The 104,053-nt window shown below is 71.1% G+C and carries 100 protein-coding genes, 2 tRNA genes and 2 pseudogenes; 75 read left to right on the top strand and 29 right to left on the bottom strand.

From position 1 onward, the window contains the following. From ACYQ0U_RS13785 to ACYQ0U_RS13740, 10 genes are all read left to right on the top strand, one after another. The coding region (locus tag ACYQ0U_RS13785; RefSeq protein ID WP_459973800.1) for an NAD(P)(+) transhydrogenase (Re/Si-specific) subunit beta at positions 1-210 on the top strand (210 nt) is incomplete at its 5' end. Positions 211-233: 23 nt separating this feature from the next. After that, positions 234-2,735 carry a bifunctional FO biosynthesis protein CofGH gene (locus ACYQ0U_RS13780; RefSeq protein WP_459973798.1) on the top strand — a complete coding sequence of 834 codons (2,502 nt, stop codon included), beginning with the start codon at positions 234-236 and terminating at the stop codon, positions 2,733-2,735. A gap of 12 nt (positions 2,736-2,747) precedes the next feature. Next, positions 2,748-3,419, top strand: coding sequence for a 2-phospho-L-lactate guanylyltransferase (gene cofC, locus ACYQ0U_RS13775; protein WP_459973806.1), 672 nt, complete (start codon positions 2,748-2,750; stop codon positions 3,417-3,419). A gap of 195 nt (positions 3,420-3,614) precedes the next feature. Continuing rightward, a complete protein-coding gene (locus tag ACYQ0U_RS13770; RefSeq protein WP_459973796.1) occupies positions 3,615-4,646 on the top strand; it encodes an ABC transporter permease in 1,032 nt (343 codons plus the stop codon). A 45-nt stretch (positions 4,647-4,691) separates the two neighbouring features. Then, a complete protein-coding gene (locus tag ACYQ0U_RS13765; protein WP_459973794.1) occupies positions 4,692-5,621 on the top strand; it encodes an ABC transporter permease in 930 nt (309 codons plus the stop codon). Beyond that, positions 5,614-6,432, top strand: coding sequence for an ABC transporter ATP-binding protein (locus ACYQ0U_RS13760; RefSeq protein WP_459973792.1), 819 nt, complete (start codon positions 5,614-5,616; stop codon positions 6,430-6,432). Before ACYQ0U_RS13765 ends, ACYQ0U_RS13760 begins: the two co-directional genes overlap by 8 nt. Beyond that, a complete protein-coding gene (locus ACYQ0U_RS13755) occupies positions 6,429-7,421 on the top strand; it encodes an oligopeptide/dipeptide ABC transporter ATP-binding protein (protein WP_459973790.1) in 993 nt (330 codons plus the stop codon). Before ACYQ0U_RS13760 ends, ACYQ0U_RS13755 begins: the two co-directional genes overlap by 4 nt. Positions 7,422-7,486: 65 nt before the next feature. Further along, entirely contained in the window at positions 7,487-9,148 is a 1,662-nt protein-coding gene (locus ACYQ0U_RS13750; protein WP_459973788.1) for an ABC transporter substrate-binding protein, read from the top strand. Between the two features lie 42 nt (positions 9,149-9,190). Next, positions 9,191-9,703 (top strand): nuclear transport factor 2 family protein, encoded by a 513-nt coding sequence (locus tag ACYQ0U_RS13745; RefSeq protein ID WP_459973786.1) that lies wholly within the window; start codon positions 9,191-9,193, stop codon positions 9,701-9,703. Between the two features lie 187 nt (positions 9,704-9,890). Beyond that, positions 9,891-10,697: a class I SAM-dependent methyltransferase gene (locus ACYQ0U_RS13740; RefSeq protein WP_459973784.1), complete on the top strand. Its 807-nt coding sequence runs from the start codon at positions 9,891-9,893 to the stop codon at positions 10,695-10,697. An 18-nt stretch (positions 10,698-10,715) separates the two neighbouring features. On the opposite strand, the gene ACYQ0U_RS13735 is transcribed toward ACYQ0U_RS13740, so the two are convergent. Both ACYQ0U_RS13735 and ACYQ0U_RS13730 read right to left on the bottom strand, forming a co-directional pair. Further along, complete coding sequence (locus tag ACYQ0U_RS13735) at positions 10,716-10,892, bottom strand: DUF6104 family protein (protein WP_243058219.1); 177 nt, start codon at positions 10,890-10,892, stop codon at positions 10,716-10,718. A gap of 16 nt (positions 10,893-10,908) precedes the next feature. Next, the gene (locus ACYQ0U_RS13730; RefSeq protein WP_459973782.1) at positions 10,909-14,697 is read right to left on the bottom strand and encodes a multifunctional oxoglutarate decarboxylase/oxoglutarate dehydrogenase thiamine pyrophosphate-binding subunit/dihydrolipoyllysine-residue succinyltransferase subunit; all 3,789 of its coding nucleotides are present in this window, start codon (positions 14,695-14,697) and stop codon (positions 10,909-10,911) included. Between the two features lie 165 nt (positions 14,698-14,862). Between ACYQ0U_RS13730 and ACYQ0U_RS13725 the strand changes: the two genes are divergently transcribed. Both ACYQ0U_RS13725 and ACYQ0U_RS13720 read left to right on the top strand, forming a co-directional pair. Beyond that, positions 14,863-15,480 carry a hypothetical protein gene (locus tag ACYQ0U_RS13725; RefSeq protein WP_459973780.1) on the top strand — a complete coding sequence of 206 codons (618 nt, stop codon included), beginning with the start codon at positions 14,863-14,865 and terminating at the stop codon, positions 15,478-15,480. Continuing rightward, on the top strand, positions 15,480-16,385 hold the full coding sequence (locus tag ACYQ0U_RS13720) for an LCP family protein (RefSeq protein WP_459973778.1): 906 nt from the start codon (positions 15,480-15,482) through the stop codon (positions 16,383-16,385). The genes ACYQ0U_RS13725 and ACYQ0U_RS13720 overlap by 1 nt, the downstream gene beginning before the upstream one ends. A 53-nt stretch (positions 16,386-16,438) precedes the next feature. Here the strand turns inward: ACYQ0U_RS13720 and ACYQ0U_RS13715 are convergent. Next, positions 16,439-16,511, bottom strand: a tRNA-Arg gene (locus ACYQ0U_RS13715). A gap of 139 nt (positions 16,512-16,650) precedes the next feature. Here ACYQ0U_RS13715 and argS point away from each other — a divergent pair. From argS to ACYQ0U_RS13580, 27 genes are all read left to right on the top strand, one after another. Continuing rightward, on the top strand, positions 16,651-18,321 hold the full coding sequence (gene argS, locus ACYQ0U_RS13710; protein ID WP_459973776.1) for an arginine--tRNA ligase: 1,671 nt from the start codon (positions 16,651-16,653) through the stop codon (positions 18,319-18,321). Beyond that, positions 18,318-19,718, top strand: coding sequence for a diaminopimelate decarboxylase (gene lysA, locus ACYQ0U_RS13705; protein ID WP_459973774.1), 1,401 nt, complete (start codon positions 18,318-18,320; stop codon positions 19,716-19,718). The genes argS and lysA overlap by 4 nt, the downstream gene beginning before the upstream one ends. Next, positions 19,718-21,043: a homoserine dehydrogenase gene (locus ACYQ0U_RS13700; protein ID WP_459973772.1), complete on the top strand. Its 1,326-nt coding sequence runs from the start codon at positions 19,718-19,720 to the stop codon at positions 21,041-21,043. The genes lysA and ACYQ0U_RS13700 overlap by 1 nt, the downstream gene beginning before the upstream one ends. Further along, positions 21,040-22,122: a threonine synthase gene (thrC, locus tag ACYQ0U_RS13695; RefSeq protein WP_459973770.1), complete on the top strand. Its 1,083-nt coding sequence runs from the start codon at positions 21,040-21,042 to the stop codon at positions 22,120-22,122. Before ACYQ0U_RS13700 ends, thrC begins: the two co-directional genes overlap by 4 nt. 7 nt (positions 22,123-22,129) lie before the next feature. After that, positions 22,130-23,026 carry a homoserine kinase gene (gene thrB / locus ACYQ0U_RS13690; protein WP_459973767.1) on the top strand — a complete coding sequence of 299 codons (897 nt, stop codon included), beginning with the start codon at positions 22,130-22,132 and terminating at the stop codon, positions 23,024-23,026. A gap of 280 nt (positions 23,027-23,306) precedes the next feature. Beyond that, on the top strand, positions 23,307-25,091 hold the full coding sequence (rho, locus tag ACYQ0U_RS13685) for a transcription termination factor Rho (RefSeq protein WP_459973804.1): 1,785 nt from the start codon (positions 23,307-23,309) through the stop codon (positions 25,089-25,091). Between the two features lie 100 nt (positions 25,092-25,191). Next, positions 25,192-25,563 (top strand): response regulator transcription factor, encoded by a 372-nt coding sequence (locus ACYQ0U_RS13680; RefSeq protein WP_028637545.1) that lies wholly within the window; start codon positions 25,192-25,194, stop codon positions 25,561-25,563. A gap of 134 nt (positions 25,564-25,697) precedes the next feature. Continuing rightward, positions 25,698-27,281 carry a sensor histidine kinase gene (locus tag ACYQ0U_RS13675; protein ID WP_459973764.1) on the top strand — a complete coding sequence of 528 codons (1,584 nt, stop codon included), beginning with the start codon at positions 25,698-25,700 and terminating at the stop codon, positions 27,279-27,281. Positions 27,282-27,627: 346 nt separating this feature from the next. Continuing rightward, the gene (gene rpmE, locus ACYQ0U_RS13670; protein WP_459973762.1) at positions 27,628-27,852 is read left to right on the top strand and encodes a 50S ribosomal protein L31; all 225 of its coding nucleotides are present in this window, start codon (positions 27,628-27,630) and stop codon (positions 27,850-27,852) included. Between the two features lie 93 nt (positions 27,853-27,945). Then, positions 27,946-29,019, top strand: coding sequence for a peptide chain release factor 1 (prfA, locus tag ACYQ0U_RS13665; RefSeq protein ID WP_459973760.1), 1,074 nt, complete (start codon positions 27,946-27,948; stop codon positions 29,017-29,019). Continuing rightward, positions 29,016-29,852, top strand: coding sequence for a peptide chain release factor N(5)-glutamine methyltransferase (gene prmC / locus ACYQ0U_RS13660; protein WP_459973759.1), 837 nt, complete (start codon positions 29,016-29,018; stop codon positions 29,850-29,852). Before prfA ends, prmC begins: the two co-directional genes overlap by 4 nt. Beyond that, positions 29,849-30,517, top strand: a complete 669-nt coding sequence (locus tag ACYQ0U_RS13655) for an L-threonylcarbamoyladenylate synthase (protein ID WP_459973756.1) — start codon at positions 29,849-29,851, stop codon at positions 30,515-30,517. Before prmC ends, ACYQ0U_RS13655 begins: the two co-directional genes overlap by 4 nt. Positions 30,518-30,524: 7 nt before the next feature. Continuing rightward, positions 30,525-31,679, top strand: coding sequence for a glycosyltransferase family 4 protein (locus ACYQ0U_RS13650; protein WP_459973754.1), 1,155 nt, complete (start codon positions 30,525-30,527; stop codon positions 31,677-31,679). Between the two features lie 92 nt (positions 31,680-31,771). After that, complete coding sequence (locus tag ACYQ0U_RS13645; RefSeq protein WP_459973752.1) at positions 31,772-32,263, top strand: hypothetical protein; 492 nt, start codon at positions 31,772-31,774, stop codon at positions 32,261-32,263. Positions 32,264-32,368: 105 nt separating this feature from the next. Next, entirely contained in the window at positions 32,369-32,548 is a 180-nt protein-coding gene (locus tag ACYQ0U_RS13640; protein ID WP_459973750.1) for a hypothetical protein, read from the top strand. 10 nt (positions 32,549-32,558) lie between these two features. Further along, positions 32,559-33,392: a F0F1 ATP synthase subunit A gene (gene atpB / locus ACYQ0U_RS13635; RefSeq protein ID WP_459973748.1), complete on the top strand. Its 834-nt coding sequence runs from the start codon at positions 32,559-32,561 to the stop codon at positions 33,390-33,392. Between the two features lie 51 nt (positions 33,393-33,443). Beyond that, the gene (gene atpE, locus ACYQ0U_RS13630) at positions 33,444-33,647 is read left to right on the top strand and encodes an ATP synthase F0 subunit C (protein ID WP_056908071.1); all 204 of its coding nucleotides are present in this window, start codon (positions 33,444-33,446) and stop codon (positions 33,645-33,647) included. Between the two features lie 44 nt (positions 33,648-33,691). Further along, positions 33,692-34,261 carry a F0F1 ATP synthase subunit B gene (locus ACYQ0U_RS13625; RefSeq protein ID WP_459973745.1) on the top strand — a complete coding sequence of 190 codons (570 nt, stop codon included), beginning with the start codon at positions 33,692-33,694 and terminating at the stop codon, positions 34,259-34,261. Then, positions 34,261-35,088, top strand: coding sequence for a F0F1 ATP synthase subunit delta (locus ACYQ0U_RS13620; RefSeq protein WP_459973742.1), 828 nt, complete (start codon positions 34,261-34,263; stop codon positions 35,086-35,088). Before ACYQ0U_RS13625 ends, ACYQ0U_RS13620 begins: the two co-directional genes overlap by 1 nt. A 63-nt stretch (positions 35,089-35,151) precedes the next feature. Continuing rightward, the gene (gene atpA / locus ACYQ0U_RS13615) at positions 35,152-36,795 is read left to right on the top strand and encodes a F0F1 ATP synthase subunit alpha (RefSeq protein WP_459973740.1); all 1,644 of its coding nucleotides are present in this window, start codon (positions 35,152-35,154) and stop codon (positions 36,793-36,795) included. Positions 36,796-36,797: 2 nt separating this feature from the next. Next, positions 36,798-37,709: a F0F1 ATP synthase subunit gamma gene (locus ACYQ0U_RS13610; RefSeq protein WP_459973738.1), complete on the top strand. Its 912-nt coding sequence runs from the start codon at positions 36,798-36,800 to the stop codon at positions 37,707-37,709. Between the two features lie 5 nt (positions 37,710-37,714). Next, entirely contained in the window at positions 37,715-39,169 is a 1,455-nt protein-coding gene (gene atpD / locus ACYQ0U_RS13605) for a F0F1 ATP synthase subunit beta (protein WP_459973736.1), read from the top strand. Continuing rightward, positions 39,169-39,576, top strand: coding sequence for a F0F1 ATP synthase subunit epsilon (locus tag ACYQ0U_RS13600; RefSeq protein WP_459973734.1), 408 nt, complete (start codon positions 39,169-39,171; stop codon positions 39,574-39,576). The genes atpD and ACYQ0U_RS13600 overlap by 1 nt, the downstream gene beginning before the upstream one ends. Positions 39,577-39,686: 110 nt before the next feature. Further along, positions 39,687-40,157: a DUF2550 domain-containing protein gene (locus ACYQ0U_RS13595; protein WP_459973732.1), complete on the top strand. Its 471-nt coding sequence runs from the start codon at positions 39,687-39,689 to the stop codon at positions 40,155-40,157. Between the two features lie 41 nt (positions 40,158-40,198). Further along, positions 40,199-41,365, top strand: a complete 1,167-nt coding sequence (locus ACYQ0U_RS13590) for an MFS transporter (protein ID WP_459973730.1) — start codon at positions 40,199-40,201, stop codon at positions 41,363-41,365. Next, positions 41,362-41,649: an Rdx family protein gene (locus ACYQ0U_RS13585; protein WP_459973728.1), complete on the top strand. Its 288-nt coding sequence runs from the start codon at positions 41,362-41,364 to the stop codon at positions 41,647-41,649. The genes ACYQ0U_RS13590 and ACYQ0U_RS13585 overlap by 4 nt, the downstream gene beginning before the upstream one ends. After that, entirely contained in the window at positions 41,646-42,491 is an 846-nt protein-coding gene (locus ACYQ0U_RS13580; RefSeq protein ID WP_459973726.1) for an alpha/beta hydrolase, read from the top strand. The genes ACYQ0U_RS13585 and ACYQ0U_RS13580 overlap by 4 nt, the downstream gene beginning before the upstream one ends. Positions 42,492-42,516: 25 nt before the next feature. On the opposite strand, the gene ACYQ0U_RS13575 is transcribed toward ACYQ0U_RS13580, so the two are convergent. Further along, a complete protein-coding gene (locus ACYQ0U_RS13575; protein ID WP_459973724.1) occupies positions 42,517-43,089 on the bottom strand; it encodes a cob(I)yrinic acid a,c-diamide adenosyltransferase in 573 nt (190 codons plus the stop codon). 203 nt (positions 43,090-43,292) lie between these two features. Between ACYQ0U_RS13575 and ACYQ0U_RS13570 the strand changes: the two genes are divergently transcribed. The 4 genes from ACYQ0U_RS13570 (at position 43,293) to ACYQ0U_RS13555 (ending at position 46,484) form a co-directional block, all read left to right on the top strand. Beyond that, positions 43,293-43,601 carry an STAS domain-containing protein gene (locus tag ACYQ0U_RS13570; RefSeq protein WP_459973721.1) on the top strand — a complete coding sequence of 103 codons (309 nt, stop codon included), beginning with the start codon at positions 43,293-43,295 and terminating at the stop codon, positions 43,599-43,601. Positions 43,602-43,669: 68 nt separating this feature from the next. Beyond that, positions 43,670-45,688, top strand: coding sequence for a protein meaA (locus ACYQ0U_RS13565; RefSeq protein WP_459973719.1), 2,019 nt, complete (start codon positions 43,670-43,672; stop codon positions 45,686-45,688). A 32-nt stretch (positions 45,689-45,720) separates the two neighbouring features. Continuing rightward, complete coding sequence (locus tag ACYQ0U_RS13560; protein ID WP_459973717.1) at positions 45,721-45,924, top strand: hypothetical protein; 204 nt, start codon at positions 45,721-45,723, stop codon at positions 45,922-45,924. A 35-nt stretch (positions 45,925-45,959) separates the two neighbouring features. Continuing rightward, a complete protein-coding gene (locus ACYQ0U_RS13555; RefSeq protein ID WP_459973715.1) occupies positions 45,960-46,484 on the top strand; it encodes a ferritin in 525 nt (174 codons plus the stop codon). Between the two features lie 15 nt (positions 46,485-46,499). On the opposite strand, the gene ACYQ0U_RS13550 is transcribed toward ACYQ0U_RS13555, so the two are convergent. The 3 genes from ACYQ0U_RS13550 to ACYQ0U_RS13540 all read right to left on the bottom strand — a co-directional run bounded on the left by ACYQ0U_RS13550 (position 46,500) and on the right by ACYQ0U_RS13540 (position 49,958). Next, entirely contained in the window at positions 46,500-47,021 is a 522-nt protein-coding gene (locus ACYQ0U_RS13550; protein WP_459973712.1) for a hypothetical protein, read from the bottom strand. Next, positions 47,011-48,828 (bottom strand): right-handed parallel beta-helix repeat-containing protein, encoded by a 1,818-nt coding sequence (locus tag ACYQ0U_RS13545; RefSeq protein WP_459973710.1) that lies wholly within the window; start codon positions 48,826-48,828, stop codon positions 47,011-47,013. The genes ACYQ0U_RS13550 and ACYQ0U_RS13545 overlap by 11 nt, the downstream gene beginning before the upstream one ends. 98 nt (positions 48,829-48,926) lie before the next feature. Further along, positions 48,927-49,958, bottom strand: a complete 1,032-nt coding sequence (locus tag ACYQ0U_RS13540; RefSeq protein ID WP_459973708.1) for an alpha/beta hydrolase — start codon at positions 49,956-49,958, stop codon at positions 48,927-48,929. 66 nt (positions 49,959-50,024) lie between these two features. Between ACYQ0U_RS13540 and ACYQ0U_RS13535 the strand changes: the two genes are divergently transcribed. Both ACYQ0U_RS13535 and ACYQ0U_RS13530 read left to right on the top strand, forming a co-directional pair. Continuing rightward, on the top strand, positions 50,025-50,933 hold the full coding sequence (locus tag ACYQ0U_RS13535; RefSeq protein WP_459973706.1) for an FAD-dependent oxidoreductase: 909 nt from the start codon (positions 50,025-50,027) through the stop codon (positions 50,931-50,933). Positions 50,934-50,942: 9 nt separating this feature from the next. Continuing rightward, entirely contained in the window at positions 50,943-52,379 is a 1,437-nt protein-coding gene (locus tag ACYQ0U_RS13530; protein ID WP_459973704.1) for a PAS domain S-box protein, read from the top strand. Between the two features lie 142 nt (positions 52,380-52,521). Here the strand turns inward: ACYQ0U_RS13530 and ACYQ0U_RS13525 are convergent, their stop codons facing one another. The 3 genes from ACYQ0U_RS13525 to ACYQ0U_RS13515 form a co-directional block, all read right to left on the bottom strand. Continuing rightward, positions 52,522-52,845: a DUF952 domain-containing protein gene (locus ACYQ0U_RS13525; RefSeq protein ID WP_459973702.1), complete on the bottom strand. Its 324-nt coding sequence runs from the start codon at positions 52,843-52,845 to the stop codon at positions 52,522-52,524. Beyond that, positions 52,842-53,195 (bottom strand): hypothetical protein, encoded by a 354-nt coding sequence (locus ACYQ0U_RS13520; RefSeq protein WP_459973700.1) that lies wholly within the window; start codon positions 53,193-53,195, stop codon positions 52,842-52,844. The genes ACYQ0U_RS13525 and ACYQ0U_RS13520 overlap by 4 nt, the downstream gene beginning before the upstream one ends. A 282-nt stretch (positions 53,196-53,477) precedes the next feature. Next, positions 53,478-53,924 carry a hypothetical protein gene (locus ACYQ0U_RS13515; protein WP_459973698.1) on the bottom strand — a complete coding sequence of 149 codons (447 nt, stop codon included), beginning with the start codon at positions 53,922-53,924 and terminating at the stop codon, positions 53,478-53,480. 65 nt (positions 53,925-53,989) lie between these two features. Between ACYQ0U_RS13515 and ACYQ0U_RS13510 the strand changes: the two genes are divergently transcribed. Next, a complete protein-coding gene (locus ACYQ0U_RS13510) occupies positions 53,990-54,616 on the top strand; it encodes an ArsR/SmtB family transcription factor (RefSeq protein ID WP_459973696.1) in 627 nt (208 codons plus the stop codon). Positions 54,617-54,663: 47 nt separating this feature from the next. Here the strand turns inward: ACYQ0U_RS13510 and nucS are convergent, their stop codons facing one another. Continuing rightward, positions 54,664-55,347: an endonuclease NucS gene (nucS, locus tag ACYQ0U_RS13505; RefSeq protein WP_459973694.1), complete on the bottom strand. Its 684-nt coding sequence runs from the start codon at positions 55,345-55,347 to the stop codon at positions 54,664-54,666. 151 nt (positions 55,348-55,498) lie between these two features. Between nucS and ACYQ0U_RS13500 the strand changes: the two genes are divergently transcribed. The 4 genes and pseudogenes from ACYQ0U_RS13500 to ACYQ0U_RS13485 all read left to right on the top strand — a co-directional run bounded on the left by ACYQ0U_RS13500 (position 55,499) and on the right by ACYQ0U_RS13485 (position 59,226). Beyond that, positions 55,499-57,304 carry a 3-hydroxyacyl-CoA dehydrogenase family protein gene (locus ACYQ0U_RS13500; RefSeq protein WP_459973692.1) on the top strand — a complete coding sequence of 602 codons (1,806 nt, stop codon included), beginning with the start codon at positions 55,499-55,501 and terminating at the stop codon, positions 57,302-57,304. Between the two features lie 102 nt (positions 57,305-57,406). Next, positions 57,407-57,877, top strand: a pseudogene (locus ACYQ0U_RS13495) (MFS transporter); the annotation flags it as partial. 79 nt (positions 57,878-57,956) lie between these two features. Beyond that, positions 57,957-58,436: pseudogene (locus ACYQ0U_RS13490) on the top strand (MFS transporter); the annotation flags it as partial. A gap of 22 nt (positions 58,437-58,458) precedes the next feature. Further along, complete coding sequence (locus tag ACYQ0U_RS13485) at positions 58,459-59,226, top strand: hypothetical protein (protein WP_459973690.1); 768 nt, start codon at positions 58,459-58,461, stop codon at positions 59,224-59,226. Between the two features lie 14 nt (positions 59,227-59,240). Here ACYQ0U_RS13485 and ACYQ0U_RS13480 read toward each other — a convergent pair whose 3' ends face one another. Continuing rightward, the gene (locus ACYQ0U_RS13480; protein WP_459973688.1) at positions 59,241-61,085 is read right to left on the bottom strand and encodes a S8 family serine peptidase; all 1,845 of its coding nucleotides are present in this window, start codon (positions 61,083-61,085) and stop codon (positions 59,241-59,243) included. Between the two features lie 41 nt (positions 61,086-61,126). On the opposite strand from ACYQ0U_RS13480, the gene ACYQ0U_RS13475 reads away from it, so the two are divergent. Together ACYQ0U_RS13475 and ACYQ0U_RS13470 are read left to right on the top strand one after the other, a co-directional pair. Further along, on the top strand, positions 61,127-61,882 hold the full coding sequence (locus tag ACYQ0U_RS13475) for an endo alpha-1,4 polygalactosaminidase (RefSeq protein ID WP_459973686.1): 756 nt from the start codon (positions 61,127-61,129) through the stop codon (positions 61,880-61,882). Beyond that, positions 61,873-62,658 (top strand): alpha/beta fold hydrolase, encoded by a 786-nt coding sequence (locus ACYQ0U_RS13470; protein WP_459973684.1) that lies wholly within the window; start codon positions 61,873-61,875, stop codon positions 62,656-62,658. Before ACYQ0U_RS13475 ends, ACYQ0U_RS13470 begins: the two co-directional genes overlap by 10 nt. A 91-nt stretch (positions 62,659-62,749) precedes the next feature. Here the strand turns inward: ACYQ0U_RS13470 and ACYQ0U_RS13465 are convergent, their stop codons facing one another. Beyond that, positions 62,750-63,280 (bottom strand): CGNR zinc finger domain-containing protein, encoded by a 531-nt coding sequence (locus ACYQ0U_RS13465; RefSeq protein ID WP_459973682.1) that lies wholly within the window; start codon positions 63,278-63,280, stop codon positions 62,750-62,752. Between the two features lie 39 nt (positions 63,281-63,319). Between ACYQ0U_RS13465 and ACYQ0U_RS13460 the strand changes: the two genes are divergently transcribed. Further along, positions 63,320-64,279 carry an EamA family transporter gene (locus ACYQ0U_RS13460; protein WP_459973679.1) on the top strand — a complete coding sequence of 320 codons (960 nt, stop codon included), beginning with the start codon at positions 63,320-63,322 and terminating at the stop codon, positions 64,277-64,279. Here ACYQ0U_RS13460 and ACYQ0U_RS13455 read toward each other — a convergent pair. From ACYQ0U_RS13455 to mce, 4 genes are all read right to left on the bottom strand, one after another. After that, entirely contained in the window at positions 64,257-65,375 is a 1,119-nt protein-coding gene (locus tag ACYQ0U_RS13455) for an AI-2E family transporter (protein ID WP_459973677.1), read from the bottom strand. The two genes, ACYQ0U_RS13460 and ACYQ0U_RS13455, sit on opposite strands and share 23 nt — an antisense overlap. Then, positions 65,372-66,583, bottom strand: coding sequence for a coiled-coil domain-containing protein (locus ACYQ0U_RS13450; protein ID WP_459973675.1), 1,212 nt, complete (start codon positions 66,581-66,583; stop codon positions 65,372-65,374). Before ACYQ0U_RS13450 ends, ACYQ0U_RS13455 begins: the two co-directional genes overlap by 4 nt. Before the next feature lie 100 nt (positions 66,584-66,683). After that, the gene (gene ccrA, locus ACYQ0U_RS13445) at positions 66,684-68,036 is read right to left on the bottom strand and encodes a crotonyl-CoA carboxylase/reductase (RefSeq protein WP_459973673.1); all 1,353 of its coding nucleotides are present in this window, start codon (positions 68,034-68,036) and stop codon (positions 66,684-66,686) included. Positions 68,037-68,123: 87 nt separating this feature from the next. Next, entirely contained in the window at positions 68,124-68,570 is a 447-nt protein-coding gene (gene mce, locus ACYQ0U_RS13440) for a methylmalonyl-CoA epimerase (RefSeq protein WP_459973670.1), read from the bottom strand. Positions 68,571-68,695: 125 nt separating this feature from the next. Between mce and ACYQ0U_RS13435 the strand changes: the two genes are divergently transcribed. The 6 genes from ACYQ0U_RS13435 to ACYQ0U_RS13410 all read left to right on the top strand — a co-directional run bounded on the left by ACYQ0U_RS13435 (position 68,696) and on the right by ACYQ0U_RS13410 (position 74,824). Beyond that, a complete protein-coding gene (locus ACYQ0U_RS13435; RefSeq protein ID WP_459973668.1) occupies positions 68,696-69,889 on the top strand; it encodes an acetyl-CoA C-acetyltransferase in 1,194 nt (397 codons plus the stop codon). After that, positions 69,873-70,829: a methylmalonyl Co-A mutase-associated GTPase MeaB gene (gene meaB, locus ACYQ0U_RS13430; RefSeq protein ID WP_459973666.1), complete on the top strand. Its 957-nt coding sequence runs from the start codon at positions 69,873-69,875 to the stop codon at positions 70,827-70,829. Before ACYQ0U_RS13435 ends, meaB begins: the two co-directional genes overlap by 17 nt. A 64-nt stretch (positions 70,830-70,893) precedes the next feature. Next, on the top strand, positions 70,894-71,382 hold the full coding sequence (locus ACYQ0U_RS13425) for a MarR family winged helix-turn-helix transcriptional regulator (RefSeq protein ID WP_459973664.1): 489 nt from the start codon (positions 70,894-70,896) through the stop codon (positions 71,380-71,382). Positions 71,383-71,430: 48 nt separating this feature from the next. Continuing rightward, positions 71,431-73,119, top strand: coding sequence for a coenzyme B12-dependent isobutyryl-CoA mutase large subunit (gene icmA, locus ACYQ0U_RS13420; RefSeq protein ID WP_459973660.1), 1,689 nt, complete (start codon positions 71,431-71,433; stop codon positions 73,117-73,119). A gap of 16 nt (positions 73,120-73,135) precedes the next feature. Then, on the top strand, positions 73,136-73,843 hold the full coding sequence (locus tag ACYQ0U_RS13415) for a hypothetical protein (RefSeq protein ID WP_459973658.1): 708 nt from the start codon (positions 73,136-73,138) through the stop codon (positions 73,841-73,843). 63 nt (positions 73,844-73,906) lie between these two features. Beyond that, entirely contained in the window at positions 73,907-74,824 is a 918-nt protein-coding gene (locus ACYQ0U_RS13410) for a co-chaperone YbbN (RefSeq protein ID WP_459973656.1), read from the top strand. Between the two features lie 6 nt (positions 74,825-74,830). Here ACYQ0U_RS13410 and ACYQ0U_RS13405 read toward each other — a convergent pair whose 3' ends face one another. Next, positions 74,831-75,718: a LysR family transcriptional regulator gene (locus tag ACYQ0U_RS13405; RefSeq protein WP_459973654.1), complete on the bottom strand. Its 888-nt coding sequence runs from the start codon at positions 75,716-75,718 to the stop codon at positions 74,831-74,833. Between the two features lie 72 nt (positions 75,719-75,790). On the opposite strand from ACYQ0U_RS13405, the gene ACYQ0U_RS13400 reads away from it, so the two are divergent. Next, positions 75,791-76,744: an EamA family transporter gene (locus tag ACYQ0U_RS13400; protein WP_459973652.1), complete on the top strand. Its 954-nt coding sequence runs from the start codon at positions 75,791-75,793 to the stop codon at positions 76,742-76,744. A 23-nt stretch (positions 76,745-76,767) separates the two neighbouring features. Here the strand turns inward: ACYQ0U_RS13400 and ACYQ0U_RS22935 are convergent, their stop codons facing one another. The 7 genes from ACYQ0U_RS22935 to ACYQ0U_RS13370 all read right to left on the bottom strand — a co-directional run bounded on the left by ACYQ0U_RS22935 (position 76,768) and on the right by ACYQ0U_RS13370 (position 86,445). Continuing rightward, positions 76,768-76,899, bottom strand: a complete 132-nt coding sequence (locus ACYQ0U_RS22935; protein ID WP_488199416.1) for a hypothetical protein — start codon at positions 76,897-76,899, stop codon at positions 76,768-76,770. Between the two features lie 73 nt (positions 76,900-76,972). After that, positions 76,973-77,734, bottom strand: a complete 762-nt coding sequence (locus ACYQ0U_RS13395; RefSeq protein ID WP_459973650.1) for an NUDIX hydrolase — start codon at positions 77,732-77,734, stop codon at positions 76,973-76,975. A 10-nt stretch (positions 77,735-77,744) separates the two neighbouring features. After that, the gene (gene glgB, locus ACYQ0U_RS13390; RefSeq protein WP_459973648.1) at positions 77,745-79,955 is read right to left on the bottom strand and encodes a 1,4-alpha-glucan branching protein GlgB; all 2,211 of its coding nucleotides are present in this window, start codon (positions 79,953-79,955) and stop codon (positions 77,745-77,747) included. Next, complete coding sequence (locus ACYQ0U_RS13385) at positions 79,952-81,382, bottom strand: maltokinase N-terminal cap-like domain-containing protein (RefSeq protein WP_459973646.1); 1,431 nt, start codon at positions 81,380-81,382, stop codon at positions 79,952-79,954. Before ACYQ0U_RS13385 ends, glgB begins: the two co-directional genes overlap by 4 nt. Further along, the gene (gene treS / locus ACYQ0U_RS13380) at positions 81,379-83,103 is read right to left on the bottom strand and encodes a maltose alpha-D-glucosyltransferase (RefSeq protein WP_459973644.1); all 1,725 of its coding nucleotides are present in this window, start codon (positions 83,101-83,103) and stop codon (positions 81,379-81,381) included. Before treS ends, ACYQ0U_RS13385 begins: the two co-directional genes overlap by 4 nt. Beyond that, positions 83,100-85,094 (bottom strand): alpha-1,4-glucan--maltose-1-phosphate maltosyltransferase, encoded by a 1,995-nt coding sequence (locus tag ACYQ0U_RS13375; protein WP_459973642.1) that lies wholly within the window; start codon positions 85,092-85,094, stop codon positions 83,100-83,102. Before ACYQ0U_RS13375 ends, treS begins: the two co-directional genes overlap by 4 nt. Positions 85,095-85,200: 106 nt before the next feature. Then, positions 85,201-86,445, bottom strand: a complete 1,245-nt coding sequence (locus ACYQ0U_RS13370) for a M36 family metallopeptidase (protein ID WP_459973640.1) — start codon at positions 86,443-86,445, stop codon at positions 85,201-85,203. Positions 86,446-86,448: 3 nt separating this feature from the next. On the opposite strand from ACYQ0U_RS13370, the gene ACYQ0U_RS13365 reads away from it, so the two are divergent. Both ACYQ0U_RS13365 and glgP read left to right on the top strand, forming a co-directional pair. Beyond that, positions 86,449-86,724, top strand: coding sequence for a hypothetical protein (locus ACYQ0U_RS13365; protein WP_459973638.1), 276 nt, complete (start codon positions 86,449-86,451; stop codon positions 86,722-86,724). A gap of 258 nt (positions 86,725-86,982) precedes the next feature. Further along, a complete protein-coding gene (gene glgP / locus ACYQ0U_RS13360; RefSeq protein ID WP_459973636.1) occupies positions 86,983-89,571 on the top strand; it encodes an alpha-glucan family phosphorylase in 2,589 nt (862 codons plus the stop codon). A 44-nt stretch (positions 89,572-89,615) separates the two neighbouring features. Here glgP and glgX read toward each other — a convergent pair whose 3' ends face one another. Beyond that, positions 89,616-91,778, bottom strand: coding sequence for a glycogen debranching protein GlgX (glgX, locus tag ACYQ0U_RS13355; protein ID WP_459973634.1), 2,163 nt, complete (start codon positions 91,776-91,778; stop codon positions 89,616-89,618). 75 nt (positions 91,779-91,853) lie between these two features. On the opposite strand from glgX, the gene ACYQ0U_RS13350 reads away from it, so the two are divergent. From ACYQ0U_RS13350 to ACYQ0U_RS13330, 5 genes are all read left to right on the top strand, one after another. Then, positions 91,854-92,633, top strand: coding sequence for an enoyl-CoA hydratase/isomerase family protein (locus tag ACYQ0U_RS13350; protein ID WP_459973631.1), 780 nt, complete (start codon positions 91,854-91,856; stop codon positions 92,631-92,633). A 72-nt stretch (positions 92,634-92,705) separates the two neighbouring features. Then, the gene (locus tag ACYQ0U_RS13345) at positions 92,706-93,014 is read left to right on the top strand and encodes a hypothetical protein (RefSeq protein WP_459973629.1); all 309 of its coding nucleotides are present in this window, start codon (positions 92,706-92,708) and stop codon (positions 93,012-93,014) included. A 128-nt stretch (positions 93,015-93,142) separates the two neighbouring features. Continuing rightward, entirely contained in the window at positions 93,143-93,925 is a 783-nt protein-coding gene (locus tag ACYQ0U_RS13340; protein ID WP_459973627.1) for an electron transfer flavoprotein subunit beta/FixA family protein, read from the top strand. A 15-nt stretch (positions 93,926-93,940) separates the two neighbouring features. Further along, complete coding sequence (locus ACYQ0U_RS13335; RefSeq protein WP_459973625.1) at positions 93,941-94,906, top strand: electron transfer flavoprotein subunit alpha/FixB family protein; 966 nt, start codon at positions 93,941-93,943, stop codon at positions 94,904-94,906. A gap of 4 nt (positions 94,907-94,910) precedes the next feature. Continuing rightward, positions 94,911-95,705 carry a phosphotransferase family protein gene (locus ACYQ0U_RS13330; RefSeq protein WP_459973802.1) on the top strand — a complete coding sequence of 265 codons (795 nt, stop codon included), beginning with the start codon at positions 94,911-94,913 and terminating at the stop codon, positions 95,703-95,705. 114 nt (positions 95,706-95,819) lie between these two features. Here the strand turns inward: ACYQ0U_RS13330 and ACYQ0U_RS13325 are convergent, their stop codons facing one another. Further along, positions 95,820-97,271, bottom strand: a complete 1,452-nt coding sequence (locus tag ACYQ0U_RS13325; protein WP_459973624.1) for a lysyl oxidase family protein — start codon at positions 97,269-97,271, stop codon at positions 95,820-95,822. Positions 97,272-97,352: 81 nt separating this feature from the next. Between ACYQ0U_RS13325 and ACYQ0U_RS13320 the strand changes: the two genes are divergently transcribed. From ACYQ0U_RS13320 to ACYQ0U_RS13295, 6 genes are all read left to right on the top strand, one after another. Next, on the top strand, positions 97,353-98,597 hold the full coding sequence (locus tag ACYQ0U_RS13320) for a glutamate-5-semialdehyde dehydrogenase (RefSeq protein WP_459973622.1): 1,245 nt from the start codon (positions 97,353-97,355) through the stop codon (positions 98,595-98,597). A gap of 28 nt (positions 98,598-98,625) precedes the next feature. Beyond that, entirely contained in the window at positions 98,626-98,784 is a 159-nt protein-coding gene (locus ACYQ0U_RS13315) for a hypothetical protein (protein ID WP_459973620.1), read from the top strand. Positions 98,785-98,791: 7 nt separating this feature from the next. Next, positions 98,792-99,394, top strand: coding sequence for a nicotinate-nucleotide adenylyltransferase (nadD, locus tag ACYQ0U_RS13310; protein ID WP_459973616.1), 603 nt, complete (start codon positions 98,792-98,794; stop codon positions 99,392-99,394). Then, complete coding sequence (rsfS, locus tag ACYQ0U_RS13305; RefSeq protein ID WP_459973614.1) at positions 99,391-99,768, top strand: ribosome silencing factor; 378 nt, start codon at positions 99,391-99,393, stop codon at positions 99,766-99,768. Before nadD ends, rsfS begins: the two co-directional genes overlap by 4 nt. Further along, positions 99,758-100,372 carry a histidine phosphatase family protein gene (locus ACYQ0U_RS13300; RefSeq protein ID WP_459973612.1) on the top strand — a complete coding sequence of 205 codons (615 nt, stop codon included), beginning with the start codon at positions 99,758-99,760 and terminating at the stop codon, positions 100,370-100,372. The genes rsfS and ACYQ0U_RS13300 overlap by 11 nt, the downstream gene beginning before the upstream one ends. Positions 100,373-100,453: 81 nt before the next feature. Then, positions 100,454-100,529: transfer RNA gene (locus ACYQ0U_RS13295), tRNA-Ala, on the top strand. Positions 100,530-100,968: 439 nt separating this feature from the next. Here the strand turns inward: ACYQ0U_RS13295 and ACYQ0U_RS13290 are convergent. Beyond that, positions 100,969-101,424, bottom strand: coding sequence for a recombinase zinc ribbon domain-containing protein (locus ACYQ0U_RS13290; RefSeq protein WP_459973610.1), 456 nt, complete (start codon positions 101,422-101,424; stop codon positions 100,969-100,971). 29 nt (positions 101,425-101,453) lie between these two features. Beyond that, the gene (locus tag ACYQ0U_RS13285; protein WP_459973608.1) at positions 101,454-102,743 is read right to left on the bottom strand and encodes an ISL3 family transposase; all 1,290 of its coding nucleotides are present in this window, start codon (positions 102,741-102,743) and stop codon (positions 101,454-101,456) included. Positions 102,744-103,217: 474 nt separating this feature from the next. Between ACYQ0U_RS13285 and ACYQ0U_RS13280 the strand changes: the two genes are divergently transcribed. Together ACYQ0U_RS13280 and ACYQ0U_RS13275 are read left to right on the top strand one after the other, a co-directional pair. Beyond that, on the top strand, positions 103,218-103,385 hold the full coding sequence (locus ACYQ0U_RS13280; RefSeq protein WP_459973606.1) for a hypothetical protein: 168 nt from the start codon (positions 103,218-103,220) through the stop codon (positions 103,383-103,385). Further along, positions 103,382-103,942 (top strand): hypothetical protein, encoded by a 561-nt coding sequence (locus tag ACYQ0U_RS13275; RefSeq protein ID WP_459973604.1) that lies wholly within the window; start codon positions 103,382-103,384, stop codon positions 103,940-103,942. Before ACYQ0U_RS13280 ends, ACYQ0U_RS13275 begins: the two co-directional genes overlap by 4 nt. The last annotated feature ends 111 nt before the right edge of the window (positions 103,943-104,053 follow it).

Raw genomic sequence — 104,053 nt, 5'->3', positions numbered from 1 at the left:
GCCGCCAAGACCACCCCGGGCGCCCCGATCTACGGCATGCCGATCCTCAACGCCGACGAGGCCCGCCAGATCGTGTTCATGAAGCGGTCCATGCGCCCCGGCTTCGCCGGCATCGAGAACGAGCTGCTCTTCGACCCCAAGACCACGCTGCTCTTCGGCGACGCCAAGGACTCCCTGGGCAAGCTGCTCAACGCCGTCAAGGCGCTCTGAGCGACCACGGGGGATATCTTCCGATGACCGACGTGCACGTGCCGGCCGCAACCCCTCAGGCGATGCGCCGCGCCCTCGCCCGCGCGACTCGCGGCGCGACCCTCAACCCGGCCGAGGCTGAGGCGCTCCTGGCCGCTCGGGGCGACGACCTCACTGAGCTGTGCGCCGTCGCGGCGCGCGTCCGCGACGCCGGCCTGGAGGCTGCGGGCCGTCCAGGCCTCGTGACCTACTCGCCGAAGGTGTTCATCCCCCTCACCCGCCTGTGCCGGGATCGCTGCCACTACTGCACGTTCGTGCGCACCCCGCACCAGGCGGCGGCGGCGGGCGACTCCCTGTACCTCTCGCCGGACGAGGTCCTCGCCGTTGCCTCGCGGGGCGCGGAGCTCGGCTGCAAGGAGGCGCTGTTCACGCTGGGGGACCGGCCCGAGGAGCGCTGGCCCGAGGCCCGCGCGTGGCTCGAGGAGTGCGGCTACGGCTCGACCCTGGAGTATCTGCGGGCGATGGCCGTCCTGGTCCTCGAGGAGACCGGGCTGCTCCCGCACCTCAACCCCGGCGTCATGTCGTGGGAGGAGATCAACCGGCTCAAGCCCGTCGCGCCGTCGATGGGTCTCATGCTCGAGACGACGTCGACGCGGCTGTTCACCGAGAAGGGGCAGCCCCATCACGGGTCCCCCGACAAGGATCCCGTCGTCCGCCTGCGGGTTCTCGAGGATGCCGGGCGGCTCAACGTGCCGCTCACGACCGGCCTCCTCGTCGGCATCGGCGAGACACTCGCGGAGCGCGCCGAATCGATCTTCGACCTGCGGTCCGTGAGTCGGAGGTACGGCGGCGTCCAGGAGGTGATCATCCAGAACTTCCGCGCCAAGCCGGACACTGCGATGCGCCGTCACCTCGATGCCTCGGCGGAGGAGCATCTCGCGGCCGTAGCCGTGACCCGCCTGGTGCTGGGGCCGCGGATGCGGATCCAGGCTCCCCCCAACCTGGTCGACCTGGACGAGTGCGCGGCCCTGCTCGGGGCAGGGGTCGACGACTGGGGAGGCGTCTCGCCCCTCACGCCGGACCACGTCAATCCCGAGCGTCCGTGGCCGGAGGTGGAGCGGCTCCGCGCGGCCACCGCCGCGGCGGGGTTCGAGCTCGTCGAGCGACTGGCGGTCCAGCCGGAGTACGTCCGCGCCGGCGAGCCGTGGATCGACCCCCGCGTCGCCGGGCACGTCGCAGCCCTGGCGACCGACGAGGGCCTCGCCCGCGCAGGCGCCAGGCCCTCGGGGCGGCCGTGGCAGGAGCCGGACGGTGGCTCCAGCTCCGTCGGTCGGACCGACCTGCACACGGCTGTCGACACCTCCGGACGGGCCACGGAGCGCAGGGGCGACTTCGACGAGGTCTACGGCGACTGGAGGCTCCTCCGGGAGGCCGCTGGACGCAGCGCGCCGCAGGCGGTGCCGTCCGACGTCGCGTCGGCCCTCCGCCAGGCGGAGCGAGATCCCGCAGGCCTCAGCGACCGCGAGGCGCTCGCCCTGATGACCGCGGAGGGGCCGGCGTTGGGGGAGGTGTGCCGGCTCGCCGACGACCTGCGTCGTGACGTGGTCGGCGACGACGTCACCTACGTCGTCAATCGCAACGTGAACTTCACCAACGTCTGCTACACCGGCTGCCGGTTCTGCGCCTTCGCCCAGCGCCGCGGCGACGCGGACGCCTACTCCCTGTCCTACGACGAGGTGGCGGACCGGGCGGAGGAGGCCTGGCGGGCGGGTGCCACCGAGGTCTGCATGCAGGGCGGCATCGACCCGCAGCTGCCGGGTACGGCGTACTTCGACCTCGCACGGGCCGTCAAGCAGCGGGTGCCGCAGCTCCATCTGCACGCGTTCTCTCCGATGGAGATCGTGAACGGCGCTTCGCGCACGGGTCTGCCCGTGCGCGAATGGCTCCTCCGGGCCAAGGAGTCCGGACTCGACTCGATTCCCGGAACCGCGGCCGAGATCCTGGACGACGACGTCCGCTGGCTCCTGACCAAGGGCAAGCTGCCCACGCGCACCTGGATCGAGGTCGTCACCGCGGCGCACGAGGTCGGCCTGAGGTCGAGCTCGACGATGATGTACGGACACGTCGACCATCCCGGGCACTGGGTGAAGCACCTCCGGGTGCTGTGCGAGATCCAGGACACCACCGGTGGGTTCACCGAGTTCGTCCCGCTGCCGTTCGTGCACACCAGTGCGCCCATCTATCTCGCCGGGGTCGCCCGGCCGGGTCCGACGATGCGCGACAACCTCGCGGTCCACGCCGTGGCCCGGATCATGCTGCACGGCCGCATCGACAACATCCAGACGTCCTGGGTGAAGCTCGGCGTCGAGGGCACCCGGGCGATGCTGCAGTCCGGTGCGAACGACCTCGGCGGCACCTTGATGGAGGAGACCATCTCCCGGATGGCGGGGTCCACCCACGGCTCGGCCAAGACCGTCGAGGAGCTCACGGCGATCGCCGCCGGCGTCGACCGGCCGGTCCGACAGCGCACCACGACGTACCGCTAGCCGGGCGGCGTGATGACCTCCTCCTGGCAGGTCCTGGTGCCGGTGAAGCACCTGAGCGTCGCCAAGACCCGGATGGCGCTGCCTCCGGCCGATCGTGCGACTCTCGTGGTCTCGATGCTGCGCGACACGGTCCGCAGCGCGCTGGGCGCGGCCGGCGTGGAGGCCGTCCACGTGGTCTCCGGGGATCCGCTCGTCGCCGACGTGGCGCACCGCGAGGGGGCCGAGTCCCTCCTCGTGGACGGCACGATGGGCCTCAACGCGGAGCTGGTGGTCGCCGCGCGCCAGCTGCCGAGCGGCGCCACCGACGGCGTGGCGGTCGTGCTGGCCGATCTGCCCTGCCTCACGTCCGCCGTGCTGTCCCGGGTGCTCGCCGCTGCTGCGCCGGGCGTGCAGGGATACGTCGAAGACCTCCACGGGACCGGCACCACGATCCTGCTGGCGCCGGGCGGGGTGCCGTTGCGTCCGGCCTTCGAGGGTGGCTCGGCGGCCCGGCATGCCCGTCTGGGCCGGGTGATCGGGCCGGTGGAGGGACTGGCGCGCGCGCGGCGTGACGTCGACACGCTGGGAGATCTCGGGCAGGCCGCCGCTCTCGGGCTGGGGGCCTGCACGCGTGCGTGTTGGGGGTCGCTGGCCGCGGCCGGCGCTCCGGCCGCCGGTGTCTCCAGGGCTGTAACGCGCTCTTAACCGAAGAGGTCGGACTTTTCAAATCGAACCCTTTGACAGGAGTGGCGCCCGCTCTCTACGTTGTACCGATCGGTCGAACTGTACCGATCGATCACTTGGTACTTCAGGCGCCAGGAAGGAAGCACGCATGGTGGGACCGTCCGAGGCGCCGAGCCTCCCTGAGGTCATGTCGTCGTCTCGGCCCGCGGGCAGGCCATGATGCGCCTGCTCGGCTACGTGGCCCGCCGGTTCCTCATCGCCGTGCCGCAGATGTTCCTCATCTCGGTCGTGACCTTCGTGCTCATCCGCCAGCTGCCCGGCGATCCCGCGCGGCTGGAGCTCGGTCCGCTGGCCCCCGCGGAGGGGGTCGAGGCGCTGCGAGAGCGGCTGCGTCTCAACGACTCGCTCCTCGAGCAGTACGGGGCCTACCTCGGGCGCATGGTGCGCGGCGACTTCGGCCGCTCCTGGGTCAACCAGACCGACGTCGCCGACGACCTGCTGGTCCGCGTGCCCGCCACCTTGGAGCTGATGGTGCTCGGGCTGCTCCTCGTCTTCGTGGTGATGGTCCCGCTCGCGCTGGCGACCGCCACCCGCGGCACCGGACCGCTCAGGCGGGTCCTGCGCAAGGTCAGCTTCGGCTACAGCATGCTCGCCGGGGCGTTGCCGGACTTCTGGCTGGGCCTGGTCCTGGTCTTCTTGTTCTTCACCCAGGCGGGTTGGTTCCCGGGCCCGGAAGGTCGGCTCGGGATCACCGAGACCCCACCCGAGTTCGTCACGGGTGCGTACACGGTCGACGCGCTGCTGGCCGGCGACCTCAGCACCTTCTGGTCTGCGCTCACCCACCTGGCGTTGCCGGTCGTCACACTCGCCTTCGTCTACGGGGGCCCGGTCTTCAAGATGACCCAGTCGACCGTCGGGGCGGCGCTGCGCAGCGAGTACACCGTCTACGCCGAGAGCTTCGGGGTGCCACGCTGGAAGATCTTCGCCTACGCCGTCCGCAACGCGGCCCCGCCCGTGGTGGTCGTCACCGGGGTCATCGTGGGCTACCTGCTGGGAGGCGCGGTCCTCATCGAGAGCGTCTTCAACCTCAACGGCGTCGGACAGTACGCCGTGCAGGCCATCACCACGAACGACTACGCGCCCATCCAGGCCTTCGTCCTGCTCGCGGCGTTCTTCACGATGCTCGTTTACCTCGCGGTCGACCTGGTGCACTTCGCCGTCGACCCGCGGGTTCGGACCAAGGGTTAGGCGGCCGGCGACATGTCGAGAGCAACACCTGGGACGCGACTGAGCTTGCGACAGTGGTGGAGAGGAGCGAACTTCTCCCGGCTGGAGATCGTCGGCCTGACGATGCTCGCCGTCGTCTTGTTCCTGACGGTGTTCGGGCCGATGATCGCGCCCTACCCGACGGAGTCGGCCGATTCAGCGGACCGGCTGCTGGCCCCGAGCCTGGCCCATCCGTTCGGGACCGACCAGCACGGCCTGGACGTCTTCTCCCGCGTCCTCGCCGCCCCTCGCACGGACGTGCTGATCGCGGTCGTCGCGACGGCCCTCTCGGCGGTGGTCGGCTCCGGGCTGGGTGCGATCGCCGGACTCTTCGAGGGCAACAGCCGGCGGTCCAAGGCATGGCTCAGCGAGGGGATCCTGCGTGTCCTCGACGTGGTCCAGGCGTTTCCCGTGTTCATCTTCGCGATGGTGCTCGTCGCCGTCCGCGGGCCGGGGCTGGTCAACATCGTCATCGCCGCGGCGTTCGTCAACATGCCGGTCTTCCTCCGACTGGTTCGGGGTGAGCTGCTGTCCCTGCGGGAGCGGCCCTTCGCCGAGGCCGCGAGGGTCATCGGCTGCACGGACCTGCGGATCGCCTTCCGGCACATGTTGCCCAACGCGCTCCCGCCGGTGATGGTGCAGATCTCCGTCACGGTCGGCTTCACGATCCTGCTGACCGCCGGGCTCAGCTTCGTGGGGGCCGGCATCGCCCCGCCCACGCCCGAGCTCGGCAACATGATCGCCACCGGAGCGTCGTTCATGATCACCGGCCAGTGGTGGGCCTCGATGTTCCCCGGGCTGGCACTGGGGCTGACGGTCTTCGCGTTCGGCATCGGCGGCGAGACGGTGGGACGACTGCTGCAGCCGGGTGGCATGGCGAGGCCGGCCACCTTCGAGGACGCGGCGGTGGGCACGATCGCCCCGGCCCTGACCGAGCCGGAGCGTCGCAGTGAGTAGCCCGGTGTTCGCGGCCGAGGGCCTGTCAGTCGGGTTCAGGACGCCGCACGGGGACCGCGACGTGCTCCACGACGTGTCGTTCGCCCTCGAGCCGGGGGAGGTTCTCGGTGTGGTCGGCACCGCCGGCGCCGGCAAGAGCGTCCTGGTCCGCGCGATCCTGCGCCTGCTGCCCGAGAACGGCGTCGTGCACGGCGGAACGGTGACCTTCCGCGGCCGCGACCTGCTCGCGATGTCGGAGAAGGAGCTCGGTGAGCTCCGCGGCGCCCAGATCAGCCAGGTGCTGCCGGACGCCAAGCTGCGGCTGAACCCGCTGGTACGGGTCGGCGACTTCATGGCCGCGGTGCTCAACGCCCGCCAACGGCTCGGCAAGGAGGAGACCCGTCAGGCGGTGGTCGACGCGCTCACCTCGGTCGGCATCCCGGACCCGCAACGACGCCTGCGCGCCTACCCCCACGAGCTCAGCGGCGGGATGGCCCAGCGGATCTGCATCGCGCTGGCGCTCATGCACCGGCCTCCGGTGATCATCGCCGACGAGCCGACCCAGGGGCTCGACGTCACGGTGCAGCGGCAGGTCCTCGATCTGATGGCGGAGCTGGTCGAGGGCACGGCGTCGACCCAGCTGATCGTCACGCGGGACCTCGGGATCGTGGCGCAGTACTGCCAGCGGGTGGCCGTCATGGAGCGCGGCCGGATCGTGGAGATCGCCCCGACGCGCCAGCTCTTCGACGATCCGCAGCACGAGTACACGAGACGATTCCTTCGATCCGCGGACGCGGGAGAGTGGGCGCCGGCCCGGGTGGTGCAGCCGTGAACGACATCCTCAGCGTCGAGTCCCTGGTCAAGCACTTCCGGCTCGACAAGCACTCCTACATCGGCGCGGTGAACGACGTCTCCTTCACGATCGCCCGGGGCGAGACCCTGGGACTCGTCGGGGAGAGCGGGTCGGGGAAGTCGACCGTGGGACGTGCGATCTTGCGACTGCTGGAGCCGACCTCCGGGCGCGTGGTCTTCGACGGCCTCGACCTGACCGCGATGTCGGACCGCAGCCTGCGCCGTCTGCGGTCCCGCTTCCAACTGGTCTTCCAGGAGCCGGGCGCCTCCCTGAACCCGCGATGGCGGGTCGGGAGCATCATCGAGGAGCCGTTGCTGATCCACGACGTCGCCGAGCGGGAACGCCGCAGCCGTGTGCGGGAGATCCTGCGACTGGTGGGCCTGGACGATGACTACCGCGAGCGCCATCCGGCACAGCTGACCGCGAGCGAGCAGCAGCGCGTGGGGATCGCACGCGCACTGGTCACGCGCCCCGATCTGGTCGTGCTCGACGAGCCGACGTCCACCCTGGACCAGTCGGTGCGCGGCGAGATCCTCGGGGTGCTGTCGGACCTGCAGCGACAGTTCGGAACGTCCTACCTGCTGATCTCCCACGACCTCACGGCGATCGCGAGAGCCAGCCACCGCCTGGCCGTGATGTACCTGGGCCGGTTGGTCGAGCTCGGGCCTGCTGATGCCGTCTTCGCGCAGCAGCACCATCCCTACAGCAAGGCGCTGCTCTCCGCGGTGCTCCATCCCGACCCGCGCCGCAAGCTCGACCAGTTCCTGCTCAAGGGGGAGATCCCCAGCGCGGTGAACCCCCAGGACCGGTGCCCCCTCGTCGGCCGGTGCCCGATCGAGCAGAGCGTCTGCTCGTCGGCCTTCCCACCGTTCGCCGAGACCGGTCCGCAGCATCGCTCGGCCTGCTACCGGACGAGCGACCTGCTGCAGATCTCTGCCGCTCGCATGCCGCAAGGAGGTCATGCCTGAGTCACGTCCGTCGGGCACTCCCGCCCGGGGGCGCTTCGGTACCACTACATCACCTGGAGATACCCATGCCCTTCCCACGAACGGGCCGGAACCGCGTCGTACGCGCCGCGGCCGCCACCTCGCTCGCACTGATCGTCATGACTGCCGCGGCCTGCAGCTCGGGCGGCGGCTCGGACGGCGAGCGTGATGTCAGCACGCTGATCGTCGGCATTCCGGGCACCCCTCAGGGTGTCGACCTCGATCGCCAAGTCGGGCCCCAGACCTGGACGATGGCCGCCCAGGTGTACGACCTCGGTGCCGAGTGGAAGCGCATCCCGTACCCGTTCGAGAGCACGGGAGGCGTGGACAACAGCAAGGTGGCCGGCTTCACCTACCCCGACGTCCAGGGTGGCGGACAGGACCCCATGCTCATCGAGAGCTGCGAGACGGAGGACGGCGGCCGGACCGCGACCTACCACCTCCGCCAGGGCGTGATCTCCGGATACGGGAACGAGTTCAACTCCGAGGACGTCCTGTACCGCGTCGAGCGCGCGATCGCCAACCAGGGCATCGGTGCCTTCATGGCCAACGCCGCCAACGCCGGCGAGCTGAGCCAGTGGAGTGCCGTGGACAAGTACACGGTCCGGATCACCTCCGAGACCCCGATGCCGCTGATCTGCGACATCAACACCAACATGTACTGGGTGTTCCTCGACTCCACCGAGGTGAAGAAGCACGCCACGGACGAGGACCCCTGGGCCAACGAGTGGGTCTCGACGCATGGCGGGGGCTACGGTGCGTACACCATCGAGGAGTGGACCGCGGGTCAGCAGGTCGTCATGAAGGCGAACCCCGACTACTGGGGTGGCGAGCCCGAGATCTCCCGGATCATCTTCCGGGTGGTCCCCGAGGCCGCGAACCGGGTGGCGCTCCTCGAGCGGGGTGAGCTGCATCTGGCAGAGGGACTGGCGCCGGAGAACATCGTGAACCTCAACGGCAAGCCGAACGTGTCGGTGGCCGCGGTCCGTTCGAACCAGGGCATCTACGGGGTCATGAACAACACGACCCCTCCGTTCGACGACGCGCGAGTTCGTCAGGCCGTCAACCTGGCGCTGCCGCGGGAGGCCATCGTGGACAACGTCTACCGAGGAATGGCGGTGCCGTGGCAGGGCGTGGTGCCGAGCCTGTACCCCGGCTACGAGGAGGTCCACGACTACGACACAGATCTGGATGCGGCGAGGAAGCTGCTGGCCGACGCCGGCTACGCCGATGGCTTCGAGACCACCCTGGGCTACAACTCGGGGGACCCGGTCCAGGCCGACATCGCGGTCGCCATGCAGTCGTCCCTGAAGGAGATCGGCATCGAGGCAGAGCTCCAGCAGCAGCCCCCCGGCCCGTACTCGGACCTGATCCAGTCGAAGGAGGCGACGTTCGGCCTCTGGGTCGACTTCCCCATCCAGGCTGACATCAACTACGCGATGGGGCTTCTCTTCAAGTCCGAGCAGGGCGGCAACTACCAGAACTACTCGGATCCCGAGGTCGACCGGATCCTGAACGAGTGCGTCTCGAAGACGGGCGAGGAGCGCATCGCCTGCAACGCAGAGGCGATGCCGATCATCTCCGAAGCAGCGCCGATCGCGTGGCTTGCCGAGCCCTTCTTCCTCATGGGTCTTTCGTCGGCCGTCGAGGGCTTCGGGTGGCACACGACGCAGTACTACCGGGTCGCGGACATGAGCATCGGCTCGTGAGGCGTCTTCCTGCAACGATCTGAACCGACACCAAGGAGAACGATGAGCACTGAACAGCAGTCCGGGTCCACGCCGGACGTGACAGATCTGGCCCACCGCCTCGGCCGGCTCGAAGCCGCCCAGGAGATCCGCAAGCTCAAGATGGACTACGCGAAGCTCTGCGACGCCGGCTACCCGCCGGCCGAGCTGGCGGCGATGTTCACCGAGGACGCCGTCTGGGACGGTGGGGAGAAGTTCGGGGTCCAGCGCGGCCGTCAGGCGATCCACGACTTCTTCGACGGCGTCAGCGCGGACCTGGTGTTCGCGATCCACTTCATGATCGGGGACACGATCGAGGTCGGCGACGACCTCCTGTCAGCCACTGGGAGCTGGCAGCTGCTCGAGCCCTTGACCCTGGACGTGGACGGCACGCGGCAGGCGATGTGGTTCGCCGGCATGTACGAGGACCAGTACACGAAGGTCGACGGCATTTGGAAGTTCTCGCACGTGAAGCTGGACTGGATGCTCCAGTCGCGTAACGACATCGGCTGGGCTGATCAGCCCATCCAGGTCTGACGCGCATTCCGACAGCGGGTGGCGCCCTGGCCCCAGGCCGGGGCGCCACCGGCGTTTGGTGCCGGCGGTAGCCGCCCGCCCGTCCTTGTGCTGAGCGTCGGGGAGGCGTAGGAAGTCGGGTATGTCTCTCACGAGCACAACGGCACGGGTCCTTCGCGGCGCGGCGAGGAGGCTCGACGCACTCCCGGTGGGTTCCGGGTCCGGCGCATCGAAGTCCCCTCTGCCCGACGCCTACCGGACCGAGCCGGGGACCCGTGTGGCGTCGTACTTCTTCGAGAACTACCGCCGGTTCTACGACACCGGGGAGGCGGGGCTCAGCTCGAAGCCCCGCCTGAACCTGCGCTACGAGGCGATCTTCGCGGAGAACAGGGACCTGTTCGAGGGCGCCCGGGTGCTCGACATCGCCTGCCACGACGGCCGGATGTCGATGGCGGCGCTCGCGTGCGGCGCGAAGTCCGTGGTGGGGATCGAGGCGCGGCCCGAGCTCGTCGAGCGCGCCGTCGGCAACCTCGAGCACTACGGTCAGGACCCCGAGCGGTTCCGGTTCATCGCCGGTGACGTCCACGAGGTGCTCGGCACGGAGGACCTCGAGGTGGACGTCGTCCTCTGCCTCGGCTTCCTGTACCACACGCTCCGGTTCAACGAGCTGCTGCACGGGATCCGCCGGACCGGCGCCCCGCACCTCGTGCTCGACACTCAGGCGCACGGCATGTTCCACCCCGACCCGCTCGTGCGGCTGCACAGCGAGCTGAGCCACCGCAAGGGGACGGCGAAGGCCGACGACTACACGGTCGGGGCCGCCGTGCTCACCGGGCGCCCCAACCTCGCCGCCGTGAAGATGATGCTGGCCTGCTACGGCTACGAGATCGAGCGCTTCTCCGACTGGCCCCGCCTGCTCGCCGACAACCCCGAGGTCAAGGGGTGTCGCGACTACGCCATCGGCCGGCGGGTCACCCTGCGCTGCCGCCGATCCGACGACGCCGCAGACGCATAGCCGTCGAGCCGATCCGCGTCAGTCCTCGGGGTCGTCGAGCCGGGCCAGCCAGGTGGCGAACCGCTCGACGGCCGTCTCGAACTCCGGGTGGGAGTCGACGAAGCCCTGGAGCTGCTCGGCGACCCACGCCAGGGTGACCTCCTCGTCCCCCCGGCGCTTCTCGAGCTCCTCGATGCCGCGGTCGGTGAAGTACATCGGCCAGTCGACCAGGTCAGGCGAAGGCCCGCGCGATGAGGTCCTTCTGCTCCTCGGTGTGGCGCTTGACGGTGCCGACCGAGGGGGAGGAGGACGCGGCGCGCGAGACCAGCTCGACCTGGGCGTCGACGTGCGGCCACACGTTGAGCTGGTAGTGCGGCCACGGGCCGTTGTTCTCCGGCTCGTCCTGGATCCAGCGCACGGCGCGGAGCTTGGGGTACCGGGCGATCTCCTCGCGGATCTCGGCCTCGGGCCGCGGGTAGAGCTGCTCGACGCGGGCGATCGCGAACCGGCCGCCGTCCTCGCGCTTGGCGCGCTCGACCATCAGGTCCCAGGTGACGCGGCCCGAGCACAGCAGCAGCGTGTCGACCTGCTCCGCGTCCGCCGCGGCGTCGCGGATGAAGGGCTCGAACGTGCCGCTGGTGAACTCGTCGGGCTGCGACGCGGCTTCCTTGCGCTTGAGCATCGACTTCGGCGTGAAGACGATGAGCGGCCGGTGCTCCTCGCCGAGCGAGTGCTGGCGCAGCAGGTGGAAGTACGACGCCGGCGTGGACGGCTGGGCGATGACGAACGCGTCGTCGGCGGCCATCGTCATGAACCGCTCGATCCGGGCGGAGGAGTGGTCCGGGCCCTGGCCCTCGTAGCCGTGCGGCAGCAGCAGCACGACACCGGACTGCTGACGCCACTTGGTCTCGCCGGAGGTGATGAACTCGTCGATCACCGTCTGGGCGCCGTTGACGAAGTCGCCGAACTGCGCCTCCCAGAGCACGAGCGCCTCGGGGCGGGCCACCGAGTAGCCGTACTCGAACCCGAGGGCGGCGTACTCGGAGAGCAGCGAGTCGTAGACGTAGAACTTGGCCTGGTCCTCGGTGAGGTTGGCCAGCGGCGTCCACTCGTCGGCGTTGACGCGGTCGATGATCGTCGCGAAGCGGGACACGAACGTGCCGCGGCGCGAGTCCTGGCCGGCCAGGCGGACCGGGCGGCCCTCCATCAGCAGCGAGCCGAAGGCGAGGATCTCGCCGGTGCCCCAGTCGATCGGGCCGTCGGCGATCGCCGCGGAGCGGCGCTGGAGCTGCGGCATCACCTTCGGGTGGACGGTGAAGCCCTCCGGCGGGGTGACGTAGGCGTCGGCGATCCGCTTCATCATCTCGGCCGGGATCGCCGTGCTGGTCTCGCCGCTCGGCTTCTCCGGGTAGTCCGGCACCGTGGTCCACTCCGAGGGCTGGCTGCTCGCCTCGCGCACCTCGGTGAAGACCCGCTCCAGCTGCTGCTGGTAGTCGCGCAGGACCTGCTCGGCCTCCTCGATCGTGATGTCGCCACGGCCGATGAGGGACTCGGTGTACAGCTTGCGGACCGAGCGCTTCTGCTCGATCAGGTCGTACATGAGCGGCTGGGTGTACGACGGGTCGTCGCCCTCGTTGTGGCCGCGGCGGCGGTAGCAGACGAGGTCGATGACGACGTCCTTGTTGAACGCCTGGCGGTACTCGAACGCGAGCCGGGCGACGCGGATGCACGCCTCCGGGTCGTCGCCGTTCACGTGGAAGATCGGCGCCTGGACCATCCGGGCCACGTCGGTGCAGTACAGCGACGAGCGGGAGGAGCCGGGCGAGGTCGTGAAGCCGACCTGGTTGTTGACGACCACGTGGATGGTGCCGCCGGTGCGGTAGCCGCGCAGCTGGGAGAGGTTCAGCGTCTCCGCGACCACGCCCTGGCCGGCGAACGCCGCGTCACCGTGCACGAGCAGCGGCAGCACGGGGTACTCCGCGCCGCGGTCGAGCACGTCCTGCTTGGCGCGCGCGATGCCCTCGAGCACCGGGTCGACCGCCTCGAGGTGCGACGGGTTCGCGGCGACCGAGACCTTGATCCGGTCACCCGAGCCGGCCTCGAACTCGCCCTCGGCGCCGAGGTGGTACTTCACGTCGCCGGAGCCCTGGACCGTGCGCGGGTCGATGTTGCCCTCGAACTCGCGGAAGATCTGGCTGTACTTCTTGCCGACGATGTTCGCGAGCACGTTGAGCCGGCCGCGGTGCGCCATGCCCATCGCGACCTCGTCGAGCCCGGCCTCGGCCGCGGCCTCGCAGATCTCGTCGAGCACCGGGACCGTCGTCTCGCCGCCCTCGAGGGAGAAGCGCTTCTGGCCGACGAACTTGGTCTGGAGGAAGGTCTCGAACGCCTCGGCCTGGTTGAGCTTCAACAGGATCCGCAGCTGCTCCTCGCGGGGCGGCTTCGTGTGCGGCTGCTCGATGCGCTCCTGGAGCCACCGGCGCTGCTCGGGGTCCATGATGTGCATGTACTCGATGCCGGTCGTGCGGCAGTACGAGTCGCGCAGGATGCCGAGGATGTGGCGCAGCTTCATGAACCGCCGGCCCTCGCCGCCGAACGAGCCGGTGGCGAACTCCCGGTCGAGGTCCCACAGCGTGAGGCCGTGCGACTCCACCTCGAGGTCGGGGTGGCTGCGCTGGCGGTACTCCAGCGGGTCGGTGTCGGCCATCATGTGCCCGCGCACCCGGTAGGCGTGGATCAGCTCGAGGATCCGGGCCTGCTTGCTGATCTCGTCGTCGTGGTTGGCCGAGATGTCCTTGGCCCAGCGGATCGGCTCGTAGGGGATCCGCAGCGACCGGAAGATCTCGTCGTAGAAGTCGTCCTGACCGAGCAGCAGCTGGTGCATCCGCTTGAGGAACTCACCGGACTGCGCGCCCTGGATGACGCGGTGGTCGTACGTCGAGGTCAGGGTCATGACCTTGCTGATCGCGTTGCGCGCGATCGCCTCCTCCGAGGCGCCCTGCCACTCCGGCGGGTACTCCATCGCGCCGACGCCGATGATCGCGCCCTGGCCCTTCATCAGGCGCGGCACCGAGTGCACGGTGCCGATGCCGCCCGGGTTGGTCAGCGAGATCGTGGTGCCCTGGAAGTCCTCGAGGGTCAGCTTGTTGTCGCGGCTCTTGCGGACGATCTCCTCGTAGGCCGTCCAGAAGCCGGCGAAGTCCATCGTCTCGGCGGCCTTGATGCTGGGGACCAGCAGCTGCCGGGTGCCGTCGGCCTTCTTCACGTCGATCGCGAGGCCGAGGTTGATGTGGGCCGGCGTGATCAGGTTCGGCTTGCCGTCGACCGTGTCGAAGCCGACGTTCATCTCCGGCATCGCCCTCAGCGCCTTGACCATCGCGTAGCCGATGAGGTGCGTGAAGGAGACCTTGCCGCCGCGGGCGCGGGCGAGGTGGTTGTTGATGACCGTGCGGTTGTCCCACAGCAGCTTCACCGGCACCGAGCGGACCGAGGTCGCGGTCGGGACCGAGAGCGAGGCGTCCATGTTCTGCGCCGTGCGGGCGGGGGCGCCGCGGAGCACGGTGTAGGTCGGCTCGTCGCTGGCGGCCGCCGGGGCGGCGGGACGGGACTCCTTCGGGACCGGGTTCGAGGTGCCCTTCGCCGGCTCGGCGGCCTTGGCCTCGGGCCGCGGCTTCGCGACCGGTGCGGGCGTGGGGGTCGGGTCCTTGTGCCCGGTCTTCGGCTCGGTCTTCGGCTCCGCCTTCTTCTCGCGAGCCTGCTCCGGCGCCTTCGCCGGGGCGGGGGCCGACTTGCCCTCGGGGGCGGGCTGCGACGTACCGTTGGCCGCGCCGGAGGTGGTGCCAGACGTGGTGCCGGAGGTGGTGCCGTTCGTCTGGAAGTACTTCTTCCAGGTCGGATCCACGCTCTCGGGATCCCGCTTGAACTGGTCGTACATCTCCTCCACGAGCCACTCGTTGGGGCCGAAGTCGGCCCCCTCGAAGCTGGAAGGGACGTCGGACTTGCTGCCAGGGGACTGCGGCACGGGTTGATTCGCCTCTTCCGGTACGTGCGCGGGGGAGTAGTTCAGTCGTCAAGGCTAGACCCCCGTGCCAGCAAATGCCGACTGACGGGGTGGAATTCGGCGTGGTGTGCCGCGAGCCACATCGCGGTCGCTCACACTGCCGGGCAGAAGTCGATGAGTAGGTCGATGAGTAGGGAGTTCCGGACCATGTCGAGATCGGTACGACGCACGGCCGCGACAGCGGCCCTGACCCTCGCCCTCGGGCTGGGTGCCGGGGCGTGCAGCGGCGACGACGATCCGGTCGAGCCGGCCGCGGAGTCCCCGAGCGGGACGTCCGCCGCGACCGCCCAGCGCACGGTCCCGACGAAGGTGTCGTTCGGCGAGGTGACCGGGCGGATGGACCGCCGGACCCGGCAGCAGCTCGCGACGAAGGTCCAGGCCGTCGTCGACGGATGGACCGAGGCGGCGTACCTCGGCGGGGATTACCCGCGCCGCGCGTTCGCCGACGCCTGGCCCGGCTTCACCCGGGGCGCGCAGGAGCAGGCCCGCCACGACCGAGCGCTCATGAGCAACCAGGACATCGGCGACCGGATCGACGGCGTGCAGGCCCGACGCAACGTGCTGGTGCTCGACGTGCTCGCCGTGCAGGGCCGCCCGGTGGGCGTGACCGCGCGCGTCCGGCTCGGGTTCCGCACGACCGGTGACCTCGAGCGGACGGTGCGCGTGACCGGCCGGCTGTTCCTCACCCGCACGGACGGGCAGTGGAAGGTCTTCGGCTACGACATGACGAAGGGAGCGGTCTGATGACCCGCCTCCGAAGGACGCTCCGCCTCGGCACCGTGGGCCTGGTGCTGGCACTGGCCGCCTTCCTCGTCCCCGACTCGGCGGTGAAGAGCACCGAGACGACGCTGGTCCGGGTCAACTCGGCCTCCGGCGTCGACGTGACGCCCGACGTGATCTGGATCCTCGCGGTCGGCTCCGACGCCCGCCCGGGGCAGGACATGACCCGCGCCCGCGGCGACGCCCTCCAACTGGTGGGGATGAACACCCAGACGGGCGCGGCCACGGCCATCGGCATCCCGCGCGACTCGTGGGTGCCGATCCCGGGCCACGGCTCGAACAAGATCAACGCGGCCCTCTACCTCGGCGGCCCGCAGACGCTCGGCCGGGCGGTCGGGGATCTGGTCGGCATCCAGCCCGACTACGTCTTCGTCAGCCGGTTCAAGTTCTTCCAGGCGCTGATCGGCGACATCGGCGGCATCGAGGTCCGCAACCCGCGCCGGTTCGACGACCCCGACCTGAAGCCGGCCGGCTTCAAGGCCGGCAAGGTCCACCTGGGCGGGTACGACGCCATGGTGTTCTCCCGGATCCGGCACAACCTGATCCGGGGCGACTTCGACCGGTCGGCCAACCAGCAGCGCGTCCTCCGCGGCATCCAGGCCAAGGTCCGCGACCGGGCGCACGTGCCCGGGTTCCTCGAGCGCGGCGTCCTCTCGGTGATGCAGCACCTGCGCACGGACCTTCCTCCGTCCGAGCTGTTCCGCCTGGCCCAGGCGATGGCCCAGGTCGACCCGCGCAAGATCACGAACTGCGTCGTCCAGGGCGGCATCGGCAACGTCGGCGGCGCCAGCGTCGTCCTGCCGTACGTCGAGCAGGCCCGTCGCTACGGCGACGCGGCGCGCCAGGACGCGACGATCTCTCGCTGCTGAGAGACCGAGGGGAGCGGCACGAGATCGTGACGCACGCCAGCCGGGAGAAAGGGCGCCTCCGGCAGGATTCGAACCTGCGGCACCTGGTACCGGAAACCAGTGCTCTATCCCCTGAGCTACGGAGGCATCGCCCCACCGGAGCGGGACTGCGCAGAACCCTACAGCGAGCGGCTGGGCGCCGTGCAATCGGCTGTGCCGTCGGGCGCGGCGTCCCATCCCCGATATCGGTGCGACCGGCCCGGAACCACGCCGATACCCTGGGGCGGTGACTCCCGAGCAGCTCTCCACCGCGATCGTCGACGTCCTGACGACCCTGTCCACCGAGGGTGCGATCACCCTGCCGGACGGGGTCCCGGCGAGTGTGACGGTGGAGCGGCCGCGATCGAAGGGGCACGGCGACTACGCGACGAACGTCGCGCTCCAGCTGGGCAAGAGGGCCGGCATGAACCCGCGGGCCTTCGCCGAGCTCGTCGAGAGGAGCCTGCTCGAGGTCGACGGCGTCGACGCGGTCGAGATCGCCGGCCCCGGCTTCCTCAACATCTCGGTCTCCGCCGGCGCCCAGGGCGTCGTGGCGCGGCAGGTCGTCGAGGCAGGCGCGGCGTACGGCGCCAACGACGCGTTCGCGGGGGAACGGATCAACCTCGAGTTCGTCTCGGCGAACCCGACGGGTCCGCTCCACCTGGGCGGCACCCGCTGGGCCGCCGTGGGCGACGCGCTCGGCCGGATCCTCGAGATGTCCGGCGCGGCCGTCACCCGGGAGTACTACTTCAACGACCACGGCAGCCAGATCGACCGCTTCAGCAAGTCGCTGCTGGCGGCGGCCAAGGGGGAGCCGGCTCCGGAGGACGGCTACGGCGGCCAGTACATCCACGACATCGCCGCCGCCGTGCTGGCCGCGCGGCCGGACGCGCTCGAGTCCGACGACCCGCAGGAGGTCTTCCGGGCCGTGGGGGTCGAGATGATGTTCGCCCAGATCAAGCAGGACCTCCACGACTTCGGCGTGGACTTCGACGTGTACTTCCACGAGGACGACCTCCACAAGAGCGGCGCGGTCGACCGGGCCATCGCGCGGCTGACCGAGCTCGGCAACACCTACGAGAAGGACGGCGCCCTCTGGCTCGCCACCGAGAAGTTCGGTGACGACAAGGACCGCGTGATCATCAAGTCCGACGGGCGGGGCGCCTACCTGTCCGGCGACCTGGCCTACTACCTCGACAAGCGCGAGCGCGGGTTCGACCGCTGCGTCATCATGCTCGGCGCCGACCACCACGGCTACGTCGGCCGGATGATGGCGATGTGCGCCGCGTTCGGCGACGAGCCGGGCAGGAACCTCGAGATCCTCATCGGCCAGATGGTCAACCTGCTTCGTGACGGCGCCCCGCTGCGGATGTCCAAGCGGGCCGGGACCGTCGTCACCATGGAGGACCTGGTGGACGCGATCGGCGTCGACGCGAGCCGCTACGCCCTGGCCCGCTACTCCACCGACGTCAACATCGACATCGACCTCGAGCTCTGGGCCAAGGCGACCAACGACAACCCGGTCTTCTACGTGCAGTACGCCCACGCGCGCACCTGCCGGATGGTCGAGAACGCCGGCGATCTCGGCATGTCGCTCGAGGACGCGCTCGCGGCCTTCGACCCGGCGCTGCTCTCGCACGAGCGGGAGGGCGACCTGTTGCGGGCGCTCGCGGAGTTCCCGCGCGTGGTCACCGCGGCCGCCGAGCTGCGTGCTCCGCACCGGGTCGCGCGCTACCTCGAGGACCTCGCCTCGGTCTTCAACAAGTGGTACGACACCCGCGAGTGCCGGATGCTGCCGCAGGGCGACGAGCCGGTGGCGCCGATCAACCAGGCCCGGCTGGTGCTGACGGTCGCCGCCCGCACCGTGCTCACCAACGGTCTCGGCCTCCTCGGCGTCTCCGCCCCGGAGCGGATGTGAGTACCACACACGAGGCGGGCTGGGCCCACGCCTCCGGAGCGCTGCGCGGTCCCGCCTGGCTGCGCCAGCCCAGCGACCCCAACGCGCTCGTCGGGCACCTTTGGTCGCAGACCGCGCACAAGGTCGACGGCGAGCTGCACGTGGGCGGGCTGTCGGTCCCCGAGCTGGTCGCGAACGTCAACACGCCGGCGTACGTCCTCGACGAGGCCGACTTCCGGGCCCGGGCCCGAGCGTTCCGCGACGCGTTCTCGGCGTACGACGTCTTCTACGCCGGCAAGGCGTTCCTCTGCACCGCGGTCGCGACGTGGGTGCGGGAGGAGGGGCTCCTCCTCGACGTGTGCTCCGAGGGTGAGCTGACCGTGGCGCTGCGGGCCGGCTTCGACCCGGCGCGGATCGGCTACCACGGCAACAACAAGTCGCTGATGGCCTTGCGCCGGGCGGTCTCCGTGGGCGTGGGGCGGATCGTCGTCGACTCCTTCGACGAGATCGAGCGCCTCGAGTCGCTCGCCGCCGAGGGCATGACGTCGCGGGTGATGGTGCGGGTGACGGCCGGCGTCGAGGCGCACACGCACGAGTACATCGCCACCGCGCACGAGGACCAGAAGTTCGGCTTCTCGATCACCGCGGGCGACGCGTTCGAGGCCGTGCGTCGGCTCGAGGAGGCGCCCGGCATCGAGCTGCTCGGCCTGCACTCCCACATCGGCAGCCAGATCTTCGACTCGTCGGGCTTCGAGGTCGCGGCCCGCCGGGTGCTCGCGCTCCAGGCGCGGGTGTCCGACGAGCTCGGTGTGACCCTGCCGGAGATGGACCTCGGCGGCGGCTTCGGCATCGCCTACACGACCCAGGACGACCCGTCCGACCCCGCGCAGCTGGCCACCGAGATGAGCAAGATCGTCGAGCACGAGTGCCGTGCGCTCGGCATCCCGGAGCCGCGGCTCTCGATCGAGCCAGGCCGCGCGATCGTCGGCCCGTCGATGTGCACCGTCTACACCGTCGGCACCGTGAAGAAGGTGCAGCTCGACGGCGGCGCCGTCCGCACCTACGTGAGCGTCGACGGCGGCATGAGCGACAACATCCGGACCGCGCTGTACGACGCCGACTACTCCTGCACGCTCGCCAACCGCGCGTCCGGCGCGGCGCCGGTCCTCTCCCGCGTGGTGGGCTCGCACTGCGAGGCCGGCGACGTCGTGGTGAGGGACGAGTTCCTCCCGGGCGACGTGGTGGCGGGCGACCTGGTGGCGGTCCCGGGCACCGGCGCCTACTGCCGCTCGATGGCCTCCAACTACAACCACTTCCTCCGCCCGCCGGTGGTCGCGGTGCGGGACGGAGTCGCGCGCGTCGTCGTTCGCCGCGAGACTGAGGACGATCTGTTGGCTACGGACATGGGTGATCAGTAATGGAGAGCGACAAGCCAGCTGTGCCCCGCCGACTCGGGGTGGCCGTCCTCGGGTGCGGCTCGGTCGGCTCCCAGGTGGTGCGGCTGCTCGGTGAGCAGGCCGGGGACCTGGCGGCACGCGTCGGTGCACCGGTCGAGCTGGTCGGCGTCGCCGTCCGGCGCCTCGACGCCCCGCGCGAGGTCGAGGTGCCCGAGGGGCTGCTGACGACCGACGCCCTCGGGCTGGTCGCGCGCGAGGACGTCGACCTCGTGGTCGAGGTGATCGGCGGGATCGAGCCGGCCCGCACCCTCATCCTCGCGGCGCTCGAGAACGGCGCCTCGGTGGTCAGCGCCAACAAGGCGCTGCTCGCCGAGGACGGCCCGACGCTCTACGAGGCCGCCGAGAAGGCCGGCCGTGACCTCTACTTCGAGGCCGCCGTCGCCGGGGCGATCCCGATCGTCCGCCCCCTGCGCGAGTCGCTCGCGGGCGACCGCGTCACCCGCGTGCTCGGCATCGTCAACGGCACCACGAACTTCATCCTCGACAAGATGGACAGCTCCGGCGCCGGCTTCGCCGAGGCGCTGGAGGAGGCCCAGGACCTCGGGTACGCCGAGGCCGACCCGACCGCCGACGTCGAGGGCTTCGACGCCGCCGCCAAGGCCGCGATCCTGGCCTCGTTGGCCTTCCACTCCCGGGTCACCGCGGCCGACGTCTACCGCGAGGGCATCACCGAGGTCACCGCCGCCGACGTGCAGTCGGCCGTGGAGATGGACAGCGTCGTGAAGCTGCTCGCGATCGCCGAGCTCAGAACCGGATCTGGGGGAGACGACGCCGTCGCCGTCCGCGTGCACCCGGCGATGATCCCGCGGTCCCACCCGCTCGCGTCGGTCCGCGAGGCATTCAACGCGGTGTTCGTCGAGTCCGAGGCCGCCGGCCAGCTGATGTTCTACGGCCCTGGCGCCGGCGGTGCACCGACGGCGTCCGCGGTCCTCGGCGACCTGGTCACGGTCGCCCGCAACCGGCTCGCGGGCACCCGGGGCGCCGGCGAGTCGGCGTACGCCGACCGCGCGGTCCTGCCGATGGGGGAGACCGTCACCCGCTACCACGTCGCGATCGACGTCGACGACCGTGCGGGCGTGCTCGCCGCGGTCGCGACCGCCTTCGCCGAGCACGGCGTCTCGATCCAGACCGTCCGCCAGGAGGGCCGCGACGACGACGCCCAGCTCGTCGTCGTCTCGCACGAGGCGACCGACGCGCAGCTGAGCGCGACCGTCGAGCACCTCCGCGGCATGGACATCGTCCGCGAGGTCACCTCGGTCATGCGCGTCGAAGGAGCAGCGGAGTGAGCAGGACCCACCAGTGGCGGGGCGTCATCGAGGAGTACCGCGACCTCCTGGAGATCCCCGAGGGCACCGCCGCCGTCACGCTGCGTGAGGGCGGCACGCCGCTGGTCTTCTCCGAGTGGCTCTCGGGCCTCACCGGCGCCGAGGTCTGGCTCAAGGTCGAGGGCGACAACCCCACCGGCTCGTTCAAGGACCGCGGCATGACCGCGGCGATCTCGGTCGCCCGGCACGACGGCGCCCGGGCGGTCGTCTGCGCCTCGACGGGCAACACCTCCGCGTCGATGGCGGCCTACGCCGCCAAGGCCGGGCTCAAGCCGCTCGTGCTCGTGCCCGAGGGCAAGATCGCCGCCGGCAAGATGGCCCAGGCGATCCTGCACGGCGCCCAGGTGATCATGGTCCGCGGCAACTTCGACGACTGCCTGGCGATGGCCAAGGGCCTCGCCTGGGACTACCCGGTCGCACTGGTGAACTCGGTCAACCCGGTCCGCCTCGAGGGCCAGAAGACCGCCGCCTTCGAGATCGTCGACTTCCTCGGCGACGCCCCCGACTACCACCTGCTGCCGGTCGGCAACGCCGGCAACATCTCCGCCTACTGGCTCGGCTACACCCAGTACGCCGACGCCGGGATGGCCACCAAGAAGCCGGTCGTGCGCGGCTTCCAGGCCGAGGGCGCGGCGCCGCTGGTGACCGGCGAGCCGTTCCCCGACCCCGAGACCCGCGCCACCGCGATCCGGATCGGCAACCCCGCCTCGTGGAAGCTCGCCGAGGCCGCCCGCGACGAGTCCGGCGGCCGGTTCGCCGCGGTCAGCGACGGGCAGATCCTCGCCGCGCAGCGCGAGCTGGCGGCCCGTGACGGCGTCTTCGTCGAGCCGGCGTCGGCCGCGGGGATCGCGGGCCTGCTCCAGGAGCTCGCCGGCGGTGAGTCCTACCGGGGCAGCACGGTCGCGATCACCGTCACCGGCCACGGCCTGAAGGACACCGTCACCGCGCTCGAGGGCTTCACCGAGAGCGGCGGCAGCATCGTCGACACCGTGGTGGACGCCGACGTCGAGGCTGCGGCGGCGGCCGCCGGCCTGGCATGAGCGCCACATGACCAGGTTCGTCGAGGGCACGGTCCGCGTCTCGGTCCCGGCCACCTCGGCCAACCTCGGCCCCGGGTTCGACTCGCTGGGCCTGGCGCTGTCGCTGCGCGACGAGCTCGTCGGCGAGGTCACCGGCTCCGGGCTGGAGGTGGTCGTGCGGGGCGCCGGCGAGGGCGCCGTACCGCTCGACGAGTCGCACCTCGTGGTCCGCTCGATGCGGGCGGCCTTCGAGCTGGCCGGCGTGCAGCCGCCGGGCCTGCGGCTCGTCTGCCGCAACGTGATCCCGCACGCCCGCGGCCTCGGGTCCTCCTCGGCGGCGATCGTCGGCGGTGTCGTGCTGGCCCGCGGGCTGGTCGCGGGCGGGAGCCTGCTGGTCGACGACGACGCGCTCTTCCGCCTCGCCGCCGACCTCGAGGGACACCCGGACAATGTGGCGCCCGCCTTCTACGGCGGCTTCGTGATCTCCGGCCGGGAGGACGGCTTCTACGCCGTGCCGTCGCCGGTCGACCCGCGGATCGAGACGGTCGTCTTCGTGCCCCCGGACCCGGTCTCGACCGAGGTCGCCCGCGGCCTCCTTCCCGCCGAGGTGCCGCACGCCGACGCGGCAGCCGACGCGGGTCGTACGGCGCTGCTCGTGGCCGCCCTGGCCGGGCAGCCCGAGCAGCTGCTGCACGGCACCCGCGACTACCTCCACCAGGAGTACCGCCGTCCCGCCATGCCCGCGTCGCTCGCGCTGGTCGACGCGCTGCGGGCCGACGGCGTGCCCGCGATCGTGTCGGGGGCCGGGCCGACCGTGCTCGCCTTCACCGACGCCTCGTCGGCGTCCGCGCTGATCGACCGCTGCCCGGACGGTTGGGAGACGCAGCACCTCACCGTGGACCGCGACGGCGCGCGGATCGTCTAGGGCGTGTATGTTGGTGGTGCGCCCGAAGTCTTCGGTGCGCTTCCTTCCTCGCTCGTGTGCGGCTCGTGCCGCGCGACCGTGGCTGCCCTTCTGAACGGGTAGGTGCGGTGGGCGGGGAGCCGACCATGGAGCCGCCGGCCAGAAGCCGGTTCGGCTGAGTACGTGGGAAGGACCTCACGTGACGGACAGCATCGAATCCACCACCAGCGGCGCGGACGCTCCCCAGGGGCAGCCTCTCCAGGAGAAGGCGCCGAAGAAGCGCGGTGGCGGACTCAACTCCATGCTCCTCGCGGACCTCAAGTCGATGGCCGCAGGCATGGGGATCCCCGGAGCGGGATCCATGAAGAAGGCCCAGCTGGTCGAGGCGATCAAGGCCCACCAGGCGGGCGGCGGCAAGCCCGCGGACCCGAAGCCCGAGTCGCAGTCCGAGCCGCAGTCCGAGCCGCAGTCCGGGCCGCAGTCCGGGCAGCAGTCCGGGCAGCGCCGGCAGCGCGAGGAGAAGCCCGAGCGCCGCGAGGAGCAGCAGGACAGCCAGCAGGACAGCCAGCAGGACAGCCAGCAACAGGACCGGCCGAAGCAGGACCAGCAGAAGCAGCAGGGGCGCCAGAAGCGGGACCAGCAGCCCAAGCAGGACCAGCCCAGGCAGGACCAGCCCAGGCAGGACCAGCCCAGGCAGGACCAGCCCAGGCAGGACCAGCCCAGGCAGGACCAGCCCAGGCAGGACCAGCCCAGGCAGGACCAGCAGCGGCAGGCGGACCAGAGCCAGCAGCACGACGACGGCCAGGACGGCGAGGGCGGCAGCCGCCGCAACCGGCGCCGCCGCGGCCGCGACCGGACCGGCACCGGCACCGGCACCGGCGGTGGTGAGCGCACCGGCGGCCGCAACCGCAACGAGCCCGACACGACGATCCTCGAGGACGACGTCCTGGTGCCGGCCGCCGGCATCCTCGACGTGCTCGACAACTACGCGTTCGTGCGCACCAGCGGCTACCTGCCCGGCACCGAGGACGTCTACGTCTCGCTGTCGATGGTCCGCCGGTACGGCCTGCGCCGTGGTGACGCGATCGTCGGCCAGGTGCGCCAGCCCCGGGAGGGCGAGCGCAAGGAGAAGTTCAACCCGATGGTCCGCATCGACAGCGTCAACGGCGCCGACCCCGAAGCGGCCAAGTCGCGGGTGGAGTTCTCCAAGCTGGTCCCGCTCTACCCCTCGGAGCGGCTCCGCCTCGAGACCGGCCCGGACAACCTGATCGGCCGCGTCATCGACATCGCCGCCCCGATCGGCAAGGGCCAGCGTGGCCTGATCGTCTCGCCCGCGAAGGCCGGCAAGACCATGATCATGCAGTCGATCGCGAACTCAATCACGACCAACAACCCCGAGGTCCACCTCATGGTGGTGCTGGTCGACGAGCGGCCCGAGGAGGTCACGGACTTCCAGCGCTCGGTCAAGGGCGAGGTCATCTCCTCGACGTTCGACCGGCCGGCCAGCGACCACACGATGGTCGCCGAGCTGTCCATCGAGCGGGCGAAGCGGCTGGTCGAGCTCGGGCACGACGTCGTCGTCCTGCTCGACGGCATCACCCGCCTCGGTCGCGCGTACAACCTCGCGGCGCCGGCGAGCGGCCGGATCCTGTCCGGCGGCGTCGACTCCGCAGCGCTGTACCCGCCGAAGAAGTTCTTCGGCGCGGCCCGCAACATCGAGAACGGCGGCTCGCTCACCATCCTCGCGACCGCGCTGATCGAGAGCGGCTCGAAGATGGACGAGGTGATCTTCGAGGAGTTCAAGGGCACCGGGAACATGGAGATCCGGCTGCGCCGGGACTTCGCGGACAAGCGTCTGTTCCCGGCGATCGACGCGGTGCAGTCCGGCACCCGCCGCGAGGAGCTCCTCATGAGCGAGGAGGAGCTGAAGATCGTCTGGAAGCTCCGCCGCGTGCTGTCCTCGCTGGACGGCCAGCAGGCGCTCGAGCTGCTGCTCGAGCGCCTGAGGAAGTCCTCGACGAACATCGAGTTCCTCATGCAGGTGCAGAAGACCACGCCGACTCCGAGCGGGTCCCGCGAGGACTGACGGCTGGGGGAGGGCCGCACCTCGGTGCGGCCCTTCCCCCTCACGCCGAGCGGATCGCGGCTAGGCTGCGAACCGCACCCAACAAGATGAAGGGGGAAGTGTGGCCCGGATCCTGGTCGCGGACGACGACGTCGACATCCGCGAGCTCGTGGAGTTCAAGCTGTCGACTCTCGGGCACGACGTCGTGGCGGTGTCCGACGGGGCGGCGGCCATCGACGCCTGCCAGGCCGAGCGGCCCGACCTCGCCGTCCTCGACGTGATGATGCCGGGGGTGTCCGGGCTGGACGCCATCCGCGCGATCCGCGCCGACCCCGCGCTCGCCGACCTGCCGGTCATCCTGCTGACCGCTCGGGCGCAGGAGTCCGACGTCGAGACCGGCTTCGACTCCGGCGCCGACGACTACATCACCAAGCCGTTCAGCCCGCGCGAGCTCGCCTCCCGGGTGCAGGCGCTGCTCACCCGCTCCGGCTGACCGATTTCCCGGAATCCGACGCCGCTTCGCCGGTACCCTTCCGCTGAGGGGGGTATGGCGTCATGAGCGGAGGGCGTCCGGTCGCGCGACTGGTCTCGCCAGTCATCGTTCGACTCGGGGCGATGGTGGCTGCCATGGCCGCGATCGCGGTCCTCGGCGTGGTCCTGTCGACCGCGGCCGTCAACTTCCTGACCCATGAGCTCCAGCCGGCGGCGGCAGCGAACCAGAACGTCTACCAGGACCTCACCGACATGGCGGCCGCGGTGGAGGCGTGGGGCGGCACCGGCCAGAAGTCCGCCCAGGACGACTACCAGCAGGCGCTGACCCGCCTGCCGGCCGACCAGACCACGGTGCGGCAGTTCGCGGCCGGCGACGACGAGCTCGAACTGCTCGTCGTCCGCCAGGAGCGCGCGGTCCGCGCCTGGATCGAGCAGTACGCCCAGCCCCGGATCGACGGCGAGGGCGGCGCCGCGGCGACCGCGCAGCAGGCGCGCACGGGCAGCCAGCTCTTCGACGGCGTCCGCAGCGCACACCGGGCGACCTCCGAGGCGTTCGACAGCCGGGTCCGCCAGGCGAGCACCGACGCGTCGTTCCGCCTCAAGGGCACGATCCTCGCGGTCGTCCTGCTGGCCGGCGCTGCCTGGTACGTCGTCTCCCGGTCGCGCCGCAAGCTGACCGCCGAGCTGACCGAGCCGCTGCTCGGGCTCGAGCAGGTCGTCTCGCGGATGGCCAAGCACGATCACGAGGTGCGGGCCCAGCTGTCCGGGCCCAAGGAGGTGCGCGCGGTCGCGACCGCGCTCAACGAGTTCGCCGACGCCCAGGCCCGCGCCCGCGCGGTCGAGGGCCGGATCCAGAGCGAGCTGCGCAGCCTCGACACGGCTCGCGACGACTTCGTCTCGAACGTCTCCCACGAGCTGCGGACCCCGCTCACGACGATCGCGGGCTACCTCGAGATGGTCGCCGAGGAGTTCGAGGACGACCTGCAGCCGCGCCACGAGCGGATGCTCGAGGCGACCCGGCGCAACGTCACGCGGCTCAAGCAGCTCATCGACGACCTGCTCGCGCTGTCCAGGGCCGAGGGCCGCGGCAGCGAGATGGAGCCGATCGACCTGGCCCTGCTGCTGCGCGAGGTCACCACCGACGTCCGGATCACGGCCGCGCGCCGCGGCATCCAGGTCCGTCTGGACGTCCCGGACGACGTCGTACCCGTGATCGCGGACCGCGCCATGCTCCACCGCGCGTTCCTCAACGTGGTGGCCAACGCGGTGAAGTTCAGCCACGACGACGGCACGGTCGAGATCGGGCTGACCCGCTCCGCCGGCACCGTCGAGGTCGAGATCACCGACCACGGCATCGGCATCCCGGCCGGCGAGATCGACCGGCTCGGCACCCGGTTCTTCCGCGCCTCGAACGCCGTCTTCAACGAGATCGCCGGCACCGGCCTCGGGTTGCGGATCATGCAGACGATCATCGACAGGCACCAGGGCGACGTCGTCATCGAGTCGGTCGAGGGAGAGGTCACCACCGTCCGGGTCCGCCTCACCCTCCACCCCGACGCCCTCCCGGCCCCGCTCCCGCACGAGCTGGTCGCCGCGGCGGAGGCCGCCGCCGCGGAGCTCGCTGTCGAGGGGACCGCCGTCGAGGGAGCCGCGGAGGAGGGGGCCGGCTCCGAGCCGTCCATGCCGCGGATCGTGCCGGCGTTCCCGCGTCGCCGCTGACCGCTGGGCTCCAGTCAGTGGGTCGGCGGCCTCCCGTCGGGATGTCGCCGAGCTGAGGTCGCAGCCCCGTCGTTTGGTCACCAACCGCAGGTGGGAGCGCTCCCAATCTGCGGTTGGTGACCAAACCGCGTGCCGATCCGCGCACACCACGTGCAGGCCCGGTCGCGACCTCGTCCCTCGGTCGCGCGGCTCGCGCAGGTCACCATCGGCTGGCGCCGCTGGTGACCTGCGCTCGGGAACATCCACGATTACCGCGGCGTTCCAACCCGTGACACAATCGTGTGCTGGCTCCGGTTCACGCCGACTCATCAGGGATGAGGCGACCCGGCGCCGATGAGAGGACACCATGAAGAAGGACATCCACCCGGAGTACGTCGAGACCCAGGTGACCTGCACCTGTGGCGCGTCGTTCACCACCCGCAGCACCGCGACCTCCGGCAGCATCCACGCCGACGTCTGCTCGCAGTGCCACCCGTTCTACACCGGCAAGCAGAAGATCCTCGACACCGGCGGCCGCGTCGCCCGCTTCGAGGCCCGCTACGCCAAGAAGGCTGCTGACGCCAAGAAGTAGCTTCCTTCGAGCGCCGGCTCTTGCCCCCAGGGCAGGGCCGGCGCTCGTCGTCTGTCCAGCCGCCGTCACGCAGCGTCACCCAGGGAGGGTCCGATGTTCGAAGCCGTCGAGGGCATGTTCGCCGAGCACGCCGCGCTCGAGACGCAGCTGGCCGCGCCCGAGACCCACGCCGACGCGCGCCTGGCCAAGCGGCTCAACCAGCGGTACGCCGCGCTGTCGTCGATCATCGGCGCCTACCGCGAGTGGCAGCAGCTCGGTGACGACGCCGAGGCCGCGCGGGAGCTCGCCGCCGAGGACCCGGCGTTCGCCGAGGAGGCCGAGGCCCTGGTGCCCCGGCGCCAGGAGGCGGAGGAGCGGCTGCGCCGGCTGCTGGTCCCGCGCGACCCGGCCGACGACAAGGACGCGATCCTCGAGGTGAAGTCCGGCGAGGGCGGCGAGGAGTCCGCGCTGTTCGCCGGCGACCTGCTGCGCATGTACACCCGGTACGCCGAGGCGCGCGGCTGGAAGGTCGAGGTCCTCGACGCGGCCGAGTCCGACCTCGGCGGCTACAAGTCCGTCACCGTCGCGGTCAAGGCCAAGGGCACGCCGGAGCCGGGCGAGGCGCCGTACGCCCTGCTGAAGTTCGAGGGCGGCGTGCACCGCGTGCAGCGGGTGCCGGTCACCGAGTCGCAGGGCCGCGTGCACACCAGCGCCGCCGGCGTCCTGGTGCTGCCGGAGGCCGAGCAGGTCGACGTCCAGGTCGACGAGAACGACCTGCGCATCGACGTCTTCCGCTCCAGCGGCCCAGGGGGCCAGAGCGTGAACACCACGGACTCCGCGGTCCGCATCACGCACCTGCCGACCGGCATCGTCGTCAGCTGCCAGAACGAGAAGTCGCAGCTCCAGAACAAGGAGCAGGCACTCCGCATCCTGCGCTCCCGGCTGCTCCAGGCGGCGCAGGAGGCCGCGGACGCCGAGGCGGGCGAGGCCCGCCGCAGCCAGGTGCGCACCGTGGACCGCTCCGAGCGGATCCGCACCTACAACTTCCCGGAGAACCGCATCTCCGACCACCGCACCGGCTACAAGGCCTACAACCTCGACCACGTGCTCGACGGCGACCTGCAGCCGGTCCTCGACTCCTGTGTCGAGGCCGACCTCGCCGCGCGCCTCGAGGCGCTCGAGCAATGACCACCCGCCGCGACCTGCTCCGCGAGGGCGCGGCGCAGCTGCGCGAGGCCGAGGTCGCGAGCCCCGAGCACGATGCTGCCGAGCTGCTCGCCCACGTCCTGGGCACCACGCGCGGCAACCTCGCGCTCGTCGACGAGGTGGCGCCCTCCGCCGCCGAGGAGTACGCCGCCCTGCTGGCTCGCCGCGCCGGCCGGGAGCCGCTCCAGCACCTGACGGGTGTGGCGTGGTTCCGCCACGTCGAGCTCGCCGTCGGCCCCGGGGTCTTCACCCCCCGGCCCGAGACGGAGCTGCTCGCGGGCTGGGCGATCGAGAACGCGGGCGAGGGGAGCGTGGTCGTCGACCTCTGCACGGGCTCGGGTGCGATCGCCAAGGCGGTGAAGGACGAGGTCCCGGGCGCCGACGTGCACGCGGTCGAGCTGAGCGAGGACGCCCTCGCCTGGGCCGAGCGGAACCTCGCCGGGACCGGCGTCGATCTGCGCCAGGGCGACTTCGCCACGGCGTTCGACGACCTGGTGGGCACGGTGGACGTGATCACCTGCAACCCGCCGTACGTCCCGCTCGAGGCGTGGGAGTCGGTCGCTCCGGAGGCGCGCGACCACGACCCGCACCTGGCGCTGTTCTCCGGCGACGACGGACTCGATGCGATCCGGGTGCTCGCCGACCGGGCGGCGGTGCTGCTGCGACCCGGGGGAGTGGTCGGCTTCGAGCACGCCGACGTGCAGGGCGAGTCCGCGCCCGCCGTCTTCGCGGCGGCCGGCCACTGGACCGACGTACGGGACCACCACGACCTGGCAGGTCGACCGCGCTTCACGACCGCGAGGCTGGCACGATGAGCAGCGTGAGTGACCGCTACCCGACCAGCACCGACGAGGAGCGCGAGGAGGCCGTCGAGGCCGCGACGCTCGCCGTGCAGCGCGGCGAGCTGATCGTGCTGCCGACCGACACCGTCTACGGCATCGGCGCCGACGCCTTCGACCCGGCCGCCGTCCGCGCCCTGCTGCTCGCCAAGGGCCGGGGCCGCGAGATGCCGCCGCCGGTGCTGGTGAGCGCGGCGACCACGCTCGACGCCCTGGCCACCCGCGTCCCGGGCTACGCCCGCGCACTGGTCGAGGAGTTCTGGCCGGGCCCGCTGACCCTGGTCTGCCACCAGCAGTCCTCGCTGCAGTGGGACCTCGGCGACACCCGGGGCACGGTCGCCGTCCGGATGCCCGACCACGACGTCGCCCGCGAGATCCTGGAGCGCACCGGCCCGCTCGCGGTCAGCTCCGCCAACAAGACCGGCCTGCCGGCCGCGACCGACGCCGACCAGGCCGAGAAGATGCTCGGCGAGGACGTCGCCGTGATCGTCGACGCGGGCGAGGCGCCCGGGGGAGAGGCCTCGACGATCGTCGACTGCACCGGCTCCCAGGGCCACGTGCTCCGGCTCGGCGCCGTCTCGCTCGAGCAGCTCAACGCCGTTCTCGAACCGTTGGGGGCGACCCTCACCGACGAGGGCTAGGGAGCGCATGCGCGAGTACCTCCTCGTCTTCCTCGTCGCCGCCGCGGCGACCTACCTGCTCACGGTCATCGCGCGCGAGATCGCGCTGCGCACCGGGGCCGTGGCGAAGGTCCGCGACCGCGACGTGCACGCGGTGCCGATCCCGTACCTCGGCGGGCTGGCGATGCTGGGCGGGCTGGTGACGGCCTACCTCGTGGCCCAGCAGCTGCCGTTCCTCTCGCGCAGCGCCCCGTTCGTCTTCCGGGACGCCGGCATCGTGCTGATCGCCGGCGCCCTGATCTGCGCGGTCGGCGTCCTCGACGACCTGTTCGAGCTCGACGCCCTCACCAAGCTGGGTGGGCAGGTGCTCGCCGCGGGCTTCCTCATCGCGTTCGACATCCAGTACTACTTCTTCCCCGGCCCCGACGACGTGCAGTACACGATCGACTCCGCCCAGGGCGTGCTGCTCACGGGGTTCGTGGTGGTCGCGACCGTGAACGCCGTGAACTTCGTCGACGGCCTCGACGGCCTGGCCGCCGGCGTCGTCGGCCTGGGGGCGGCGGCGTTCTTCGTCTACTGCTACCAGCTCTCGAGCTTCAACAACGTCACGCTGGCGACGACGGGCGCCCTGCTGAGCGCCTCGCTCGCGGGCGTGTGCGCAGGCTTCCTCCCGCACAACTTCCACCAGGCGCGCCTGTTCATGGGGGACAGCGGGTCGATGCTCATCGGCCTGGTCCTCTCGGCCAGCGCGGTGACGCTCACCGGCCAGTTCTCGGCCAGCCAGATCAGCGAGGGCGCCGCGGGCTCGCAGGCCAGCCTGCTGCCGACGCTGCTGCCGCTGCTGCTGCCGATCTCCATCCTCATCGTGCCCATCGCCGACCTGGCGCTCGCCGTGGTCCGCCGCACGCGTGCCGGTCGCTCGCCCTTCGCCCCCGACAAGCAGCACCTCCACCACCGGCTCCTCGAGATCGGCCACTCGCACCGACGGGCGGTGCTGATCATGTGGATGTGGGCTGCCCTGGTCGCCTTCGGCTCGGTGGGGATGAGCCTCTACAGCGACGATCCATGGATGTGGATGGCACTCGCCGCGGGGGCGCTCACCGCCGTCGTGATGACCTTCCTGCTGCCCAAGCTCCACCACCCGCCGGTGGTCCTCGCGGACGAGGGCCAGGCCCCGGTTTAGAGCCGCCCGAACGCTTGTGCTAGTTTTCACAAGCGCCCGATGGACACCGTTCCGGGAGCGTTACGTCGACCACCAGTAGAACGGCCGCCGCCATGACGACCGACACCGCCACCACTTCGCGGGACCACGGGTTCCGCGTCCTGGTCCGCACGGCTCTGGTCACCGTCTCCGTCGGCCTGGTGCTCACGCTCGTGGCCGCGCTCGTCGCCGGCCCGGCCGCCGCCTGGGGCGCTCTCGTGGGCACCCTCCTCGTCGTCGGGGTCTTCGGGTTCGGCTCGTTCACGGTCAACCTCGTCGCGGCCGTCATGCCTGCCGCGGCGCTCGTGGTCGCGCTGCTCACCTACGTGCTCCAGGTCCTCGTCATGGGCCTGGTCTTCTACGGGCTGTCCGGCTCCGGGCTGCTCGATGACACCATCGACCGGACCTGGCTCGGCGGCTCCGTGATCGCCGGGACCGTCGCCTGGCTGGTGGTCCAGGTGGTCGTCGCGACCACCCGCCGCATCCCCGTCTACGTCCTGCCCGAGCCGGCCGCCGTAGCGGGCGCCGCGAGCGGTGCTCGTCGGCGGGAGGGGGGTGAAGCGTGACCGCCCGAGACTGCTATTGTCCGGGGCGCGATGAGTCAGCAGGATCCGTCAGCTCCTCAGGGCGAGCGCCCGAAGGGCGATCCGTGGCACGCATTCGGATACATCGTGTCCGGGGTCGCGTTCTACGGCTTCCTGGGGTGGCTGCTGGACCGATGGTTCGACACGAGCTTCCTGGTCGCCGTCGGGATCATGGTCGGTGCCGGTCTCGGGATCTACCTGACCTTCGCCCGGTTCAATCGCGCGCTACCCGACCAGTCATCCACACCGCCGCACGACCAGAAGTAGAGGAGAACCGGTGACCAACGCAGCCTACGTGGTGCGCACCGCCGAGGACGGGCACGGCTTCACCCCGCCGGGCCCCCACGACTTCGACCTGCCTGCCGTCTTCGGCGACGGACACTTCGACATGTTCGGCCAGGCGTTCACGGCCGGTGTCACCAAGCCGATGCTGCAGATCGTGCTGTCGGCCGTCCTGATCTTCGGGCTCTTCTACCTCGCTTCGCGCAAGCGGGCCATGGTGCCCGGGAAGCTCCAGTTCGCCGGTGAGGGGGCCTACGGCTTCGTCCGCAACTCGATCGGACGCGAGGTCCTCGGCGGCCACGACTACGCGCGGTTCGTCCCGTACCTCTTCACGCTGTTCTTCTTCATCCTGCTGAACAACCTGTTCGCGACGATCCCGTTCCTGCAGTTCCCGACGTTCTCCCGCTCCGGCATGGTCTACGGGCTCGCGATCATGAGCTGGCTCATCTACAACGCCGTCGGCGTCAAGAAGCACGGCTTCATCGGCTACCTCAAGCACCAGACGATCCCGCCGGGCATCGGTGGCCCGATGCTCCTGCTGCTGATCCCGCTGGAGTTCATGTCGAACATCCTCGTCCGCCCGGTCACCCTGGCGCTCCGACTGTTCTGCAACATGTTCGCCGGCCACCTGCTGCTGATCCTGTTCGCACTCGGTGGCGAGTACCTCATCGTCGAGATGGGCGGCGCCTACATCGGCGTCGGCCTGCTGGCCTGGGTGCTCTTCATCGCGGTCGCCTTCCTGGAGATCCTGATCCAGTTCCTCCAGGCGTACGTGTTCGTCCTCCTCAACGCCATGTACATCCAGGGCGCGATCTCGGACGAGCACTGACCCCCATCGTTTTCTCACACCTGAAGTAGAAACAACCGAAAGGAAATCGCCGTGGACGGCAACCTCAACATGATCGGGTACGGCCTGGCTGCGATCGGCCCCGGTGTCGGCATCGGTCTGATCTTCGCCGCCTACATCAGCGGTGTCGCTCGCCAGCCGGAGGCCCAGAGCCGCCTGCAGTCGATCGCGATCCTGGGCTTCGCGCTCGCCGAGGCGCTCGCGATCATCGGTATCGCGCTCGCGTTCGTTCTCTGACCGGTCCGACCTTTTCTTGACGTAGGACTCCGGAAGGACCTGCCATGCACGCATTGTTCGCCGCTCCGGTGGTGAAGGCGGGCGAGCTGAACCCGCTCCTCCCGCACTTCGCGGAGATCATCCTCTCGCTGGTCGTCTTCGGCATCCTGTTCTTCGCGGTCAAGAAGTTCGTCGTCCCGAACTTCGAGACCACCTTCGAGGAGCGGACCCGGGCGATCGAGGGCGGTCTGGCCGCGGCCGAGACCAAGCAGGCCGAGGCCGACGCGAAGCTGGCCGAGCTCGAGCAGCAGCTCGCCGACGCCCGCCACGAGGCTGCGCGCATCCGTGAGGAGGCGCGTGAGCAGGGGGCGCAGATCATCGCCGAGATGCGCGACCAGGCCCAGGCCGACGCCGCGCGGATCGTCGAGACCGGCAAGGCGCAGATCGAGGCCGAGCGGCAGCAGGCGGTCACCGCCCTGCGTGCCGAGGTCGGCTCCCTCGCGACCAGCCTCGCGGGGCGCATCGTGGGCGAGAGCCTCGAGGACGACGACCGGTCCGCCCGCGTCGTCGAGCGGTTCCTCGCCGACCTCGAGACGATCGAGTCCGCCGGAGCCACGGGCAACGGGGCGAGCTGATGGTCCAGCAGCTGAGCTCCCTGCGTGGCTCCTCCGCGGAGGCGCTGCAGGTCCTCGGCGACCGCGTCGACACCGACAGCCGCTCGCTGGAGGACTTCGCGGGTCTCGGTCAGGACCTCTTCGCCCTGGCCGAGCTGCTCCGCAGCCAGCCCGCCCTGCGTCGTGCCGTCACCGACGTCTCGACGCCGGCCGAGGCCAAGGCCGCGCTGGTGCGTGACCTCCTCGGGGACAAGGTCGGCGCCGCGGCGCTCGACATCCTCGCCGAGGGTGTCGGCCTGCGGTGGGTCGCGGCTCGGGACCTCGCCGACGCCCTGGAGCACCTCGGGGTCGTCGCCGTCGTCCGGTCCGCCGGTCGCCGTGAGTCGGCCCGGCTCTCCGACGAGCTCTTCGTCGTGGGCCAGGTCGTGGAGGAGAACGCCGACCTCCGGATCGCGCTCTCGGACCCGGTCCGCTCGACCGAGGACAAGCGCGCGTTGCTCCGCGGTCTCCTCGACGGTCGTGCGCTCCCGGCCACGGTGACGCTGGTGGAGCAGGCCCTCTCCGGGTCGTTCCGCTCCTTCCACGCGGCCGTGACGCAGTACCAGAAGGTCGCGGCCGCCACCCAGGGCGAGAACGTCGCCCTGGTGCGGACGGCCCGGCAGCTCAGCGACACCGAGCGCAGCCGGCTCGAGCGGGCGCTCAGCGCCCAGTACGACCGGCCGGTGCACCTCAACATCGAGGTCGACCCGGCGCTGCTCGGTGGCATGCGCATCGAGATCGACGACGACGTGATCGACGGGACGGTCGCCGCCCGCCTCGACGACGCCCGACGCAAGCTGGCCGGCTGACGCCGCCCCAGCCCACCAGCCAGCACTGAACACCACGAGATCCCAAGAGAGTAGGGACAGACCATGACGGAGCTTTCGATCCGGCCGGACGAGATCCGTGACGCGCTGCAGAAGTTCGTGTCGGACTACCAGCCCGACGCCGCCAGCAAGGAGGAGGTCGGCACCGTCGCCCAGGCAGGCGACGGCATCGCTCGCGTGAGCGGCCTCCCCTCGGCCATGGCCAACGAGCTGCTGGAGTTCGAGGACGGCACCATGGGCCTCGCGCTCAACCTCGACACCCGCGAGATCGGCGTCGTGATCCTCGGTGACTTCGAGGGCATCGAGGAGGGCCAGACGGTCCGCCGTACCGGCGAGGTCCTCTCGGTCCCCGTCGGCGACAACTTCCTCGGCCGCGTGGTCGACCCGCTCGGCAAGCCGATCGACGGCCTGGGCGACATCGAGGCGGAGACCCGCCGCGCGCTCGAGCTCCAGGCCCCCACGGTCATGCAGCGCAAGTCGGTGCACGAGCCGATGGCGACCGGCATCAAGGCGATCGACGCGATGACCCCGATCGGCCGTGGCCAGCGCCAGCTGATCATCGGCGACCGCGCGACCGGCAAGACCACGATCGCCATCGACACGATCATCAACCAGAAGCAGAACTGGGAGTCGGGCGACCCGGCCAAGCAGGTCCGCTGCATCTACGTCGCGATCGGCCAGAAGGGCTCGACCATCGCCTCCGTGCGTGGCGCTCTCGAGGAGGCCGGCGCGCTGGAGTACACCACCATCGTCGCCTCGCCGGCGTCGGACAGCGCGGGCTTCAAGTACCTCGCGCCGTACACCGGCTCGGCCATCGGCCAGCAGTGGATGTACGACGGCAAGCACGTCCTGATCGTCTTCGACGACCTGACCAAGCAGGCCGAGGCCTACCGCGCCGTGTCGCTGCTGCTGCGCCGCCCGCCGGGTCGCGAGGCCTACCCGGGTGACGTGTTCTACCTGCACAGCCGGCTGCTCGAGCGCTGTGCCAAGCTCTCCGACGAGATGGGCGCCGGCTCGATGACCGGCCTCCCGATCATCGAGACCAAGGCCAACGACGTGTCGGCGTACATCCCGACCAACGTCATCTCGATCACCGACGGCCAGATCTTCCTCCAGTCGGACCTGTTCGCGGCCAACCAGCGTCCGGCGATCGACGTCGGTGTGTCGGTCTCCCGCGTGGGTGGCTCGGCGATGACCAAGGCGATGAAGGCCGTCACCGGCTCGCTCAAGGTCGACCTGGCGCAGTTCCGCGCGATGGAGGCGTTCGCGATGTTCGCCTCCGACCTCGACGCGGCCTCGCGCCAGCAGCTGGACCGCGGCCAGCGCCTGATGGCGCTGCTCAAGCAGCCGGCCTACTCGCCGTACCCCGTCGAGGAGATGACCGTCTCCCTGTGGCTGGGCACCACCGGCCGCCTGGACAAGGTCCCGACCGGCGACGTGCTCCGCTTCGAGCGCGAGTTCCTCGACTTCCTGCGCCGCTCGCACGACGGCATCCTCGCGACCATCCGTGAGACGCTGAAGTTCGAGGACGACACCGAGACCTCGCTCGAGGACGCCTACACCTCGTTCCTCGACCAGTTCGAGACCTCCGACGGTGGCTCGATCAAGGTCGGCCACGAGCCCGAGGCCGAGGCGCTGGCGGACGAGGACGTCGAGCAGGAGCAGATCGTCAAGCAGAAGCGGGGCTGACGATGGCCGTATCGCTGCGTGAGTACCGCGCGCGGATCAAGTCGACGGAGTCGATGAAGAAGATCACGCGCGCCATGGAGCTCATTGCTGCGTCCCGCATCATCAAGGCGCAGCAGCGGGCGCAGTCGGCCGCGCCGTACGCCCGTGAGCTGACCCGCGCCGTGTCCGCGGTGGCGACGTACTCCAACGTCGACCACCCGCTGACGACGGAGCCCGAGGACCCGAAGCGGGCCGCGATCCTCATCGTGACCAGCGACCGGGGCCTGGCCGGCGCCTACTCCTCGAGCGTCCTCAAGGAGGCCGAGCGCCTCGCCGAGAAGATCCGCGGCGAGGGCAAGGAGATCTCGATCTACATCTGCGGCCGCAAGGGCGAGGCGTACTACAAGTTCCGCAACCGCCCGGTGGCGCAGTCGTGGACCGGCTTCTCCGACCAGCCCTCCTACGAGGCGGCCCGGGAGATCGGGGAGACGCTGATCGCGGCGTTCCTCGACGAGGACGGCGAGCACGCGGTGGACGAGGTGCACCTGGTCTACACGCGGTTCCGGTCGATGCTCACCCAGGAGCCGACCGCCGTCCGGCTGCTGCCGCTCGAGGTCGTCGAGGGGGAGTCCAAGCCCGAGGCGTCCGAGGTGCTGCCGCTCTACGAGTTCGAGCCCTCGCCGGAGGCCGTGCTGGACAACCTGCTCCCGCAGTACGTCCAGAGCCGGATCTTCTTCGCGCTGCTGCAGGCCGCCGCCTCCGAGCTGGCCGCCCGTCAGAAGGCGATGAAGTCGGCCACGGACAACGCGGACGAGCTCATCAAGAAGTACACGCGAATCGCCAACCAGGCCCGCCAGGCCGGCATTACCCAGGAAATCAGCGAGATCGTCGGTGGCGTCAACGCGCTCGCCGACGCCCAAGCGGGGAGTGAGTGAAGGACATGACTGCAACGATCGAAGAGACCCAGGAGACCGGTGCCGCCGGCGTCGGCCGCATCGCTCGGGTCATCGGGCCCGTCGTCGACGTCGAGTTCCCCGTGGACGCGATGCCCGACATCTACAACAAGCTCGAGGTGGAGATCACCCTCGGCGGCGAGACCTCGCGTCTCCCGCTGGAGGTCGCCCAGCACATCGGCGACGGCATGGTCCGTGCCATCTCGCTGAAGCCCACCGACGGCCTGGTCCGCGGTGCCCAGGTGACCGACACCGGCGGCCCGATCACCGTGCCGGTCGGCAATGCGACCCTCGGCAAGGTGTTCAACGCCACCGGCGACGTGCTCAACCTGGCCGAGGGCGAGGCCCTCGACGTCCAGGAGCGGTGGGGCATCCACCGCAAGGCGCCGGCGTTCGACCAGCTGGAGTCCAAGACCCAGATGTTCGAGACCGGCATCAAGGTCATCGACCTGCTGACGCCGTACGTCCAGGGCGGCAAGATCGGCCTGTTCGGCGGCGCCGGCGTGGGCAAGACCGTGCTCATCCAGGAGATGATCGCGCGTGTGGCGAAGGACCACGGCGGTGTGTCGGTGTTCGCCGGTGTCGGTGAGCGCACCCGTGAGGGCAACGACCTGATCGTCGAGATGGAGGAGGCCGGCGTCATCGGCCAGACCGCTCTCGTCTTCGGCCAGATGGACGAGCCGCCGGGCACGCGTCTGCGCGTCGCGCTCTCCGCGCTGACCATGGCGGAGTACTTCCGCGACGTGCAGAACCAGGACGTGCTGCTCTTCATCGACAACATCTTCCGGTTCACCCAGGCCGGTTCCGAGGTGTCCACGCTGCTCGGCCGCATGCCGTCCGCGGTGGGCTACCAGCCGAACCTCGCCGACGAGATGGGCACGCTCCAGGAGCGGATCACCTCGACGCGGGGCCACTCGATCACCTCCATGCAGGCCATCTACGTGCCCGCCGACGACTACACCGACCCGGCGCCGGCCACCACGTTCGCGCACCTCGACGCGACCACGGAGCTGTCGCGCGAGATCGCGTCGCTCGGCATCTACCCGGCCGTGGACCCGCTGACCTCGACCTCCCGGATCCTCGACCCGCAGTACATCGGTCAGGCCCACTACGACTGCGCGATCCGCATCAAGCAGATCCTGCAGCGCAACAAGGAGCTCCAGGACATCATCGCGATCCTCGGTGTCGACGAGCTCTCCGAAGAGGACAAGATCATCGTGTCCCGGGCTCGCCGCATCCAGCGGTTCCTGTCCCAGAACACCTACGTGGCCAAGCAGTTCACCGGCATCGAGGGCTCGACGGTCCCGGTGTCGGAGACCATCGAGGCGTTCAACAAGATCGCGGACGGCGAGTACGACCACGTGGCCGAGCAGGCCTTCTTCATGTGCGGCGGTCTGGACGACGTCGAGCAGAAGTGGGCCGAGATCCAGAAGAGCATCTGATGGCTGAGAGCGAAGCCGGCTCGGCCCTCCACGTCGAGCTCGTCGCGGCCGACCGGACCGTGTGGTCCGGGAAGGCCGAGATGGTCATCGCCCGGACGACGGAGGGTGACGTGGGCGTCCTGCGCGGCCACGCCCCGCTCCTGTCGGTGCTCACCGACGCCGTGGTCGAGATCTCCGCGATCGACGGCGGCGTCGTGGTCGCGGCGGTCGAGGGTGGCTTCCTCTCGGTCGCCAACGACCGGGTGTCGGTCCTCTCGCAGCAGGCCCTCCTCCCCGATGAGATCGACGTCGACGAGGCGCGGGTCGAACTCGAGGAGGCCCGGGGCTTGATCGGCGCCAACGACGAGGCCGAGAGGCTGCTGCGCCGCGCCGAGGCCCGGATCCGCGCGGTCGAGAAGGCCTCCTGAACCACCGCTGACCCACCGGGTCCGGTCATCCGGACCCGCGTCAACCCCCGCTGAGGCGCTCCCGCTAGGGTGAGCACCCCAGCGGGGGTTGACGTATGTGGAGGGCATGGATGCCGGTGTGGCAGTGGCTGCTCGATGCGGTCGGTGTGCTGCTCGGCCTCGTCCTGCTCTTCGGCTTCGGCCTCGTCGTCCGGCGGCGCCTGCTCGCCAGGCACGGCGGCACGTTCGAGCTGAGCTACCGCGTCCGGTCCGGCAGGGCCGGGCGCGGCTGGCTTCTCGGGCTCGGCCGCTACTCCGGGGAGTCCCTGGAGTGGTTCCGCTACTTCTCCCTGTGGCCGCGCCCGAAGCGGGTGCTGCTGCGGTCGCAGCTGACCTACGCGGGCCGGCGCGACCCCGAGGGCGCCGAGGGCATGTCGCTCTACCCCGACCACGTCGTGATCGGCTGCCACACGCCCTCGGGTCCGGTCGAGCTCGCGATGTCTCCGTCCTCGCTCATGGGGTTCCAGGCCTGGCTCGAGGCCGGGCCCCCGGGGACCGACTGGACCCGGGAGACCCGCCCTCGAGGCTCTGACGGCTTCTGACCGAGGTTCTTGACCGGTCAAGAGTCTGGGACACTGGAGCGGTGACATCGCTCCTCCGGACCCGCAACGCCGTGGCCCTCAGCTTCGCCCTCAACGGCTTCTGCTTCGCCACGATGGTCTCCCGGCTGCCCGACATCCGCAGCGGGCTGGAGCTGGACAACGCCGCGCTCGGCCTGCTGCTGCTCGCGATCTCGATCGGCTCGGTCATCGCGCTGCCGCTCAGCGGCCGCCTCGTCGACCGCTACAGCGCCGCCGCGGTGACCCGGTTCGGCGCGGGCCTGGTCGCGACCGGCCTGACGCTCGCCATGGCGGGCGTGGTGAGCGACGCGATCGCGCTGACGGCGCTCGGCTTCCTGATCAAGGGCGTCGGCGTCGCCACGTGGGACGTCTCGATGAACGTCGAGGCCGCCGAGGTCGAGCACCGCCTCGAGCGCACGATCATGCCGCGCTTCCACGCGGGCTGGAGCATCGGCTCGTTCGCCGGCGCCGGCGTCGGCATCCCGATGGCGGCCCTGCACGCGCCGCTGCTGCTGCACGTGCCGGGGTGCGCCCTGCTGGCCGCGGTCGCGACCTGGCGGGCGGCCTCGGCGTACCTCCCGGCGAAGGAGGAGCACGAGGTCAGCCCGGCCCCGGCCGGATGGTCGCCGTGGAAGGAGCCACGCACGCTGGCGATCGGCGTGATGGTGATGGCGTTCGCGGTCGCCGAGGGCGCCGCCAACGACTGGCTCTCGCTCGCGCTGATCGACGGCTACGACGTGGACCACTGGGTCGGCGTCGCCGGCTTCGCGGTCTTCGTGTGCTCGATGATGGCCGGGCGGCTGTACGGCCCGGTCGTGCTCGACAGGTACGGTCGCGCGCCCGTCCTGTGGGGCAGCGCCGGCGCCTCGTTCACGGGCATCCTGCTCATCGTGTTCGGCGGACACGTCGTGCTCGTCGGCGCCGGCATCGTGTTGTGGGGCATGGGCTCCGCGCTCGGCTTCCCGGTCGGCATGAGCTCCGCCGCCGACGACCGGCTGCGGGCCGCCCGCCGGGTCAGCACGGTCGCGACGATCGGCTACGCGGCGTTCCTCGCCGGGCCGCCGCTGCTGGGCCTCCTCGCCGACCACCTCGGGACCCTGGAGACCCTGCTGGTGGTCGCCGCGCTGTTGGTCCCCGCGGCCATGACGGTCGTCGCCGCGAAGGAGCGACGGGAGCGGGTGCCGGCATGACGCCGCGCGTCACCATCACCTACTGCACGCGCTGCCGCTGGCTGCTCCGCGCCCAGTGGTACGCCGCCGAGCTGCTCTCGACCTTCGAGGCCGAGCTGGGCGAGGTGGCGCTGGTGCCGGCCTCGACCGAGGCGGAGGCGGGGGTCTTCCGGATCGAGGTCGACGGCACGCCGGTCTGGAACCGCAAGCGCGACGGCGGCTTCCCGGAGATCACCGACCTCAAGCGTCGGGTCCGCGACCTGGTGGCGCCGGACAAGGCGCTGGGCCACACTGACCGTTCGTGAGGACCGACGTCCGTCTCGGCGACATCGCGGGCCGGTGGTACGACGCCGGAGCCCCGGCGACCTGCGTCGTGATGGCGCACGGCTTCAGCCTCACGATGCGCGACGGCCTGGCGGCGTACGCGTCGGCCTTCGTGGACGCCGGCTGCCACGTGCTGGCCTTCGACCACCGCCACCTGGGGGAGTCGGGCGGCTCGCCGCGCGGGCGCTTCCGGATCGGTGAGCAGCAGGACGACTGGCGCGCGGCCGTGGCGTTCGCGCGCTCACGGCCCGGCGTCGAGCGGGTCGTGCTGTGGGGCTACTCGTTCAGCGGCGGGCACGTCACGTCGCTGGTCGGCGGCGGGCTCGACGTGGCCGCCGCGATCGTGCTGTGCCCGTTCCTCGACGGGCTGTCCCGCGTGCTGCACACGCCGCCGTCGACCTCCGCGCGGATCATCCCGCGCGCCGTCCTCGACGCCCTCGGCCGCACCACCCACATCCCGGTCACCGGACCGGTCGGCTCGGTCGCGGCGATGCCGTTCACGGGGGAGGCGGAGGGGTTCGCCGCCGCCCTCGGCCCCGACTCGCGCTGGGCGAACTCGATCACGCCCGCGGTCTTCCTCACCGTCGGTCTCTTCCGCCCGGTGCGGCGGGCCCGCCGGGTCACCGTGCCCCTCTGGGTCGGGCAGCTCGCGGACGACGTCACCGTGTCGTCAGCGGCGGTGGAGCGGCTGGCCGCGCGAGCGCCCCGCGGTGAGCTGCATGCCTACGCCGGCGACCACTTCGCGCCGTTCCACGGGCCGCTGCCGGAGCGGATCGCCGGCGACCAGGTGGCCTTCCTGCGTCGGCAGGGGCTGGCCGGCTGAGGTTCCAGGCCAGTCGTCACCACCGTCAGCGCTCGCCCCCCGGCACCCACAGCACGTCCCCGTTCTCGCGGTTGGCGTGGCGGGCGAGGATGAACAGCAGGTCGGAGAGGCGGTTGAGGTAGGTGATCGCGAGCGGGTTCATGGAGGACCCGTGCTCCTCGTACGCCGCCCACGCGGACCGCTCGGCGCGCCGGACGACGGTGCGGGCGACGTGGAGCAGCGCGGCACCGGGGGTGCCGCCGTTGAGGATGAAGGACCGGAGCGTCGGCAGCTCCTCGTTGTAGCGGTCGCACCAGCCCTCGAGCCGGTCGACGTAGGCCTGCTCGATGCGCAGCGGCGGGTACTCCGGGTCGGGCACCACCGGCGTGCAGAAGTCGGCGCCCACGTCGAAGAGGTCGTTCTGCACCGTGGTCAGCACCGCGACGACGTCCTCGTCGAGCCCGCCGGTCGCCAGCGCCAGGCCGATCTGGGCGTTGGCCTCGTCCACGTCGGCGTACGCCGCGAGCCGCAGGTCGGTCTTGCGGGTGGTGCTCATGTCGCCGAGTCGGGTCTCCCCGCCGTCGCCGGTCCGGGTGTAGATGCGGGTGAGGTTGACCATGGTCGCGAGCGTAGCCAGTCGGCGCGGCGCATGCCGCCGCCGGCCCCGGGGTACTCAGCGCGCACGCACCGGACACGACACGGCGGAATTCTCCGGCCACGGAGGCAACCATCGGGGTGTGTGCGGCGTCATAGTGGTGTAGGCAACCACCGGAACGGTGGCGCTACCGGGGCATCTCGGGTCCCGGAGAACGGGGCACAGCCATGGAGATCAGCACCGACGGTCCGACCATCCATCTCAGCGGTGACTTCGACGTGCGCAGCACGTGGGAGGTCCGCGCCGCGATCTACGAGCTCCTCGAAGGCCACGACGCCGATGTCGTCGTCGACCTGACCCACGTGTCCACCATCGACATGACCGCGCTGAAGGTGCTCGCGGTCGCCACCCGCCAAGCGGTGCGCGAGGGACACCACCTCACGCTGCGCGGGTGCTGTCCGGCGGTACGCCGGATGCTGCACCTGTCCCGGCTGAGCCGGTTCGTCGAGGTGGAGCGCGCCGCCGCCACCGCGTGACCAAACCTCGATGTCGGATACCCCACAGGCAGTTACCAACGGGTAGATCCCGCTCTACCCTCGGTCCCATGACGGAGAACAGGCCGGAGAAGGATCGCCCCTGGGTGATGCGGACCTACGCCGGGCACTCGACCGCGGCCGCGTCCAACGCGCTCTACCGGACCAACCTCGCCAAGGGCCAGACCGGCCTGTCGGTCGCCTTCGATCTGCCGACGCAGACCGGCTACGACCCGGACTCGCCGCTCGCGCGCGGCGAGGTGGGCAAGGTCGGCGTCCCGGTGCCGCACCTCGGCGAGATGCGTCGCCTGTTCGAGGACATCCCGCTCACCGAGATGAACACCTCGATGACGATCAACGCCGTCGCGATGTGGATGCTCGCGATGTACCAGGTCGTCGCCGAGGAGCAGAACCCGGACCTGTCGCCGGAGGAGGTCGCCGCCCAGCTGGCCGGCACCACCCAGAACGACATCATCAAGGAGTACCTCTCCCGCGGGACCTACGCGTTCCCGCCCGAGGCCTCGATGCGGCTGACCGCCGACATGATCGCCTACACGGTCCACCAGATCCCGAAGTGGAACCCGATCAACATCTGCAGCTACCACCTGCAGGAGGCCGGCGCGACGCCGACGCAGGAGCTGGCCTACGCGCTCTGCACCGCGGTCGCCGTGCTCGACCAGGTCAAGAACGCGGGCCAGGTCGACGAGGCCGACTTCGAGAAGGTGGTCGGACGGATCTCGTTCTTCGTCAACGCCGGCGTCCGGTTCGTCGAGGAGACCTGCAAGATGCGGGCCTTCGGCCGGCTCTGGGACGAGATCACCCGCGAGCGCTACGGCGTGCAGGACCCGAAGATGCGCCGGTTCCGGTACGGCGTGCAGGTCAACTCCCTCGGCCTGACCGAGGCCCAGCCGGAGAACAACGTGCAGCGCATCGTGCTGGAGATGCTCGGCGTGACGCTGTCCAAGAACGCCCGCGCCCGCGCGCTCCAGCTCCCGGCCTGGAACGAGGCGCTCGGCCTGCCGCGTCCCTGGGACCAGCAGTGGTCGCTGCGGCTCCAGCAGGTGCTGGCCTTCGAGTCCGACCTGCTCGAGTACGACGACATCTTCGACGGCTCGCACGTCATCGAGGCCAAGGTCGCCGAGCTGGTCGAGGGCGCCAAGGCCGAGATCGACCGCGTCCAGGCGATGGGCGGCGCGATCGCCGCCGTCGAGTACATGAAGTCCGAGCTGGTCTCCTCCCACGCCGCTCGCCGCGCGCGGATCGAGTCGGGCGAGGAGATCATCGTCGGCGTCAACAAGTTCGAGACCACCGAGCCCTCGCCGCTGACCGCCGACCTCGACGGCGCGATCATGGCCGCCGACCCCGAGGCCGAGCAGAGCGCCCGCACCAGCCTCGAGGAGTGGAAGGCACAGCGCGACGAGGCCGAGGTCGCCGAGGCGCTCGCCGGGCTGGCCGCTGCCGCGAAGACCGAGGCGAACCTGATGGGACCGACGCTCGTCGCCGCCCGCGCCGGCGCGACGACGGGGGAGTGGGCCGGCACGCTGCGCGAGGTGTTCGGCGAGTACCGCGGCCCGACGGGCGTCTCCGGCGCGGCGGTCGCCGAGGCCGGTGCCGAGCTGACCGCCGTCCGCGAGCGGGTGAAGCAGACCGGTGCGGAGCTCAGCGGACAGGGGGGCGGTCGCCTGCGCCTGCTGGTCGGCAAGCCCGGGCTCGACGGGCACTCGAACGGCGCCGAGCAGGTCGCCGTACGCGCGCGCGACGCGGGGTTCGAGGTCGTCTACCAGGGCATCCGCCTCACACCCGAGCAGATCGTCTCCGCGGCGGTCGCGGAGGACGTGCACTGCATCGGCCTCTCCATCCTGTCCGGCTCCCACATGGAGCTCGTGCCCGACGTCCTCGACGGCCTGAAGGAGGCCGGGCTCGAGGACGTGCCGGTGATCGTCGGCGGGATCATCCCCGACTCCGACGGCCGCCGGCTGCGCGAGCTCGGGGTGGCCGCGGTGTACACGCCCAAGGACTTCGGCCTGACCGAGATCATGGGCGGCATCGTCGACGTGATCCGGGCGGCCCACGGATTGGGCAAAGGTTAGCCTCGCCTAACTCACTCTGCTACTCTCGCGCCGTGGCCAAGAAGTCCAAGGGCGCCAAGAGCAAGGCGAAGCTGCCCAAGACCAAGTGCTGCGTCAGCAAGTCGAAGTGCGGGCGCTGCCCGCTGCGCATGCTCAAGGACGGGACGCTTCCCGAGGGGTATACGGTCAAGAGGCGCGAGCTCGTGCGGGTGGACGGCAAGAAGGTCACCAAGAAGAAGCTCGCGAAGGCCGCCTGACCCGACAACTCGACGCAGACCCGAGGAGCCCCCCGTTGGTCGCAGCACGCTTCGCCGAGCAGCTCAACGTCCAGATCGGCAACGAGCTGGCGGCGCACAACCAGTACCTCGCGTGCGCGGTGTACTTCGACGCCGAGACGATGCCCCGGATGGCAGCGTTCTTCTACGCCCAGGCCCTCGAGGAGCGCGCGCACGCGGCGATGATGATCCAGTACCTCCTCGACACCGACAGCCCGGTCGTGATCCCGGCCGTCCCCGCGCCCGAGAGCACCTTCGCGGACGTCGTGGCCCCGGTCGCGCTCGCGCTGGACCAGGAGAGGCGCGTCACCGACCAGGTCAACGGGCTGCTGCGGATCGCGCGGGAGGAGAGCGACTTCGCCTCCGAGCAGTTCATGCAGTGGTTCATCAAGGAGCAGGTCGAGGAGGTCGCCACGATGAGCGACCTGCTGGCCGTCACCACCCGCAACCGCGACGACATCGAGGACATCGAGGAGTACGTCGCGCGCGAGCAGGGCGGCGCGGGCGACGACCCGACCGCCCCGCGCCAGGCCGGGGCCTAGGGCGCCGGCCCGAGGTCAGCCCGGCGGCCGCGAGGTCGCCGTCGAGTTCGGGCAGAACGCCTCGCGCGGCGACCCGGTGTGCAGCTCCTCGGGGAGCGCGACCGCGGTGTCGCCGCGGTCGGTCGCCACGACGACCTCGGTGACGAACGCCCCGGCCCGCGCGGACAGCGTCTCGCAGCCGCCCATGGCCAGGCTCAGCGTGACCCGGCCCGACTCGCCGGGTCCGAGGTCGACCGCCGTGAGCCCGGTCGGCCGGAAGAGCCGTGACGGCGGCTGCTCGTCCGCGAGGCCGACGACCTCGACCGGCAGGAGGCCGTCGTTGGTGAGCGAGAACGTGTAGCGCAGCGTGCCGCCGTCGGCGTACCGGACCTGCCGGACGGTGCGGTCGGCGATCCGGAACGTCGCCGACGCCTCGGTGCCGCTGACCTCGGCCGGCCCGGAGGCGGCCAGGTCGGGGCCGGTGCGGGCCAGGGCGACGCCGCCGGCGGCGAGCGCCGGCACGAGGAGCGCCGCGACGACCGTCGCCCTACGCCGCACGCGACCACCGCCGGCGGCGCAGGCCGAGGCCGAGGGCCACGGCGGCCGCGGTGAGGGCGATCGGCGCGACCAGGGCGGCACCGGACTCGGCGTCACCGGCGACCGCGGCGGACGGCCTCGCAGGGTCGTCGAACCACGTGCAGCCCGGCGGGTGCCGCCAGTCGGGGTCGTTGCGGTCGTACTGGCTGCACGAGAGGAAGCCGGCGTCCTTCACCGGGGCGCCGGGCACGAACACCGAGCCGCCGTCGGCGCACGCGGGCGGGTCGACGGTGAAGTTGTCGGTGCGCTCGGCCGAGCCGTAGTGGTTGTCCTCCCAGCAGTTGCCGACGCCCTGGTCGTCCCACCAGTGGTCCATGCCGTTGGGCAGCTGCTCGCCGTCGGGGGAGACACCCAGGCGGTTCTCGAAGGTGTGGTTGCCGTTCGAGGTGTCGTAGAGGTGCGCCGGGTCGTAGTCGTCGCGCAGCACCGCCGGCACCCAGAACTGCATGGTGCCGTAGCGCCAGTTGTCGTAGATCCAGTTGTGGTCGGTGGAGTTGAAGTTGCCGCCGGCGATCAGCACACCGGTGCCGACGGGCGTCGGGATCACCGGACAGACCGTGCCGTCGATGTAGCCGCGCTCCTCCATGGGCTCCGCGCAGACGCCGGTGTCGACGTACGCCGTGTAGTAGTTGCTGTTGTTGGAGTGGATGTCGTTGTGGCTCCACCGGGCGTGGTCCTGCGGCAGGCCGGGATGGCCGGGGAACAGCGAGTCCGTCGCGATGCCGGTGGAGTTGTCGTAGAACTCGTTGTGGTGCGCCCAGATGGAGTTCCCGGCGGTGCCGGAGTAGCCCAGCGTGTTGTCGTGGCTGGAGTTGCGCCGGATCTCGATCGCGTAGCGCGTGGCCTCGAGCTCGGTGTTGTCGGCGTTGAGGTCGGCCCCGGAGCCGGGGTAGAACCCGGAGTCGCCGTTGTAGTACGCCTCGGAGTCCTGGATCAGGCCGTGGTCGCTGGCGAAGGCGAGGACGCCGTACTCGTCGTTGCCCCGCGCGACCACCCGGTCGATCACGAAGCCGTCGGTCTCCAGCACGTAGATCGCGTTGAACTCGGCCTGCTGGAAGGTCATGTTGCTCAGGTAGAAGCCGCCCATCCGGTCGGCGCGGATCGCGTTGAGCTTCGCGAACCGGTTGTCGACGACGACGTCCGTGGGCCGGCGACCGGTGCCGACGAGCTGGGTGCCGCAGAACCGGCTGTCGCAGCGGATGCTGTCGTTGCCCGGGGTGGCGTCACCGAACAGCGCGATCAGGTTGAGGTTGTGGGGGCAGCGTCGCTGGTCGGCGTACGAGAGGGCGATCGGGTTGGACTCGCCGGCCTCCGCCGCCTCCTCCTCCGCGCCGGGGTCGGGGGAGGAGATGCTGCCGATGTACTCGGAGGAGGCCAGCGGCTCCCGGGACTGGGTCTGCAGGTGGGCGCAGTAGTCCGAGCGCTTGGCCTCGGCGTACTTCCGCTCGTGGTAGGTGCCGGGCAGCACGTAGACCGACGTGTTCGGCCGGCGGATCGTGTTGATCGCGTCCTGGATCGAGCGGAACCGGCAGTCCTCGAGCAGGTGCCGGTTGCGGTGCTTGACCGGACCGGGCGGCATGGACCGGATGGTCGCGGCGCTGTCCGGTCGGCACACCACGCGCTGGAGCGGGTTGTCGTAGCCCAGGAACTGCGGCCGGTGCCCGGTGCCGTCCGGGAACTGCGCGGGTCGCTCCTCGTGGGCCGTGGCGGGGGGTGCCCACGCCACCGACAGCAGCAGGGCGAGCAGGACGAGGACGCGGCGGGCCATGCCGTCCCAACGATCCCCGTGTGACGCTGGTTACGTCGGCGGTTACGTCGGCGGTTACGTCGGCGGTTGCGCCGGCGGTTGCCCCGGCGTTGGGTGCGTCAGTCCAGCCAGCGCAGCACCGTGGTGCGCACCTGGGCGGCCGACCGCTCCAGCGGCAGTGCGCTGCCGGCGCCCTTGAAGACCTTCATCGTGGTCTTCGTGGGGTAGGCCTCGGCCTGCCTCGCGCGGGCGCTGGGCCGGATCAGCTTGTCGTCCGCCCCGTAGAGCAGCAGCACCGGGGCGTCGACCCGGTCCGCACCGAAGCCCGACCCGAGCGCGAGACCGGCCAGGGTGGCCACGTCGCCGCACGGGTCGTCGCTCTTGCGTCTGGCGGCTGCGCGCTGCACGGCCGCCGGGGCCGAGCTGAACATGATGTGACGGAAGTCGGCCCTGGTCGCCGCGAACGGCGCGAAGTCGGTGTCGAGGCACTCGCGGCCCTGCCGGAGGGCGTAGCGGGCGGCGAGCGAGGTGGGACCGGTGTCGGCCCACGACATCAGCACGAGACCGGCGACGTCGTCGAACTCGGACGCCTCGAGCTGGACGATCGCCGCCCCCACGCCGTGGCCGTGCGTGACCACGTGGGCGGCCGCGAACGCGGTGCCGTCCGCGGGGTCGGTGTAGTCCCACCTGCCGGAGGTCAGGTGCTGGACGACCTGGTGCAGCATGTCGGCCTGCGCGCCGAGGCAGGTCGCGGTGCCGTCCTCGAGAGGGCTGGCGCCGTACCCGAGCCGGTCCAGCACGAGCACCGTCTCGCCTGCCCGGGCGAGCTTCGTCGCGTAGTCGTAGGAGGGCCGGCCCCTCAGGTTCCAGAACCACGCTCCGGTGCCGATGTCGTGCACGAGGACGTTCACGCGGGTGGAGCCGCCCAGCCCGTCGAGGACCCTGGGCGTGCCGATGATCCGGCCACGCAGCTCGTAGCTCTGGTTGTCGGGGAGGCAGCGGACCGAGGTGGCGTTGGTGTTCTCGACGTCGAAGACGACCCCGCGTGACTCGATCCGCTCGTGCGCGCGAGGGGCCGCGGCCCCGGTCGCGGGTGCCGTGAAGAGCACGGCGACGAGAGCGGACAGGACTCCCAGGACAGTCGGTCTCACGCTGTTGAACATACGTCAATAGCGTCGGGGAGCGAAATGCCTTGTCGCGCGCGCCACACTTCTCCCATGGCAGGGCAGCCCGAGAGGGTGATCGTCGTGGGCGCGGGCGTCATCGGGCTGACCTGCGCCCTGCGGCTGCTGGAGGCCGGGCACCGGGTCGACGTCGTCGCGCGCGACCTGCCACGGGAGACGACCTCGGCCGTCGCGGCCGCGTTCTGGTACCCCTACCGGGCCCTGCCGCAGGACCGGGTGACCGGCTGGGCGAAGACCACGTACGCCGTCTTCGACGCGCTCGCCGACACCGACCCGGAGTCCGGGGTGCGGATGGTGCCCGGCACCGTCGTCCGCACCGTCACGCACGGCGACGGCCGCCCGTGGTGGGGCGCGGCCGTGCCGACGCTGGAACGACTGGCCGACGGCTGGTCGTTCACCACGCCGGTCGTCGACACCAGCGTCTACCTGGACTGGCTGGCCGACCGGGTCGAGGCTGCCGGCGGCACGATCACCCGGCTCAACCTGGGCGGCCTGCCGGAGGCGCCCCGCAGCCTGGTCGTGAACTGCTCCGGGCTCGGCGCCCGCCTGCTCGGCGCCGACCGCACCGTCGTACCCGTGCGCGGGCAGGTGGTCCACGTCGAGCCGTTCGGCCTGGACCGCTGGTGGCTCGACGAGTCCGGTCCGACGTACCTGGTGCCGCGGGAGCGCGACGTCGTCGTCGGCGGCAGCGACGTCGAGGGGGAGTGGAGCCGGACGGCGTCGGCGGCGGTGACCGAGGAGATCCTGGAGCGGGCGGCCCGGCTGGTGCCGGAGGTGCGCGGCGCGCGCGTGCTGCGCACGCGGGTCGGTCTGCGGCCCGTGCGGCCGGCGGTGCGGCTCGAACGGGTCCGCGACGTCGTGCACTGCTACGGGCACGGTGGCGCTGGGATAACGCTGAGCTGGGGTGTGGCGGACGAGGTCGTGACGCTGGTGAACGGCTAGGGTCGGCGCGTGGGTGACGAGCACGACGCGCTCTTCCGGGGCGTCTTCGAGGCGGTGCCCGATGCGGTGGTCGTCGTCGACAACGCCGGGTCGATCGTGCTCGCGAACCCGCAGTGCCGCGCCGTCTTCGGCTACGACCCCGACGAGCTCGCCGGCAAGCCGATCGAGATGCTGGTCCCGCAGCGGTTCCACCGCGGCCACCCGAGGCGGCGCGACGGCTACAGCGACGACCCCAACCCGCGGCCGATGGGGCTGCTCCGCCTCTCGGCCGTGCGCGCCGACGGCACCGAGTTCCCGGCCGAGATCTCGCTGGCGCCCATCCGGGCCGACGGCCAGACCTACGTCTCCGCGACCGCTCGTGACATCAGCGCCCGCATCCGCGAGGAGGAGCGCTTCCGCAGCCTGCTCGAAGCCGCCCCGGACCCGACCGTGATCGTGGACGAGTCCGCGACGATCGTGTTGGTCAACAACCAGATGCTGCGGGTGTTCGGCTACGACCGCTCCGAGCTGGTCGGGTCGTCGGTCGCCGTGCTGGCCGGCCCGCGCGAGGGCGAGGTGCTGCGGCGGCTCCGGGAGTACCTCCGTCGGCCCGAGCTCGTGCCGATGGGCTTCACGACGGACTTCTGGGTGCGGCACCGCGAGGGCCACGACGTCGCGGTCGAGGTCGGACTCTCCCCGCTCCACACCGACGAGGGGCTGCTGGTCTCGGTCGCGGTGCGTGACGTCACCCAGCAGCGGCGGATCGAGGCCGAGTCCCAGCGACTCCGCGACGAGCTGATCGCCACGGTCTCCCACGAGCTGCGCACGCCGCTGACCTCGATCATCGGCTACAGCGAGCTGCTCGCGGACCTCGATGAGAGGCAGCTCGGCCCCGAGGCGCGGCGCCTGGTCGGCGTGATCCAGCGCAATGCGGCCCGGGAGCTCCAGCTGGTCGACGACCTGCTCACGGTCGCCTACCTCGAGGACAACCGGCTGCGCATCCATCGCGGGACGATCGACCTCAACGCCGTCGCGCGTCGGGTCATCGACGACTCCAGCCTGCGGGCCCGCGAACGCGGGCTGCGCCTGCGGTACACGCCTTCGGACCTGCGCCCGGTGCACGGCGACTTCTACCGCCTGGTGCAGGTGGTCGAGAACCTCGTCACCAACGCGATCAAGTTCACCGACCCCGGCGGCACCGTCGAGGTCCGGGTGGTCGCCGGCACCGCTGCCGGAGTGGTGGAGGTGCGCGACTCGGGGGTCGGCGTGCCCGAGGAGGAGATCGGCCAGCTGTTCGACCGGCTCTACCGCGGGCCGGCCGCCATCGCGAGCCAGACCCAGGGCGCCGGCCTCGGCCTCTCGATCGTCCAGGCGATCGTCGAGGCCCACGACGGCACGGTCGCCGTCGAGAGCGAGGTCGGCGTCGGCACGACCTTCCGCGTCGCGATCCCGTACGCCGACGACTAGTGTCCTGAGTCCGCCCGCCCGGACGGCGCAATTGCGCCGCAAGTGCAGTCCGGACCGCGTCTGAGTCGCCCTTCCGGCGCAATTGCGTGGAAAGGGCGCCCGCCGGGCCTGTGCGCGCGACACGCGAGCTCCAGGCCCGGGGTCACTCCACCTGGAGCTCGGTGACGCCGACGACGGCGCTCGGCGCGATGGCGCCGTACACGTGCGGGAACGTGACGGTCATGCCGGGAGCCGGCACCTCGTCCACGACCGGTACGCCGAGCAGGTCGGTGTCGATCTCGAGCAGCACCAGCGGCTCGGTGACGTCGGCGTAGAACGCCGCCCGCACGCCCTCCCACTGGTCCGCGCGGCTGGCGTGGATGTAGCCCTCCTCCGCGAGGGTCACGCCGCGCGTCGACGTCGTGTACGCGCCGGTCTCCTGGGCCCGCCGCCAGTCCGCGAGCGTGGCGATGTGGAAGATCCTCACGCGCCGATCTTCCTCCACACGCTGACGTGTCGGGGACTCGAGCTCGTGAACGGGCTGCGGTCCCAGTCGGCCCAGCGCGACTCGGGCAGCATCCCGGCGATCCGGGCCATCAGGTCGAGCTCGGCCGGCCAGACCTTGCGGAACGGGATCGACCGGCGGGTGTAGGTGACGCCGTCGGTGGAGGAGTAGTGGTGCGACCAGGAGAGCTGGGTCGCCGGGTCGTGCTCGTCGATGCCGACGTGCTCGTCGCCGTGGCTGAACACCGCGAACCGGTCGCCGACGTGGGGCACCCCGACCTCGACCACGAACCGGCCGCCCGGCGCGAGGTGGGCGGCGGCGTTCTCGAACACCGCGACCTGGTCGTCCTGCGTGGTGACGTTGCCGATGGTGTTGAAGACCAGGAAGACCAGCGCTCGGCGAGCGGGATCGCGACCCGGCCCGTGCCCACCGCCAGCTCCAGCGCCGGCCGGCCGCCGGCGAGCTCGGCGAGCAGGTCGACGGTCGGCCCGAGGACCTCCGGCGAGAACATCACGTCGTCGGGGTCGTCGTAGTGCTCGGCCACGCCGGTGCCGAAGTAGTTCTCGCGCATGGCCGCCATCGTGCGCGGCGCGGGGCGGCGGCGCGAGCGAGTTTCAGAGCCGACCGACCTGGTCGGCGTACCACCGGATGCCGGTGAGGTGCTCCGCGATCTGGCGCAGGGTCCAGTTCTGGCCGCGCGGGACGTCCCACGCGCCGGGACCGGCGGCCGTGAGCCGCAGGGCGAACGTGCGGCCGAGCCGGTGCAGCCGCTGCCCGGCCTCCTCGAGGTCGAGCTCGGTGAACCGCGCCCAGTCGGCATCCACGGTCACGAGGCTGGCGTGCCAGTGGTCGGGCTCGGTCGGTACGCCGGCCAGCAGCGCCTCGACCTCGGGGAGGTGGTCGACGAGGTGGTCGCCGACCCGTCGGACCACCTTGTGCGGCGTGTAGATCCGGTCGCCGCCCTCGCTCACCACGGGCCGGCCGTCCCAGGCCAGCCAGCTGCTCGCCACGGCCAGGCAGTGCTCGACGGCGGACTCGACCTGGGCTCCGGGATTCTCCATGCCCGGGACGCTAGGGGCGGGACGCTTCGACGCCGGCCGAACCGTCCCGGGCGTAGCCTCGCCGGGTGCACGACACCGACGTCGCCGCCGTCGGCGCACTCATCGGCGACCCGAGCCGGGCGCGGATGCTCGACGCGCTCATGGCCGGCCGGGCGCTGACCGCCGGCGAGCTCGCGCGGGCCGCGGGCGTGACCGCCTCGACGGCCAGCGAGCACCTCGCGCGGCTGCGCGACGGTGGACTCGTCGAGGTCGTCGTCCAGGGCCGGCACCACTACCACCGCATCACCGGTCCCCGGGTCGGCGCCGCGCTCGAGGCGCTGGCCCACGTGGCACCGCCGCAGCCCGTCCGGTCCCTGCGCCAGGCAGGGCACGCGCAGGCGCTCGGCTTCGCGCGCACCTGCTACGACCACCTGGCCGGCGTCTGCGGGGTCGCGCTGCACGGCGCGCTGCTGTCGCGCGCGTGGCTGACCCGGGCCTACGACGTGACGCCGCTCGGCCGCGACCGGTTCGCCGGGTGGGGGGTGGACGTCGACGACGTGCGGTCTCGGCGCCGCTCGTTCGCGAGGCCGTGCCTGGACTGGACCGAGCGGCGCACCCACCTCGCCGGGGCCTCGCCGCCGCGATCACCGACGGACTGGTCGAGCGGGAGTGGTTCGTCCGGCGTACCACCGGGTCGAGGGCGCTGCGCCTGACCGACGCGGGCCGCGCCGGGCTCGTGGAGCTCGGTGCCGACCTCGGGTCAGAACAGCCGGTGTGACGGGTCGTCGAGGCCGCGCAGGGCGTCGTAGTCGACGGTGACGCAGGTGATGCCGCGGTCCTCGGCCAGCACGCGGGCCTGGGGCTTGATCAGCTGGGCGGCGAAGACGCCGCGGACCGGGCCCTTCGTGGTGAGCAGCGGCTCGCGGTTGAGCAGCTCGAGGTAGCGGGTGAGCTGCTCGACGCCGTCGATCTCGCCGCGGCGCTTGATCTCGACCGCGACCGAGGCGCCGTCGGCGTCCCGGCACATCAGGTCGACCGGGCCGATCGCGGTGGGGTACTCGCGGCGGACCAGCGTCAGTCCCTCGGCCAGCGTGGCCGGGTGCTCGGCGAGCAGTTCCTGGAGGTGCTTCTCGACGCCGTCCTTCTGGAGCCCGGGGTCGACGCCGAGGTCGTGGGACGAGTCGTGCTGGACGTCCTCGATGAGGATCCGCAGCGTGTCGTCGTCCTTGCCGACGACCGTCCACTCGACCTGGCCCTCGTCGTTCACGCCCTCGGTCACCTTGCACGGCGGCGACATCCAGTTGAGCGGCTTGTAGGAGCCGCCGTCGGAGTGGACGAGCACCGACCCGTCGGCCTTGATCATCAGCACCCGGGTCGCCATCGGGAGGTGGGCGGTCAGCCGCCCGGCGTAGTCGACCTGGCACCTGGCAACGACGAGTCTCACGGGCGAGGAATCTACCGTGAGCCCGGGACCGCGCCGGGCACACCTGCTCGAGCGCGTTCGGGAGCTGTGATCGTTCCAAACGCACAGGAAGTTACTTGCGAGTGAAGTAGACCACTGTCACACCGGGTTACCCCGTGCAACCATGCGCGACATGACGACTCCGCCCTCCACCGGTGAGACCCGCAGCTTCTCGACGATCGGCGTGATCGGCCTCGGCACCATGGGGGCCGGCATCGCGGAGGTGTTCGCCCGCAACGGGTACGCCGTCGTGGGCGTCGAGAAGGACGACGAGGGCCTCGCGCGCGGCCGCGAGCACCTCGAGCACTCCACCGCCCGCGCGGTGAAGCGGGACAAGATGACCGAGGCCGAGCAGGCCGAGCTGCTGGGACGGATCACCTTCACCACCGACCTCAAGGGCCTCACCGAGGCCGACCTGGTCGTCGAGGCGGTCGTGGAGTCGCTGGAGACCAAGAAGGCGCTGTTCCGCGAGCTCGACGGGATCGTCGCGCCGGAGGCCGTACTCGCCACCAACACCTCGAGCCTCTCGGTCACCGAGATCTCCACGGCCAACTCGCGCCCGGGCCGGGTCGTCGGCATCCACTTCTTCAACCCCGCACCGGTCCAGAATCTGGTCGAGATCGTGCGCACCGTCGTCACCGAGGACCAGGTGCTCGCCGACGTGCAGGCGCTGGTCGAGGCGGTCGGCAAGAACCCGGTCGTCTGCGGCGACAAGGCCGGCTTCATCGCGAACACCCTGCTCTTCGGCTACCTCAACCACGCGGTCTCCATGTACGAGGGCCGCTACGCCAGCCGCGAGGACATCGACGCCGCGATGCGCTTCGGGTGCGGCTACCCGATGGGCCCGCTGGCGCTGCTCGACCTGATCGGCCTCGACACGGCGTACACGATCCTCGAGACGATGTACCGCCAGGGCCGCGACCGTCTCCACGCGCCGTCGCCGATCCTCAAGCAGATGGTCACCGCCGGCTGGCTCGGCCGGAAGACCGGCCGCGGCTTCTACACCTACGAGGCGCCCGACAGCCCGGTCGTCGTCGCGGACGACCAGACGCCGTCGGCCGACGACAAGCCCCAGCTCAAGCACGACATCTCCCAGGTCGGCGTCGTCGGCACCGGCACGATGGCCAGCGGCATCGTCGAGGTCTTCGCCAAGGCCGGGTACGACGTGCTGGTGGTCGGCCGGGCCCAGGAGAAGGTCGACGGCGTCGTCGCCGCGATCACCAAGAACTTCGACAAGCAGATCCAGCGCGGCCGCGCGACCGAGGAGGCCAAGGCCGAGGTGCTCGCCCGCGTCACCGGATCGACGTCGCTGGACGACCTCGGAGGCGTGGACATCGTGGTCGAGGCGATCGCCGAGGACCTCGCGGTCAAGACGACGCTCTTCGAGAACCTGGACGAGATCTGCAAGCCCGGCGCGATCCTCGCGACCACGACGTCCAGCCTGCCGATCATCGCCTGCGCCCAGGCCACCTCGCGGCCGCAGGACGTCATCGGCATGCACTTCTTCAACCCGGCCCCGGTCATGAAGCTGGTCGAGGTCGTGTCGACCGTCGTCACCTCCGAGGACGTCACCGAGACCACCCGCGCGCTGTGCGACCGGGTCGGGAAGGTCGCGGTCTCCTGCGGCGACCGGGCGGGCTTCATCGTCAACGCGCTGCTGTTCCCGTACCTCAACGACGCCGTGCGGATGCTCGAGGCGCACTACGCCACCGCCGACGACATCGACACCGCGATGAAGCAGGGCTGTGCCCTGCCGATGGGCCCGTTCGAGCTCCTCGACGTCGTCGGCAACGACGTGTCGCTGGCCATCCAGCGCGAGCTCTACCTGGAGTTCCGCGAGCCCGGCTTCGCCCCGGCGCCGCTGCTCGAGCACCTGGTCACCGCCGGCTACCTCGGCCGCAAGACCAAGCGCGGCTTCCGGGACTACTCGACCCGCTGATGCCCGCCTGACTGGCCGCGCCCGTGCCCGGGTACCTCCGGGCATGGGCGTGGAGACCGGACGCATCACCACCGACGTCCCGGCGCGGCTCGACCGCCTCCCGTGGTCCCAATCGGCCTCGTCGGCGCGGTCTACGTGGCCGGCGCCTGCCTCGGCGCGCTGGTGTTCGGGCAGCTCACCGACCGGTTCGGTCGGAAGAAGCTCTTCCTGCTGACGCTCGGTGTCTACACGGTCGCCACCGTCGCCACGGCGTTCGCGACGACCCCGCTCTGGTACCTCGCCGCCCGCTTCGTCACCGGCATGGGCATCGGTGGCGAGTACGCCGCCATCAACTCGGCGATCGACGAGCTGATCCCCGCCAAGTACCGCGGCCGCGTCGACGTCTCGATCAACGGCTCGTTCTGGGTCGGGGCGGCGCTCGGATCGCTGCTGACGATCCCGCTCCTCGACCCCACCTTCGTCGACCCCGAGTGGGGCTGGCGGCTGGCCTTCGGGCTCGGCGCCATCCTGGCCGTCGGCATCCTGCTGGTGTGCCGCAACGTGCCCGAGAGCCCGCGCTGGCTGTTCATCCACGGCCGCGAGGAGCAGGCCGAGCGGATCGTCTCCGACATCGAGCGCACCGTGTCCGACGAGTCCGGGCAACTTTGCCGGCGCACTCCTGCTCGGACCGCTCTTCGACCGGATCGGCCGCGTCCAGATGATCACGTTCACCTACGTGCTCTCGGGCGCGCTGCTCGGCGTCACCGGCTTCTTCCTCGGCAGCGTCACGGCGGTCTCGCTGACGGTCCTCGGCGCCGTCATCTTCTTCTTCGTCTCGGCGGGGGCGAGCGCGGCGTACCTGACCGCCAGCGAGGTGTTCCCGATGGAGACCCGGGCGCTGTGCATCGCGTTCTTCTACGCGATCGGCACGGCGGCCGGCGGCATCAGCGGCCCGCTGCTGTTCGGCCACCTCATCGACAGCGCGTCGGCCAGCGGCGACATCACCGGGATCGCCGTCGGCTACTTCATCGGCGCCGTGCTGATGATCGGCGCGGGCGTCGTCGAGGCGTTCCTCGGCGTCCGGGCGGAGGGCCAGTCGCTGGAGGACATCGCCCGCCCGCTGACCGCGGAGGACGAGCCCGCGCGCGCTTGAGGAACGGCCGTACGCTGGAGGCATGGAAGGCCTCCTGATCCTCGTCGTGATCGCCGCCCTCGTGGCCGTGGTAGTGGTCGCGCGGCGTACCGGGCGGCAGCGCGAGCTCGAGCGCCGGCGCGCCGAGCTGGAGCCCGTGCGCAAGCTGACCGCCGAGGACATCACCGCCCTCGGTGAGGAGCTGCAGGCCCTCGACCTGGATCTCGCGGGGCGCGAGCTCACCCCGGGCGAGAACGCGGACTACCAGCGCGCCCTCGACGCCTACGAGGCGGCCAAGACGGCTGCGGAGGCCATGAGCCGGCCCGACGACGTCCGGCACGTGACCGAGATCCTCGAGGACGGGCGCTACGCGATCGCGTGCGTCCGCGCGCGGGTGGCGGGCGATCCGCTGCCGCTCCGCCGCCCGCCGTGCTTCTTCGACCCGCGCCACGGGCTGTCCGTCGCGGACGTGCCCTGGACGCCGCCCGGCGGCGCCACGCGCGACGTGCCCGCGTGCGCCCTGGACGCGGAGCGGGTCCGCGTCGGCGCCGAGCCGGACGCCCGGATGGTCATGCAGGGCTCCCAGCGGGTGCCCTACTACCAGGGCGGCCCGGCCTACCAGCCCTACGCGCGCGGCTACTTCGGCGCGTTCGGTCCCATGGACTGGATGTTCGCCGGGCTGATGTTCGGCGCGTTCGGCGGCTTCGAGGGCATCGGCGACGGGATCGGCGCCATCGGCGAGGGGATCGGTGACGGGATCGGCGCCATCGGCGACGGCATCGGCGACATGTTCGACGGCTTCGACTTCTAGCCCGAGTCGGCGCGTCAGCCCTTCGCCAGCTGCGCGACGTGCAGGGTGACGAACCGGCCGAACAGCGAGTCGCTGTCGACCGTGTCCGGGTCCGAGGCGGCGTAGTCGCCGGTGACCTCGAAGGTGTAGGTCCCCGCCTTGGCCGACTTCGGCAGGCCGACGGTCGCCAGCGCGGTGCCGGAGCCGGCGACCGGGTCGGTGGTCGTCGTACCGACCGTCTTCCCGGAGGGGTCGAGGACGGTGACGGTGTAGCTGTACATGCTGGCGCCGACGCTGCCGCCGGACGGGAAGGCCAGGCTCACGGCGAGCGAGCGCGTGCGCGCCGCGACGGGCACCTCGTAGGTGGCGCTGTCGCTGCCGCCCGCGGTGGCCGGGGGTGCGGCGTGGACGAAGAAGTCCGAGCGCAGCACCTGCACTCCGTCGGCCCTGCGCATCCGCTGGTCCGCCCGGTGCGCGGCGGTGGTGAGTCGCGCGCGCCACTTGTTGCCGGTGACGAGCGCGACCGCGCGGTCGAGGTTCGTGTAGCCGTAGCCGACCTGCCAGAACGGGAGGTCGCCCGACCTGTCGGGCGCGTTCACCGGGGTCGCGGTGGCCTGGAGAGCGAGCCGGACCTGGCCGGGCGTGAGCGCCGGCTGCGCCTGGAGGAGTACGGCGGCCGCGCCGGCCACGTGCGGCGCCGCCATCGAGGTGCCGGATGCCTCGGCGTTGTCACCGGGAGGGCACGGCCCGATCAGCGTGCCGGCGCTGTCGCACGTGCTGCTGATGTCCACGCCGGGCGCGGTGATGTCCGGGTGAACGAGGCCGAGCCGGTCGCCGGTGAAGGTGGTGTGGTTGTCGGCGCCGATGCGGGTCGGCCGCGAGTTGTCGTGGACGAGGCCGTTGGAGGAGAAGTCGCCGCGGAAGCGGTCGGTGGTGCCGGCCGCCACCGAGATCACCCACGGCGACTGGGAGAACGGGTTGAGGCTCATCGGGACGTCGCCGCTGCCGGAGTTGCCGGCCGCGAACACGACCGTCGCCCCGCGGTCGGCGACCGTCCTGGTCGCGATCGCGACCGGGTCGTTCGGGTCGAACTGGCGGTAGCTGTTGCCCCACGAGTTGTTGATGACGTCGATGCCCATGAGGTCGGGCTGGTCGAGCATGTAGTCGTAGGCGGTCACGACGGCGCTGGTGAAGAGCACCGCGCCGATCGCGAAGCAGGCGAGGTCGGCACCGGGCGCGACGCCGTACCGGCTGCCGTCCTCGACCGACTGCGAGTCCGCGGCGATGATGCCGGCCACGTGGGTGCCGTGGCCGCTGCCGATGTCGGTGTTGCTCGCCGGGCCCTGGTCGACCGGGACGACGATCATCGGACGGGTGCCGTTGTTGGCGTACTCCGGGCTCAGCAGCGTGACGTTGTGGGTCACGCGGTCGGCGAGGTCGGGGTGGGTGGCGTCGCAGCCGGAGTCGACGACGGCGACGGTCACGCCCTTGCCGGTGAGGCCCTGCTTGCGCAGCGCCCGCGCGCCCGCGGGGGAGGACGAGGTGGCGTCGCTCGACGCGGTGTCGAGCAGCTCGATCGGCTCGTCGGGGTAGACCGCGGCGCCCGCGATCTCGGAGCCCTCGATCTGGGAGATCGCCGGTGCCGGGCCCTCGACGATCGCGAGCGGGAGGTGCTCCATCGGCTGCACGGTCAGGCCGAGCGCCTGGAGCGCGTGCACCTGGTCGGCACGGGGGACGGCGTCGAAGCGCACGATCGCGCGCTCCTGCTCGATCGTCCCGCTCGGCGGCGGGGCACCGTCGGCGCTGGAGACGGCCGTGAGCGGGAGCGCCACGGCGAGGGCGCTGACGAGCGTGAGCACACGGGTGCGCGAGGATGGCATCGATGATCCGATCACGTGTACGTACAAGAGGCACTGCTGCGGTGCCCGGTCAACGGCGCCTCGCCTCGTGGAGTTACGCCCTCGTGGTGCCGGCGCTGCTGGCGCTCGTGCCGCTCCCGACCGGAACCGACGTGGACTATCAGCTCGGCGGCGAGCGCTCCGTGCCCGACCACGTCGGCATCGTGGTGCGCGACCGCGAGGCCGCGCCGGTCGAGGGCACGTACAACGTCTGCTACGTCAACGGCTTCCAGACCCAGCCCGGTGAGCGGCGCTTCTGGCGCCAGCACTGGCGCCTCGTGCTCAAGCAGGGCGGCGAGCCGGTCGTCGACGAGGCGTGGGGCGAGTGGCTGCTCGACGTGCGCACCGACGCGAAGCGGCGCGACCTCGCCCGGATCGTGAACCGGTGGACGCGCGGCTGCGCGGACGACGGGTTCGACGCGGTCGAGTTCGACAACCTCGACTCGTTCACGCGCAGCCACGGGCTGGTCGAGCGTCGCGAGGCACTGGCCTTCGCGCGGCTGCTGGTGAAGGGCGCGCACCGCGCCGGGCTCGAGGCGGGGCAGAAGAACCTCGCCGGCTACGACGGCACCCGGATCGGCTTCGACTTCGCGGTCGCCGAGGAGTGCGGCCGCTACCGCGAGTGCGGCGCCTACACGCGTGTGTACGGCGACCGGGTGCTCTCGATCGAGTACCGCCGCGCCGACTTCCGCTGGACCTGCCGGCGGTACGGCGAGGAGCTTCCCGTCGTCCTGCGCGACCGGGACCTGACGCCGACCGGGGTGCGCGAGTGGTGCTGAACGCGGACCTCCACACGACGTCCCTGGGGGAGAGCGGCCCGCTGGTCGCCTTCTGCCACGGCCTGTTCGGCCAGGGCAAGAACTGGACCACGATCGCCAAGGAGGTCGCCGTCGACCACCGGGTGCTGCTGGTCGACATGCCCCACCACGGCCGCTCGGAGTGGCCCGACCACTTCGACTACGTCGACGTCGCCGACCGCGTCGCGACGCTGTTCTCCGCCGACGACCCGGTCGCGCTGGTCGGGCACTCCATGGGCGGCAAGGCCGCGATGGTGCTCGCGCTGCGCCACCCCGAGCTGGTCGAGCGGCTCTGCGTCGTCGACGTGTCGCCGGTCGACTACGAGGGCCGCAGCGAGTTCGCGGGCTACATCGAGGCCATGCTCGCGCTCGACCTCGACACGCTCGAGCACCGCCGCGACGCCGACGAGGCGCTCGCCGAGGCCGTGCCCCACCCGACCGTGCGCAGCTTCCTGCTCCAGAACCTCCACCGCGGCGAGGACGGCTGGTCCTGGCGGCCCAACCTCGAGGTGCTCGGGCGCGACCTCGCGGCGCTCGGCGGCTGGCCGGCCGACGCGCTCGAGGGCGTCGCGCCGTACCAGGGCAGCACGCTGTGGGTGGCGGGGGCGACCTCGGCGTACGTCCAGGACGGGTACGCCGACGCGATGGACCGCTGGTTCCCGAGGAACCGGCGCGTGACGATCAAGGGCGCGGGCCACTGGGTGCACTCCGAGCAGCCGCAGGTGTTCACCGAGGTGCTGAGGCGCTTCCTGGCGTGACGTTGAGTTGGGCAGTAATCGCCGTTGAGTAGGGCCCTTCTCCCAGCTGGCCCGGGAGCGAGGCCCAGTTCGAGGGCGAGTTGGGCCCAACTCAACGGTGGCGGGCGCGGTACGCCGCCACGGCGTTGCGGTTGCCGCAGGTCGTGGAGCAGAACCGCTTCGAGCGGTTGCGGGAGAGGTCGAGCACGACGCCCCGGCAGTCGTCGTCGGCGCAGACGCCGAGGCGGGACATCTCGTCGGCGCGGATGACGTCGATCATGGCCATCGCGGCCTCGACCTTGATCCGGGTCGCCAGGTCGCGGTCGGGCGTGACCGCGTGGACGTGCCAGTCCCAGACGTCGTGGCGCACGAGCTGGGGGACCGCACCGGCGGACGCGAGCATCTCGTTGACGAGGGCGACGGCGTCGTCGCGGGAGGCGGTGAGCAGGGCGTAGAGCTCGGCCCGGATCGCGCGGACGTCGTCCAGCTCGGCCCGGTCGCGGTCGCGGCGGCCGGTGAACTCGAACTCCGCGTAGAACGCGTCGAGGTCCTCCTGCGTCTCGAGCGTGTCCGGCTCGAGGCCGGAGTTGGCCAGCGTCGCGGCCGCCTGGAGGGAGACCTCCGTGTCATGAGCGAAAACCACGTTGACAGGTTACACCCGCACGACCTAGTGTCATGTGCCATGGCGACGTTGACTCATGACGCAACCCCGGTGGCCGCGGGCACCCGGCTGGCCAGCGGCCTGGGGTTCGCCGTCGCGTCGGCGTTCTCCTTCGGCCTCTCCGGGGCGCTGGCGTCGCCGATGTTGCAGGCGGGCTGGAGTGCGGGCGCGATCGTGCTGATCCGGGTCGCGATCGGTGCCCTGGTCGTGCTGCCGTTCGGCGTCGTCGCGCTGCGTGGTCGCTGGGATGCGGTACGTCGCAACGCCGGGCTCATCCTCGCCTTCGGCACGATCGCGGTCGCGGGCGCGCAGTTCTGCTACTTCTCGGCCATCCAGCACATGCAGGTCGGCCCGGCGATCCTCATCGAGTACACCGCGCCCGCCGCGGTCGTGGTCTGGATGTGGCTGCGGCACGGGCAGCGCCCCGGTCCGGTCACGCTCGTCGGCGCCGGCCTCGCCGCGCTCGGCCTGGTGCTCGTCCTCGACCTGCTCTCCGGGGCCGACCTCAGCGTGGCCGGGGTCCTCTGGGCGCTGGCCGCGATGGTCGGGGCCTCGACGTACTTCATCGTCTCCGCCAACGAGGACAACGGGCTCCCGCCGATGGCGCTCGCCGCCGGGGGACTCGTGAGCGGCACGCTCGTCCTCGGCCTCCTGGGGCTGGTCGGCCTGATGCCGATGCGCGCCGCCGACAGCAGCGTCGAGTACGCCGGCCAGTCGGTCGTGTGGTGGGTCCCCCTGCTGCTGCTCGGCGTGGTGACCTGCGCCGTGCCCTACACCACCGGCATCGCCGGCATCCGGCGGCTCGGCTCGCGCCTGGCGTCGTTCGTCGCGCTGCTCGAGGTCGTCGCCAGCGTGCTGTTCGCCTGGCTGCTGCTGGACCAGCTGCCGCTCGCGGTGCAGCTGCTCGGCGGCGTGCTGATCCTGGTCGGCGTGGTGTTCGTGAAGCTGGGCGAGCGCGCTACCGCTGATCCTGTCGTCTGACCCAGACCTCGCGCACCAGCATCAGGACCGAGGCCGCGGTCGGGATCGCCAGCAGCGCGCCGACGACGCCGAAGAGCGCGGCGCCCACCAGCGCCGCGATCACGGTGACCGCGCCGGGCACGTCCACCGACTTCGACATCACTCGCGGGTAGATCACGTAGTTCTCGACCTGCTGGTAGACGAGGTAGAAGATCGCGCACGCGACGCCGATCTTCCAGTCCTCGGCGAAGCCGATCGCGGTGACGATGACCGCACCGAGGGTGGCGCCGATCATCGGGATCACGTCGAGCAGCGCGACGACGAAGGCCAGCGCGACGGCGTACTCCCCGAGGCCCGCGACGAACAGGAAGATCAGCGACGAGATGCCGGCGCACATCGCCACGATGAAGGCGCCGGAGACGTAGCCGCCGATGCTGCGCACGACGCGGTTGCCGAGCCGGGAGACCCGGTCGCGGCGCGAGGCGGGGGCGAGCCGGTAGAGCGCGTTCTTCGTGGTCTCGAGCGACGCGAGGAAGTACAGCGTGAGCACGAGGATGATGAAGCCGTTGAACAGCGCGCCGAGCACCGCCAGGCCGATGCCGAGCGCGCCACCGAAGACCGCGCCGGCGAAGTCACCGTTGGTGACGTAGTCCTGGATCTTGCCGATGATGTCGTACTCGTCGTCGAGCCGCTGGACCTGTCGGTTGCGCTGGAGCTGGTCCAGCCAGTGCGGCACGTTGTCGGTGAGCGAGCGGACCTGGTCGGCGATGACCGGAACGATCGCGACGATGAACAGCGTCAGCGCGGCGAGGAACGCCAGGATCACCGTCAGCACGGCGTAGGAGCGGCGCATGCCGTTCCGCTCCAAGAACCGCACCGCCGGGTCGAGGCCGGCCGCGAGGAACAGCGCGACCACGACCAGCATGAGCGTCGAGCCGATGGCGGAGACCTGCAGGGCGAGCCAGATCGCCACGAGCACGCCCAGGCCGCCGACGAAGCCGACGTAGAACGGCGCGTGGTGGTCGAGCGGGGGACCCGGCTCGCCGAGGTAGTCGTCGCCGACCGGGATGCCGGCCGTCTTCTCGTCGGGCTGCTCCACCTCCGCGGAGCCGGTCACTCCTCGTCCTTCGCGAAGCCGGAGATGACCTCGCTGAGCGAGGCGAGCTGCGCGGTGATCGCGTCACGGCGCTTGGCGAGCCGGTCGACGTCGGCCCGGACCGCGGCGAGCTCACGCTCGGCGTCGGCGTTGCCGCTGGAGGTGATCGACTCGGCCTGGGCCCGCGCGGTGGCGACGATCTGCTCGGCCTCGCGGCGGGCCCGGTTCAGCAGCGCCTCGGCTTCGGACGAGGCGGCGGCGCGCTGCTCGGTGGCCTGCGAGGCGGCCTCGCGGGCGCGCTGCTCGGCGGCCGTGGCGCGCAGCTCGGCCTCCTCGACCAGGCGGCGGGTCTCGGCGGTGGCGCTCGCGTGGTGGTCGGTCGCCTCGCGCGCGAGCCGCTCCTTCTCGACGGCCAGTGCGCGGCGGGCCTCCTGGACCTCGCGGTCCGCGGCGGCGCGCGCCTGCTCGGCCTCGCGCTTGGCGGCGGTGCGGAGCTCGTTGGTCTCCTGCTCGGCGGCCAGCCGGAGCTGGTCGGCCTCGCGCTTGGCGGACGCGACCAGGTCCTGGGCCTCGGCCTTGGCCAGGGTCCGCTCCTGCTCGGCGTCGGCCATCAGCCGGGCGCGGTTCTCGTCGAGCTCCTTGAGCTGGACCAGGCGCATGTCCTCGGCCTCACGGGCCGCGTCGCCACGGATCGCCTTCGCGTCCCGGCTGGCCTGCTCGAGGATCTCGGCCGCGTCGGCCTTGGCCGTCGCCCGGACGTCGGCCGCCTCCTCCTCGGCCAGGCGCAGCATCGCGGAGGCCCGGCCGCCGAGTCCGGCGTACGACGGCTGCTCGTTCTCCTTCAGGCGCTCGGCCAGATCCTTGACCTGCTCCTCGAGCTCGAGCACGCGGCGCTCGGACTCGGTCAGGCTGGCGCTCAGGCCCGACTTCTCGGTCATGAGCTGGTGCAGCCGCGCGTCGACGGCATCCTTGTCGTAGCCACCGCGGCGGACGACCGGGAGCCCGGCCGGTGCGGCCGGCGGTGCGCTGGCGGACACCGGTCGCTGCGGCGCGGGCGGCGGGACGACCGGCGCCTTCCTCGGTGCCGCGACGGCGGGCTTCGGCGCGGCCTGGGCCGACTTCGGCGGGACCGCCGGCATCACCTGGGTGGCGTCGTCGGCGGCGGCCTCGGTCACGTCCTCGCCCGGCTCGTTGTCGTCGAAGATGGACAGTCCCTGGTCGCTCGTCACAGCGCAAACCCTTCCCGGAGATCGGTCATAGGCGACCAGTGTTGCCGATCTGGCCGGGCGATCCCACCCCGGCCCGGACCAATCTCCGGAAAGGGACAGATCACACGCCGCGGAAGCGGTTGATCGCGTCGATGTGCTGGGCGCGCATCTCCTCGTCGCGGACGCCGAGGCCCTCCTCGGGGGCGAGGCAGAGGACGCCGACCTTGCCCTGGTGGGCGTTCTGGTGGACGTCGAGCGCGGCCTGGCCGACCTCGTCGAGGGGGTAGGACCTCGACAGCGTCGGGTGGATCTTGCCCTTGGCGATGAGGCGGTTGGCCTCCCACGACTCGCGGTAGTTCGCGAAGTGGCTGGAGATGATCTTCTTGAGGTTCATCCACAGGTAGCGGTTGTCGTACTCGTGCATGTAGCCGCTGGTGGAGGCACAGGTGGTGATCGTGCCGCCCTTGCGGGTCACGTAGACGCTCGCGCCGAAGGTCTCGCGGCCCGGGTGCTCGAAGACGATGTCGATGTCCTCGCCGCCGGTGAGCTCACGGATCTTGGCACCGAAGCGCTTCCACTCCTTCGGGTCCTGGGTGTGCTCGTCCTTCCAGAACTGGTAGCCCTCCTCGGAGCGGTTGATGATCAGCTCCGCGCCCATCGAGCGGGCGATGGCGGCCTTCTCCTCGTTCGAGACCACGCACACCGGGGTGGCGCCGCCGTTGAGGGCGTACTGCGTCGCGAAGCCGCCCAGGCCGCCCGACGCGCCCCAGATCAGGACGTTGTCGCCCTGCTTCATGTCGCCGCCGTTCTTGCTCACGAGCTGGCGGTACGCCGTGCAGTTCACCAGGCCGGGGGAGGCGGCCTCCTCCCAGGTGAGGTGGGCGGGCTTGGGCATCAGCTGGTTGGCCTTGACCAGCGCGACGTCGGCCAGGCCGCCGAAGTTGGTCTCGAAGCCCCAGATCCGCTGCTGCGGGTCGAGCATCGTGTCGTCGTGGCCGTCGGGCTCCTCGAGCTCGACCGAGAGGCAGTGCGCGACGACCTCGGTGCCGGGCTGCCACTTGGTGACGCCCGGGCCGGTCTTGAGCACGACGCCGGCCAGGTCGGAGCCGACCACGTGGTAGGGCAGGTCGTGCCGCTTGGTCAGCGGCGAGAGGCGGCCGTAGCGCTCGAGGAACCCGAAGGTGGAGACCGGCTCGAAGATCGAGGTCCACACGGTGTTGTAGTTGATCGCGCTCGCCATCACCGCGACCAGCGCCTCGCCCGGGCCGAGCTCGGGCAGCGCCACGTCCTCGACGTGCAGCGACTTGCGCGGGTCCTTCTCCTTGGTGGAGATGCCCTCGAACATGTCGACCTCGTCCTTGTGGACGGTCGCCGCGCGGTAGTGGTCCGGGATCTCGAGGTTCGCGAAGTCTCCGGCGGCTGCCCCCTTGCTCAGGTGGGCGCCCGCCATGATCGCGTCGAGGATGTGCTGCACGTCGGCTCCTAGGTTCGGCGACCGGGTCGGGTCGCTGGTTGGGCGGGAGATTACCTACCGGTAACAGTTGGCAACACCCGGTGTGACCTACAACGCTTGCTCGACCAGCTCGACGAGCACCCCGCCGGCGTCCTTCGGGTGGATGAAGTTGATCCGCGAGTTCGACGTGCCCCGCCGCGGCTCGTCGTAGAGGAGGCGGAGGCCGCGCTCGCGCAGGATCGCGCTGACGGCGTCCACGTCGACCACGCGGTAGGCCATCTGCTGGATGCCGGGACCCTTGGTGTCGAGGAACTTGGCGATCGTGGACTGCTCGTCGAGCGGGGCGAGCAGCTGGATGTGGCTGCCGGAGTCGCCGACGGCCATCATCGCCTCGCGGACGCCCTGCTCCTCGTTGACCTCCTGGTGCGCCAGGCGCATGCCGTAGGTCCCCTCGTAGAAGGCGATCGCGGCGTCCAGGTCGGGCACGGCGATGCCCACGTGGTCGATGGCGGTGAACAGGTGCGCGGCGTCGCTGAACTCACTCTGGGGACTCATGCGGCACATCGTCGTACGACGGGCCGGGCGCGGCGAGCGGGTGTGACATGTTCCACCCTCGCCGGGGGGAGGGCGCGTGGGTAGGGTCGGCAGCGATCCACCCACGAACATTTCTGGAGGCACCCATGTCCGGTCCGTCCGTCATCGTCGCGGGGGCGCGCACCCCGATCGGCCGCCTCTCCGGGAGCCTCAAGGACTTCTCGGCCGCGGACCTCGGCGGCGTCGCCATCAAGGGCGCGCTGGAGAAGGCCGGCGTCTCGGGCGACCAGGTCGACTACGTGATCATGGGTCAGGTCATCCTGGCCGGCGCCGGCCAGAACCCGGCCCGGATCGCCGGCGTCAACGCGGGCATCCCGATGAGCGTCCCGTCGATCACGATCAACAAGGTGTGCCTCTCGGGCCTCAACGCGATCGCGCTCGCCGACCAGCTGATCCGCGCCGGCGAGGTCGACATCGTCGTGGCCGGCGGCATGGAGTCGATGACCAACGCCCCCCACTTCCTGCCGAAGTCGCGCGAGGGCATCAAGTTCGGCGACGTGAAGCTCGTCGACTCGATGGCCTACGACGCGCTGTTCGACCAGTTCACCTCGCAGGCGATGGGGCTGCTCACCGAGGAGTGCAACGCCGCCGCCGCGAACCTGACCCGCGACGAGCAGGACGAGTTCGCCGCGCAGTCGCACCAGAAGGCCGCCGTCGCCTGGAAGAACGGCGTCTTCGACGACGAGGTGGTGCCGGTCGAGATCCCGCAGCGCAAGGGTGACCCGATTCAGTTCACGACCGACGAGGGCGTCCGTGGCGACACGACCGCCGAGTCGCTCGGCAAGCTGCGCCCGGCGTTCTCCAAGGAGGGCACCATCACGGCCGGCTCCTCCTCGCAGATCTCCGACGGTGCCGCCGCCGTCGTGGTGATGAGCAAGGCCAAGGCCGAGGAGCTCGGGCTGGAGTGGCTGGCCGAGATCGGCGCGCACGGCCAGGTCGCCGGCCCCGACTCGACCCTCCAGCTGCAGCCCGCCGCCGCGACGGCCAAGGCCTGCGAGAAGGAGGGCATCTCGCCGACCGACCTCGACCTCGTCGAGTTCAACGAGGCGTTCGCCGCCGTCGGCATCTCGTCGGCGCGTGAGCTCGGCCTGGACAACGCCAAGGTCAACGTCAACGGGGGCGCGATCGCGCTCGGCCACCCGGTCGGCATGTCCGGCACCCGGGTGGTGCTGCACCTGGCGCTGGAGCTGAAGCGTCGCGGTGGCGGCGTGGGTGCCGCCGCGCTGTGCGGTGGCGGTGGGCAGGGCGACGCCCTGATCGTGCGTGTCCCGAAGAGCTGACTCCGTCGAGACGCTGGTCGAGCGCGCCCGCGAGGGCGACGCTCGATCGGTGGCTCGCCTGATCTCACTGGTCGAGGACGAGTCCCCGCTGCTGCGGGAGGTGATGGCGGCGCTCGCGCCGCACGCCGGCCACGCCCAGGTCATCGGCATCACCGGGTCGCCCGGAGTCGGCAAGTCCACCTCGACCAGCGCGCTGGTCGGCGAGCTGCGCCGCGCCGGCAAGCGCGTGGGCGTGCTCGCGGTGGACCCGTCGTCGCCGTTCTCCGGCGGCGCGCTGCTCGGCGACCGGGTGCGGATGCAGGACCACGCGCTGGACCGCGAGGTCTACATCCGCTCGATGGCCTCGCGCGGCCACCTCGGAGGCCTCGCCTGGACGACGCCGCAGGCGCTCCGCGTGCTCGACGCGGCCGGCTGCGACGTGATCCTCATCGAGACCGTCGGCGTCGGGCAGAGCGAGGTCGAGATCGCCGGCCTCGCCGACACCACGATGGTGCTGCTCGCGCCCGGCATGGGCGACGGCATCCAGGCCGCGAAGGCCGGCATCCTCGAGATCGGCGACCTCTACGTCGTCAACAAGGCCGACCGCGACGGCGTCGAGCAGGTCCGCCGCGACCTGCGGTCGATGCTCGCGCTGGCCGAGCGCACCGAGGGCGCGTGGAAGCAGCCGATCCTGCTCACCGTCGCGCAGAAGGGCGAGGGCGTCGCCGAGGTCGTCGAGGCGCTCGACCAACACGGGGAGTGGCTCGCGTCGAGCGGCGAGCTCGAGCGCCGGCGTACCCGCCGGGCCCGCGACGAGATCGAGGCGATCGCCGTCACCGCGCTGCGCGCACGGTGGGGCGACGTCCACGGCCGCTCCGAGCTCGACGAGCTCGCGGCCGCTGTGGTGGCGGGCCGGACCGACCCGTACGCCGCCGCGGACGTGCTCCTCGAGGACCTGTGACCGACCTGTGACCGACCAGGGTGTCCTCGGCCCGGCCGTGGGGCACCACCACTAGCCTGCTGGCGTGACCCTCCCGTTCGACCCGATCGACGAAGCCGCCCGCCAGTGGGGCGAGCACTGGGACCGGGTGCCCGCGATGCACGCGGTCACGTCGCTCATGCGCGTGCAGCAGCTGGTGATCGGACGGCTCGACGCGATCCTCAGGCCGCACGGCCTGACCTTCGCCCGCTACGAGGCGCTGGTGCTGCTGGTCTTCTCCTCGCGTGGCTCGCTGCCGCTGGGGAAGATGGGGGAGCGGCTCCAGGTGCACCCGACGTCGGTCACCTCGATCGTGCGGCGGCTGGAGTCCGCGGGCCTGGTCGAGCGCCGGGCCCACCCCGAGGACGGCAGGGCCGTGCTCGCCGAGATCACCCCGGCCGGGCGGGAGCTGGTCGAGCGCGCCACCCGGGACCTGGTGGAGGCGGACTTCGCGCTCGGCGCACTCTCCGACGGCGACCTCGCGTCCCTGTCCGCGCTGTTGGCGCCCGTCCGCAAGGACGCCGGGGACTTCTGACCGACAGCCGCGCTTGGCTGATTTAGTAGGACGTCCTACTATTTCGGCATGAGCGAGAACGCACGCGCCCGCTGGCAGGCCCGCTACGAGAGGTCCCGGGTCCGCGAGTCCGACTTCACGACGCTCAGCGGCCTCGAGGTCGAGCCGGCCTACGGCACCGACGACTCGGAGTGGCCCGGGGAGTTCCCGTTCACGCGCGGCCTCTACCCGACCGGCTACCGCGGCCGGACCTGGACGATCCGGCAGTTCGCCGGCTTCGGCAACGCTCAGCAGACCAACGAGCGCTACCGGATGATCCTCGGACGCGGCGGCGGCGGACTCTCGGTCGCCTTCGACATGCCCACGCTCATGGGCCGCGACTCCGACGACCCCAAGGCGCTCGGCGAGGTCGGCCACTGCGGCGTCGCGATCGACTCGGTCGCCGACATGGAGATCCTCTTCGACGGCATCGACCTCGGCGACGTCACCACCTCGATGACGATCAGCGGTCCCGCCGTCCCCGTCTTCTGCATGATGCTGGTCGCCGCCGAGCGCGCCGGCGTGGACACCGCCACGCTCAACGGCACGCTCCAGACCGACATCTTCAAGGAGTACATCGCCCAGAAGGAGTGGCTCTTCGCGCCCGAGCCGCACCTCAAGCTCATCGGCGACCTGATGGAGTACTGCGCCGCGAACATCCCGGCGTACAAGCCGCTCTCGGTCTCCGGCTACCACATCCGCGAGGCCGGCTCCACGGCCGCGCAGGAGCTGGCGTTCACGCTCGCCGACGGCTTCGGGTACGTCGAGCTGGGGCTGTCCCGCGGCCTCGACGTCGACGTCTTCGGCCCGGGCCTGTCCTTCTTCTTCGACGCCCACGTGGACTTCTTCGAGGAGATCGCGAAGTTCCGCGCCGCCCGCCGGATCTGGGCGCGCTGGATGCGCGACGTCTACGGCGCGCGGACCGAGAAGGCCCAGTGGCTGCGGTTCCACACGCAGACCGCGGGTGTCTCGCTCACGGCGCAGCAGCCGTACAACAACGTCGTCCGCACCGGCATCGAGGCGCTGTCCGCGGTGCTCGGCGGCACCAACTCGCTGCACACCAACGCCCTCGACGAGACGCTCGCGCTCCCCTCGGAGCAGGCCGCCGAGATAGCGCTGCGCACCCAGCAGGTGATCATGGAGGAGACCGGCGTCGTCAACGTCGCCGACCCGCTGGGCGGCTCCTGGTACGTCGAGGCGCTGACCGACCGGATCGAGGCCGAGGCGACCGCGATCTTCGACAAGATCCTCGCGATGGGCGGCTCCACGCTCACCTCCGACCAGCCCGAGAAGCTCGCCGAGGCCATGCGCAACGGCGAGTGGCTCGTGACCCGTGGCCTGCTGCGCGGCATCGAGGAGGGCTGGTTCATGTCCGAGATCGCCGAGGCCGCCTTCCAGTACCAGGTCGCGCTCGAGAAGGGCGAGAAGCGGATCGTCGGCGTGAACTGCCACGAGGAGTCGGTGACCCACGACCTGGAGATCCTGCGGGTCTCCCACGAGGTCGAGGTCGAGCAGGTGTCGATGCTGAAGGGGCGCCGCGAGGGCCGCGACGACGCCGCGGTGACCGCTGCGATCGAGCGGATGGTCGCCGCCGCACGGGCCGACGAGAACATGATCGAGCCGATGCTGGACGCCTGCCGGGCCGAGGCCACGCTGGGCGAGATCTGCGACGCGCTCCGGGCCGAGTGGGGCGAGTACCGGGAGCCGGCGCGCTTCTGAGCACGTCCCAGTGGGCGTGAGGCTCTGGCTCGTCGCGCTCCTGCTGCCGCTGACCGCCTGCACGCGCGACGACGGCCCGTGGTGGCAGGAGCCGCCGGAGGGGACCCGCTGGGTGGGGTACGACGGTGTGGTCGTCGCCGTCCCCGACTGGTGGACGACCGGCGAGACCCAGTGCGGTGCGCCGGTCGAGGACACCGTCTACTTCGACTCCGGCGCCATCTACGACTGCGCCGTCCGCGCGGATCCCGCCACCGTGCGGGAGGTGTCGTCGCTGGCCGTGCTCGACAACGACAACGACGCCTACGACGACTCGGACCTCGACGGCGGGTGCGAGGAATGGTTCCCCGGCGTCTGCCGACGCCTGTTCGGTCCGGCCGGGTCCGACACGGTCTTCGCGGTGACGATCGACGAGGCGGGTGACGGAGACGTCGCGGAGATCCGCGACTCGCTGCGCGCGCTGCCCGACGGCGTGACCACGGTCCCGCTCGAGGTCGCCGGTTCCACGCCGTCGTGGGGCGCGGAGCCGCGCACGGCGCGCGCGCTCGTGGAGGGCATGGAGGCCGCCGGTCTCGAGGTCGACGTGGAGGAGGTCGCGCCTGACCCCAGCGGCGACGTGGCGGACCTGCCGGCAGGGTCGCTGCTCGACGTCGAGCCGGCGCCGGGCACGCCGATCGCCGACGGCGGCACGGTGGTGGTCACCGTAATGGGGACGTCGGGCCCCTGACCGGCGCCACGTCGCGCCGGGCCTGCTGTAGGAGGCTGGTCCGATCTCCCTAGGATTGGGGCCATGACCCAGCAGCCGTTCTCCCGCCCCGGTGCCATCGACCTGTCCGGTCTGAGCGGAGCCGCCCCCGGGACCGCGCCGGCCGGAGGCGCGCCGACCGGCTCGTCGTACTCCGTGAACCTCGACGAGCAGACGTTCCAGGCCACGCTCGAGGCGTCGATGACCGCACCGGTCCTGCTGGTGTTCTACTCGCCGAGCCGGATGCCCGAGAGCGTCCAGCTGGCCCGCGACATCGAGACGCTGGCGACCGAGTTCGAGGGCCGCTTCCTCGCGGGCCTGGTCGACATCGACGCGGTGCCGCAGATCGCGCAGGCCATGCAGATCCCGTCGATCCCGCTCGTGATCGCGGTGATCGACGGTCGCCCGGCGCCGCTGTTCCAGGACGTGCTGCCCCTCGACCAGCTGCGCGCGAACCTCACCCAGGTCCTCCAGCAGCTCACCGCCAACGGCATCACCGGCCGGCACCAGCCGCGGCAGGCCGGACCGGGCGAGGACGGCGAGGAGCAGGTCGACCCGCGGTACGCCGCCGCGCAGGACGCCCTCGGCGACGGCGACATCGACCGTGCCGTCGCGGAGTACCAGAAGCTCGTCGACGCCAACCCCGCCGACACCGAGGCGGCCGCCGGGCTGGCGATGGCCAAGGTGCTCCAGCGCACCCAGGGCGTCGACCTCAACGAGGCCCGCGCCGCGGCCGCGGCCGCGCCCGACGACGTGGACGCGCAGACGATGGTCGCCGACCTCGACATGCTCGGCGGGCACGTCGAGGACGCGTTCAACCGGCTCGTCGACCTCGTCCGCCGTACCGCCGGCGACGACCGGGACAAGGCCCGCGAGCACCTGCTCGGCCTCTTCGGCGCGGTCGGGAACGACGACCCGCGGGTGCTCAAGGGCCGGCAGAACCTGGCGTCCGCCCTGTTCTGAGGCGCCTCAGGCGCCCAGGCCCGCGAGCACGGCCCGCACCGCGGGTGAGTCGGCCATGCTGCGCCGGTGCACCGCGATCACGTCGCGGGTGGGCACCGGATCACGGGTGGGGACGGCCACCAGGTCGGCGCCGAGCGGCTGCCGGCCGAGCCGGGGCACCAGTGCGATGCCGAGCTCCGCGCGGACCAGGGCGAGGTGGGAGTCGAACTCCATCGCGGTGTGCGCGATCCGGGGGAGCCGCCCGGTCCCGGCGTACATCCGGGTGAGCCACTGACGGCAGATCGTGCCCTCGGGCGTGGCGATCCAGCCCTCGTCGACGAGCTCCCGCGGCGTGACCTCGTCTCGAGCCGCCAGCGGGTGGTCCCGGTGGACGATCACGTCCGCGACGTCGCGCGCCACGACGGTGGCGGCGAGGTGGTCGGGGATCGAGATCGGGACGTCGCCCCACCGGTGCACCACGCCGAGGTCGCTCTGGCCGGACGCGACCAGGTCGACGGCGTCCCACGGCTCGCGCTCGGTGAGCGCGAGCGCGAGGTCGGGATGGGCGGCGCGGAGATCCCGGACGACCGGCGCGACCAGCCCCCGCATCGCGGTCGAGAACGCGGTCAGCCGGAGGTGCCCCGAGACCGTCTCGGCCCGCTGGTGCAGCGTCGCCTCGACCTCCTCGAGGTCGGCGAGCAGGCGTCCGCCGGCGTCGACGAGGTGGCGGCCGTGGTCGGTGAGGATGACGCCGCGACCCACCCGCTCGAGCAGGGGGACGCCGGTCTGCCTCTCCAGGCGCTTGACCTGCTGCGAGACCGCACTGGGGGTGAAGCCGAGCGCGTCCGCGGCGGCGACCACCGAGCCGTGGGTGTCGACGGCCCGGAGGCTGGTCAGGGCCGCCAGGTCGATCATGCAGCAAGGCTACATCGAACCATGCACATCCATTCGCTGGTGCTTCACGGTCATCGCAGGGATGCTGGTCTCGTGGACCGCCGCGACTCGCTCCTCGCCGCCCTCGTCGCCACGATCTGGGGCCTCAACTTCGTGGTGATCGACTGGGGCATGGTCGACGTGCCGCCCCTGCTGTTCGTGGCGATCCGCTTCGCGATCGTGGTGTTCCCCGCGGTGCTGTTCGTCCGCCGGCCGGAGGCGCCGTGGCGGGTGGTCGCGGCCGTCGGGATCTTCATGTCGCTCGGGCAGTTCGGGTTCCTCTACGTCTCGATGGACGCCGGCATGCCGCCCGGTCTCGCCGCGCTCGTGCTCCAGGCCCAGGTGATCTTCACGGTGCTGATCGCCGCCGGGGCGCTGCGTGAGCTGCCGACCCGGGCCCAGGCGATGGGGGTGGTCGTCGGCTCGGTCGGCCTGGCCGTGGTCGCGGTCGGCCGCGGCGGGCACGTCACGACCCTCGCGCTCGCCCTGTGCCTGCTCGGCGCGTTCTCGTGGGCGATCGGCAACGTGGTCAGTCGGTCCTCCGGCGTACGCGGCGGGCTGTCGCTGACCGTCTGGTCCGCCGTGGTCGTCCCGGTGCCGCTCCTCGCGCTCTCGCTCGTGCTCGACGGCCCGGCCGTGGTGGGCGACGCGCTGGCGTCGTTCTCCTGGCAGGCCGGGCTCTCGACGCTCTACACCGCCGGGCTCGCGTCGCTCGTGGGGTACGGCCTCTTCAACACGCTCCTCGCCCGCAACCCCTCGTCGTCCGTCGTGCCGTGGGTGCTGCTCGCCCCGGTGGTCGCGATGGCGTCGGCCTGGCTGCTGCTCGACCAGCGGCCGAACACCGCCGAGCTCACCGGGGGAGCGGTGCTGATCCTCGGGGTGCTGGTGGCGATGCGCCCGGTCCGGTCCGCCGAGTCGGCGCTGGTTGCTCGCCCTGAGGCGCCGAGTCGGCGCAACCTGCCCGCGGGGCCGGTCACTGACGCAGACTCGGCGGGGGTCGGGCGGTGATCCACGCCGACTCGGAGGAGGCTTCAGGCCGCCGGACCCTTGGCCCGGACGTCGGCGACGGCGTCCATCGCCTGCCGGAGCTCGGCGAGCCAGTCGCCCTCGTGCTGGCCGACGAGCCGGACGCGGCCGTCAAGCGCGCTGTAACGCCGGGTTATCGGCTCTCCCCGCCCCGGTGCAACAGGGTGCGAACAGTCGATAACCCGGCGTTACAAGCCGGGCGACCGCGCGTCAGCCGCGGCCGGACTCGGTGTACGCGCCGCCCTCGGTGGAGAGCGCGGCCACGGCGGCGGTGATCCGCCGGGCGGTGAAGTCCGCGCAGCGCTCCTGGATCTGCTCGGGGGTGCAGAACTCGACCGAGCGGATCTCGCGGGTCTGGCGGACGACGTGCTCGAGGATCGTCTCCTCCTGCACCCCGCCGTCGAAGACCAGGCACAGTGCGTCGTCCCAGCCGCTCCACGGCGGCAGCCAGTCGGTGAGCAGCAGCCGGCCGGCGGTGATCGTCAGCCCCAGCTCCTCCTCGACCTCGCGGGACACCGCGAGCTGCGGGGACTCGCTGACCTCGACGACGCCGCCGGGCAGGTCCCAGTCCTGCTTGTAGGTGAGCTCGCACAGCAGCACCCGGTCGTCGGGGGAGCGCACCAGCATCTGGCTGATCGCGCGCTTGCGCGGCAGGAACGAGTTGAGCAGCGCCCGGAAGCCCTCGGGCTCGTGCAGCGGGGTGTCGGTGGCCAGCCGGGCGTAGACGATCCGGTCGACCGGCTCGCCGTCGACGGTGACCCCGCGCATCACGCCCTCGCGGCGCAGCCCCGACCAGGTCGCGGTGCGCTGCGCGCCCTCGTCGTCGGGGTCGATCAGGGCCTCGACGCGGGCGTGGTCCGCGAGCGCCGCGACGACGGTGTGTCGGACGACGTCGATGGGCTCGTCGGTGGACCACGAGATCCGGGCGATCCCCTCCGCGACGGTGGTCACGGTGGTGGTCGGCTCGGTCACGGACTGAACTCTAGCGACGCTTGCGGAACCACACCGTCGCCAGTGGCGGTACGACGATCGTGGCGTGCGCGGGCTGGCCGGACCACTCGCCGTCGACTGCGGTGACCGACCCGTAGTTGCCGACACCGGAGCCGGTGTAGGTCTCGGCGTCGGTGTTGAGGACCTCGTCCCACTCGCCGGTCGAGGGCAGGCCGAGCTTGTAGTCGGTGTGCGGGACCGCAGCGAAGTTCGCCACGCAGACGACGTCCTCACCGGAGGGGGAGCGGCGGACGAACGAGAAGAGGTTGCGGCCCGCGTCGTTGGCGTCGACCCACTGGAAGCCCGCCGGGTCGTGGTCCCGCGACCACAGCGCCGGAGAGGCGACGTACGCCGCGTTGAGGTCGCGCACCAGCGACTGCACGCCCCGGTGCTCGGGGTGGTCGAGCAGCCACCAGTCGAGCTCGCGGGACTCCGCCCACTCCGACTCCTGGCCCAGCTCGATGCCCATGAACGTCAGCTGCTTGCCGGGGTGCGCCCACATGTAGGCGAGGTAGGCCCGCAGGTTGGCCAGCTGCTGCCACCGGTCGCCGGGCATCTTGCGCAGCAGTGATCCCTTGCCGTGCACGACCTCGTCGTGGCTGAGCGGCAGGACGTAGTTCTCCGAGAACGCGTAGACGAGCGAGAACGTCATCTCGCCGTGGTGGTAGGCGCGGTGCACGGGCTCGCGGGCGAGGTAGTCGAGCGAGTCGTGCATCCACCCCATGTTCCACTTGAAGCCGAACCCGAGGCCGTCCGCGGACGTCGGACGGGTGACGCCGGGCCACGACGTGGACTCCTCGGCGATCGTGGTGACGCCGGGGACCCGCTTGTAGACGGTCGCGTTCATCTCCTGGAGGAACTGCACCGCCTCGAGGTTCTCGTGGCCGCCGTGGATGTTGGGGGACCACTCGCCGGCCTCGCGGGCGTAGTCGAGGTAGAGCATCGACGCGACGCCGTCCACGCGCAGCCCGTCGGCGTGGAACTCCTCGAGCCAGTAGAGCGCGTTGGCGTAGAGGAAGTTGCGCACCTCGCGCCGGCCGAAGTTGAAGATGTGCGAGCCCCACTCCTTGTGCCAGCCGCGCTGGGGGTTGGGGTCCTCGTAGAGGGGCGTGCCGTCGAAGCGCGCGAGCGCCCACTCGTCGGTCGCGAAGTGCCCGGGCACCCAGTCCAGGATCACGCCGACGCCGGCCTGGTGCAGCCGGTCGACGAGCAGCCGGAAGCCGTCGGGGTCGCCGAAGCGCGAGTCCGGTGCGAAGTACGACGTCACGTGGTAGCCCCACGAGCCGCCGAACGGGTGCTGCATCACCGGCATGAGCTCGACGTGCGTGTAGCCGAGGTCCGCGAGGTACGCCGGCAGCTCGTCGGCCAGCTCCTCCCACGACCAGTAGCGACCGTCGTGGTGCTTCTTCCACGACCCGAGGTGCATCTCGTAGATGCTCATCGGCTCCGCGACCGGCTGCTTGGCGGCCCGCGCGGTCATCCAGTCGGAGTCACCCCAGCTGTAGGAGCTCTCGAAGACCTTCGAGGCGGTGTCCGCGGGCTTCTCCGCCCAGAACGCCATCGGGTCGGCCTTCTCCCTCCACTGGCCGTCGGGACCGAGGATGACGTACTTGTACGCCGCGCCGACGCCGACGTCGGGGACGAACAGCTCCCAGACCCCGGAGGTGCCGAGCTGGCGCATCGGGTGCTCGCGGCCGTCCCAGCTGTTGAAGTCACCCTTGATCCGGATCGCGCGGGCGTTGGGCGCCCAGACCGCGAACGAGGTGCCGGTGACCGGCTCGAGCGCGCCGGGGTAGTGGTGCACCCGCGCGCCGAGGACCTCCCACAGCTGCTCGTGACGGCCCTCGTTGACCAGGTGCAGGTCCATCTCGCCGAGCGTGGGGAGGAAGCGGTAGGGGTCGTCGACGACGTGCTCGTCCGGGCCGTAGCTCACCGCGATGCGGTAGTCGGGGACGTCGGGGAGCGGGACGACGCCGACCCAGATGCCCTCGTGCTCGTGGGTCAGCTCGACCTCACCGGCCGAGTCACCCGAGCCCCAGCGGACGGCGACCCGGGCGGCGAGGGGCTTGAACACGCGGATGGTCACGCCGCCGTCGTGCGGGTGCGGCCCCAGCACGCCGTGGGGGTTGCCGTGCTCGCCGCGGACGATCTGGGTCAGCTCGGCGGCGGGGACGGGCAGGGGCTTGGCGGACGTGGCGCTCATGCGGCTCCGATCCGGGCCACGGCCTCGAGCGGGATCGCCACCCAGGCCGGGCGGTTGCGGGTCTCGTAGACGGTCTCGTAGACGGCCTTGTCGGCCTCGTAGGCGTCGAGCAGCACGCGCTGGTCGGCGCCGACCTCGTTGCCGGCGTACGCCGCGAGGAAGTGGTTGCGGTTGCGGTGCGCCCACTCCGCGGCCCGGTAGGCCCGCTGCTCGGTGCCCTCCGGGTGGTCCTCGGCGAACTGCCGCTCGACCACGTGCGGCACGTAGTCGAAGGAGCGCAGCATCCCGGCGACGTCGCGCCAGGGGGAGTCGGGCCGGAGCCGCTCGGCCAGCGGCTTGGCGGGCTCGCCCTCGAAGTCGACGATCTTCCAGCCCAGGCTGGTGCGCAGCGTCTGCCCGAGGTGCAGGTCGCCGTGGATCTGCTGGGCCTCGACGCCGTCCAGCTCGCGCAGGCGGGCGAACGCCGCCCGCAGCCGGTCGGCGTGGGCTGCGAGCTCGGGCACGACGGGAAGGGCCTCGTCGAGACGGGCGTCCATCGCGTCGGCCAGCTTGCCCACCGCCGCCCGGTCCAGCCGCTCGACGGGGAAGTGCTCGGCCAGCACCTGGTGCACCTCGCGCAGGGCGACCCCGAGCCGCTCCGCCTCGGCGGCGAAGTCGCCCCCGGCCTCGTGGGCGTGCAGGTCGGCCTCGGCGTACAGGTTGCGCACGCTCGCCAGTGCCAGGTCCCAGCCGTCGCTGGCGGTGCGCAGGAACTCCTGGAGCATCGCCAGCTGGAGCGTGGTGCCCGCGCCGCCGTCCGCGTCCTCGTCGACCCAGTCCAGCCAGCCGTAGAGCTTCGCGATGTGCTCGGACCCGGTGCGGGTGAGGACGTCGTGGACGCTGATGTCCGGGTTCACGCCCGGGGTGATCTTGCGGAACACCTTCATGAGCGCGTCCTCGCCGTAGGCCACCGACGAGTTGGACTGCTCGCCCGAGAACAGCGTCGAGTGGGTGTCGAGGTCGAGCTCGTGCTCGCCGATCCGGTGGAAGCGCAGCCCGCTGGCGTCGTCGTTGAGGTTGCCGCCCGCCTGGCTCGCCGCCTCGTGGAAGGCCAGCTGCCAGCAGGACATGGCGACCCGGTCGTGGAGCGCGTCGTAGGCGTGCACCCAGCCGTGGTCGGGGTCCTCCCACCACCCGATGAACGCGTGGTCGAGGCGGGTCTCCGGGTGCTCGTAGAGCGCCATCGGGACCTGGTAGACCTCGGAGCCGCCGGTCTCGTCGCCGTAGGCGACCTCGACCAGGTCGATGACCACGGCCGGGTCCTCGGTGCTGCCGCACGGCACCTCGCCGATCCGGCGGACCGAGGCCACCTCGAACGGACGCCCCTTGCCGCTGAACCAGCGGGTCCGCTCGAGATAGCGCGTGAAGACATCGGGCTCGGGGATCACAGCAGCAGGCCCTCCTCGGTCGTTTCGGGGGCGGTCAGGCGGAACCAGTAGAAGCCGTAGCCCGCCAGCGTCAGCAGGTACGGCAGCTCCCCGATCTCCGGGAACGGCACGCCGCCGAGCACCTCGACCGGGCGGCGGCCCTCGAACCGCCGCAGGTCGAGCTCGACGGGCTGCGGGAACCTGGACAGGTTGTTGACGCACAGGATGAGGTCCTCGCGGCCGTCCTCGCCGACGTACTCCCGCACGTAGGAGAGCACCGACGGGTTGGAGCCGCCGAGGTCGTGGAACGCGCCCAGGCCGAACGTCGGGTGGTTGCGGCGCGCCAGGAGCATCCGCCGCGTCCAGTGCAGCAGGGACGACCCGTTCTCGAGCTGGGCCTCCACGTTGACCGCCTGATACCCGAACACGGGATCCTGGATCACCGGGCGGTCGAGCTTGCCGGGGGTGGCGGAGGAGAAGCCGGCGTTGCGGTCGGCGGTCCACTGCATCGGCGTGCGGACGCCGTCGCGGTCGCCGAGCCAGATGTTGTCGCCCATCCCGATCTCGTCGCCGTAGTAGAGGACCGGCGAGCCCGGCAGCGAGAGCAGGAGCGCGTTGAAGAGCTCGATCTGGTTCATGTCGTTGTCGAGCAGAGGGGCGAGCCGGCGACGGATGCCGATGTTCGCCTTCATGCGGGGGTCCTTGGCGTACTCGCCCCACATGTAGTCGCGGTCCTCGTCGGTGACCATCTCGAGCGTGAGCTCGTCGTGGTTGCGCAGGAAGATGCCCCACTGGCAGGACTCCGGGATGGCCGGGGTCTGCTCGAGGATCTCCGAGATCGGGAAGCGGGACTCGCGGCGCACCGCCATGAAGATGCGCGGCATCACGGGGAAGTGGAAGGCCATGTGGCACTCGTCGCCGCCCACCTCGAAGTCGCCGAAGTACTCCACGACGTCCTCGGGCCACTGGTTGGCCTCGCACAGCAGCACCCGGCCGGGGTACTCGTCGTCGACGACCTTGCGGACCCGCTTGAGGAAGTCGTGGGTCTCGGCGAGGTTCTCGCCGTTCGTGCCCGGGCGCTCGTAGAGGTAGGGCACCGCGTCGAGACGGAAGCCGTCCATGCCCATGTCCAGCCAGAAGCGGATCGCGTCGAGGATCGCGTCGTGGACCCTCGGGTTGTCGAAGTTGAGGTCGGGCTGGTGGGAGAAGAACCGGTGCCAGAAGTACTGCTGGCGCACCGGATCCCACGTCCAGTTCGACGGCTCGGTGTCGACGAAGATGATCCGCGCCTCCTCGTAGAGCTCGTCGGTGTCGGACCAGACATAGAAGTCGCCGTAGGGGCCGTCCGGGTCCGAGCGCGACTGCTGGAACCACTCATGCTGGTCGCTCGTGTGGTTCATGACGAAGTCGATGATCACGCGGATGCCGCGCTTGTGCGCCTCGCCGAGGAAGTAGCGGAAGTCGTCGATGGAGCCGATGTCGGGGTGCACCGAGGTGTAGTCGGCGACGTCGTAGCCGTCGTCGCGCAGCGGGCTGGGGAAGAACGGCGGGATCCAGAGGCAGTCGACGCCCAGCCACTCCAGGTAGTCCAGCTTCTCCACCAGGCCGCGGAAGTCACCGGTGCCGTCGGCGTTGGAGTCGCGGAACGCGCGCACCAGCACCTCGTAGAACACCGCGGTCTTGAACCACTCCGGCGTGTTCTGGTTGAGGACGGTGCTCTGGGCGACGGGCTCGGACGTCACCGGGTCCTCCTCACGGTCAGGATGTGAGCGGGCTCGTGGAACGGGTCGAGGCGGACGTAGTTGTGGGCGGTCCAGCTCCAGTCGGCGCCGGTGATCTCGTCGTGCACGGCGAAGGAGTCGTGCTCGCCGAGCCCGAGCGCCGCCATGTCGAGGTGGACCACGGTCTCCCGCGCGGCGTGCGGGTCGACGTTGACCACGACGATCACCGTGTCGTCGGTCCGGCCGTCCGTGTGCCGCTTGGAGAACACCAGGATGTTCTCGTCGTCGCTCCAGTGGATCGAGATGTTGCGCAGCAACTGGAGGGCGCGGTGCCGGCGGCGGATCTCGTTGAGGCGGGTGAGGTACGGCGCCAGCGTGCGTCCCTCGCGGGTCGCGGCGTCCCAGTCGCGGATGCGGACCTGGTACTTCTCGGAGTCGAGGTACTCCTCGCTGCCCGGCTTGACCGCCACGTGCTCGTAGAGCTCGTAGCCGGCGTACACGCCCCAGCTGGGGGACCCGGTCGCGGCGATGGCCGCGCGGATCTTGAACGCCGCCGGACCGCCGTACTGGAGGTAGGCGTGGAGGATGTCGGGGGTGTTGACGAAGAAGTTCGGCCGCATCAGGTGGTCGGACTCGGTCGACACCTCGCGGAGGTACTCCTCCAGCTCCCACTTGGCGTTGCGCCAGGTGAAGTAGGTGTAGCTCTGGTGGAAGCCGATCGCGCCGAGCCCGTGCATCATCGCCGGACGGGTGAACGCCTCGGAGAGGAACAGCACGTCGGGGTCGGTGCGCCGGACCTCCTTGAGCAGCCACTCCCAGAACGCGAGCGGCTTGGTGTGGGGGTTGTCGACGCGGAAGATCCGCACGCCGTGCGACATCCACAGCCGCACGATCCGCAGCACCTCCTGGGAGATGCCGGTGGGGTCGTTGTCGAAGTTGATCGGGTAGATGTCCTGGTACTTCTTCGGCGGGTTCTCGGCGTAGGCGATGGTGCCGTCGGCGCGCGTCGTGAACCACTCCGGATGGGTCTTCACCCACGGGTGGTCGGGGGCGGCCTGGAGCGCCAGGTCGAGCGCGACCTCGAGGCCGAGGTCCCGAGCGCGCCCGACGAACGCGTCGAAGTCGTCGAAGGTGCCGAGGTCGGGATGGATCGCGTCGTGGCCCCCGTCCTTCGAGCCGATCGCCCACGGTGACCCGGTGTCCTCGGGGCCGGGGTCGAGGGTGTTGTTGCGACCCTTGCGGTTGGCCTCGCCGATCGGGTGGATCGGCGGCAGGTAGATCACGTCGAAGCCCATCGCGGCCACGGCGTCCAGCCGCTTCGCCGCCGTGCGGAACGTGCCGCTGGTGACCTGGCCGGTCTTCGCGTCCTGGGTCGCGCCCTCCGAGCGCGGGAAGAACTCGTACCAGCTGCTGAACAGCGCGCGCTCCCGGTCGGCGTACGCCGGGTAGGGGCCCTCGACGGTGAGCAGCTCGCGGATCGGGTGGCTCTCGACGATCGCGACGAGCGCGGGGTCCTCCAGGGCCGCCAGCCGGGCCTCGGCGGGGCGGATGGTGTCCTTCGCGGCCTCGATCGCGCCCTGGAGCACCGGGGCGGCGTCCGCCGAGGACGGGTCGCTTGGGTCCAGCGACGCCAGCACGCGTTCGAGCAGCAGGGCGCCCTCGGTGAACATCAGCTCGACGTCCACGCCGGCGCGGATCTTGACCGGGCCGTCGTGGAACCAGGTCCCGAGCGGGCTCGACCAGGCGACGACCTCGAAGCTCCACGGGCCCTCGGCGTCCGGGGTCACCCAGGCCTGGTAGCGGTCCGGCACCTCGGCGTCCTTGGCCATCCGCACCGGCGACCGGCGCTGGCCGTCGGGACCGGTGAGGACCACCTCGGCGCCGAGCTTGTCGTGCCCCTCGCGGAACACCGTCGCCCGTACGGGGAACGGCTCTCCGACGGTCGCCTTGGCGGGTTGCCGCCCGAGGTCGACGAGCGGCGAGACGTTCATGACGGGGATGCGGCCGACCATGTTCTCCAACCTAGCGAGGGTGCGAAGGGGGTCGGCAAGGGCGAACACTCGCCGACTCCCTCCGCGTACCCGACGCCGTCGGGCGGAAACCGGACCGTCTCAGGTGTCAGTACACCTGCAGCTCCGCGGCGTGCACGATCGTGCCGCGGTCGGATGCGGTGGCGCAGTCGGTCGCGTTGGACGGGTCGTTGTCCTGCTCACCGGCGTAGCCGGCGAACCCGGTGCACTGGTTCTCCAGCACGACCAGCCGGATCGCGGCCGCCTTCGTCGACGGTACGGCGAACGAGCGGAGCGTCAGGTTGGGCGCGACCGGCCGCGGCCGCAGCGCCGGGAAGGCGTTGCCGGGCGAGGTGTAGAACCGCTTCCAGACCGCCTTGTCGCTGCCGCACGCCTTGACGCAGGCCTCCAGCGCGAACTTCCGCAGCGCGGTGAACCGCGAGTCCGAGTCCGGGTCGGGCTCGCGGGCGAACGGGATCTCGGACGGGTCGGCGGCGGCCGGGGTCAGCATCGCGCTGACCTGCACCCGGCGGACGGTATGGACCCCACCGGCGAGGTCGACGGCGACCGACGGCTTGGAGGCGTCGACGTTCTCGGCGGTGACGCCGCCCCAGTTGGTCGCCTCGGTGCCGTCGATGAGGGAGACGGCGTTGAGCGAGCCCTCGGTCGCGCCGATCACCTTCGCGCCGTTCGCCTTGGCGGCCAGGTTCTTCGGCATCCGCAGCTGGACGACCGTGCGCTGGCCGGCCTTGACGGTCAGGTGGAACCGCTTGAAGCCACGCTTCTTCGACACCGCGAGCATCTCGTAGGTGCCTGGTGTCATCCGGAGCGTGCGCTTGACCGGGGTGGCCCGGGCCTCGAAGTGGCCGACGTACACCTTGGCCTTCGGGCCGCGGAAGACGACGGTCGCGTTCTTGCCGCGCGGCGACGCGAAGCTCGGCTTCGTGGCACCGGAGTCGGCGTTCGGCGTCGAGGCGCCCTTGCCCATGCCGCGGCGGGCGAACGCCGCCCACATCACCTTGAGGTCCTTGCCGCCGAAGCGCATCCTGTCGGCCGCCAGCATGGCGTCGCGGGCGTCGAGCATCGAGGTCGCGCCCTGCTGGAGCAGGAAGGAGTCGAACACCAGCTGGATCCAGCGCCGGTTGCCCGGGCAGGAGCCGGCCGGCAGCGGGCTGCGCACGGCGGTGGCCTGCGCGCAGCGGAGCTGGAGGCGCTTGTTCGCGTAGGGGAACCTCCCGTTCCACTTCTTCACCAGAGCCTGGCGGACGTCCCACATCGTGCCGTTCCAGATCTCGCCGTCGGCGTGCACCTCGTCGCCGGTGCTGTCGAAGCCGTAGTCCCCGCAGTTGAGCACCGCGTGCGCGTCGCTCTGCGCGAGCTCCTGGTCGTCGACCAGCTCGAGCGCGTCGACCGCATCGGCGGTCAGGCCGAAGACCGCTGCGTTGTCGCGCAGCTCGAGCGCGCCGCGACGACGGGGTCGCTCGAGGTGGCGCGGGCGAGCACGCCGTCGGCGGGCAGCAGCGAGGCCGGCGTACCGAACTGGTTCCAGCGCACGTCGATCGCGCCCAGGCCGGCCGCGGCGGCGCGCCGGGCGGCCGTGGGGCCGTGCTGCCCCGCGCGTCGAGGTCGGTGAGGCCGGGCACGGGGTCGGCGAGGGTGCCGTGCGGAACGGTGTCGGTGAGGTGGGGAGCGGCGGTGGCGCTCGTGGCGAGGGCGGGGAGGTGCATGAGGCCCGGGACCAGGGTGGCGGTCAGGAGGGCCAGCGCGACGGCGCGGTGGCGGGTCATGATGCCTCAACGCCGGACATGGGGGTTCGTTATGAGGACCCGGGTGAAGACCGGTTTCGGTGAAACTTTGATCGATCCAAGGGAGTCGATGTAGCGTCCGATCCGTGCGTGCCATCCGTCGCTTCACCGTCCGCCCCGTCCTGCCCCCGGCGCTCGCCGCGCTGAGCGATCTCGCGGGGAACCTCCGCTGGTCCTGGCACCCGGAGACGCAGGACGTCTTCGAGTACGTCGACCCGCGGCTGTGGGAGTCGACCGGCCGTGACCCGGTGCGGCTGCTCGGCGCGGTCGCGCCCGGCCGGCTGAACGACCTGGCCGGAGATGAGGAGTTCCTCGGCCGGCTGCACACCGCGCGCGAGCACCTCGAGCAGTACCTGAGCGGCGACCGCTGGTACCAGAAGCGCCTCGCGGCCGGCGAGGCCGTGCCCCGCGCGATCGCCTACTTCTCGCCCGAGTTCGGCATCACCGCGGTGCTGCCGCAGTACTCCGGCGGCCTCGGCATCCTGGCCGGCGACCACCTCAAGGCCGCCAGCGACCTCGGCGTGCCGATCATCGGCGTGGGCCTGCTCTACCGGCACGGCTACTTCAAGCAGTCGCTCTCCCGCGAGGGCTGGCAGCAGGAGACCTACCCGGTCCTCGACCCCGACGGCCTCCCGATCTCGCCGCTCCGCGAGGAGAACGGCGAGCGGGCGATGATCAGCATCTCGCTGCCCGACGGCCCGGACCTGCTGGCCCGGATCTTCGTCGCCAGCGTGGGCCGCGTGCCGCTGCTGATGCTCGACACCGACGTCGAGGGCAACCCGGACCACTACCGCGACGTGACCGACCGGCTCTACGGCGGCAACAGCGAGCACCGGCTCCGCCAGGAGCTGCTGCTCGGCGTGGGCGGCGTGCGCGCGATCCGCGCCTACTGCCGGATCACCGGCCACCCCGCGCCCGAGGTCTTCCACACCAACGAGGGTCACGCCGGCTTCCTCGGCCTGGAGCGGATCCGCGAGCTCACCGTGGCCGAGGGTGGTCCGAAGCTCGACCTGGACACCGCGCTCGAGGTCGGCCGCGCCTCGACCGTGTTCACCACCCACACCCCGGTCCCGGCGGGCATCGACCGCTTCCCCCGGACGCTGATCGAGCAGTACTTCGGCGAGACCGCGGGTCCGGTCCCCGGCGTACCCGTCGAGCGGATCCTCGCGCTGGGAGCCGAGGACTACGAGGGCGGCGACCCGTCGGTCTTCAACATGGCCGTGATGGGCTTCCGGCTCGCGCAGCGCGCGAACGGCGTCTCGCAGCTGCACGGTCACGTCAGCCGCGGCATGTTCAGCGGCCTGTGGCCGGCCTTCGACGAGGCCGAGGTGCCGATCGGGTCGATCACCAACGGCGTGCACGCCCCGACCTGGGTGGCCCGTGAGATGTTCGACCTCGCCGCCGGCCACGGCGCCGACAAGGACGGCGACGACGTCGACGCCTTCTGGGCCGCGGTCGACAAGGTGCCGGGCGACCAGGTGTGGGCGACCAAGCGGGTCATGCGCGAGAAGCTCGTGCTCGACGCGCGCAAGCGCCTCGCGAAGTCCTGGGAGCAGCGCGGGGCGGCCCGCGCGGAGCTCGGCTGGATCGACAACGCTCTCTCGCCGGACGTGCTCACGATCGGCTTCGCGCGACGCGCGGCGTCCTACAAGCGCCTGACGCTGATGATGCGCGACCCCGAGCGGCTCAAGCGCCTCCTGCTGCATCCCGAGCGGCCGGTCCAGCTGGTCATCGCCGGCAAGGCGCACCCGGCCGACGACGGCGGCAAGAAGCTGATCCAGGACATCGTGCGGCTCTCCGACGACCCGGAGATCCGGCACCGGATCGTCTTCCTGCCCAACTACGACATCGCGATGGCGCAGCCGCTCTACCCCGGCTGCGACGTGTGGCTGAACAACCCGCTGCGTCCGTACGAGGCGTGCGGCACGTCGGGCATGAAGGCCGCGCTGAACGGTGGCCTCAACCTCTCCGTCCTCGACGGCTGGTGGGACGAGTGGTACGACGGCGACAACGGCTGGGCCATCCCCACCGCTGACGGGGTCGAGGACGTCGACCACCGCGACGACCTGGAGGCGGCGGCGCTCTACGACCTCATCGAGCACGAGGTCGCGCCGCGCTTCTACGACCTCGACGCCGACGGCGTACCGACGCGCTGGCTGGAGATGACGCGCCACACGCTGAAGTCGCTCGGCCCCAAGGTGCTGGCGACCCGCATGGTGCGCGACTACGTCCGCCAGCTCTACGCGCCGTCCGCGGCCACCGCGCGCCGCCTGAACTCCGACTACGCCGGCGCCGCGGAGCTCGCCGCGTGGAAGAAGAAGGTGCGCTCGGGCTGGCCGTCGGTCCGCGTCGAGCACGTCGAGAGCAGCGGCGTCGGCGACGCGCCCGAGGTGGGCGACTCGGTCAGCGTCCGCGCGTTCGTCGCGCTGGGCTCGCTCACTCCCGACGACGTCGACGTGCAGCTTGTGCACGGCCGCAGCACCGGTGAGGACGAGCTGGTCGACACCGTCGTGGAGTCGATGCACGTCGCGGAGTCCTACGAGGGCGGGCGCCACCGCTTCGACGGCGGCGTCACCCTCGACCGCTCCGGTGCCTTCGGCTACACGGTCCGCGTCATCCCGCGCAACGACCTCCTCGCCTCGCCGGCCGAGCTCGGCGTCGTCGCCCTGCCGTGACGCCGAACCGGCGCTGTCTCAGCTGAGACAGCGCCGACTCGGCGTCAGGCCTCGCGGAAGACGACGACCGTGCGCCGGCCGATGCTCAGCCGGTCGCCGGCCTTGACGTGCGTGCCGACCGGCATCTTGAAGTCGGTGGAGAGCACGACCTCCCCGGTCTGCACCCAGTCGTTCTCCGGGAACAGGATCCGCTGGGGCAGCCAGTCGGAGTTGAACCAGAGCATGAACGACGTGTCGACCTGCTGCTCGCCGCGCGGCCCGGGGGAGCGGAGCGGGGCGCCGGACACGAACATCCCGACCGCCCGCAGGTTCGGGTCGTGCCAGTCGTCGCCGGTCATCTCGCGCCCGGACGGGTGCAGCCAGGCCAGGTCCTTGGGGCCGCCCTGGATCGTGGGCCGCCCCTCGAACCAGTGCCGCTGCCGCAGCGCCGGGTGCTCGCGCCGCAGCCGTAGCGCGGTCTTGGTGATCTCGTAGACGTCGAGCCACGCGTCGTCGGGGCGCCAGTCGATCCAGGAGATCTCGTTGTCCTGCGCGTAGGCGTTGTTGTTGCCGCGCTGGGTCCGGCCCCGCTCGTCGCCGGCGGTGATCATCGGGACGCCGTTGGACAGGCACAGCGTCGCCATCATGTTCGCGGCCTGCCGCCGCCGCACCGCCACCAGCGCGGGGTCGGCGCTCTCGCCCTCGGTGCCGTGGTTCCACGACCGGTTGTTGTCGGTGCCGTCGCGGTTGCCCTCGCCGTTGGCCTCGTTGCGCTTGTGCTCGTAGCTCACCAGGTCGCGCAGCGTGAACCCGTCGTGGGCGGTGACGAAGTTGATCGAGGCGTACGGCGAGCGCCCGTCGTCGAGGTAGAGGTCCGAGGAGCCCGCCAGCCGGGTGGCGACGGTGCGGATGCCGGCGGAGTGGTTGCGCCAGAAGTCGCGGATCTCGTCGCGGTACTGGTCGTTCCACTCCACCCACGGGGGAGGGAACTCGCCGACGCGGTAGCCGTCCATGGAGGCGTCCCACGGCTCGGCGATCAGCTTCACGTGCCGCAGGACCGGGTCCTGGCCGATCGCCATCAGCAGGTGGTTGTCCATGTCGACCCGGTGGTGCACGCGGGTGAGCGCGGACATCAGGTCGAAGCGGAAGCCGTCCACGTGCATCTCGGTGACCCAGTAGCGCAGCGAGTCCAGGATCAGCCGCAGCGCGAACGGGTCGGACGCGTTCACGGTGTTGCCGCACCCGGTGACGTCCCAGTAGGCGTCCTGGAACGGCTCGCCCGGGCCGCTCCCGCCCGTCCGGCAGTAGAACCCGCGGTCGTCGAGCCCCCGGAAGGACAGGGTCGGACCGAGCGGGCCCGCCTCGGCGGTGTGGTTGTAGACCACGTCGAGGATGACCTCGAGCCCCGCCTCGTGGAACGCCTTGACCATCTGCTTGAACTCGGTGACCTGCTGCCCGCGGTCGCCGTGGGCGGCGTACGCGTTGTGCGGGGCGAAGTAGCCGATGGAGTTGTAGCCCCAGTAGTTGGTCAGGCCGCGCTCGACGAGCGCCGGCTCCGACACGAACTGGTGCACGGGGAGCAACTCGACGGCGGTGATGCCGAGGTCCTTGAGGTAGTCGATGACCGCGGGGGTCGCCAGGCCGGCGTACGTCCCGCGCAGCTCCTCGGGCACCCGGTCGTGCAGCGCGGTCATGCCCTTGACGTGCAGCTCGTAGATGACGCTGTCACGCCAGCGGTGGCGCTGCGGCCGGTCGTCGCCCCAGTCGAACCGGTCGTCGACGACCACGCCGAGCGGGACGTACGGCGCGGAGTCGGCCTCGCTCATCCGCTCGGGCTCGCCCAGGACGTAGCCGAAGATCGCGGGGTCGACGGTCAGGTCCCCCGACACGGCCTTCGCGAACGGGTCGAGCAGCAGCTTGTTCTCGTTGAAGCGCAGACCCTGCTCGGGGTCCCAGGGCCCGGTGACCCGGAAGCCGTAGCGCGTGCCGGGCCGCACGTCCGGGATCGCGCCGTGCCAGATGCCCAGCGCCTGCTCGGTCAGCCGGTGCTGGACCTCGTGGCCGGCGTCGTCGAAGAGCGAGACGAAGGCCGCCGTCGCGCGCGGGGCGTGGACCGCGAAGTTCGTGGCCTCCTCGGACCAGGTGGCACCCAGCGGCCAGTTGCGGCCGGGCCACACCGGTGCCCGCACGCCGGGGGCGCGCCACTCTCCTGGGGTCACCCGCGCCATTGTTCCCGATGCCCGGCAGAATGCCCGAGACCCCCCGGAGACCCCCGGACCCGGCAGCGAGAGGCAGGAGACGACATGGGCGAGTTCGTGCGACTGGCGGTGGCCGACGGCGTCGGCACGATCCGGCTGGACCGACCGAAGATGAACGCCCTCAACGTGCAGGTCCAGGAGGAGATCCGCGCGGCCGCCACCGAGGCCACCGAGCGGGACGACGTCAAGGCGGTCGTGATCTACGGCGGCGAGCGGGTCTTCGCGGCCGGCGCCGACATCAAGGAGATGGCCGACATGTCCTACACGGACATGGTGAAGCGCTCGGGCGGACTCCAGTCCTCGTTCACCGCCGTGGCCCGGATCCCCAAGCCGGTCGTCGCCGCGATCACCGGCTACGCCCTCGGCGGCGGCTGCGAGCTCGCACTCTGCGCCGACGTCCGGTTCGCGGCCGAGGACGCGACCCTGGGCCAGCCCGAGGTCCTGCTCGGCATCATCCCCGGCGCGGGCGGCACCCAGCGGCTCACCCGCCTGGTCGGCCCCAGCCGCGCCAAGGACCTGATCCTCACCGGCCGCTTCGTCAAGGCCGACGAGGCGCTCGCGATCGGGCTGGTCGACCGGCTCGTCCCCGCGGACCAGGTGTACGCCGAGGCCGTGGCCTGGGCGCGGCAGTTCGCCGGCGCCGCGTCGTACGCCGTCCGCGCGGCCAAGGAGGCCATCGACCGGGGGAGCGAGGTCGACCTCGAGACCGGCCTGGAGATCGAGCGGCAGCAGTTCGCGGCGCTCTTCGCCACCGAGGACCGCACGACCGGCATGCGGTCCTTCATGGAGAACGGGCCCGGGAAGGCCGAGTTCCGCGGGCGCTGAGGAGGTTTGCCGAGGTGATGGCTGTGCCATCCTTCGCTCGTGGCTGAGCGGAAGACGGGCAGGACGACGACCATGACGACGACCAGGCGGATCCGGACCCACCTGGGCCAGCTGGTCTGGATCGTGGCGGTCGGCTGCGCGCTCGTCCTCGCGGTCGGCGCGCTGCTCATCGCCCTCGACGCCAACCCGGACAACGCGCTGGTGAAGCTGGTCCTCGACGTCGCCGACGCCCTCGATCTCGAGGTCTTCTCGCGGGGCAACGGCATCTTCACCTTCGACGGCGCGGACGCCGCCACCAAGAACGCCCTGGCCAACTGGGGCCTGGCTGCCGTCGCCTACCTGGTGGTCGGCAGGATCCTCGAGCGGGTCGTCCGACCCTGACAGTGGCGCTGTGACGCAGGCGACCCTCATCCGTGTTTCGACGCGAGTGACCGGGCGGTAGCCTCACGGGCAACCGAGTGCACAGGAGGGGCCACCCCGGCCACACCACCATGAACATTGTCGTCTGTGTGAAGTACGTCCCCGACGCCACCGCCGACCGGCGGTTCGAGTCGGACAACACCGTGGACCGCGTGGGCGTCGACGGGCTCCTCTCCGAGCTCGACGAGTACGCCGTCGAGCAGGCCCTCCAGCTCAAGGAGAAGGCCGGCGACGACACCGAGGTCACCGCGGTGTGCATCGGCCCGGAGAAGGCCGTCGACGCCGTCCGCAAGGCACTCCAGATGGGCGCCGACAAGGGTGTCCACGTGATCGATGACGCGATCGCCGGCTCGGACTACGCGGCCACGTCGCTGGTCCTGGCCAAGGCCGTGGAGAAGCTCAGCAATGACGGGGGCTCGCCCGACATCGTCATGTGCGGCATGGCCTCGACCGACGCCTCCGGCGGCGTCGTGCCGGCGATGCTCGCCGAGCGTCTCGGTCTCCCGCAGGTGACGCTGGCCGCGGTGGTGGAGACCCAGGGCGACCAGGTCCGGATCAAGCGCGACGACGACACGGCCACCGAGGTCATCGGCGCCACGCTGCCGATCCTCCTCTCGGTCACCGACCAGTCCGGTGAGGCCCGCTACCCGTCGTTCAAGGGCATCATGGCCGCCAAGAAGAAGCCGCTGGAGACGTGGTCGCTGAGCGACATCGGCGTCGACGCGAGCGAGGTCGGCCTGGACGCGGCGTGGACCGCCGTCGAGGACACCACCGCCCGCCCGCCGCGCACCGCTGGCGAGATCGTCAAGGACGAGGACGGTTCGGGCGCCTCGGCGCTCGCCGAGTTCCTTGCCGCCAAGAAGTTCATCTGAGGAGCAGCGTCCGTCATGTCTGAAGTTCTCGTTCTGATCGACCATGTCCGGGGCGCGGTCCGCAAGCCGACCTACGAGCTCCTCACGATCGCCAAGCGCCTGGGCGAGCCGTCCGCGGTCTACATCGGCCCGGCCGACCAGGCGGCCGAGGTCACCGACAAGGTGAAGAAGTACGGCGCCGAGAAGGTCTACGTCGTCGACGACAGTCAGATCAGCGGCTACCTCGTGGTCCCCAAGGCAGAGGCGCTCCAGCAGCTCGCCGAGAAGGCGTCCCCAGCCGCCATCCTCATTCCGTCCACCGCGGAGGGCAAGGAGATCGGCGCCCGCCTGTCGATCAAGCTGGAGTCCGGCCTGATCACCGACGCCGTCGACGTGCAGCCCGGCGACGGTGGGGCCCCGGTCGTCACGCAGAGCGTGTTCGCCGGCAACTACACGCTCACCGGCAAGGTCACCAAGGGCACCCCGATCATCACGGTGAAGCCGAACGCCGCCGCGCCGGAGGAGTCCGAGGGCGCCGCCGCCGTCGAGGAGGTCTCCCCGGAGATCTCCGACGCCGCGAAGACCGCGCAGATCGTGGCCTCGCAGCCGCGGAAGGCGTCCGGTCGGCCCGAGCTCACCGAGGCCGCGATCGTGGTCTCGGGTGGCCGTGGCACCGGCGGCAACTTCGAGCCCGTCGAGGGTCTCGCCGACGCGCTCGGCGCGGCGGTCGGCGCCTCGCGTGCCGCGGTCGACTCGGGCTGGATGCCGCACACCTTCCAGGTCGGCCAGACCGGCAAGACCGTGTCGCCGCAGCTCTACGTCGCCAACGGCATCTCGGGTGCGATCCAGCACCGCGCCGGCATGCAGACCTCGAAGACGATCGTGGCCGTCAACAAGGACGAGGAGGCCCCGATCTTCGAGCTCGTCGACTTCGGTGTGGTGGGGGACCTGCACACGGTCCTCCCGGCCCTCACCGAGGAAGTCACCAAGCGCAAGGGCTGATCCCCTGGACGACCCACTGGGGTTCGCGTCGCTCCAGCCACTCGAGGGCGGCTGGTCCGGAGAGACGTTCCTCGCCGAGGCCGGCGGAGACCGCACTGTCGTGCGGATCTTCGCCGGCCTTCGGCATCCCTCGGAGGCGGCCGAGATCCAGGCCGCGCTGCTGCGGCTGGTGCGCGGGCTGCTGCCGGTGCCGGCGGTCCTCGAGCAGGGGCCCGGCCTCCTCGTCACGGAGTTCCTGCCCGGCGTACGCGGGGACCTGCTGCTGCCCACGCTCTCCGCCGCCGACCTGCGCCGGGTGGGGGAGTCCTTCGGTCGCGTCGCCGCCGCGCTGGGCGGGATGCCCTTGCTCCGCCGCGGCGTCTTCGCCGACGGCGACCTGCGGATCGAGCGGTACGACGTCGAGCTGCCCGACACCCTCGGCGAGCTCGGGCAGCGTGCGGAGGCGCTCCTCGACGAGGAGACCCGCACCTGCCTGGTGCACAGCGACCTCAACCCCAAGAACCTGCTCCTCGACCCCGAGACCCTCGAGGTCACGGGGGTGCTGGACTGGGAGTTCGCCCACGCCGGCCACCCGTTCACCGACCTGGGCAACCTGCTCCGCTTCGACCGCGAGCCGGCCTACGTCGAGGGCGTGCTGTCGGCGTACCCCGACCCCGACCGCGCGCTCGACCTCGCCCGCGCCGCCGACCTCCACGCGCTCGTCGAGCTCGCGGCCCGCGCCGGCGAGAACCCGGTGGCCGACCGTGCCGCCGCCCGCCTCGACGCGATCGTCCGCGCCCAGGACTGGCACGCCACCTGACCCCTCGTCGAGTTGGGCATGAGTCGCCGTTCAATGGGCCCTTGCTCCCGCCCGCCCGGGATCAGGGCCCAACTCGACGGCGAGCGAGGCCCAACTCGACGGCGGCGCAGGACATCAGCCGGTGCCGCCGTACGGCTCCTCCTCGATGATCCCGACCTGCTTCACGGTCACCTTGCGGTGGTCGGGCCTGCCGCTGAGCCTGATCTGGCGCAGCGACAGGTTGTTGTCGGTCGCCTGCTCGTGCAGCCGGCCGTCGGGGTTGGCGAGCACCGAGACGTAGTAGGTGCCGTTGGGTAGGCCCGCGATCCGGAACGACTGGCCGGCCCGGTACTGGGTGTAGGTGTCGCCCCACCCGGCGGCCAGCACCTCGCGGATCGAGAGCGAGGAGATGTCGCCGCAGGAGGTGGCGAGGTCGGTGTTCTGGGGCTTCCACTCCGCGTCCGGCACGGTCAGGTCGACCGCGTCGGTGTTGGCCAGGCAGAAGGCCTCCTTCTTCGACCGGACCGCCTCGTTGAGCTCGGAGTCGAGCAGCGAGTAGCGGGCGAAGTCCTCGAAGTGCCAGTGCTGGTGCGAGGCCTTGGGGTCGAAGTGCAGCGCGCCGACCGGCTCGTAGCCGATCTGGTTGCCCTCGGCGTCGAAGTAGTACTGGTAGGCGTCCATGACGTCCTCGTCGTCGCGGCGGAACCCGTCCACGACCAGCGGGCTGTCGCCGGCGTTCCACACGGTGGCGGAGAAGCGGAGGTACTTGGAGTTCTTCGACAGCGAGATGCCCCAGGCGGGCAGCGACCGCAGGTCCGGCATCGGGCCGTCCTCGGCGGCGCGGCCGGGCGCGCCGGCCGGCGAGTGGCGGGCCGGCCGGGCCGTGAGAGCGCGGTGCGGGTGCGAGTCGGCGGGCTCGCTCGTGCGCTCGTCGACGACGTTCAGCGTGAGCGTGCGGGACGCCTCCTCCGGGGTGAGGCCGAACAGCTCGGCGTACCTCGGAGCGACCGTGACGGTGACGGTGTACTGGCCGGCGCCGATCCGCAGCGGACGGCTCTGGCTCAGCAGCGGCGTGGCCCAGCCCTCCTGGACGCCCTGCACGGAGCCGAGCGTGTATGCGTTGTACCAGCAGCCGACGGGGTACGGCGAGCGCGCCGGCGCGTCCGGCCGCACCCGCTCGGAGTAGCCGTTGAGGCAGGCCTTGCGGGTCACCGTGAGGTTCTCCTCGCCCCTCTTCTTCGGGTCGACCGTGATCGACAGGAACTTCTTGAGGCCGGAGAAGTCGCTCATCGAGCCGGCCGGCAGGGCGACGGTGGTGTCGCCGCTGACGAAGCTGGTCTCGATGAGGTCGTCGTAGGACGCGCGGTGCGACCAGAGCTCGAACGGCCCGCCCTCGGCGACCGCGCGCAGGCCCAGGTCGGTCCAGGTCCGGTGGCGGTAGGTGTAGGCGGTCACCACCTGAGGCGCCCAGAGCGTCAGCCGCGGCGTCGTGGGCCCGGGTTCGTCGGCGGCGGTGGCCGTGCCGACGGACGCGAGGAGGGGTGCGACCAGCGCGAGGGCGGCCGAGAGGAGCAGTGAACGACGCAACGGAGGACCTTTCGCAGGAAAGCCTGACCACCGTACGACGCACCGGAGCCCCGGATGGTTGCCGCGCCCTACGCTGTCTCCATGAGCAGCAGCGTCACCGCGATCGCCGAGCGCGCCCGGGAGGCCAGCCACGGGCTCGCGCTGGCGACCCGCGAGGAGAAGGACCTGGCGCTCGAGCAGATGGCCGACGCGCTCCTGGCCCACGAGGACGCGATCCTCGCAGCCAACGCCGAGGACGTCGCGCGCGCGGAGGAGGGCGGTACGCCGCCGAACATCGTCGACCGGCTGCGGCTCACGCCGGACCGGCTGGCCGGCATGGCCCGCGGCCTGCGCGAGGTCGCCGCGCTCCCGGACCCGGTGGGCGAGGTGGTGCGCGGGTCGACGCTGGCCAACGGGCTCGAGCTGCGCCAGGTGCGGGTGCCGTTCGGCGTGGTCGGGATGATCTACGAGGCCCGCCCCAACGTGACCGCCGACGCCGCCGGCATCTGCCTGAAGTCCGGCAACGCCGTGCTGCTCCGGGGCAGCTCGAGCGCGAGCGCCAGCAACGCCGCGATCGTCGAGGTCCTGCGCGAGGCCGTGGCCGGCTCCGGGCTCGACCGGGACGTGATCCAGCTCGTCCCGGCCGACAGCCGCGACACGGTCAAGGAGCTGATGCGCGCCCGTGGCCTCGTCGACGTGCTCATCCCACGCGGGGGAGCGGGCCTGATCCGCTCGGTCGTCGAGGAGTCGACGGTGCCGGTGATCGAGACCGGTGTCGGCAACTGCCACGTCTACGTCGACCGCGCCGCCCAGCTCGACCGCGCGCTGGAGATCGTGCTCAACGCCAAGACCCACCGCACCAGCGTCTGCAACGCCGCCGAGTCGCTGCTGGTGCACGCCGACGTGGCCGACGCGTTCCTGCCGCGGGTGGTCGCCGCCCTCCAGGAGGCGGGTGTGACCATCCACGGCGACGGGTCCTTCCAGGCCTACGACGGCGTGGTGCCGGCCACCGACGAGGACCACGCCGCGGAGTACCTCTCCCTCGACATCTCGGCGGCCGTCGTCCCGAGCATCGAGGCCGCGGTCCGGCACATCCGCCGGTTCTCCAGCCAGCACACCGAGGCGATCGTCACCGAGGACCTCGGTGCGGCCCGCTACTTCACCCGCGCCGTCGACTCCGCCGCCGTGCTCGTGAACGCGTCGACCCGCTTCACCGACGGGGGTGAGTTCGGCTTCGGCGCCGAGATCGGCATCAGCACGCAGAAGCTGCACGCGCGCGGCCCGATGGGCCTCCCGGAGATGACGTCGACCAAGTACGTCGTGACCGGCGACGGCCACGTGCGCTGAGACCGACCGGGACCGATAGGGTGGGTGCATGCAGATCCCGTACGCCGTCGTCCGTGCCGCCGAGGAGCACCACGCCGTCAACGAGAACGTGCCGAACCACTGGCTCATCGGCGCCATCACGCTGGCGATCCTGCTGGCCCTGATCTTCGGGCTGATGATGTTCGGCGCGGGGCGCGAGCACAGCTGACCGGCCCGTGACCAGCCGGATCGGTGTCATGGGTGGCACCTTCGACCCGATCCACCACGGGCACCTCGTGGCGGCGTCGGAGGTGCAGGCGTGGTTCGACCTCGACGAGGTCGTCTTCGTCCCCACCGGTGACCCCTGGCAGAAGTCGGACCGGGTCGTCACCGCGGCCGAGCACCGCTACCTGATGACGGTCATCGCGACCGCGTCGAACCCCCGCTTCAGGGTCTCGCGCGTCGACGTCGACCGCTCCGGACCGACGTACACCATCGACACGCTGCGCGACCTGCGCGCGCAGCACCCCGACGCCGAGCTCTACTTCATCACCGGTGCCGACGCGCTCGCCGAGATCTTCAGCTGGCGCGACGCCAGCGAGCTGTTCGAGCTCGCCCAGTTCGTCGGCTGCACCCGCCCCGGCTACGCCATGGACGAGGCGACGATCGCGGCGATCCCGGCCGCCCGTGTGACGATGGTGGAGATCCCGGCGCTCGCGATCTCGTCGACGGACTGCCGGGAGCGCACCCGCCGCGGCGAACCGGTCTGGTACCTCGTGCCGGACGGCGTCGTGCAGTACATCGCCAAGCACCACCTGTATCCCGAGGATTCGTCTTGACCGCCACCGACCACGCCCTCGAGCTCGTCCACGCCGCCGCCCGCGCGGCGTCGGAGAAGCTCGCCTCCAACATCATCGCCTTCGACGTCAGCGAGCAGCTCGCGATCAGTGACGCCTTCGTGCTGGCCTCCGCCAGCAACGACCGCCAGGTCAAGGCGATCGTCGACGAGATCGAGGACAAGCTCCGCGAGATCGGCGCCAAGCCGCTGCGCCGCGAGGGCGAGCGCGACGGCCGCTGGGTGCTCATCGACTATGGCGTCATCGTCGTGCACGTGCAGCACGAGGAGGAGCGCCAGTTCTACGCGCTCGAGCGGCTCTGGCGCGACTGCCCGGCCATCGAGCTGCCGGCGGACGTCGTGTCGCATGAGCGCTGAGCCTCGGCGCCTCGTCCTGCTCCGGCACGGCCAGACGGCCTGGAACGCCGAGCAGCGCATCCAGGGCCAGCTCGACGCCGATCTCGACGACACCGGCCACCGCCAGGCCGCCGCGGTCGCGCCCGCCGTCGCCGCGCTGAGGCCGGCCGCGCTGTGGTCCAGCGACTCCGCTCGCGCCCGGCAGACGGCGGCGTACCTGGCCAAGGAGACCGGGCTGGAGCCGACGTACGATGCCCGGCTGCGTGAGTACTTCCTCGCCGACTGGCAGGGCCTCACCCACGGCGACCTCGACGACCGGCCCGGCTTCGAGGAGTTCCGCCGCGGCAACTTCGACGTCGTGCCCGGTGGGGAGGACGCCGCCGAGGTGGCCGCCCGCATGGTCGCGGCCGTGTCCGAGCTGCTCGAGACGATCGGCCCCGGCGAGCTCGCCGTGGCCGTCTCGCACGGCGCCGCGATCCGCGACGCCGTCCCGGTCCTGCTCGGCTGGCCGGTCACCGAGCGGGCCGCGCTGCACGGCCCGGACAACTGCGCATGGGTCGAGCTGGACGGTCTCGGCGACGGCCCGATGCGGCTGCGCGCCTACAACCGGGTCGCGCCGGACTGATCCGACCCCCGATTTCGCATCGCGTCGGGTCGTTGGCTAGTATTCCGCGAGTTGTCACCCCACAAGGGAAGCAACAGGTTCGGGGCTGTGGCGCAGCTGGTAGCGCATCTGCATGGCATGCAGAGGGTCAGGGGTTCGAGTCCCCTCAGCTCCACCAGAAGTGGCAAGTTAGAACCACCAACACGTGAAAGAACCCGATGGCCCAGGCCGTCGGGTTCTTTCACGTTCTGGGCGGCATCGGTCGGCTGGGCCGGAGCGTTACGCGCTGGGAGGACCTCTGCGGTCTGGACCGCCTCAAAGAAGGGTGTTCGCCGTACTGATTCGACAGTCGGCTCCCCGTGCTCGTCCTCGGTGATGTAGATCGCTTCGAACCAGGTCTGATTCCACTCGCGTCGCATCTTGTCGTCGCCCCGCGCGTAGGCCTCGCCGCAGAGGCTCAGCAGCCTCGTCGCAACATTGATGGCACGCGAGCGACTCTCGTCGTCGACGACGAGCTTCGCGCGCTCGAGCTGAGCGTCGGCTAGGTGGACGGCGAGTTCGCGCTGCTTCTCCCGAGCCAGATCATCTGGGATGACGTCGAGCATGGCCTTCTCAGCCTACTTGGCACGCTCTCGCTCGATGCTGGCGATGCGACGCTGGATCTGTGCGACCTTGCGCCGTGCGACGGCTTGGTGCTCTCGGAGGTCTTCCTGCAGTCCCTCCCGCACCTCTGCCATGACCGCTTCGCTCAGCTGCTCGTGACGCCAGTGTCGAATGACCGCGTCCTCGATGAGTTCGTCAGCCAGATACGGCAGTTGACAGCCGCTGCTCTGGTTGTGGCGCCCACTACAGAAGAAGTAGCCGTACTCTCCGTTCCGGCCCCGCGAGACTGAGTAGAGCAGCTTCGCTTTGCAGTGTCCGCAGAACAGCGACCCCGCCAGATACGACCGGTGACGGCGGGAGCGCTCACCTGCAGTCCGGTGGGCTTCGATAACCAGCTGGACCTGCTCGAACAGGCCACGCGATACGAGCGGCGTGTGCTTTCCGTCGAACTCTAGACCCTTGTACGTCACGACGCCGACGTAATACGGCTCTTCGCACTTCAGGTGGGGATGGCTTGGTCGAGTCCTCCGCCGATGAGGAGCATGCGTAGGCGGTAGTTGTCTCGGTTGCGGAAGCCGCGGGCGATGCGTCGGTGGAGCTCGATGAGGCCGTTGATCGCTTCGGTGCCGCCGTTCGAGGCGCGGTTGGTGGTGAAGTAGGCGAGGAACGCGGCCCGCCACTGGCGCAGGGTCCTGCCCAGCCGGCGGATCTCGGGGATGGGGCAGGTCGCGAACGTGGCGAGGACCTTCTCGGCGATCTGCCGCCCTTCGGCCAGCGACTCGGCCTTGTAGGCGGCCCGCAGTTGTTGAGCGCACTGCCAGGCCACGTAGACCTCGTCGTGACGCTCATCGGCAAGGATCGCCTTGTCCAGGCGGGCCTTCTGCTTTTCGGTGAGCCGCTCGGCCCCGCAGCGCAGGATCAGCCGGATCCCGTACAGCGGGTCGCCCTTGCGGCCGCGGTGGCCGTGGATGGTCTGCTGTACCCGGCGGCGGACCTGGTCGACGGCGTCGGTTCCGAGCTTGGTGACGTGGAAGGCGTCGAGCACTGCGACGGCGTCTTCGAGCTGGTCGTCGATGGCGTTCTTGTAGCCGTGGAACGGGTCCAAGGTGGCGACCGCGATCTGGGCTCGGAACTCCTCGTTGCGGGCCTTGAGCCACTCGGCGTAGGCGGCGCCGGTGCGACCTGGGACGAGATCGAGCAGCCGCGCCCGGACTCGCATCTTGCCCTTGTCGTCGCGGTGACGGGTCAGGTCGACCATCCCGGTCAGCTCCTTCGGTCCCCGGCCGCCGTCCCCGACGGGCTGGGTGGACACGTGGTGCCAGACGTGCTCATCGACCCCCAAAGTCTGGACTCCCTCGAAGCGGGACTCATCAGCTGCGAGGGTCTCCAGGATCGGCTTGATCGAGTGCCATACCGTGCGCCAGGCGGTGCCGAGGTGGCGAGCCAGGCCGGCGACCGAGGCGTGCTCGCGGCGTAGTTGCCCGATCGCCCACCAGCACGCCCGGGTGGTCAGCAGTGCCCGCGGTGCGGCGATGTTCTCGTCCTGCTCGGTGAACGTCCCGGCCGGGCAGGCGGGCTCCTCGCACCGCCACGTCCGCTTGCGCCACACCAGTTCAACCGGCCGGCCGAAGCAGGGCACGTCGACCAGCCGCACGTCACGGCGGCCATGAGAGTTGGCGACCACGCCGCAGGCGCGACACGCCTCGACCCGTGGCTCTGACTCGACCACCACCCGCAGGAACGGGCCACGCTTGCCGTCGTGCCCGGTCACGTCGAGGACATCGATCACGTGGACGCCGTCGAGACCGACGAGCAGATCACATCGGGAGCAGTAGCAAGAATCAGAGCGCGCACGAGAACACGCCGTAGGCTGCGACACCGTCGAGGCCTTCCGGTCGGGATGCTTGGTCGCTCCAGATCTTGGAAGGCCTCGACCCCGCTACCCGCTCAGCTCACCACCGCGAGTCGCTCACACCGCCCCCACCGCAGGTGCGAAGAGCCCGTAATACTCCCTTCTCTGCTTGTTCGGCGAATCCGCCATTATCGTAAATTCGTCAGGTTCGGCGATCCTGTCTGGCGCGAATTCGCCGCCTATGTTGGAGCAGCTGATGGCTCTCGCGACTATGGCGGATCCCTGGTCGATTGAGTTGGGGCTACGGATCGCCGAGCCATTCGAACGCAGAGGGGGTAGGCATCACTTCGTGATGACTACGGCGAGTGTCGGCAGCATCGACTACGCCGGTGTGCAGCTATGGGCATTGATATGAACCGCTACAACCGCTCGTACTACGGCAACCGCGGCGACAAGTACTACAATGAGACCTGGTTCGACGTGAATCCCGAAGGGGCGGAGTACGACACTGTGCGCGGCAACCGTGAAGGTCCGAAGTGGAAGAATCCGGACGGCGGAGGCGAACCACGCTGGCTGTGAAGACGCCCGACGACCTCGCGTCGCTGCTGGGTGGCGTCGCGCCGAGCACGAGTGTGCGGGGCGTGTGCAGGCAGCGCCGCGAGGCCGGGCGGCCGCAAGTCGTCCAGGCGATCTGGGTGCAGGGGGAATTACTTCGCGTCGAAGAGCCTCCCGGAACGATCGACACGATCGTGGGTGAGCACGTCGTGTGGCATCGCGACCCTTCGACCGGTCAGCTCACCGCTAGGGATCGCGAAGCAGACGTGGCGAACCCCTTCACAAGCCCCCGGATACTGGAGCGCCGGCCAGTGGCATTCTGGCGGGAACTCATCGGAAGCGATCCTGGCGTCATCATGTCCGGCGTTGCTGAGCGCGTCCTGCACGACCGCCCAGCTCTCTCGGTCACCTTGCCGGGCAAGGCTGGGTCATTGGGACTGACCGTGGACGCACAGACTGGCGTCTGGCTCGAAGCGCTCTTGGATGGGACCCTATGGCTGGACTGGGAGTGGGTCGTCTTCGGTGAAGCCATCGACCTGTCTCTCTTTAGCCTCGATCCACCGATGAGCTCGGGGTTGTGAGCGCGGCGTGAAGTGAGAATGCCCTTACGTGCTGGTGGAATCGGTCTTCTCTAGGGAACGATTTCCACCACCACGAAGGGCATCTCGTAGATGCAACCTTGCCACACGCCC

Source organism: Nocardioides pyridinolyticus (assembly GCF_054653575.1).
This window is presented reverse-complemented; position numbering and strand designations above follow the sequence as displayed.

Excerpts from the sequence above, each read along its gene's own strand:
- ACYQ0U_RS13780 (WP_459973798.1), top strand. The coding sequence starts at position 234 with ATGACCGACGTGCACGTGCCGGCCGCAACCCCTCAGGCGATGCGCCGC.
- cofC (WP_459973806.1), top strand. The coding sequence starts at position 2,748 with ATGACCTCCTCCTGGCAGGTCCTGGTGCCGGTGAAGCACCTGAGCGTC.
- ACYQ0U_RS13770 (WP_459973796.1), top strand. The coding sequence starts at position 3,615 with ATGATGCGCCTGCTCGGCTACGTGGCCCGCCGGTTCCTCATCGCCGTG.
- ACYQ0U_RS13750 (WP_459973788.1), top strand. The coding sequence starts at position 7,487 with ATGCCCTTCCCACGAACGGGCCGGAACCGCGTCGTACGCGCCGCGGCC.
- ACYQ0U_RS13745 (WP_459973786.1), top strand. The coding sequence starts at position 9,191 with ATGAGCACTGAACAGCAGTCCGGGTCCACGCCGGACGTGACAGATCTG.
- ACYQ0U_RS13735 (WP_243058219.1), bottom strand. The coding sequence starts at position 10,892 with ATGTACTTCACCGACCGCGGCATCGAGGAGCTCGAGAAGCGCCGGGGG.
- ACYQ0U_RS13725 (WP_459973780.1), top strand. The coding sequence starts at position 14,863 with ATGAGTAGGGAGTTCCGGACCATGTCGAGATCGGTACGACGCACGGCC.
- ACYQ0U_RS13720 (WP_459973778.1), top strand. The coding sequence starts at position 15,480 with ATGACCCGCCTCCGAAGGACGCTCCGCCTCGGCACCGTGGGCCTGGTG.
- ACYQ0U_RS13700 (WP_459973772.1), top strand. The coding sequence starts at position 19,718 with ATGGAGAGCGACAAGCCAGCTGTGCCCCGCCGACTCGGGGTGGCCGTC.
- thrB (WP_459973767.1), top strand. The coding sequence starts at position 22,130 with ATGACCAGGTTCGTCGAGGGCACGGTCCGCGTCTCGGTCCCGGCCACC.
- rho (WP_459973804.1), top strand. The coding sequence starts at position 23,307 with ATGCTCCTCGCGGACCTCAAGTCGATGGCCGCAGGCATGGGGATCCCC.
- ACYQ0U_RS13675 (WP_459973764.1), top strand. The coding sequence starts at position 25,698 with ATGGCCGCGATCGCGGTCCTCGGCGTGGTCCTGTCGACCGCGGCCGTC.
- rpmE (WP_459973762.1), top strand. The coding sequence starts at position 27,628 with ATGAAGAAGGACATCCACCCGGAGTACGTCGAGACCCAGGTGACCTGC.
- prfA (WP_459973760.1), top strand. The coding sequence starts at position 27,946 with ATGTTCGAAGCCGTCGAGGGCATGTTCGCCGAGCACGCCGCGCTCGAG.
- prmC (WP_459973759.1), top strand. The coding sequence starts at position 29,016 with ATGACCACCCGCCGCGACCTGCTCCGCGAGGGCGCGGCGCAGCTGCGC.
- ACYQ0U_RS13655 (WP_459973756.1), top strand. The coding sequence starts at position 29,849 with ATGAGCAGCGTGAGTGACCGCTACCCGACCAGCACCGACGAGGAGCGC.
- ACYQ0U_RS13650 (WP_459973754.1), top strand. The coding sequence starts at position 30,525 with ATGCGCGAGTACCTCCTCGTCTTCCTCGTCGCCGCCGCGGCGACCTAC.
- ACYQ0U_RS13645 (WP_459973752.1), top strand. The coding sequence starts at position 31,772 with ATGACGACCGACACCGCCACCACTTCGCGGGACCACGGGTTCCGCGTC.
- ACYQ0U_RS13625 (WP_459973745.1), top strand. The coding sequence starts at position 33,692 with ATGCACGCATTGTTCGCCGCTCCGGTGGTGAAGGCGGGCGAGCTGAAC.
- ACYQ0U_RS13620 (WP_459973742.1), top strand. The coding sequence starts at position 34,261 with ATGGTCCAGCAGCTGAGCTCCCTGCGTGGCTCCTCCGCGGAGGCGCTG.
- atpA (WP_459973740.1), top strand. The coding sequence starts at position 35,152 with ATGACGGAGCTTTCGATCCGGCCGGACGAGATCCGTGACGCGCTGCAG.
- ACYQ0U_RS13610 (WP_459973738.1), top strand. The coding sequence starts at position 36,798 with ATGGCCGTATCGCTGCGTGAGTACCGCGCGCGGATCAAGTCGACGGAG.
- atpD (WP_459973736.1), top strand. The coding sequence starts at position 37,715 with ATGACTGCAACGATCGAAGAGACCCAGGAGACCGGTGCCGCCGGCGTC.
- ACYQ0U_RS13600 (WP_459973734.1), top strand. The coding sequence starts at position 39,169 with ATGGCTGAGAGCGAAGCCGGCTCGGCCCTCCACGTCGAGCTCGTCGCG.
- ACYQ0U_RS13595 (WP_459973732.1), top strand. The coding sequence starts at position 39,687 with ATGCCGGTGTGGCAGTGGCTGCTCGATGCGGTCGGTGTGCTGCTCGGC.
- ACYQ0U_RS13585 (WP_459973728.1), top strand. The coding sequence starts at position 41,362 with ATGACGCCGCGCGTCACCATCACCTACTGCACGCGCTGCCGCTGGCTG.
- ACYQ0U_RS13575 (WP_459973724.1), bottom strand. The coding sequence starts at position 43,089 with ATGGTCAACCTCACCCGCATCTACACCCGGACCGGCGACGGCGGGGAG.
- ACYQ0U_RS13570 (WP_459973721.1), top strand. The coding sequence starts at position 43,293 with ATGGAGATCAGCACCGACGGTCCGACCATCCATCTCAGCGGTGACTTC.
- ACYQ0U_RS13565 (WP_459973719.1), top strand. The coding sequence starts at position 43,670 with ATGACGGAGAACAGGCCGGAGAAGGATCGCCCCTGGGTGATGCGGACC.
- ACYQ0U_RS13545 (WP_459973710.1), bottom strand. The coding sequence starts at position 48,828 with ATGGCCCGCCGCGTCCTCGTCCTGCTCGCCCTGCTGCTGTCGGTGGCG.
- ACYQ0U_RS13535 (WP_459973706.1), top strand. The coding sequence starts at position 50,025 with ATGGCAGGGCAGCCCGAGAGGGTGATCGTCGTGGGCGCGGGCGTCATC.
- ACYQ0U_RS13515 (WP_459973698.1), bottom strand. The coding sequence starts at position 53,924 with ATGGAGAATCCCGGAGCCCAGGTCGAGTCCGCCGTCGAGCACTGCCTG.
- ACYQ0U_RS13500 (WP_459973692.1), top strand. The coding sequence starts at position 55,499 with ATGACGACTCCGCCCTCCACCGGTGAGACCCGCAGCTTCTCGACGATC.
- ACYQ0U_RS13485 (WP_459973690.1), top strand. The coding sequence starts at position 58,459 with ATGGAAGGCCTCCTGATCCTCGTCGTGATCGCCGCCCTCGTGGCCGTG.
- ACYQ0U_RS13480 (WP_459973688.1), bottom strand. The coding sequence starts at position 61,085 with ATGCCATCCTCGCGCACCCGTGTGCTCACGCTCGTCAGCGCCCTCGCC.
- ACYQ0U_RS13460 (WP_459973679.1), top strand. The coding sequence starts at position 63,320 with ATGGCGACGTTGACTCATGACGCAACCCCGGTGGCCGCGGGCACCCGG.
- mce (WP_459973670.1), bottom strand. The coding sequence starts at position 68,570 with ATGAGTCCCCAGAGTGAGTTCAGCGACGCCGCGCACCTGTTCACCGCC.
- ACYQ0U_RS13435 (WP_459973668.1), top strand. The coding sequence starts at position 68,696 with ATGTCCGGTCCGTCCGTCATCGTCGCGGGGGCGCGCACCCCGATCGGC.
- icmA (WP_459973660.1), top strand. The coding sequence starts at position 71,431 with ATGAGCGAGAACGCACGCGCCCGCTGGCAGGCCCGCTACGAGAGGTCC.
- ACYQ0U_RS13410 (WP_459973656.1), top strand. The coding sequence starts at position 73,907 with ATGACCCAGCAGCCGTTCTCCCGCCCCGGTGCCATCGACCTGTCCGGT.
- ACYQ0U_RS13405 (WP_459973654.1), bottom strand. The coding sequence starts at position 75,718 with ATGATCGACCTGGCGGCCCTGACCAGCCTCCGGGCCGTCGACACCCAC.
- glgB (WP_459973648.1), bottom strand. The coding sequence starts at position 79,955 with ATGAGCGCCACGTCCGCCAAGCCCCTGCCCGTCCCCGCCGCCGAGCTG.
- ACYQ0U_RS13375 (WP_459973642.1), bottom strand. The coding sequence starts at position 85,094 with ATGGTCGGCCGCATCCCCGTCATGAACGTCTCGCCGCTCGTCGACCTC.
- glgX (WP_459973634.1), bottom strand. The coding sequence starts at position 91,778 with ATGGCGCGGGTGACCCCAGGAGAGTGGCGCGCCCCCGGCGTGCGGGCA.
- ACYQ0U_RS13350 (WP_459973631.1), top strand. The coding sequence starts at position 91,854 with ATGGGCGAGTTCGTGCGACTGGCGGTGGCCGACGGCGTCGGCACGATC.
- ACYQ0U_RS13345 (WP_459973629.1), top strand. The coding sequence starts at position 92,706 with ATGACGACGACCAGGCGGATCCGGACCCACCTGGGCCAGCTGGTCTGG.
- ACYQ0U_RS13335 (WP_459973625.1), top strand. The coding sequence starts at position 93,941 with ATGTCTGAAGTTCTCGTTCTGATCGACCATGTCCGGGGCGCGGTCCGC.
- ACYQ0U_RS13320 (WP_459973622.1), top strand. The coding sequence starts at position 97,353 with ATGAGCAGCAGCGTCACCGCGATCGCCGAGCGCGCCCGGGAGGCCAGC.
- ACYQ0U_RS13315 (WP_459973620.1), top strand. The coding sequence starts at position 98,626 with ATGCAGATCCCGTACGCCGTCGTCCGTGCCGCCGAGGAGCACCACGCC.
- ACYQ0U_RS13300 (WP_459973612.1), top strand. The coding sequence starts at position 99,758 with ATGAGCGCTGAGCCTCGGCGCCTCGTCCTGCTCCGGCACGGCCAGACG.
- ACYQ0U_RS13280 (WP_459973606.1), top strand. The coding sequence starts at position 103,218 with ATGAACCGCTACAACCGCTCGTACTACGGCAACCGCGGCGACAAGTAC.